The sequence below is a fragment of the Kosmotoga sp. DU53 genome, assembly GCF_001639905.1.
GTDB lineage: Bacteria > Thermotogota > Thermotogae > Petrotogales > Kosmotogaceae > Kosmotoga > Kosmotoga olearia.
In genome coordinates this window covers 1-91930 of record NZ_JGCK01000060.1, presented here as the reverse complement: position 1 = coordinate 91930, position 91930 = coordinate 1, and the positions used below count along the sequence as shown (strand labels likewise).

Below are 91930 nucleotides of genomic sequence, written 5' to 3'. Positions count from 1 at the left end.
TGACGGAGAAGTATAAAAACCGTTGGGAGATAGAGAGAACGATTAACATTCTACAAGAATATTTCAATCTGGAATACATTTGGTATGTGAGAAACAGGAATTATGATGCGGTATTGGGTTTGGCCATATTGGCATACAATCTTTGTGTTATGTTCAATATCTTGAACAGCCGTCCTCACAGAAAGGTGGCTGATATTATTGGCTGTTACTGATTTTTGAGACACCCTAATTCAAAAAGATATGATCCGGATCATAATAAAACAGTAAACAACTAGAAATTACTACAATAAAGAGGATGGTAATAAGGAAATCTCACTTTTTATCATCAGAAGAAAATGAAAGCAAAGAAAAAGGGACAAGGAACACCAGAACAACCAGGAGTAAAATGCTCAGAGGCGTAGCAAAAGGTAGATTAATGTCCAGAAGAGATTCAACTGGTCTGATCCACCAATTAAGGTTTACGGTAACTACACCGACCAAAAATAAAAACAGACTCGCAATAGAACTAAAAACGGTAAAAAGCTTCAAAATACTTTTTTCTGGATTGATAGAACCAATTTGAAAGATTATCCCCTGAGTCAAAAGAGTCACTATCATCAAAAAATGAATTCCAGTATTCAGCGACAACTCCCTGGCTTCGTTTGGAAAAATTATCTCGTACACAAGCGCCGTAAAAAGGATTCCCAGAAATACTAGCGCCAAAAGAAGCAATAAATCCCCGACGATCAAACTCAAAAGTCTCATGCTTTCACTCCCAAACAAACGAAAATGCTATTAATGAAACAACATAAATTCAATGGTGCTCAGTTTTCTCTTTAATTCTGTGAAAGACATTTGCCATCTCATCTTTCTATTTTGCCATCATCTATACCATACATAAATAAACCCCCGGCCGTACATTGGTCGGGGGTTTTTCACAGCGTATCTATAACCTAAATATCAGAACGCAGCGTAGTAACCTACATATGCGTACCAGCTTGTAAGATCAACAAAGTCCACTCCAGCCTTTACACTGAGAAGGTCGTAAAGCTTCGAGGAAATGCTCAATGGAACTGTCATGCTTCCATCAAGAACGTAATAATCAAAGGTAACAGCGAGTGTAGGATCGGCAAGGAATCCAAGGCCGAGAGGAAGAGACAGAGAAGCGGCAGCTTCAACACTTATGTCTTTGTAATCAGCAATAACATCTCCAACAAGTCCCATCCACCAGTCTCTGTATTTACCAGAAGCGATCTTGGTGTTGATGGTAACAGGTCCGGCTTTGATTTCCATAGGAACAACTGCAAATTTAGCGCTAAGAGTTGGTGTTGCGGCGAAGTCATAGTTAACGTTCGTGTCAATGCTCACGAGATCACTTGCAAACCCAATGTTGGCACCAACGTACTGACCATTGAAGTTGGAGTATCTCATGTAAGCATCAAGATTAACAGGACCGAGAGTGGTTTTGTACCAGGCGTTTACAGTGTAATCGCCACCTGTTTTGAAACCAACTCTAAAACCAAGACCAGCAAAGATGTCCTCGGAGCTGATTTCAGCAGCAGCACCGGCGAATCCACTTGCATCGAGGCTGATCTGAGCGGCAACGTTTACAGGATCAACAGCAAACTTCGCAAGAACCTTGTCGCCTTCCTGAGTAGCAACGGAAAGGCCAAGGTCTTTCAATTCAAAGATAGCTGTTGGTTCCCAAGCGCCATCATCGACTTCAACGAACCACCATTTGCTGTAGTCGCCCTGGAATGCCATTGAGGAATACCAATTCGCAGCGATACGATCGTTGGAAAGTGAAATACCATTTAATGTTAGAGAACCATCGAAGCCGAGGCTTACACTAACATTTCCAGCGTCAACACCAAAACCTGCCCATTGGTTCCACATGAACATATTTGTGTGTAAGCCGTCTTTGTCAAGCTTAACTTCAAACCATGTTTCGCCACCGAGATTGACAGACGCTGTTCCAGCAAAAGCTGTCATAGCGATAACCAGAGTTAGAATAACCAGAAGTTTCTTCATGCACACTTACCCCCTTTTAAGAATGATATGCGCACTCGTATTTTAACACAAACCACTAGGTTGAATCAAATCGTGGCCCGCTTCCTTTGCAGCAGGCCACAAATCAATCAATCGTTTACTTACCTAACATAAGCACCATAACCGCTACTGCAGTTGAAACAACTGAAAGGATCATCGAGAAGTTTGTGTTCTTAGCGTTTGCTTCAAGCTTGGCCTCAAGATCGGCAATGGTTGCTTTGAGACCCTCAACGTCATCTTTGGCATTGGCTTCAACGATATTTATCTTTTTGTAGAGGAAGTTGAGTTTCTCTGAGAGCTGATCAGGTGTCACAACTTCAGCCTTCAAAGCGGCAAGCTCTTCGTTTGTAGCATTCAGAGCAGCCTCAAGATCCCCTACCTTCTTCTCGAGAGCCATGATATCAAAGACATTGGAATCGATCTGATCAAAGATGACCTCGATATCTTCATTCACCGAGCTCTTCAAGGCATCAAGATCAGCTTTCAAAGCGTAATCGGAAGCAGCTTCTTCGAGCTTACCAATTCTCTTGCCATAGTTTCTTTGCATTGTAAACATATCCGCGCTGAGTTTGTTTGTAACGTTCACTACGTATTCGAAGTCGTCCTTGGTAACGTAATTGTCCAGAGAGGCTTTAACACCAGCGAGTTCTTTTTCAAGCCCCATTATGGAAAACACGTTGGAGTCAACCTGATCAAAGATAACCTCAACGTTCTCGTTGAGTTTACCTACCTCAGCCATTATCGCGGCGTTATTCTTGCTCTCTTCTTTCTGAAGCATTAGAACTTTCGTGTAAAGCATGGAGAGCTTTTCATCCAGTTGCTCGGATGTTACAAAATTCTGGGCCTTGATTTCTTCAATGGCCGCAGCTTCATCTTTAAGATCCTTCCTCAGCTTTGCGATAGCCTGACCGAGGAGCTTGACCGTTATTTCGGTATCGGTAAGCTTCTTCTTCAGAGCGGTTATATCTGCGTCATGTGCATTGAGCAATGCAACGGCATCAGAAAGGCTCTTTGAAGTTCCCTCAATTCCCTTTACAACCTCAGAAATATCAAGGGAAAGACCGGCTACCTTTTTCGTCAAAGCAAAAACGAGTTCCTGAAGCTTAGCGTCTCCTGCATCGGAGTACTCGAGGAGCTTTGCCATAGCTTCCGCTAACTGATACCTCGTTACACTATCCGTTCCTCTGAATGTACCATCCGGGAATCCCTGAAGTAATCCCGCAGCTGTTGCTTTCATTACCGCATTGTAAGCCCAGTGCCCCTCTGGAACGTCAGTATAGTCTACCGCAAAGGCGAACACCACGCCAACAAGGGCAAGGACCAATACCAAGGAAAGTTTTTTCATGGAACCTACCCCCTTTCGGAAAGTTGTAAATCTGCCTAAAGCACGAATTTATTATACAGTATGCAGGCCAACTTGTTCAAGTTTTGATTTCTATAAGTTTAGCACGAAATCTTGAAGAATCTACGTTTACCGATACGTAGTATGTCCCCATTGGATACTGCGACCTTAGCATGTATATCTTTTATCACCGTGTTGTTCAGCCGAACACCGCCTTGAGAAATCAACCGTCTGGCCTCGCTTTTTGATGAAATATTAGCATATTTAACCATCAGATCTACAAGAGATAGTTCGGATTCTTTTACTTTAATTTCAGGTATTTCGCTGGGAAGTTCCTTTTTTCTGAAAACTTTTATGAAATTCTCTCTTGCACGCACCGCAGCTTCTTCACCGTGGAAAAATCTTGTTATCTCAAAAGCCAGCAACATTTTTACATCCCGTGGATTGATTTTCCTTGATTTTATATCCCTTTCGTATTGGAGAATCCGCTCTTCAGGAATGTCTGTGAGCAACCTCATATATTTAATTATTAAGGTATCGGGAATCGACATGAGTTTTCCAAACATTTCCTCTGGAGGGTCTTCAAAGGCAACATAATTGCCATAGCTCTTGGACATTTTCAAATTGCCATCGGTTCCCTCTATGAGAGGCATGGTGAGAATGACCTGGGGTTGCAAACCATATTCTTCCTGAATCTTACGCGCAACAACAAAATTGAAGAACTGGTCGTCCCCGCCGATCTCCACATCCGCTTTGACCACCACCGAATCATAAGCCTGGGCTAGCGGGTAAAGAAACTCTGCTATGCTTATAGGTTCGTTATTCTTATACCGCTTCTCGAAATCATTCCTTTCAAGCATCCTCGCAACGGTATGCTTAGCCGAAAGCCGTATCACATCTTCAAAACTCATACCATCCAGCCATTCAGAATTAAACCTTATCTCTGTTTTATCTCGATCGAGGATTTTAAAGGCTTGCTGACTGTAGGTGATGGCATTCTGTTTTGCTTCTTCTTTTGAGAGCATCGGGCGGGTTTTCGAGCGACCGGAAGGGTCGCCAATTCGAGCCGTAAAATCACCTATTATCAAAATAACGTGATGGCCGAGGTCCTGAAATTCCCGGAGTTTCCTGAGAACAACTGCATGGCCAAGATGAAGATCCGGTCTTGAAGGATCAACTCCAAGCTTGACTCGAAGCGGCCTTCCGAGCTTCAATCTTTCAATTAATTCTTCCTCCGAAATCAAGGAAACGGAGTTCCTTTTAAGTATCTGCAATTGTTTTTCCGGCACTTCCAAGATTATCACCTTACGACGGGAATGCTCTTGAGATAACAAATGTCAAAATAACGCTGTTCACCATAAAAGCGATGGAAAGGCCGAGGGTGATCTTCCCGGCGGTGTCCAGACCCTTTTTCCTTCCAAACATCGTATGAGAAGCACCACTGCCAAAAGCCGCACCTAATTCAGAACTCTTCGACATTTGACTCAACACGAAAAAGGTTAGGAGTACACTCAACACTACGTGGACACCTATCAAAACATATGAGAGTGCTACCATCTCTATACCTCCTGTAATATTATGATGTTCAGTTAGTATTATACTATAAAGTGTGGAAAGCTGAAAAAAATAATACTCCCGGAGGTGCAGGGTGAACAAACCAAAAAAGGTTATTGTTTACATGCCTCTTAAACCAGATGCAGCAAAACGCCAGAACCTTCCAGTAAAACTTCCAGTACTTCTGGAAGATTTACCAAAAATCATAGATAAAGAGAAAATTGACCTGGACGTGATAATAAGAGGTTTAGATGCCCAATATTCCGTTTCAAAGGACGATTATTATGGGTCATATCTCGTTTATTTCTGCTATGAGAAATTCAAGAAAGCATTAAACACAAACAATCTTGAAGAAGCCGAAAAATGGCTGGAAAAAGCAAAAAAAATCAAAGAAGATTACAGATATCACTTTTACAAAGGGCTTTTACTGAGGAAAAAAGGCGAATTAGGTTTAGCGGAAATTGAGTTGAGAAAATCCGTTGAGCTTAAAGAAGATTTTTATCTGGGCTATTACGAGCTTGGGCGGCTTATGCAGAAAAAAGGCGAATATGACGATGCTGTTAAATTCTACATACTATCCCTGGAAAAGGCACAGGGGGAATTCTCTCCTCCCCTTCTTGGATTATAGACACCTATATTGTCTCCGGAATGCTAGATTCTGCCCTGAAGATAATCGAGAACACTTCAAAGAATTTCCCGCTTTCGGCGGATTTGTACCTGAGAAAAGGGGTTATATACAACGAAAAACAAAATTATGCACTTGCAGAGCAAGCGTTCAGCGAAGGGCTAAAAAAAGAAGGGCGGTGGGAATTCCACTATAACAGAGCTTTCTCCAAAACAAGATTGGGAGACTTTTTAGGCGCTTATAACGACTTAAAAAAGGCATACGAGATGACGCAAGCAGTTGAGATTTTGTACGAACTAGGATTACTGGAACGAAATATGGGACTGGTAGAAGACGCCGTAGAACATCTCGAAAAATACTATAATGAAACAAAAGATTACAAAGCCACCGTGGCCCTTTCAAGATCTTTTACACTTTTAGGTGATTTTAAACAAGCCCGGGAATTGATAGATGAACTTCCGGATGAGAGCATTTACGAACTAAAAAAAGAAATTGCATTGTATGAAGGAATGGTCCAAGGACTCTCACAGGTTAATACAGAATTTGAAAACCCTGTCATGAGGAGCCTGGCAAAAAAGTACAATTCCGGCGAGTTAGAACTTTTGTTTGATAAACTGATAGACGCTACAGATATGAAAAACCAGGAGTTTGTTAATTTCGGCAAAGTTGATTATAGACATCTGCTGAATTATTTATCCAAATCAAATAATCCTGAACTCTCTAATAGAGCAACAAGACTTCTTACCGGCGAAATCCCGGAATCAATAGAACCGGACCTCTCGATGGTTGAATTATTCTTTGGGCTGCTCGTATCACTAAGGGAAAATATTCCAGAAGCAATGCTCCTTTCTTATCGTTTTCCTTTCCTTGTTTCCGGAAACGGTTCGGCTACTGCCTTGTTTAGAATACTTTACCGGGTTTACCTATGGTATCTCGGCGGTTTGAATTTTAATAGCGAATGGTTCCTGGAAGAAGTTATTGATGAAATAAAAGAGTTCCACTTTGAAACCGCCCTTTTTCTTTCCAGAGCTCAGGACAATAGATTGCTTGACGTAGATTCCGCTTTAGAAATAATCCCTACAAATCCAAAAGAGTTTTTACTTAAGCTTTTTTCGTTACTGGAAAAAGGCGGACTTCCTGAAGCAGCAAAGATAGAGGATGGATACTATAAGATCCTGCACATACTGGAATTAGGATCCTGATATCCCCAATGCGTTCCGTTCATTTAATCTTTTGAAATGAATCAAAGTTATCATATAATGGAGAAAAGAAAGATAAGGGGGAAGGTTCAATGAGAAAATTATTTCTCACGTTGTTTGTATTATTTTCTGTCGTCTCTTTTTCTTACGGGCTTCTTCAGGTTGAAACCTATCCATCCGACGCGAAGGTTTATATTGATGGTACTCATCTTGGATACACACCCTTTGAATTCTGGGTTGTGCCCGGTTACCACCGTGTAGCTGTGCAACTTAAAGGATTTGAACCCTCAGAAAAATATGTTTATATAGGGGAAAATCAAAAAGTTCAGCTTTCATTCAATCTGAAGATAAGGCAGGATTTCACACTAAAGATTGGAAGGATACTTTTAAGTTATGATGTAATGAGATTCGAACCAAGGGAATGGCTTTACAGAGAACTCAAAAACAGCCTGGAGAATATTTTACAAAACTGTAACCTTTCCGTGGAATTATCAGAAGGTTCTCTTTCCCCTGAAAAAGCCTCCGAAATAGTCGGATACGATTGGTACATTAAACTGGAGGTTACCCGGATCTCTTCTGAAGATGAAGATACAGTGCATGTGTTTGAGATCTCCACAAAGCTTTACAGCTTCGTTGATCCAGATACCCCCATTTATTCAAGAAGCTCAAAGGTTTATGTGGAAGGGCTAAGAGAAAACTTTTCACAAAATTTCATGGTGACCTTTCTGTCTCACCTGGGCGAAATAAGATACCAATTGCTCAATCGGGTTTATAGTGAGAGAACAGGAAAAATAGAGTTTTTAAATAATCAACATAGAAGACTACCCGGAAATAAAGATATTATTCAGAGCTTACACAGATATAAATAAACCTATCAGCGAAGAAGTACTTCTACACAGCGACGCTTACATTCTTGAACCTTCAGGAAGGATAGATCTCCAGAGTCTGGAAGCGTTGAAAAAGGAACCTTCGTTGAACTTCGTCCTTGAAGTTGATAGAAGTGGAAGTATGAAACCCGTTATGGAAAAAGCCAAGGATGCTGCTTCATATTTCCTTGACCTGCTTCCCGAAAACAGTGAGCTTGCCTTGATCGCTTTCGATACTGAAATAGAGGTTTTAAAAAACTTCACCCGCGATAGAGAACAGCTGAAAAGAGCCCTTGCTATTATAAAAGCAAGAGGTGCAACACCTCTTTATGACACCGTTGCAAAAGGCATAGAACTACTCTCAGAACGTTCAGGTCCACGATTTTTGATACTCGTTACTGACGGAGTCGATGCCAACTATGGAGATACCGCCCCCGGAAGTGAAAAGACGTTATCTGAAGTAATCCGTCTGGCCAGAGAAAATAATGTTGTCATTTTTGCAATTGGTCTCGGAACCAGAATAGACGAGTTCAGCCTTGGTACGCTTGCAAGATCTACCGGTGGAATGTTCCTGAAATCTCCAACGATAGATAATCTAAAAACTGCTTTTAATAGTCTTCTCGAAACCTTTGAGAATATTTATTTACTAAAATACAAAACTCAGGGTGCGAGATTGGCCAAACTACGACTAGATACTCCTGATACTTCAATAGAAGGTGAGTTTGTTATTCCATTGCCTGAGATCTCCCTTTCAATGACGGTTCCTTCCACTGTTACCGCTGGTATTCCATTTGAAATCGGAATAACTTCACTGGCAACAATGACCGAACCCCTGAAAACAGACATTATATTGCTGGATGAAACAGAAAACATCATCGATAAAAAAACTGTTACCTTTGAAGGCACTGCTAACGTAGAGCTTCTCCCACCGGAAGCCGGAAACTACTTTGTTGAAATCCGGGCACTTGATTATTTCACCCGAAAAGCAGTGAAAGCTGTATCAATTATTGAAATCGTTGATGAATACCTGGCCAGAGGCTACTATACAGAAGCCAGTAAAGTATTGAAAGCGTTCTTGGATAAAGCAAAAATTGATGAAAACGAGAGACAAAAACTTTCAGAACTGTACGTCGAAATAACTCTTAAAGCCGCATATGTCAACAATTCTATAACTAAATTGATCGATCTTACACGATTTATAGAAACGATACCGGAAGAAAACCGCAGCGATGAAATCCTCATAGCCGAATCTCTCGCATATCTTTTTGCCGGAAAATACGATTTGAGTCAGCAGGCGCTCAAAGCTGTTTCCTCGCCGCACGCCTTCGAAGAAAAGGTTGCAGCGCTTAAAATATTCTATTCGCTTTTAAATGAACCAGCATTGACCCTTGCGATTGCAGATAAATTCCTGGAAAACGCCTATGACCCTTATCTAATAAGAGCGATCGCTGAAGCCTACCTGAGAAACTCCATGGATGACAAAGCCCTGAAACTCGCTGAAAGGATTGTAAACGAAAAGTCTGGTGATCCGATCACTCTTGGTGCACTGTTTGCGGTTGGATTCGCAACCTCCAATACAGAACTAATGAAAGAAGCGATCGCCACAGCAGAAAAATACCCCGGTTTAGATGAATTGCGGTATTCATGGAAAATAACCAAAGTGTGGAAGGAAGAAGGCATAAAAAACGCATTATCTTATTTGGCCAGAAAAACACTGAAACCCTCTAAAAACGAGGTCCTTCTGAAAACCATGATTTTACTGGAAGCTTCCCGTAAAAATCGTGATAAATTGCAAAAAAACCTGATAGCCTTAAAAAGCATCGATCCAGAAGACACCAGATTCCTTTATCCACTTACCGGTGCAAAGATAAACGGCTTATTGAACCTGGAAAAACCATTACAAAAGAATCTCACAGTGGGTGAAAACACTAAAACCCCAATCAGGGTTTCTACCTCTACACCTTACGGCGCTATCTTTAATGTAAACAATATTCCCTTCGCGCTTTACATTGATCTGATGAGCCCCTCAATCCGCGGAGTTACGGTCTATTCGTCTATCAAAGGGATGAACGAACTGGAAATCAAAATGCTCGATTTAGGAATGAACAAACTTGGTAGCGTAAAACTCAATCTAGTGTGTGATTTAGAACCACCAACCCTGATCATTGCAGACTATTTCTTCACTTCAAAGAATACCGTTATAATCTCCTTCAAAATGAAGGATGATACCAGGATAGAGAAAGTATTGCTTGACGGCAAAGAAGTTGCCTTTGACCCTGATAACGAGCTGCAGAGAGTTGAATACACCACTGACAGAAAAACAAAATCTGTCATAGCAACCGTCATTGACGTTTCGGGAAAGATCACTCAAAAGAAATTCTATGTTATTTATGACACCAAAGCGCCAGAAATTACAATTACCGGTCGAAGAACGTCCGGTTCAGATTTTGCGAAGTTAAATATCCATGTCACCGACAATACCCGGCTTTCAAAAGTGCTAATAGATGGAACCCCTGTTAACGTGGGCGCCTCGAAAATCTACGAAGCCATCCATGAAATATTCCTCGACGATAAACCCATGAAAACGATCGTAGTAGAGGCGATTGATGCGGCCGGAAATTCGTCATCGAAAAGTTTTACTGTTGAACGTGATAGTGACGGCCCCGAAGTATCCGTTAAACTCGAAAGCACTATCGTATCAGGCAAAGTAAAAATGACCGTTTCAGCCACTGATATAAGCGGTATCGCAACGATAACCGTTGAAGGGCTTTCAAAAAATTACGATCTCCCACAAACGGTTTCAGATAGATTTGAAGTCGAAATTGCAAAATCCAAAGAATTGAAAATAGAAGTAACGGATGGTTCTGGAAATACCACAATAACATACAGGTATGTGTACGTGGATAAAAGTGCCCCGGTTGTCGACTATGACCTTATATTAGGTGAAGAAACAAAAGTCAAGCTCATCTTCAGTGATGACTCCGGGATCAAATATCTCCAGATCGGAAAAAAGATATTCAAACTGAATGGCGAAAGAAACCGGGAGTTTTCGATACCGGTTGAAGAAGTCAAAAAGGGGTTGAATTACGCTGTCATAGATATGGCTGGCAAGAGAACCGCTGGTACTTTAAACTGGATAGAAATTATTTTCGACCAGGATTACGGTGGTGCCATAGCAACCTCAAGCCTTGAATTATCTGGAAAAGTCTCAAAACCCGAGAATGAAACCGGAAGTATCCGGGTAAGTGTTAACGGCAGCGAGAATCCTCCAAAAACCATTGAAGGTGGAACCTTTGCAATACCCATTACTCTACAACCTGGCAAAAACACCATCCATGTCATTGCAAAATCAAGAACCGGGATCGGTGGAAAAAGTCTTCATATGAATTATTTCCATGGTACTGAAGCACTTACCGTGGAACTAAGCTGGGATAATGAAGATGCCGATCTCGATCTGTACGTGTATGAACCCGGAGAGAATATTGTCTATTTCGCTAACAGAGGTTCCGAATGCGGAAATCTAACCATGGATGAGAGAGAGTACATTGGTGGTAAACAAAAGGTAGAACGTTATGTTCTTTCCTATGGCAAGAACAAGGTTCCAGCCGAAGGAACCTACAAAATCAGAGTACATTACTATCATTCAGAAAAAATACCTAATCCGGTAAAATTCAAGATAAAGGCAAACGGATTCGGCATACATTTTGAAAAAGAAGCGACATTGACTTACTTCGATCCAGATAATACTCGCCCTTCCGCAAATGGCAGCGATTGGTACGATGCTAGCACTGTTGAGCTCTTGCTCCCGGATAAAGAACGTCCTGTGGTTGAAACAAACATTCCTGAAATACTGGTTACACAGCGAAATCACGTTGAAATAACAATCACCGCGACAGACAACAAGGGACTTAACGTTGTGGTAACAAGTGCTGATTACTGGAATATCTCCAGCAAAGTCGTGCAGTGCTATGGAAGGAAGAACCTTTCCTTCAAAGAAACCCGTTACTTCCCTGATGGTCATTCGGTTTTCTTCGTTATGGTTGAAGACATCCACGGTCTTACAGACACAAAAACACATGAAATTTTTGTTGATTCAGCCCCTCCTCTCATTGAAACCACCATACTCTCCACACAAGGGAACGAAGTGATGGTAAAAATCACCGTATCTGACAACTTCGTTATCAAATCCGTTTCCATTGGTGATACCACATACAGTATAGGAGACATTCATAACAGGGAGAATCATTTTGAAATAATAAAGACCTTCTCCATGAACGATGTTTCAAAGCTTAAGGTAGTAGCCAGAGATCTTGCAGGAAACCTCTCACAAAAGACGATCGGATGGTGATAGACATGAAAATCGTTAACCTGTCAGCGTTAATTTTATTTCTGGCTCTATTCACCAGTTCGTTCTCTGGACAGATATCCGGGATTGACCTGAAACATTATCCTCTAGTTTCTTTTTACATCTCTTCCGACGCAACCATAGATTGTGTTAAAGAGGACGGAATAGAAGTTGACTTCTGGTTTAAAACACCGGACAAAGCTTTTATCTCCGATATGGATATTGTTATCGTTCTGGATTCTTCAGGAAGCATGAGAAATGTAATTGGAATTATGGATGATCTCATGGAAAAGGCCATCAAGAAATTAAAAGAAGAAGGGCTTCGACTACGCTATGCGTTAGTTACCTTCGGAGATGAGATAAGAGAGCTGAAAGGTTTTACTTCCCGCGACGATGTGTTTATTAGCTGGCTTAGAGATGTTGTGCCTTTTGGTGGCGGAGATGATCCCGAGATATCTCTGGATGCCCTTTCTATGGCCTCTAATCTTCCTTTCGATGTCAAAGCGAAAAAAGTAATTGTGCTGATCACCAACGCTCCTGCACACTTTGTTGAAGACGGAACTGCTTACTCGAATGTTTCGGTCAATGGGTTGATTGACGAACTGAACGGAAAAGGGGTGGAACTGTTATTACTCGTCCCACCAGAACCCGAATACGTGAAAATTTCTGAAAGTTTAGGTGGAAAGTTCTTCAACATTTTCAAGATAGCTGGTCCGAACAAAGCTTTCGAAGAGCTGGCAAACCTTAATTTCAGAACGAGACTCGTTGAATTCCGAACACCTAACTTCGATTTCGACAGAAAGCACTTTATAGAAGTCTCTGCAGGTGATAAGATACTTACAGCCAGTTATACTTCTCCGGAAAGACTTAACTCCCCGCCGGTCATAGATAGCTTTTCAGCGATTCCTCCCATCGTGTATCCAGGTGAAAACGTAAGATTATCCGTTGACGCCCACGATCCTGATGGTGACGCATTGAACTACAATTGGAAATTAAATGGTGAATTGCTCAATGCAACCTCCACCGAACTTTTAATAACACCGGAAGCCACCGGAGTGTATGTAATGGAGTGTCATGTCAGTGATGGAAGGCTTTCTAATGACTCAAAGGTGAGTTTCAGGGTCATAGATAAACCCAAATCGGTGATTATCGAAAAAACCGTTAAAAAGATCGTGCAGCCTCAGGTACAACAACAAGCAGCAATCGATATAACAGAACTTCAAGAAAGATTTGGAATCACCATAAAAACAAAACTCGTAGAAGATATCGATGGAGACGGGACAAGGGAAATAATTGCAGGAACCGGTGCTACAGATAAGGGAACCCTCTACCTATTCAATGAAAAAGGCGAACTATTGTGGAAGGTAAAATTAAGTGATGACTCCGTTTTCTGGCCTGACGATTCTTTTGAAATCACCAGAATTCGAATCGGCGATGTAAATGACGACGGCCGATCGGAGATTGTTGTCGTGTTGAACCATGTTCCGTGGTTCCCTTCCATATTAGCAGTGGTATCTCTCGAGGGCATTGTAGAAGGTAGATACTATCACCCTGGGCATCTAAAAGAGCTTTACGTTATCGATCTAAACGGCGACGGTATTAGCGAAATCGTCTTTGCCGGAGAGAACGCTGAGTTTGATTACCAGACAGTTGTTGGCATTTTAGATGGTCGGAAGGTTTCTGGCCAGGCAATACCATACTATGGGCTGGGCCAACGAAAAGCTGAAGAGATTTTTTACAAAGTATTTGAAAAAGCTAAGGGGTTCCAGAACCTTGAAATAAAGGAGAAAACAATTGTTTTCATCGATGAATCAGGTAAGAAATTTCCGATAGAAAACATTTGGTAGGGGGTATGAATCCTATGAACAAACGCTGGCCAATTCTTTTTTTCATTCTTCTGTTAGTTGGTATAGGATTGGGGCAAATCCTCGAAATAGACCTTTCTGGATTTCCTGTCATATGTCTAACGGTTACTTCGACAGAAATTTCTGAGGTCAAAGAAAATGGTAAGGATGTGGACATCCTTTATTCCCAACAGAACGGCTCTTTACAAAAAATTTGGTTCCTGAGTAATGTTACGTCGCATTTCAGAGATAGTGTTAAGATAAATGCAGCCGGAGATGATAAAACGTACGTACCCCCAACTTTTGCAGATAATTCTGTCCATGTTTACGTACCACCAATTTCAGACATTCCCGTAATAGATGGCAATATTACAGATTGGAATCGCATACCCGGAATACGTTTCCTCTACGACGACGGAAAGGTACATGGAAAAGCGGTTGCCGGCGATGTCGACCTAAGTGGTGCTTTTAAGCTAGCCTATCATGACGGGGTTTTATACGGCCTCCTATTGATTAGGGACGATGTACCTCTTCCAGCCTATGACATAAGCACTATCGATTATGGCGATGCCGTTGAAATCATAATAAACGACCAGAAGATCCGCATTCTCCCTGGAAACTTTATGAATGTTGATCCTCATATCATCCTGAATGGAAGCAGACAGGATTTCAAAATAGTTTCCAAACTCCAAAATGGTTACTACTTCTATGAATTCGCTCTCCCCTTTGGCAAATTACCGGATGTATTTGACTTTTCATTGAAAATAATAGATAACGACGCGCCAAAACAGATGGATAAAAGTATTTTTGAACTTCTCGATCTGAAGGTCGCAAAGTTAACCTATCAAAAACCACCGAAAATAACACTTTTAACTCCCGAACACAACACTGTGGTTTCAAAACCATATACTCTGGTGTCAGGAATCGTTGAAGGTGAAGATTTAGATGAAGTCTCCATTGTTCACGAAAGAATCGGCACCACCGGAGAAAAAATATTTGTGGAAAAACAACGTGGTAAATCTGACAGACGGAGAGTTTCATGAAAATCTGCTTCTCTTCCCGGGTGAGAATATTATCTCTGTGGTTGCAGAGAATGCCAGCGGAAAAACCGTGGTTGAAACGAGAGTAACGTATCCAGAAGGCAACTCCTTACTTTTCATTCTCCAATGGAATGATCCAGGAGCTGACCTGGATCTTTATGTCACTCTCCCGGATGGAAGAACCATATATTTTATGGACCCCGAATCTCCGGGAAAATTGTATGCCACAACAAAAGAAAGAATGGAGAGTTATGAACTTCCCTTCGAAGAAATGCTTCCGGGTTTGTATATCCCTCGAGTCCACTATTACGCAAACAACGGCGCTGAAGGAACAATCGAAGGTAAGATCATCGTTAAAATGAGCGGCAAACTTTCAAATAACGTTATCTACGAAAAGGATTTTTCCTTTGAAAAGAGCCAGGCTAACCCTGAAAACGCAGCACCGGATGCCACAGGCAATGATTGGAGAGACTTTGCCCCTGTTGAAATCAAACTTCCAGATGTTTCTCTGAAGCTAAAAACGAATTTACCAGATGAAATTGAGGACCTCGTCACGTTCAACGTAAGTGGGGTTGAAAGAAAAGCTGGATTTATTGGTGCTTTTGGGATCGGTTCAAAAGTAACAATCACTGTCAATCGGCTGATTTTTGAAACAGATGAAAGCGACCTGATAGAGGGATATGATACGAAGTATGAATTCTTCCAGTGGGACGACAACTGTCAGGATCCTACCATTACCGTTACCCTGAATGAACCCACAACCGTTTCAGCTCTTTTCAAAAAGTTTGTGAAAGTGGTTGTTAGAGATGTCGATGAAAATGGCAACTACATTGGAAAAGAAAAGATCTATTGGGTTGAGGCTGGCAGGCTTTTGACTCTCGATGCCCGGGAACCCGAACCCATGTTGTTTGATGGATGGATCGTTAATGGCGTTGATTTGCAGGATTTTGACACCACAAAGAAATTCAGAGTTTCCTCTCCGATATTCATCGTTCGTAGGTTCTCTGAAATCAAGGATGCCCTCATAGTCAATAATGTAAAAAGTTCCACCGATGAAGTCAGGCAATTTTTCAACTCCTTCGGAATTGAAAGCAAACCGGTCTCTCTGGAAAAACTGAAAAGAAATCCAGAAATAATCAAGAACTCCAGAATATTGTTCATTGGATTCTCGAATCTCAGCAGACTTGAGATTCAAAAACTGTTTAACGACTACCTCAAGAACGTCATAAATGTTGCTATAGACAATGGCGTGAAAATCTTGCTTTCCGGCGGGGCACTGTACGTACTGGAAGGTATCGGAATGATCACAACCTACGATGTAGCCATTCCTGCTAAAAGCTATGTTATCCCCACCAACATCTATTATGATCCCGACGCTCTTTTCGACAACGTAGCTCTTCCAACATTGGCTATGATTCACGATGCAGAGCTTTCTACTGAAAATTTGCTGGACCTTTCCCTGGTCAATTATCCTGATGGCGTCAGTACCCTCAGCGTCGCTGGATTTACTGAATACAACCTTCCTTTGATCCTTATGGATTCTGCCATCGTCTCAGAAAAAACCAGAAAAACTGAACTTATTCCTTATTATGTTCCATTGGTCTGGAATATAAAGAATTCAATAATTGCGTACATCGGCGATCTATTCACTTCTGATGTTTACATCGGAAATACCGGGAAAAAATTGTTTGGTAAATTCTTAAAAACATTGCTGGAACTTCAGGAAAGGATCGTTGATTCTCCTGCAATTGAATCCGCTTATTTAAAAGATGACTATATCATTCTGACCCTCTTCCCGCTGGAGAAAGCCTTCTACGAAGTATGGGGTAAAGATTCCTCGGGAAAGGTCGAGCATATAGCAACTGTTTATTCGACGGGAGTTATAAAAATACTACCAGACAAGAACTACGAGATGTTTGCCGTAAGACAATTGAAAGGGTTCAATTATTCCAGACTTTCTGAGTGGAAAAAACCAAAAGTTCCTGAGCAGGTTTATTTCAACGTATCAGGTAACATTGTCGAGGCTTTCTCAGACAACTTAAAACGCAACAAAGTATGGCTCCGGGAGTTTGAAAACACTGAGGAAATTAAATTTAAACGGGTAGATCTGAACAATGACAGCGTAGATGATGTACTCCTTTTTAGAAAACTAAAAGTGAGATCTGATCCTGCTAAAAGTAATATCGTCATCACAGCTCTCAGTTCTGATAATAGAATTCTATGGGAATACAACTTTGGAGAAAAAAATGTCTTTGGATTCCTGCCAAACTATGACTTTGAAAAAGATTCAAAAAACAAAACGAATGAATGTGGGAAGAATGTTTCAATCTTCACTGATTCAGAAGGGTTAACCATAGCAATTTTCTTTAATTCATTCGATGAAGATTCGGGAGAACCGACCTATTCAGTAGTAACCTGTTTAACAAGACGCGGGGAGCTCAAAGCTGAGCTCTGGCATCCAGGCTCCTTCAACAGTATGGAATTTTTTGATTACAATGCTGACGGAGATACTGAATTACTCCTCACCGGATACAACATCCCTCTAAATGCTGCAGATGTCATCATAATGCCAACCAAAAATTTCTACGCTCAAACCCCACCTGGCAGTGGAAGATATTTTGAGGAAAGAAAAGGTATTTACTACGACTACTTCCCCGGTGTAAAATCAATCATCGGAACAACACCGAAAGCCAACGGTCTGATTGAATTACGCTTTGAATCAGGAGAAAAAATAGAACTACAAATTGGTGAAGGAAAATGATCAAGAAGTTTCTTTTAATCTTTTTAATACTATCAGAAATCGTGTTGGGAGGCTGGCATCTTGAATCGGTCGATGCCAGTGCTTATCCTGCAATTAGCTTGTTTGTGCATTTCAAAGGCTTTCCAACGGGATCTTATCCTGTGATAGAAGATGACGGTGAAATAGTAGGTGCTAAATGGGAAATTGTCTCATCTTCGCCATTGGACCAACTGAATGTTTATTTCATTATCGACAATTCCGGTTCGATGAATCCTTATATTGAAGATGTCAAAAATTCGATAATAACCGTATCCAACGTGGTCTCTCAGCTTTTTAGCGGCGATCTTGTCTATCACATTGTCGGTTTTGCCGACAGCATGAATTACCTATCCGTTACACAAAACCACGAAGAGCTCCTCCCCCTCGTGAGAAAAACCTTCGAGAATGTTGGCGAAAGTTTCGAAAGACCGATTACGATTATCTTAAATATTCTCGAAATGGAAAATAACCCTTCCATCCTTTTTCTGATTACCGATGAAGAAATCCATATTGAAATTGATCTACTGGATTCATTGGAATCCGTTTTGCTCTCCAAAGGAATTCCACTATTTCTAATAACCAGCGGCGGTCTGTCTGAAAATATCGTTTCTCTGCTATCAATTGCCAGAGAAACTGGAGGCGGTTTGTTTGATTACGAAAATGCCGTATTCTTAGCAGACACACTCGAAGAGTTGCATGAGGTATATTACCAAGTAACCTTTAACTCACATGATCTTTTCACCGGATTTCATGAGGTGAAGATCGGAAAAACAAAAGCCGATTTTTTCGCTGCGTATAAAAACCCTCCGAAAATTCAGTTAGAAGTTCCTGATAACGAACTGGTGATTCCAGAAGGAGAAGAATTGGCAATTTCCGGAACAATTATCGGCCCCTTCGATAGACTTTCAGCGTACCTTGGTGCTGAACCCATAGAGATTACCGTTGATGGAAGTTCTTTTAGCCTCTCTCTCTTTCCGACCCCGGGAATCCACAACCTGAAAATAGCGGCCTCATCTATCTGGGGAGAAGATGAAAAAAACATACGCATAATCTGTGAAAGAAGCACAAAGATTTTTTTTAAAGTGTGCCTGGAATGGGAAAAACAGGATGCAGATCTGGATCTCTACGTCTTTGAACCCGATGAATACGTGTATTTTTTAAACCCAAAGAATCTTGGAACTTTGACCGAAGATTCCCAAAAAGGTCCGGGCAAAGAGATATACACCCTGGCTGCAGATGCGGTGGTTCCCGGAAATTATAAGATACGCGTTCATTATTGTAGAGGAGAACAACCTGTATCATTTCGTGTCACCATTTTTCTGGAAGAAAGGAAAATCCTGGAAAAGGAGTTCACACTTTCATTATCTAACGAAGAAAACAACGATCCCGAAGGTACTGGAAGTGACTGGATGGATGTGTACGAAATGTCGGTAAAATAATTAAATAATTAAATATTGAATGGAGGGAAAGTAATGAAAATCTCTTCTCGCGGTGTGAACATGCCAGCATCGCCCATAAGGAAGCTTGTGCCTTATGCCGAAATCGCAAAAAAGCGAGGAATAAAGGTTTACCATCTCAACATCGGGCAACCGGACATTCCAACCCCAGAAGTTTTCTTCAATGCTATTCGCAATCACTCTGAAGAGGTTGTCGCCTATTCACATTCAGCTGGCATCTACAACCTCAGAGAAGCTTTCTCAAAATACTACCGTTCCTGGGGAATCGACGTCAGCCCGGATGAGATTATAGTCACCAATGGCGGAAGCGAAGCAATTATATTTGCTATAGGAAGTATAGCTGATCCAGGTGATGAGCTGATTGTCATAGAGCCTTTCTACGCCAATTACAAAGGTTTTGCCAGTATGCTCAATGTAAAACTTGTTCCCGTAAGTGCCAACGTAACCGACGGTTACAGATTACCACCTATAGAGCTCTTCGAAAAAGCTCTGAGTAATAAAACCCGGGGAATAATATTTTCCAACCCTTCCAACCCCACAGGTGTGGTTTACACCAGAGAAGAGCTAGAAGCTCTGCTTGACTTTGCCAGAGCTCACGATCTTTTTGTTATAACAGATGAGGTGTACAGGGAATTCGTTTTTGATGGGAAAAACACCGTTCCTGTTTTGTCGCTGGATGAGAGCGAAAGAATCATCATTGTGGACAGCATTTCGAAAAGATACAGTGCCTGCGGTGCACGTGTAGGAACTTTTCTTACCAAAAACAAAGAACTGTACAATACCGTCATGAAATTCGCTCAGGCAAGGCTTTCACCCCCGACAATGGCACAGGTGGGGACAATAGGACTTCTCAACCTCGGTAAAGATTACACCGACAACATAAGGGAAGAATACCAGAAACGAAGGGATATTGTTTTTGAAGAACTCTCGAAGATAGATGGAGTGATAATGCAAAAACCAGAAGGAGCTTTTTATATCTCCGTAAAACTACCCGTGAAAAACTCGGAAGATTTCGTGCGCTGGATGTTAACCGATTTTGATGTTGGTGGAGAAACCACTATGGTCGCTCCTTTACAAGGCTTTTACGCGACTCCGGGAATGGGAGCATCTGAAATAAGAATCGCTTACGTCCTCTCCGCAGAAAACCTTCGAAAAGCCTGTGAGATAATCAGGTTAGGCCTTGAAAAATACCTGGGCAGTTTGTAAAGATTCACCAGATAAAAGAGAGACAAAAAAAAGAAAGGCGCCGAAACAGGCGCCTTATTTTATGATTTTTGTTTCATTCTATGACTCTAACCTTTGCGGCTTGTGGACGACCTTTCGGGCCTTCTTCAATCTCAAATTCAACTCTCTGACCTTCGTTAAGCGTCTTGTAACCATCCATTTCAATGGCACTGAAATGAACGAAAATATCCCCACCATCGTCCATAGTGATAAAGCCGTAGCCCTTCTTACCGCTGAACCACTTGACTGTACCTTTCATTTTACTCCTCCTCAGTTACACCCCTTTTGTGGGGCTTGCATTACGTCCTTACGGACTATTCAACTATACTAAAAATATTGTTTTAAGTCAAGGATTTCAGATGAAACACTTCATTCTACAGGGATCGAACTCCTTCATTATTCTACTAAATGTTGAAATTACCGGTAAAAAAAATGTATAATTACGGCAGGGGTTACTTCAGCAGGAAAAAAGGACATTAAGCCGGTGTTATTCACCGGCCTTTTTTTGTTCCCTTTCGTCAATTATTCTCTCTAATGTTCTCCAGGCAAGTGAAGCACATTTAACTCTCATTGGAAACCTCTTCACGTTGTCAAAGATAGCAGCATCTCCTAGAATATCTAAATTGTGATTCTCTCCCTTCAGCATTTTAAAAAATTCCTCCATGATCAGTCTGGCCTCTTCTACTGATTTTCCCGAAAGGTTTCTGCCATTATTGAAGCCGATGCCATACTTATGGCGCAACCATGCCCATCAAAGGATATTGTCTCAATTTTGTTGTCATTAAACTTCACATAAACATGTATCTGATCACCACAGGAAAGGTTCTTCCCTTCTTCATCATTGGTTGCGTCTTCCAGTACACCTTTGTAAGGTGAGTTCTTGTAATGATATAAAATAAATTCAGAATAAAGATCCTCTACACTCATGCAAACCACCTCAAAGCTTTCCTTATCCCTTCCGCAAGCCTATCAACATCTTCAAAAACATTGTAAATGTAGAAAGAAGCTCTACAAAGGGAGACAACCCCAAGTTCCTTTAATTGAAGTTGGGCACAATGATGCCCACTTCTTACGGCAACCCCGGAAAGTCTGCTCAAAAGTTCGGCGAGATCATGAGAATGGATATTATCATGAGCGAAACTAATGATCCCATGTGAATCAGAAGGACTGTAAATCCTGAGGCCGTCTATAGAGGAGATTTTTTCTCTGGCATAATCGGTAAGGTTCTGAATGTGGTTCTTTAATTCTTCTCTATCAAATTTTTCAAGATAGTCAATTGCTGTTGCTAAAACTATAGCGCCAGCAACGTTCTGCGTACCAGCCTCAAATTTGTACGGCAAAGGAGCGAAACTGGTATCTTCCATACCTACCCTATCGATCATTTCTCCACCATAAAGAAATGGAGGCAATCGCTTGAGTATCTCTTCTTTCCCCACAAGGACTCCAATCCCCATCGGCCCAAGCATCTTGTGCCCGGAGAAAGCCAAAAAGTCAACCCCGGTTCCGGCAAAATCAAAAGGCTCATGTGGAATCAACTGAGCACCATCAAGAATAAAATAACCGCCATGCTCATGTACGAGTTTTACGATTTCCTCGAAAGGGGTCCTTTTGCCCAATGCATTCGTTAACCCCGTCATAGAAAAGACAAAAGGGTCCTTCAACGTTTCTAGCGATTCTTTGATCTTTTCTAACGGAACTTCCAATCCATCCAATCTTAAGGGTAAAAACTTGATACCAAATATCTTGGAGATCTGCTGCCATGGAACATAATTACTGTGATGTTCAAATGTTGGAACCACAAAGCTCTTCACCATCCCGGATTTAGCAAAAGAATAAGCAAGAAGATTAATAGATTCCGTGGTTCCTCGAGTGAAGATAACCTCTTCGGACCTGGAATTTATGAAGCTGGCTATCCTTTGTCTGGCTTGCTCATACAGGTCTGTTGCCTCCTCGGCCAGGGAATGAACAGCTCTGTGCACGTTAGCGTTAGAATGATCATAAAACCTGCTTTGTCTTTCTATTACAGAGGCTGGTTTTTGAGTTGTCGCAGCGTTATCTAGATATACAAGCCCCGGATGGATTTCAAATATAGGAAAATCTCTTTTTATGCTTTTCGCAAGATCATTCAATTCGTTCCTGGATAACATCGTAAACCCTCCTTGCATAATCTTTACCAAATTCATCTGCTATCTTTTCTAAGACAGGATTAAAACTTCCCATAACTATGAGTTTAAGGGCCTCCTCTTCTGGTAATCCTCTCGACATCAAATAATACATCTTTTCTGCATCGATGGTTCCAACACTGGCTGCGTGCGATGCATTGACTTCATTTTCATCAACGAGCAAACTGGGAATCGCCTGAACTATCGCTTCTTTTGAAAGAATGATAACATCACTGTGCTCATCACCCGAAGAATTCTTCGCACCTTTTTTTATGTCAACCGTTCCCCTGAAAACGACCTTCGATCCACCGGCAACAGCACCTATACCCTTAATTTTAGCAGTGGATTCCGGGGCGACAAGCCTCGTCGTGTACAGCGCATCGATTACCATACCCCCGGAAGCAAAAAATGCTGACAGAATATTGACCTCTGTCCTTTTCCCGATGACCTTCACCAGATGATATGGTGCAGATACATTGCCATCAAGCAAAACATCGTAGATCCTGAGTTTTGCGTTTTCCCCCAAAATATAAAAATTATTACTGAAGTTGTATCCCCTTAAAGAATCATTCTGAAGGAAAAGTATGTTCAGGTTTGCGTTATCTTCGATATAAAATCTGCTGGCTTCAGATACGAATTCCGCTTCTTCAGAATTGTTTATTATGAGTGTCAGAAAAGAACCTCTCGAAACATAAAAAAGGCTGGAAGCTATCGAAGCTTTACCATAACGCTTTACCTCAAGCGGGGTCTCGTAGTATTTTCCGGGTTCTGTTCTGACTATGACACCTGACGAAGAAAAGGTATCTGAAAGGAGCACAAACTTCTCGTCTGAACCCTGGAATTCTAGCTTTTCCAGAAGTTCATAATCCTCAGCACCCATGAGGTTAAAAGGTTTCCAGATCTTCGGACCATTTATTTCAAGCTCGGTCATTTCAGGGTACTCCGGAAGCTTAAACCCATCTAACTTAGCACGCTTCCATACGGGAAATTTAAGTTTACGGTATTTATCAAAACTCTTACGTTTAAAAACCTCCGCATACTCCGACGTGTTTTTTATCGAAACCTCAAACACGCTCAAGTCATAATCTGGTAAGCTTTTCCTTTCTATTACAGGTTCGACCATTTTGAACTCATTATGGACGAGGTTCAATGTCTTTTCCACTGCACACCACTCCTAACCTATGCTGCTCTCAATTTCAAGATTTATGAGCCGATTCAATTCAACAGCGTATTCAATGGGCAGCTCTCTCGTAATCGGTTCCATAAACCCTCGAACGATCATGCTCTCGCTTCGGCCTCAGAAAGTCCCCTTGTCATCAGGTAATAAATCTGATCTTCACTGATTCTTCCAATCCGTGCCTCGTGACCGATATCGGCCTTATCCGTCCTTACATCTATTATAGGAACAGTATCTGATTTTGAATCATTGTCCATCATAAGAGCTGTACACTGTACGGAGGCTTTGGTACTTTCCGCATTCTCCGAAACATATAAGAGTCCTCGATAGAAAGCCCAGCCTCCTCCGATACTTATACTTCTCGCATCAACAGTTGAACTGGTATTGGGGGCAAGGTGAACAACCTTGGAGCCCGTATCCATATGTTGGCCGGGTCCGGCATATGTTATAGCAAGATGCTGGGCTCTGGCACCTTCACCATTAAGTATCGTCGTCGGATAAAGCATGGTCTTCATACTTCCCATAGAACCGGATACCCATTCCATCACGCCATCTTTTTCAACGAGAGCCCGCTTTGTATTGAGGTTGTAGGTGTTTTTCGACCAGTTCTGTATTGTTGAGTATCTGACCTTGGCACCCTCCATAACATATATCTCCACCATTCCTGCGTGAAGATTATGAACATTGTATCGCGGCGCTGAACATCCTTCAATGAAGTGTAACTCGCTTCCCCTGTCAGCGATTATGAGCGTGTGCTCAAACTGCCCGGTCCCCGCCATATTCATTCTGAAATACGCCTGTAGAGGGAGCGGAACTCTGACATTTTCCGGAACATAAACAAAAGAGCCACCGCTCCAGATAGCTCCGTGTAAAGCCGCATATTTATGGTCTGTCGCCGGGACCAGCCTCATGAAATACTTTTTCACCAGCTCAGGATATTTTTTTACCGCCGTTTCCATATCAAGAAAGATGACACCGATTTCCTCGAGTTCATTCTTTATATGCTGATACACGACCTCAGAATCATACTGGGCTCCAACTCCAGCAAGGGCTTTCCTTTCGGCCTGAGGAATACCAAGCTTTTCGAAGGTCTCTTTTATTTCATCAGGCACCTCTTCCCATGAGGTCTCTTTTCCAGCATCAGGTTTCAAATAGGGAATTATTTCCCCGATATCGAGAGAACTGGTATCGACACCGAAATTTGGATCGTGAAGTTCCTCGAATATTCTCAACGATTCGAGACGTTTCTCTAACATCCAGTGTGGCTCATCTTTATGTCGGGAAATATCACGAATAATTTCTTTGTTCAAACCCGGGGCGCTCTTATATTGATAACTCGTATCAGTTCGAAAATTAAATCGCGAATCATCTATATGAATTTTCTCGCTCATACTACCACCTCTAAACCCTTTCCGTTAGAAAACCATATCCCTTTTCTTCCACTTTTCTGGCAAGTTCCGCACCGTCACTAATAATAACCCGCCCATCCACATAAACGTGCACAACATCGGGCTTTATGTATTCAAGAAGCCTTTCATAATGGGTTATGAGAATAATTGCCATATCCTCTGTTTTAAACCTCATTATCGCTTCTGCCACTGTCTTTAAAGCATCAACATCAAGCCCTGAATCAATTTCATCCAGGATCGCCAGCTTAGGCTTTAGAAAAGCCATCTGAAGGATTTCGCTCTTCTTTTTCTCCCCGCCAGAAAACCCAACGTTCAGGTACCTGTCCAGAAAAGCTTTATCAAGAGCCACTTCTGCTGAGAAACGTTCAATCTCTCTACTTAACCTCAGCATCGGTTCTTTAGAACCCATGAACTGCTTAACAGAAATAAGAAAGTTTCTCGTTCTGATACCGGGAATCTCCTGTGGGTACTGGAAAGAAAGGAAAATACCTCTTCTAGCTCTTTCGTCTACGGGAAGATCCAGAATACTTTCTCCCTCGAAAAGAATCTCTCCATCTATAACCTTATACTTTGGATTTCCCATTATTACATTGGCAAGCGTGGATTTCCCGCTGCCGTTGGGTCCCATTATTGCGTGGATTTCTCCCTGTTTTACGCTCAAATTTACACCTTTCAAAATCTCCTTGTTTTCTTCAACAAGACCAGCACGAAGATTCCTTATCTCGAGTAAACTCATCATAATCCCTCCAATACTTTCGAGATCCAAGAATTCGAGAACCGAGATCCGGTATGCCCGCTAGCGCGTGAAAACGTTGTTGGTTATACGTTGTGCGCTGTACGTCTTTTTTTCTAAACCCTACACCCGATTTCTCAGTTGCCAGTTGTCAGTTGATAGTTGTTAGTTTTTGAACTTTCTATACTCTAGACCCTATACCCGCTCTTTATCTAATCTCCGATCTCCAACATCCAACTTCGTTCTTTTATTCTCTCTTTTCATCTCAGCGCTTATCAACTGCGAAGCAGTTCGGAACAACCACGTAGTGGTTCGAGTCAACTCCGCAGGAGTTCGTTACAACCGCTTGCGGTTCGTGTCGCTTCGCTAATTGACAACGTCGTGAGCCTCGGTCGCGCAGCGACTACCGATTCTCGCCCTCTCGGTCTCTCGGTTCTCGGATCTCGATATTTGCCTTACTAATTGTATCATAATACCGACTTTATTAGTAGGTTTTACAAAAACTGGTAGTTTTGTTAAAATATGCAAGAAGGAGGTGCCTTTTTGATTAACTCTTTGATAGGCTTATTGATGGGGATAGCAAACCTCATTCCAGGTGTCAGTGGTGGAACAATTGCACTCGTTAGTGGAATATACGGAAGGCTTATGAATTCAATTGCAACTCTGACTGAACTGAAATTTAAGAAGAAAGATCTTCTGTTTCTCTTTCAACTTGTTGCAGGAATAGCGGTCGGGATATTTGCATTTTCCCGCCTGGTTGAGTACTCCATTGACACTTTTCCATCATTAACATATGGTTTTTTCGCCGGGCTTGTTGCTGGAGGAATTCCAAGCGTATACATAAGAATCGGAAAGTTTACTCCAAAAAAGATTATTTCCCTTGTTGCTGGAGTACTTTTAGTGCTTTTGTTGTCGCTCTGGGGAAACGTTCCAAATGCGGGCTATCCTGCTCATTCAAACCATTCAATCTCTCTTTTACTTTACGATTGGCTGGCAGGGTTTGTGGGGGCCGCATCGATGATTTTACCAGGACTCAGTGGCTCTTTTGTGCTGCTGATAATGGGAGAATATGAAAGGATCATTTCCGCTATTAACGACCTTGACCTGTTGATCCTTCTCTTTGTAGCAGTTGGAATAGTCATAGGAACGATATTCATAACGAGAATCATAAGAATGCTACTTAAAAAGATGCCAGGAAAGACTTTCAGTTTTCTTATGGGACTAATGCTAGGTTCCTTCCCCGATCTCCTGTCGAGGCCGGGGAAAGAAACAAGATTCTTTGAGATATCTGTAGGTTTGGTTCTGGGAGCAATGCTTTCCATCGCTATTAGCAAATTGGAAGGCAAGAAGATAGAAAGCAACACCTGAATCTATCTGCCTGCTTTCACGGCAACACGTTCGAGATTTTTTTCTTCATCCAATAGTTTTCCAAGACCATAAGCAACACATGTTCGAGGATCAGGAGCTACTATGGTTGATATACCGGTTTCTTGAATAAAAAGCTCGGGCAGTCCCCGAATCATTGAACCACCACCAGCAAGAACAATTCCTCCATCAATGATATCCGAAGCTATCTCTGGGGGTGTCTCTTCAAGGGCCTGTCTTAGATTTACGATAAGCTCCTGAAGTATAGGTGTAATCGCTTCAAGAACATCTTCAGAAGTTAGCCTCAAATTCCCGGGCAAGCCGTTAACGGCATCTCTACCTTTCACTTCAAGCTCGTAATTTTCCAATGTTGGGAAAGCTTTACCTATCCTGATTTTTACCTCTTCAGCTGTGGTCTCACCGATGTGGAATTTGTATTTTCTTTTGACATATTTTATTATTGCTTCGTTCATAGCGTCACCAGCAACTCTTAAAGAACGAGATACAACTATCCCGCCCAGACTTATAACAGCAATGTCGCTGGTCCCACCACCGATGTCCACCACAAGATTTCCCGTGGAATCAAATATATCCAGCCCCGCACCGATGGCAGCCGCTACCGGTTCCAGAACCAGGTAAACACGTCCTGCTCCGGCGCTAGTCGCAGCTTCGATAACCGCCCGCCTTTCGACACTGGTTACCTTGGCTGGCACTCCAACAATTACAGAAGGGCGGTAAAAAGAAAAACGCGGTTTCGTTCTTCCTAAAAGTTCTTTCAAAGCCTGTTCGATTATGTGATAGTCGGCTATAACACCATCCCTGACAGGACGTACAGCCATGATATCTTTTGGGGTTTTACCGATCATTTCCTTAGCTTGCAATCCTATGGCTATGATTTTCTTTGTTTTTCTGTCAACAGCTATCACTGAAGGTTCATCTATAACTATCCCTTTGTCTTTCTGGTAAACCAGCAAACTTGATGTTCCAAGATCGATTCCAAGATCTCCCTTCCTCATCTGGCTACCTCCTATTCGATTTCAATTTCAATAATTGGCGTGCTCGGTGGGATTCGAACCCACAGCCTCTGGATCCGGAGTCCAGCGCTCTATCCATTGAGCTACGAGCACAAGAATTCCAGAATCTTTCCCCGGAAACCAGAAACAAGATCTCGCGAAGTTTCGAGAACAATTATATCGTAACTCATAAATTCAATATCATCCATTAAATTCTTTGGAAAAAAACCTTTACGCCGAAAGAACAAATACAGAGCTGGATCAGACGTATAAATATCCACAGACGCTACGGAAAATTCCTCCAGATTTTCGATATTAACGGTCGGTGGATCGAAAAGGAGCACTTTTTTCCCCTTTAAATCGATCCTTTCTTCCAAAACAATTCTGCACTCTGGAAAATTATCTCTTATCTCGTATGCCTGCATTGGATTTTCGAGATAACGGTTTAAAATCTCCAACGCACTGAGAGAATCTTTATATCGTCTGAATTCTTTACCATCGAGCTCGCTAACCTTCCTTGCAGACACCGTACTCAATCTCTCATCTACCATAAAAATCGGTAGCTTGAAGTGTTTCTTCAGTTTGACAGCAAAAGAAATAGCTTTCAAAGTACTCTCGCTAAATCTCCCGGACATAGAAAGAGGGAGCCCAATCACTATGGCTTCCACAGCTTTTTCCTGTACGATTTTCTTGAGAGATTTTTTATATCCCTCTTGTTTTATTGGTTCCATGGGAATCGCCACAAAGCTTACTGCGATGGCAAGTCCTATATTCTTCGTACCATAATCAATACCAAGAACTTTCGTAAAAGCTTTCAATTATATTCCCTTCCAGATATGAGTATTTGATGACCTTCATGTCTTCGTTTCTTAGGATTTGCATAGCTTTTTGCAACTTCAATGAACTCACAGCCAAAGCCAAAGAACAACCCGGAAATACTGATGGTGGAGTTGGGAACAACTTACAAAAGATATCATTGTTTCTCAAAAGTTTAGCACAGTTATATGCCTCAGATTGTGCAACAACGATAACAGCATCTAAATCGAGAACGTCATCCAATCTTTAACACCTCTCCTCCGTTCATAAGACTTCTTAAAAGAGCGCGAGTAGTGGTGGTAGATAATCTGGACGCAAACCATCTGGCCATACGTTTTTCTGCTATACCTTCCCTGTATCTCAGGGTTTTGACAACGGAGTCCCTTGATAGTTCTTTGTTTTTAACGATGTGCCAGATGTCGGCATCATAGGCAACGAGCCCCATATCCTCAAGCATCGAGAGATAAACCCTTGAGATTCCATCTTCGAATCCGAGAGCGCGCTTCACATCTTTTTCAGAAGCAGGAAGAACGTCCTTTAAATCCTGGTATATGGCCTGCAGTTCTTCAACAGTGGGAAACAATCGATCAATTTCATTGGTGTTTGACAACAGATCATTTTTATTGAAAGCGAGGTTTAAGAACAAATCAGACTCTTCACCAGGTTTCATAGTAACAGCATCAAGTATCTCGAGAAAACTCCTCGGTGCGTTGTAAAAAACGATGTTAGAATTACCAAGCATGACTCCTAACCCATCGTTAGATGGAGTGGATATCAAGACCTTTATCTTCTGACGTTCAACAAGAGAATATATGCTCGCCCTCTGAAAATCTTTCAAGAGGTAGTTGTAAAAAATCAACTCACCGTTTTGAAGGGTATGAGACAACCTTGAACCAAGGGTTTGCGCAAGAGTAACCGTTTTATGAGGCGTATCAACGACAACCGCCACATTCTCCCCATGCCTCACAAGTGACAAAACCTGTTCCACTTTCTTTCTAGTTCCGCGATTGTCTATTATTCCCACCCTTTTTATGACAGCAGGACGATACACGTAAGAAACCCTCAAAGAAGAGAGGAAACTCTTCAAATTATCTGTGAGAACACTTCCGGTAAATCCAGCTTTATCGAGAATCTTTGGAAGTACCTCCAGAAAAGCCTCTAAATCTGGATGCTCTTTGTATATACCGGATATGATGTAAGTTGGTTCATCAAAAATTATCTCATCGAAAGAGTCTTTGAACACATCAAAATGCTCCATCAGTAGTGGTAGGGTCACAAACATCACAGGTTCATCGATCTTTCCCCTGTATAGGGAATTGGCATAAACCGGGTTTATGGGATCAAGATAATGCTGGAGAGAGTAAAATGTATGTGCTAGTGTAGTGTTTACACTTGAAACAATTACTGTTTTGAGACCTTTCTGATAATTTTTTAAGATCCTCCAGGCAAGGAAAGGGTGCTTCAACCTTATACTTCCAAATATTCCCCATGGAAATCTGGTACTTACGTTCAGAAAATCAGGAGCCTTATGAGAAAGCTTTTTTTCCAGATCAGCTACAACAGATGACACATCTGTGCTCTGCGAAGAGTATGGTTTCTGATTCTTCCAATCCCTTATGAATTCAAAAACAAAATTCTTGTCTCTGACCTCTTCTTCAAACACAGGATCTATGTAAATCCTCGCATCTACAAGGGAAAGTTTCATACCCTGAATTCCATATCCATTGTCCTGCTTTATACTGGCAACCGCATCGAGCTTCAGTAAGTTGGGTTTGACATATTTGAATTCATCAAAAAGTCCGTTCATTCCGAATCCAACCGCAAGCGTCTTCCGTTCTCCAGAGCGAAGAATCATTTTTATATGCCCACCGCCAGAACCAAAACTTTTCGTTCTTTCGATATTCAATCCTTTGAAAAGAAACTTTGGTTCAGGATTGGAATGACCAAAAGGTCTGAGCATATCAATTTTTTTAAGAGTTTCCGGTGATATGGATTCCAGGGTTAGAACATCGTCAACCTCTATCTTATACGTTGGCAATTCTTCCCCGTAGATGTCCATGTAAGCTTCGTTAAGACGTTTTCTGAACTCCGGGATCTTTTCTTTTTTTATACTAAACCCAGCAGCCATTTCGTGGCCACCGTACTCGTCCAGAATATCCGCAGTTTTATTCAAAAGCGAGATTATACTTATTCCAGATGGACTTCGGGCAGAACCTTTCCCCTCACCATCGGAAGTAGAAATCAGAAAAACCGGCCGATTATATTGAGCGACAAGGCGAGATGCAACGATCCCTAAAACACCTAGATGCCAGTTTTCACCTGACAAGACAACCACGAAATTATCCTTCATCGAGACATTGGATTCAATTTCTTTTGTCGCTTGTTCAAAAATTTTGGCCTCGATCATCTGACGATTTTGATTGTGCTGAAGGAGTCTTGAAGCTGTACGCATTGCCTGAGCTTTGTCCTCGCTTATCAATAGTTCCAGTGCTACAACTGCAGAATCCATTCTTCCGGCAGCATTGAGTTTTGGCGCGATCTTGAATGCTATATCCTGAGCCGTTAGATTATCAGGATTTATCCTCAGATAACTCAATAAGATCTTCAATCCTAGCAATGGTTCCTTCTGGATTTTCTTGGTACCTTCCCGAACGATAAATCTGTTCTCGTCCCTCAACGGGACGATATCCGCTATTGTGCCCAGAGCAACTATATCCAGATAATCTTCAGGATTCAATGGCATTCTAAGGGTCTCATTCAAAGCACTGAGAAGTTTGAAGGCCACACCGACACCAGCCAGCCCTTTAAAAGGATAATTGTCATCAGGACGTTTGGGATTAACAATAGCTTCAGCCAGTGGAAGTTTATCCTTCACTTCGTGATGGTCTGTGACAACGACTTTAAGCCCCAGTTTTTTGGCGAATTCAATTTCATCGAAAGATGTGACACCACAGTCAACGGTTATCAACAAACGATGTCCCTGCGAATAGAGCTCCTCGATAGCTGCCCGGCTCAATCCATAACCTTCTTCAAGCCTTAAAGGGATATAATAGCTTACGTTGAATCCCATCTTTTTCATGGCTAGATACAGTAATGCGGTACTGGTGACACCATCAACATCATAGTCTCCAAACACGACGATGGAATCACCGCGTTCACCAGCTTCTATTATAGTTTTTACAGCTTTCTTCATGTCTTTCATAAGGAAAGGATCGTGAAGGAGTGTTCGATCGGGGTTTAAGTACTTCAACGCCTCAGTTACATCCGTTATTCCTCTGTTCACAAGAAGTTTTGCAAGAAAAGCCTCAATGCCTAGATACTCCACAAGGTGATTCACCTGGGTACCATCAGCGTTAAGGAGCACCCACTCCTTTCTCATTTTATTTCACCTTCTCCCTTTTTTCTTTTGTAACAATTATACCATCTCAACTCAGATATGGAAGTCAACACAAAATGTATGATGTACAATAATATAATCCAGGGAAAAGGTGGGGAAAATGAGGCTTGATACTTTTTTATCCAGATTCGGTGGAATTTCTCGAAGACAGAGCCGAAAATTAATAAAGACGGGAAGGGTAGAAGTTAATGGAGCTAAGATCAGGAACCCGGAGTTCAAAATCCCGGAAAATTCATCAATATTCCTTGATGGGAACCGGATAGTCCCTTATGGTAAACTCTACATTGCCATGAACAAACCTGTAGGGTATGTTTGCTCCAAAAGCAGGACGGAAGGATTAAGTGTTTACGATCTGATCAATGAGGTCTTCTCCTCCAAACTATCTATTGCAGGAAGATTGGACAAAAATTCAAGAGGGCTTTTGTTACTGAGCAACGATGGTAATTTCGTGCATGAGATTATTTCACCAAGGAAAAAGATAGAAAAGGAATACATTGTGAAAGTAGAGGAGAAAATTTTGCCTGAGCAGCTTCAGATTCTTCTCCAGCATGTTGACATCGGAAAGGGAGAGTACGCAAGAGCTGAATCAGTACAATTTATAGATATTGTAACATTTTCAATTGTCCTCACAGAAGGAAAATATCACGAGATACGCCGTATGGTGAAAAGCGCACTGAAAAATAATGTGGTCGATCTAAAAAGGATCCGAATAGGTGGCTATCATTTACCCGGGGACCTGCATGAAGGAGAATGGAGAATTCTAACTGAAGAAGAAATAAAAGCTGCCACCGGAAAGATTCTCCGGTGACAGCTTTATAGAATCTACCTAATCTATTCAATAGGGTACAAATCAAAACTCAGAGTATAAACCCTTCTTTCAAAATATTTTATCAGATATACGAAATGATATCCTTCTTTTACCAAAAGGATCTCGTGATAACCAGGTTCAAGTGTCAACCATTTGTTGGAATAGCCAAGGTCATAACCATCCACAAAGATCCTGGCCCCGGTCGGATTCGTTTCAACGTAGACCCTTGCACCTTCCGGTTGAAGGGTAACATTTAACACAGATTTTTCACCCGCTGACAGAACAATCTCCTTTTCAACGGTCAGATAACCTTCCCTAATTATCTTTACACTGTGCTTTCCGGAAAGAAGCGTAAGGCTTAACGGAGTTTGGCCAACATAAACACCGTCAATATAAACAGAGGCATCTCTAGGATCGCTTTTCACCGTCAGGTAAGCGTTCTTAGCCACAAGCGATACGTTAACTGTTTTGTTGGAATAAAGGTAAATCGTGTCTGTGTAATCCTCATAACCCTCTGCACGCAAAAGAATTTTGTGTCTCCCCGATTCCAGGTTCAATGTTATCGGTGTTTGGCCAACATAAGCACCGTCAATGTACAGAGAAGCCCCGGAAGGCGAACTCTTAATGGTGAGGCTATATTTCCGGGCGAGTTCATTGAGCACTATTCGTTTACTGGTGTTGCCGCTTATTTGAATCGTTTCTATATAGGTTTGATATCCTTCTTTTTCAATTTTCAGAGAATGTAACCCTTTACTCACAGAAAGTGTTATGGGGCTGTTACCCACGTAAGTTCCATCGAGGTATACCCGGGCATCCGCGGGAACAGTTGAAAGGGATAAAGAATAGGTTTTACGATCAGGTATGAGTTTCAAAGAAACATTCGTCGTTCTCCCGGAGTAAACGTTCACTTTCACGGTATTCATCTTATAACCTGGTTTATAAACACTAACAACATGAAGCCCTTCTTCAACCCGTATCTCAAGAGGTGTTTTCCCAAAATAGCTACCATCGATGTAAATAGAAGCATTCGAAGGATAGGTTGATACTTTAAGAGTACCTATATCCGGGCTTCGATCTACATAAAAGAACGTGCTGTTGACGGCGTATTCCGTCTCAGATATGAAAGGTCTCACAAGTTCTTCAACAAACTTTTCGGCTTTAAATCTAGACTTCGGAAAAATTTCCTTGCTGAATCGTTTTACCATATCTTCGATGAAAGTCAATGGTGAAGTAGAAGCAACAATCTGGAATATCTCTTTTCCAGGATCACCCGAAACTATCAAGCGATAAACCTTCGAAGCTTTTTCGGTTGGCAAGCTGTAAACTTTCCCGGCTTTAAGATAATTGCTGGCATCGTACCTGTTTGGGAATATTAGCTGGATGCTTCCATCTGGCATTATATCGTATATAGCTACATAGGCATCTTTATTGACTTTAAAGTACACCTTAACCTCTTCGCCCTTTTTGTAGACTGCTCCAGGATCTTTATCCAACCAGATAGAAACCTGCAGTTCGCTCTCCGGCACCGGAACGATGATAACCTTTTGAATATCGTAGTTGACAGCAAATCCTATGGCCGCAAATATAAAAACGAGAATACCAGCGATTAAAACCTTACGACTCATAAAACCCCTCCTTTCACGTTTTTTTAGACTTTTTTGAGGGGACTTCGTTCAATTCATCTTCGATTTCTTCGCTACTCTCAGAAAGTCTTTTCTTCGAAAACTTTGATATGAAAAGAAATACAAATCCTATAGCACTTCCAAAAATAAAGCCATAAACACTTCTAAGCAAAATGGTCCACAACGGTGCTGTAGCGTGACAAAATGTATTCACAACAGAAACAAAAGCCACACTTCCAAGGGTTGGCAGCACAGCCCCGAGTTTACCTGTATTGGTAAACCCTGTATTCGCCGCAAATATCAGGAAAGGATATCCAATCAGTTCTTTAAACCTTGGCCTTACCACGAGATATTTGTCCAGGATATCTCTCAGAGTTCTTTCAACTGAAAGGACAAAAGAATAATTTCCACTTCTCAAAAGATAATATATCCCTGCAAGAACAGCAAGCACAAGCAGCAGCATGTCTGTGATGTTGAGTTTTTTCTCTCTTCTTCTGAAAAAGCCAAGGAAAAATATTATAGCAGGTAACGCTATAAGTGATAATTTAACGCCTCTGAACAGTTCAATACCGTTCTGATAAGCAGGAGAAGTCATCTGGGCATTTATTGCCAGACCCAATCCCAACGAGGCCAGGAAAAACAAAAGAACAGTGATAAACACGCTGCGTATTCTACTCGAGAGCCGTATTATTACAACAAAAAGTGCGATTTCTCCTACAACAGCCAGATAGGTTAGAGATAATGTGGAAGATATCAAAAGAACTATCAGATAACCAATAGCAAGGAAGGGATTCCAGGATGCTATAGCGAAAAATCCCGTTGTCCTTGCCAGAATTTTTGAATTGGCAACATCGTAAAGAACAGGGACTATTTCTTCGCCAAGCAACTTCTCTTTTTCAAGTTCCGCTTTTACAGATTTCACAAGCTGACTGTAATCCAGTGTTTCTGACTTCCCTTCCATGAAAAGCAAAGCGTCTACTTTTCGTTCCCGCACAGCCCTGATGTATCTGATAACCGCTGAATCCAGATCATAATTGGGATATTCCTTTGGTTTCAACAGATGAACCCGAAACACCAGGGAAGGGTATTTACGGTGCTTCATCACTTCCTGAACAAAGGCGCCGCGTTCATCGAATTCAATATATCCAGACAGTACCTGATTCTCATCGAGTAACTGCGCCACTTCTTCAGGGGTTTTCGGAGGAATACCTGTAAGAATTACCACCTGGTTTTCCTTAACAAGTCGTTCCAGTTCTTTCCAGTCTTTCTTAAGATCTATAAGAAGTACTCTGCGTTCACTTTTCTGAAAATCAGCGTCTGCTAAATCTACAGAAGAAAACAGTGTATAACCCTCAACGCCATCAACAGGTTCTTCAAGAATCAAAGCTGCTTCCGCAGTTCTTCTGTCAGAATCTATTCTTTCAGGGACATAATCAACAAAAAGAAGAGCCGCGAATATCAAAAAAAGAAAGAAAATCAATCTTCTGGGTGATCGTAGTCCTGGAATTCTTTGTTTTCGATTACTTCTTTTTCTCCGGTTTCCCCTAACTCTGAACCCCGCCAACGGTCATCTCTCCTTCCCGACACGATGTAAACCAGTAAGATCACGAGCAATGTATACAACAAATATGGAAGTAACTTCCAAAAACGCCATTTTCTCAGAAGTATTTTCGGGTCTTCATTAAATAGTTTAACACCTGAGAAGCCTGTCCTTTTCGCCACGTTCAAGGTGTTTAGTACAAAATTCTTGAAATCGAAACGTTTATCAAGAAATAAGGCAAAACTTCTTATCGACAAATAAAAAGCTTTAGTATCCTCTAATGAAGGATATTCGTCGACACAAGCAAAAAAATCAAAAAAAATGCTTTTCAAAGGCAATAATTTGATGTCTCTACCACCAAGCACCTGGAACCAGCTTGCTACAAGTTCATGATACCATATCGGAAAGTCTTCTGGTGAAAGGCCGTTCAGTTTGCACAATTCGAAGAAGAAAACATGTGCCATCTCGTGCCTGGCCGTTTCCATAGAAATGCTTCCGGGAAGTATAATCATGTAAAACCTATCATTGTCAACGGTCATCGGTTGAGCCTGGTTTTCATCAATTCTAAGATAATACCGTGGTGCGATCTTGAAAAGTTCCTGCAATTCTCTATATGCATTCTGAAAGTTCTCGTCAATCCTCAACGCCGGGAATGAGATAATGGCAATACAAATAAAAATAAGGATCAAAAACCTTTTTTTCATGACAGTTTTTCAAGAACCTTTTTCAGGTCATCGGGAAGTTCAGAAAGAACCTCAACGTAATGCCCTGTTTTAGGGTGAATGAATCCCATTTTCATACAATGGAGAAAATAACGCTTCAGTTCATAGCGCTTCTTAAAATTTCTGTTGAACTCCCTATCGCCATAAACATCGTCTCCTACGACAGGGTGCCCAATTTTTGCCATTTGCCGCCTTATTTGATGCTTTTTCCCGGTAAATAACCTCACCTCAAGAAAAGAACATCCTGAATACGCTTTCTTAACAATATACTCTGACTCTTCTCTCAAACCATCAATTACATCTTTCAGATACGCCCGGGATTTTTCGGGAAGACCTTTGACAAGAGTAACGTATCTCTTATCAATTCTCTTCTCTCTAAACATAGCTGTTAATTCTCGTGCAGCCTGCGGCGACTTTGCAACCAGCAGCACCCCCGACGTATGTTTATCCAATCTATGTACCAAAAAAGGTTTGAACCCATTTCTTTTTCCATACGCAAGTAGTCCTTCAATAAGGGTAACTATCTGCACTCCTTTACCGGGGTGTACAGCAAGCCCTGCAGGTTTGTCCACTGCTAAAAAACTTTCATCTTCATACAATATTTTTATAGGCAAATTATGTGGAATGAGCTCACGAGATTCTTTCAAACGTTTCAAGTATTCAATGTTACCCCGATAATTCACGGCGACAACATCCCCCAACGAAAGTTCATAAGAAGGGGCCTTTATTCTTTTTCCATTTACCCTCACGTTTCCCTTTCTCAGAAGCTTATAAATGGATGACAATTTCAAATCCGGCAAGACATGCCTCAAAAATTTATCGAGTCTTCTGTAGAAAGTTTTTTCATCCACCTTGAACTGTTTTTCAAAGTACTTCATTTCTTTCGTTCCTTTCAAAAACGGGGAGTAAAACTCCCCGTTTTTTAATGCTACCTAACATCATTCCTCGTCTTCCGCTCCTAAAACCTTCGCGATGTAATTAACAATGTCTCCAACCACTGATATTCCTTCGATTTGCTCATCATCCACTTTAATGCCAAACTCGTCTTCAAAAGCCATAACAAGATCTACCAGATCCAGGGAGTCAGCTCCAAGATCCTCAGTAAGATCGGAACTGAGATCGATATCGTCAATTTCTACTCCCAGTTTGTCAGAAATGATTTCCCTCACTTTTTCAAATATTTCTTCAGAGCTCATTTTTACTCCTCCCTTCAATTCAACTTTTGATAAATCTTCGCCACAATTATAGGCATAGCTATCATTAAAGTCAACTGACTCTGAGTATTCTACCACGGCTTGTTATATAATCAATAATGCCTACCAAAAAACTTATGTTTGGGTATATACTTATGATTAAAGATTTTTTAATATGGAGGAATGAGTATGAAAGACTACAAAAAACTTGCAAAACACCTTCTTGAACGCACAAACGTAAAGCCTGAATTCGCTCTGATTCTTGGATCTGGATTGGGATATCTAACAAAATATTTTGAAGATTCCCATGCTATTTCATATTCCGAACTGGAAGGTTTTCCTCAAAGTACTGTTGAAGGACACGCAGGAAGATTCGTTCTCGGAAAATTCCATGGAAAAAACGTTATAGCCATGGACGGTCGTTTCCACTATTATGAAGGCCACGAAATAAAAGATGTTGTGACACCGATCTATGTTTTCAAAGAAATGGGAATTTCGCGTCTCATAATAACCAATGCCGCAGGTGGTATAAATCGTTCCTTCGAACCCGGAGATATAGTGGCAATAACAGATATTATAAATTTCGCTTTCAGAAATCCACTCATCGGCCCTAATGACGAAAGATACGGTGTCAGATTTCCTGATATGTCGAAAACAATCGACTTCGATTGGCTTGAAAAAGTCGAAAAAACTGCTGAATCCAGGGGAATAAAACTAAAACGCGGAACATATGTGTGGGTTACCGGTCCATCCTACGAAACACCAGCCGAGATAAAGGCTTACGAATTTTCGGGAGCTGACATGGTTGGAATGTCAACAGTTCCTGAGATAATTGCCGCGAGACATTGCGGTATAAATCTCATAGCTTTTTCTTGCATAACGAACATGGCTTCAGGTATATTAGACAAAAAACTCGTCCATGAAGAGGTTGTCCAGACAGCTCAAAGAGTCAAAAGCGCTTTCAGCAAAGTCGTAGGCATAGCTTTAGAAGTTTAAAGGAGGATGAATAATGCGAACAATGAATTCACTCATGTCTGAAATCGAACAAGCAAAAAAAATCGTTGTATGCGGTCATATCATGCCTGATGGTGATTGTATATCTTCGGTCATGTCGCTGAGCCTTGGATTAGAAAAACTGGGAAAAAAGGTTACACCTGCCATTGATTGGGAAATTCCATCTAAATTTTATGAATTTCCACACGTTGATAAGATAATCCCTTACTCCGAAGAACTTCAGCTTTCAGATCTTTTGATAGTGGTTGATGCTTCTTCTCCTGACAGAATAGGTGGGTTTCAATCCCTGATGAAGAGCGGTATAAGAACCATCGTTATCGACCATCACAAAACAAACACTTATTTTGGGAACGTATGTTGGGTCGATCCGAAATACTCCAGCACAGCCCAGATGGTCTATCACCTTTTGAAATTGCTGGACGTGAACTACGACGAAGAGCTTGCTCTCTTGAATTATCTCGGTATAGCCACAGACACAGGTTTTTTCAGATACTCCAGTGTTGATGCCTCTGTTTTCGAAGACGCTGCTGATCTGGTAAGGCAGGGCGCCAGGCCTGACGTAGTATCAAGAATAATCCTCGATAGCAGAAGAATCGAAGAGTTTTATCTGGAAAGAGAGGCATTGGCGAAACTTAAACTATGTTGCGATGGGAAATTTGCCTATTCATACTTAGAAAAAGAGAGCTTCGATAAATATGGAATGACCACCAACGATTTCATAGGGTTCGTTGGGGAATTGCGTTCCATAAATACGGTTGAGGTCGCTATGTTCGCCTCGGAAGCTTCCAAAGGGGAGGCTCATGTGAGCTTAAGATCAAAATGCTATTTTGATGTGAGTGAGGTGGCTCTTGCTTTTGGCGGTGGCGGGCATGAAAGAGCCGCAGGATTTACCTTAAAATACGAGGGAGAACTTTTAAAAGCTATCAAGGAGGTTATTGAATTCATTGAAGAAAGGTTGCGTGATAGTGAGAACTAAGCATTTTCTTTTTTTCCTTTTCTTTCTAACCTTCTTCTCCGTACTTTCTGGAGAAGAGGTTAGTTTGTTGGGATTGGATTTTACTGAATATCCGAGAGTCAGGGCTTTATTAACCCCCGTAGAAGGCGAGGTTAGTGAAGTCTATATCGACGGTATTAAAAGTAACATATTTACCGAAGAACTTCTAAGATCAAAAACCAGATTGGTCGTAGGAATCTTGATTCAGGAGGAAATTGAGGCAGATTTCCTTGAAAACATTCTAAAAGAATTTTCAAAGGATTTCCTCGTTCCTCCCGTTTTCACTTTATGGAGCTACGCTACTTCAATAGATTTCATAACCCCGCCCGTAGAATTTGAACTTGCCACCAGGAGCATTCCCCTCCTTACACACAGAACTTACAATAACGAAAGCACAAGGCTTACCGACGCGGTATGCACCGTATCTTCATACCTGAAATACCAGGAGGGGATCAAGATTCTCCTCATCATAGGCGATGGTTCCAATAGTGGGAGTTTTTTCAATGAAGATTATGCGATTTCTTTGATACATGAAAGTGGAACGATCCCTTTCTTTATCGGGAACTGGAAATCTACCCAAACGCCGAAAAAAATCTTACATTCTACGAATTATGGACTCCTTTTTTCCAGCCAGAAAAAAGACCTGCACAAAGTAACAGCTGAAATATTCCAGCTTATACGTCAGTCCAAGATTATAAACTTTCAGGGACTCGGGAATTTCAATGAAAATCTCATCGAGTTCAGGTACGAAAATGATCCCCCGGAGGTTTATGACTTTTTTGCTCCCAAAATGAACGTTCATTGGTACCTGCGGAAAAATCCCATTAGCGACGGCCAGCTCGAACTTGATTTCGACCTATCAGGCGAAGAAAGACTCAGAATCGGAACAAAGCTCAGGATAGAGCTGATATCATCCAATGGCTTCTACGATTCGTGGAGCGCAAAATACAGAGTGGGCCCTCTTCCAATACAACCCCGCATGCTGGAAAAGGGGGTATGGCTCTTTGTAGTCACTTCCCCGGAATTCTCCGAATTGATTTCCGGGTATGTGGTTTTTTCAAAGCTACCTGGACCTTTAATTGAAACAAAGCTTCCTTCGTTGACAAACAAAACGAACATCACTGTAAGTTTCGCCCACAAAGGAGGAGTCCCTCTCAGATATGTTAAAGTCAACGGAAATACCTTCAAAATGGCTGACCCTGACCTAACCGTGCCACTTACCTTGAAAGACGGTTATAACGAGCTTGTTCTTGAATATATAGATTATTTTGGAAGAATATTCGGGCCCATAACCAAAAGCATCTTTCTTGACAGCCTTCCACCAAGCCTGGAGCTTTCAGAGACACCAAAATACACCAACAAACGTAAAATTATCCTGAGTGGATACGCACAGGATAATTTGCAACTTTTGAGCGTACAGGTTGGAGACAAACTTTTCAGAATAGAAGACGACACTTATAACTTTGAAACTGAATTGGAAATCAAAAAGGGGAAAAATGTTTTCGTTGTAAGAACGGAGGACCTTGCCGGCAACACTACCGTTGAAACGATTGAGATCTATGGGGACTTTGATTCTCCTAACATCCAATCTCTTAATTATCCACACTTTACCAAAGAATCTGAAATAATACTTACTGTAAACGCAACCGATAATACCGGAATCAATGAAATAACTATTGATAATCAACCCTTCGATCCTTCAATGAAGTTCATACCCATCAAACTCTTGAAAAATGGGGAAAATATTGTAAATGTATCGATAGTTGATCTAGCTGGAAATATCGCTATGCAAAAGATTGTGATAGTGAAAGACAACGAACCACCTGTGATAAAAGCTCCAGAGAGATTTGTGTTTAACGATAGAACCGCAAAGGAAATCGAGTTCGATGTTTGGGATAACTTCGGTGTTGATTCCGTGATGGTTGACGACAAACGGATCTTTAAAAAAGGAGAACACTTCTTTGCCAAGATCCCTCAACTTGAACCAGGAGCAAGAAAGCTCCTTTCCATAAAAGCGATTGACCTTGCTGGCAATATGGCGCAAACCTTTATTGAAGTAGTGTACGATGTCGAACCTCCAACTATAAATGTGAACGATGGGTACTTCACTACACGTGAAATAGAGATTAAAGATGATTTCGGCTTGAAAAAAATCTCATACAACGGTGAAATAACTTCACTCGAAGGAACTATAACGAAAATACTGATTCCCTTTAAGGAAAAAAGAACCATGACAATTACCGTTGAAGATACTGGCGGAAACGTTTATTCCTTGAAAATCAAAGTCTATCCCTGGTATCTTTCACCTGCATTTCTAATTTTTATAGTTGCTTTCATTGCCTTCTGGATAGGTATCAGATTTGGAGTAGCTTACTCCAGAAGAAGGCATAAACACCATCGGGTAAAACTTCAATGATTCTCATTTCAAAACGCCGCCAGATGCGCTAAAAACTCAACAAACCGGGTTACCGGCCACATTATCATCTGAATGACTCCCAGAAGCGATAGTACTATCAAAGTCAAAACCCCATAAATCTCATATTTGGCCAGCCATATGAGGTATCTTTCTGGAAGCAATATGGTAAATACATTCGACCCATCAAGAGGTGGAAAAGGTAGCAGATTGAAGAGAGAGGTGTTCAGGTGCGTGATCATTGTCCAGTAAAGAACATCGGAAAAATAATTAAGAAGTGGTGACCCCGGGTTATACACCGGATCAGCAAAAAACGACGAGTAATTGTGAGCACCCGTTAGATAAAATACCAACCCTACCGTTAATCCAAATAAAAAATTTGCAATGGAACCTGATGTGGCTGTTAGTAAAGCCTTCCATGTGCCTCTTTTCTTGATTTTCCAGTAGTTCAACGGATAAGGCCTGGACCAACCAAAATGAAAGAAATACAGCATCAGCATACCCAATGGATCTATTCGTTTTACGAACCCAGGCTTTTCGAGCTTAGAATTCCCGCTGAAGGCCTTTCCCAAAAGATAGCGGGCATATTCACGAATAAAGATAACAGAAATAACCGCAGGGGTTAAAGAAATGAAATTACGTATCATATCAAAAACCACCACTTTCCCCTTTGCTGGAAATTACCACCGTGATCTCTCCGAGAACCTTCTCTTTGCTGAAATGCTCAAGAATCTCTGACAGGGTCCCATACACCAGTTCCTGATGTATCTTCGTCAATTCCCTTCCAACGAAGCCCCTTCTATCACCAACGATCTCTAACCAATCCTTAAGGCTTTCCAGAAGCCTATATGGAGATTCAAAAAACACAATTAAAGAATCCTCATAAAGCCCCTCGGCAATCTTTCGGAAGATTCTTCTACGCTTTTTCCCGCGAGGTAAGAATCCTAAAAAGGTAAATTTTGACCCAGGGAAACCACTCAAAGCAACGGCTGTTGTAACAGCGCTTGGACCGGGAGCTGAATCCACCTCAAATCCATGATCGATACATGCGTTTACCAGCTTGTATCCGGGGTCCGAAATTACAGGCATCCCTGCATCGCTGACTAATGCAACAGCCTCACCATTTTCCAACCCTTCAAGCACCCGAGCGATCCGTTTTTCCTGGTTGTGTTCATTGAGCGATATCAGTTTCTTTTCCGTTATGCCGAGATGGGTCAAAAGCCCTTTTGTCCTTCTTGTGTCTTCTGCGAGTATCAAATTCACTGATTGAAGGATTTTTACAGCCCTGAAGGTTATGTCCTCAAGATTGCCTATTGGTGTTGAAACGATCCATAGTTTACCCTTATTTTCCATTCCACTTTCCCCCAAGAGGCCTCTTTTTAGGGATTCCTGGTCTTCGCGGAATTCCCGCCGGAAGTTCTCCGGTTCTTTCGTAACCCACTAAAAATCTTTCTGCACCATCACTCAAATAGTAGGATTTTTCGAATTTCAACTGTAGGTTAAGAATTTTCGCGGCTCTTTCGGCATACTCCTTTTCTTCTCTCCACAACGGCCCTTTGAAAAGATATACTATCCCTGTTCTACAGACAAAAGGAGTACCATATTCCAAAGAAATATCGGCTCTTCCAACAGCCCTTAAAAAAGCTCCGTCAAAAAATTCCGCATAACCTTTCGCAACCTCTTCCGCTCTCCCGACTATGAAATGAACGTTACTCAATCCCAGGAGCAGTGATATTCTTTCGATTTCCTGTACTTTTTTCCCTACGGAATCGAGAAGGTACCATTCCGCTTCAGGGAAAAGTACAGCACAAACGATTCCGGGAACACCGCCACCTGTGCCTATATCTATATATCTCCCGCAAAGATTCAGCTTCCGTACCGCTAACAGTACATCTTCCACATGTTTAATGTAAGCCTGTTTAAAGTCTTTTATAGCTGTAAGATTGTGTTTTGAAGAAATAATCTCTTTTAAGAATCGTGTGAGAAGCTCTTCCTTTTTTTCGTCGAGTTCGATCATAACGATTTACCCTTTTCGATGCAGGCATACGCCTCATGATTATGAATCGATTCCTGACTTGAAACCTCCACTCTATACCAGCTTATTCTGGGATCATTCATGAACCTTAGAACAACCTCTCGAGAAACATCCTCAACAAATCTTGGATTATCGTAAGAAACTTCTGTAATGAATTTTTCATCTTCCCTTTTGAGAAGAGTAAAAATGGGAGCGCTGGCAGCATCTTCCACCATTTCTATTATTTCTTCTATCCACACGAGGGAATTCATTCTTACCTGCACATTCACCATAGCCCTTTGATTATGCGCTCCTCGATCGCTAATCTCTTTAGAACAGGGGCATACCGTGAGCACAGGAACCTCTACTTTCAGGATAAAATCGAATTCTTTGTTTTTCGTGGAAATAAAACCGCAATTATAACTGCTGTAGCTTCCTATTCCACTTATAGGTGCGTTCTTTCTTATGAAATACGGAAAATCTACAGTAACATGTGCAACCGTGGCCTTCAGAGCTTCTCGCATGTCATCAAGGATAGATTCCATGTTTTTTGGTGTCACTTTCATGTTATGCCTGTCCAGAACCTCAACGAACCTTGACATATGGGTACCGCGAAAATCCTTGGGCAGATCAACAAAAAGATTGAAAGTGCCTATGGTATGTTGCCTTTTATTGGTTCTATCCATAACAATGATGGGGTATTTCAATCCTTTTATCCCAACCATATTTATTGGAATATTTCTGTGATCCTTTTCGCTCTGTACATCTCTCATAATTATTACCCCTTGATACCGTTATCTTTTTGAGTTATAATGACACATGATGGCGTGGAGGCGTATCCTAATTGGCTAAGGAGCCGGTCTTGAAAACCGGTGGGGTGAACGCCCCGTGTGGGTTCGAGTCCCACCGCCTCCGCCAAAAAACCGGGGAAAATCCCCGGTTTTCTTCTTTATAACTACTCATTCAACGGTCCAAATCTCGACAATTTCCATATCCTCAACATAGGTTCTCCAACGATATTCTTGTAAGGAACAAAACCAAAATATCTGCTATCGAAACTGTTGAGCGTATTATCACCCATGAAGAAATAAAAACCATCGGGTATCTTTATCTTGATATTCTTCGTCACAGGATCGTAGATGATATAGTCTTGTAGAGGCAACCGTGCCAGAACATCATCGTAATAACCACGATAATCGATCACATTGCTGTAAGCCCTAAAGAAATCTTTATAGAAAGAGTATCCAACCCTTTCCGGATGAGCAAGGCCAAGATAAAAATCCTTGTCTGCAAATATACCTTCTTTTGAGTATCTTATATCTGCAACTTCCGGTAAAGGTTTGCCATTCACATAGAGCTGGTATCTCGGATTTCTATCCAGAGGATATTTTTGAAGTTCGTATTCGAGATGCTTGTATTCTGGTGCAACTCTAAGCTCCAAAACATCTCCGGGTTTTCCTACAAGTCTTTTAACATATTTCACATGTCCTTTGAATTCTTTCGGAGAAAACAGATCCATAAATTTATCAAAAGCCCTCAACATCTTGAGAGATTCCTTATCAACAAAGGGAACCCAGAAAACAACAATATCCCCATAATCAGGCTCTCTTAGTTGATAGGTTATTTTTTCAACAAAAAGACGGTCCCCCGGATCAATCGTGGGCACCATTGATTCGGTGGGGACCATCATTGTTTCAAACATAAAGAGCCTGATTATTGTTCCGAAAATGATAGCGTAAAGAAGGGCCTTTCCCCATTCTTTGATTTCACGAACGACTCTTGATTCATTAGTTGCCGGCGCAGTTTTAGCCACCGGACTCAATCCCTTCGCTCCTTGATTCTTATTTTTCCTCTAATGTTTCTCACGTAATAAAGCTTGGCCCTTCTAACTTTCCCTTTCCTCAAAACCTGAACTTTCTCAACAGCGGGGCTTGCAAATGGGAAGATTCTTTCTACTCCTATACCACCAGCACCAATTCTTCTAACAGTAAAAGTCTTGCCAACACCGCCGCCTCTGATCTTGATAACAATACCTTCAAAGGCCTGTGTCCTTTCCCTGTTGCCTTCTCTGACCTTAACGTAAACCCTGACAGTATCTCCCGGTCTAAATTCTGGAAAATCTTTTCTTATGTACTGACTCTCAATCGCTCTGATGTACTGATCCATCTCAATCCCTCCTAACTTATATATCTTCACCAATTATTCTATCTAGAATTATGGCCACAGCGGCCCTAACCGACAGATGATTAAAACTTGCATTTCCTCTAATGGGTTCTAAAGCATAATCACAAAGGTCCAATATTTCTTTTGGTAATCCCCAACTGGTACCAAAAAGAAATAGGAACGGCTCTTTTGAAGTCTTTACGATCTTCGACATAGCTTCATAGCTAATCCTGTCCGGACCCTTCCTGGCTGAAGTGAAAATTAGCTTAGGTTTCACACCTTCAATTTTCTCAATATCTTCAAGAGCATCTTCGAGATAGCTTGCCGTTCTGACAACCGTCAGCGCTTCGCTCCTGTTGGGATTATATTCCTTACCGAAATCCTTCAGCCAGTAATTGAGAACATTTTCAACTATTTCTCTTTGCGCTGGCAAGTTTGAGACAACATAATAACCTTTAATATGATATGTGCGACAGGTTCTGGCTATATCATGAACGTCCAGATTTGTCACTGCACTGGAAACTATCCTACCATTTCTTCCCAAAACGGGATAGTGTACGAGCGCAACGTATATGTTATTCAACACCAGACATCAACTCCTTAAACAACAATAGGAGTGCCTTTTTATCCATTTCGTCAAATTCATGCTTCAAAAACAGGTCCGGACGCCTTTCCATTGTTCTCCTGAGACTTTCTTTCTTTCTGTATAGTTCTATCCTCTCATGATCTCCACTAAGAAGAACCTCCGGTACATCCAATCCACGGATTGTTCTGGGGCGTGTGTAATGCGGATAATCCAGCAAATCGTTATAGAAGGAATCATTCACAACAGAATCTGTGTCTCCCACAACACCCGGAATAAATCGCGAAATTGCTTCTATCATTACCATTGCAGCCAATTCACCACCACTCAGGACAAAATCTCCAATGGATAGTTCATCATCCACAATGGTCGTGATTCTTTCATCAATACCTTCATATCTACCACACAAAAAAAGGATGTGATCATGGGTAGAAAGTTCTTTAGCAATGTTGTTGTTAAAGACCCTTCCCTGAGGAGAAGTTAAAACAACATAGGGTTTCGCCTCATTAACCTCCACAATGTGATCATAAGCTTTGAAAAAAGGATCGACCTTCATCACCAATCCACTACCACCACCGTAAGGATAATCATCGGTTGTACGGTGTTTATCAGTAGTGAAATCCCTGAGATCGATGGCTTCAAAAACTATTTTCCCTTCTTTTATTGCCCGGGATATAACGCCCCAATCCGTTATTACCGAAAACATTTTAGGAAATATCGTCAATACGCTGATTTTCATCGTCGTTATCCTCTTTACCTTCCAGAGTAAGGTATTCAAGGCGTTTCGCTACAATCTTCTTATCCTTAAAACGAAATTCTACTATGTAATCCTTGATCACAGGTATCAACTCTTCTTCGACAGTAAAATCCGGAAGTTCCTTCGTGACCACAATAACATCGTTGGCTCCGGTTTCGATTATATCCGTAACCTTTCCAATATATTCTCCCTCTGGATCATAGACCTCACAGTCTAGAAGCTGGTAAAAGTAATACTCCCCTTCTTTAAGCGGAGGTAAAACATTGAGCGGTGCGTAAACGTAAAAACCCCGAATACGTTCCGCAGCTTCCACGCTCTTAAAACCCTTAAAATGCACTATATACCCTTTACCAGCACGCCTGATAGTATCGATTTCAGCTCTCACAACTGTTCCCGCTTTTTCATCATACAACAAAACCTTCTTCAAAGTCTCAAAGACCTTGAGCTGATTGGTTAAAGATTTCATTTTCACTTCCCCGCGAAGTCCGTGGGGTTTAACAACCTTGCCCACCGGGATCATACTATCTATCAGATCCCGAAATTCTTTAATCATCTAATCACCTTTAACGTGAAGTTTTCCCTGGAAGCTCCCGCAAGGCATTCACCAGGATGTTTATCGACTTGATGGTTCTACCATCTTTTCCTATTATCTGCCCTATGTCCTCCTCCGAAGCATGGATTTCGTAAACCTTAGTACCATTCTCATCAACGGTCTCCACCACTTCCACGGAGGAAGGATCCTTCACGATACCCTTGAGGATATACTCAAGAACTTCCTTCATTACTCGTTCCCTTCTTCTTCAGTTTTTTTCCCGTACTTAATTTCGTGTACTTTCTTCATGACGCCAAATTTGGAAAGAATAGATCTAGCTGTGTCTGTTGGCTGAGCACCTTTAAGAATCCACTCAACCGCTTTTTCGACATCAACAGACATAACAGCAGGATCCTTAACAGGATCATAGAAACCCAGTGAATCAATGTAAGCACCGTCACGCCTTTTTCTGGAGTCCACAACAACGATTCGGTAGAAAGGCCTGTTTCTTCTTCCCATCCTTGTTAGACGAATTTTTACCATCTAGAACACACCTCCTGAACATATATATATTTAGAATGGAAATCCTTTGAATTTTTTCATAAACTTTGGTGCCTTATTCAGCTTCTTCATCATCTGCTTCATCTGATCGTAAGAACGAAGCACTTTATTTACCTCTGTTACAGATGTCCCGCTTCCACGCGCAATTCTCTGTTTACGACTGTAGTTAATGATTTTCGGATTTCGTCGTTCCTCTCGAGTCATGGACGATATGATCGCTTCTGTTTGCTTAAGACTTTTCTCACCCGCAGAAAAGTCAACATTCTTCGGGGCACCTGGAATCATTTCCAGGATCTCACCAATTGAACCAAGCTTTTTTATTTCTCTCAACTGTTCCAAAAAGTCTTCCAGATCAAATTTGTTCTTAGCGAACTTCTCCTCGAGTTTTTTTGCTTTTTCCTGATCCACCGATGCCTGCAATTTATCGATCAAACTCAAGACATCTCCCATCCCGAGTATCCTGCCAGCTATTCTATCGGGATAGAAGTATTCAAGCCCATCCATCTTTTCGGAAATACCAACAAATTTTACAGGTTTCCCGGTAACATGCCTTACAGAAAGTATCACTCCACCCCTGGCGTCACCGTCAATTTTCGTAACTACAAATCCTGTCAACTCAAGTTCATCATTGAACTTCTTAGCGGAATTGACCGCATCCTGACCAGTCATTGCATCGATAACCATCAAAATTTCGTCAGGCTTAACAATTTCAGCGATCCTCCTGACTTCTTCCATCATCTTTTCGTCAACATGCAATCGACCCGCCGTATCAAAAATAATCACATCATGAACATTTTTTACAGCCTCATCCAAAGCTTCCTGCACAATCTTCAACGGATCCTTTCTGTCTCCCGTATAAACGGGAACCTCTATCTGTTTTCCCAGCTGGATGAGCTGGTCAACAGCGGCCGGTCTGTAGACATCGGCAGCAACGAGCAACGGATGTTTTCCTTCTTTTTTCAGCATTAACGCAAGCTTTGCACTGGTAGTAGTCTTTCCGCTTCCCTGAAGACCCACCAGCATTATCTTCGCCGGGCTTCCGGATAAATTCAACCCGACTTTCTTTTCACCAAGAACCTTTATCAGTTCATCACGTACTATTTTTATAAACTGCTGATCAGGCGTAAAACTCTTCAGAACTTCTTCGCCCAGAGCTTTTTCCTGAACTGATTTGATAAATTCCTTGACAACTTTATAATTAACATCAGCTTCCAGCAAAGAAAGTTTTATCTGCTTAACAGCCTCTTTTATATTACTTTCTGTTATTCTCCCTTTACCGCTTAACGTCTTGAATGCTCTGCTTAGTTTCTCCTGTAGCGATTCAAACATCAAAACACCTCCGGCATGCCGGAATAGTATACACCAGACCAAAATACCTTTTGGTGAAGCTTTTTCTAACAACGCTTGAGATTATCTCTTACTTAGGTTAAGATTCTGTTGCGAAAACGCGGTTAATAAACTTAATTAACCGAAAAACTTCACGTATAACGTTTACACAACTGCTAAAACTCTTAAAGATATATGCTACTACAACGAACCATTAAGCTTAAGATAACATTCCCTGCATACAGCAATGTATTTTTCCATTCCGCCAACATCAATTTCGCTTCCAGAATTGTTGACCGTTTTATGAGAAACAACTGCTTTATACTCCCCACAGACATGGCAAACGGCCTTTTTCTTTATAACCTCATCTGCTATTGCCATAAGAGATGCAGTGGTCTGGAACGGTCTGTGCTTATAGCTCATGTCAAGTCCAACACAAAAGACATCGACACCTTTAAGGATAATTTTTTTGATGACATCAATAATGTCGATATCAAAGAAATGGACCTCATCAATGAAAATTGCGTCGAGTTTTTCATTTATGTCGTCGAATTTTTCTAACAATTTGCTGGCACTTGGAATAGTTATTGCTGGAACTTTTTGCCCGGTATGGCTTACAACATGATCGACAGAATATCTAGTATCGATTTCAGGCTTGAAAACCAGGTATTTCTTTTTTCCAAGAGAGTATATTTCAACTAGTGACAACAATTCAGAAGTTTTTCCGGAATACATCGGCCCTACGATCAAAGTGAGCTTCCCTATCATTTTGCACCTCCGATGCCACCAAATATCATAATTAACAATCAAGAAAACGCGGGGCGCAGATGCCCCGCGCTCCAAATTTTTGGAAACAAACTCAGAATTCTATGATAACCGGAACGAGCGTTGCATATTTCTGCTGCTCTTTGTCATAAGATGAAAGGATCTCCTCCTGAGAATAACCTTCTGGAACAACTATATCCAGAACAAACGGCGCAAACTCTCCAGCATCAAGCGGATAGCCTCCCAGTGTCCAATCAGAAGGTTCCGGAGTGACAGCCCTGAAGTGATCGGGCCCGTAACCATCCTGACTGCCAGAAAGGATATAAACCGCCATGGTCTCAGGATTCCCAAGAACATCCTTGCTGATTATGACGTTTATGAGTTTTTCACCTGGATCAGCTTCTACCTGAACAGCATCCGGTATCTCATCACCTTCAGCGGTAGCAAAAAGCTGACCGTAGGAAGGCCAACCGGCAACCTTGATGAAATAATCCCACGGATATTCAGGTGAAAATGCAACACGTGCACCAGCTTTGTAGGTATCCGTCCTTCCGCCTTCCACAGCATCGATGTAAATATTTATGAGCTGGTGCGAGAACCCTTTCGGAGCATTCCACGGATTTGTCATTTCTCCAAATTTGAACTGGAACACAACAGATTGATCGTTCTCAAGAACCTTCACACTTTCAATATCCCACAGTCCTTTGAAAGGATCAAAGGCCGCGTTTAAAGGATACACATAACTTCCAAATCCATAGTCATCTCCCTTAGGATCTTCAAAGAAAGCGACGACTCTTCCGGTAACAGCCTGAGGTATCTGTACATGCACGGGTCCCATCTTTGGACAGTAGTCAAGTAGATATTTTGCTTTAGAGTTGCTTATAGAAACTATGAAATTGAACTCTTCACCAGTTTTCACTCCAAGGGCGTCAAGCGGTATTTTTATCTCGACTACATCACCTATAGCAACCGCATTTTCAACATAAGGCTTATCAGGATCAACAGACCATTTTCCGTCTCCTGTAGCGTTGTAAACCGCTATCCTTCCAGGAAGTCTATTCCAACTCTTAAAGCTTACATACAATCTCTTAGCAAGTGCGAAGCCAAAAGAATCCTTGTCATCTTTGAAAGGATATTTCGGTTCAACATTTACAACACTGACATTGGGTCTATCGGTGTATATCTCCAGATAGAGTGGTTCGCCTATAAGGGACTTTGGATCACGCTTTAACTGCACTGCCAGATAAATGTTGGCAGCATCGCGACCAACGTAAAAGCCGGCTATCATATCGTCACCGGCAGCCATGGTAGAAAGCCCATTATCTTTGTAATAAGCGGCTTTCTCCCATTCACCTTCTTCTATATAACCATCGAGTGTTGGCTTAACAATCCCGATTGCTCCTGATGTTGAAACAGCCGGTTTTTTATTGACCACAAAGAGATAAGATGGTATATCTTCTTCCGGGATTCCTATGGTTTTATATAGCTGTATCAAACTCTTCTTGAAAGCCATATCGAAAAGGGATTCGTTATTCCCGGCATCCTGATCGAGTCCGTACCACCAGAACCAATCCGAACCTTCTGCTGTGTAAAGAGCATCGAGTGCTTTCTCAAATTGCTCAGGAGTAAGCTCGTCCTTCTTAGACATGAGAAGTTCTCTCGCTGCAGCAACTCTATCCCAGGCCTCATTTTCTTCTTTCTCGCCTATCCAGGTATCGAGGGAACCACCAACCCAGGATCCGGTAGGAAGGAAATTGAGAGTTTCTTCTACGCCATACTTTTCTATGTACTGACTCGGTGTCAGGAGTTCTATCGCATCATCTTTCGATAGGGTCATGTAGAAGAGTTTCCTGAAGTCGTTACCGTTGTTTGGATAGTGCTCCCAGGCGTTCTCACCATCCAGAGCGATCGTTATGACGGCTTTTCCATCTTTATTTAGTCTCTGAAGTTCATGGAGCCTGGATATGAAATCTTTTACAGCGTTTTCAGCATTCATCTGGGAGTATCTGAACCCTATCCTATCTGAAAGATCTGTATCTCTGAAGAAAACAATAATTTTACTGTCTCCATTGACAAACTTATAGGGTTTCATGAGATTGGCATAATTTCCTGTATCCACACCGGCCATCTGCAAAATTGCCTTGTCTGTAACGATCCAGTCTATACCAAGTTCATCAAGCATGGGGATCAAATCATTATGAACCGCCTGTTCAGACGGCCAGAGACCTTTCGGACGTTTTCCAAAGATTCCCTCAAAATAATCGAGCCCGCGTTTGATTTGATTGTAGGCATCTTCTTTCCAACCCTTATCGATAAGTATCGGAAGGATTGGATGATAGAAAGGAGATGTAATGATCTCGGCTTTCCCGGATTCCCAGAGTTTCTTGTGTTTCTCTATCACAGTACCCATTATTTCCATTTGTTTATTGATGACGTAGAGAAGATCGTCCATAGTGTAATTTCCATCTTTTTCAAGAAGAGCTTTTAACCCATCGTCAGCCTCAATATATTCTATATTTATCCAGTAAAGATTCCAGAGGACTTTAAGGTCCATAATGTCTTGATCCGTAAATTCTTCGCCTCTGTTTTTCTTTTTCATGAGCTCGGAGTAACGCTGGCTCTTGGAAACGAACCTCGGGTTTATATCGAAAAAGTGATCGATGATGAACTGTTTGTCCTCAGGTGAGAGCTCTTCACTCAGCGAGAGTCTCAGGTATTTATCCATGGCGCCGTCTTCGATGTATTCTTTTATCTGAAGAAGCAAACTTGGAACGAGATTTATCGTTACGCTACCTTTAGTCAGATACTGATCGATAAGATCCGCCATGTAAGGATAATCGTTAACAGCATGGGCTCTAACCCACGGCATTTCATAATCAAGGGTTCCTGGAATCTTGTAAAGAGGCTGGTGCTGATGCCATATCAAAACTACTTTCAAAGGCTCCTTACTCGGATCAGCCGGTGTTACTTCATCGAGGAGTTTTTCAGGATCAGCAAGTTTTGATGTCTTGACGGATTCACCGGTTTTTTCCTCGTAAGGGACGTCAATCCATGACTCAATGGTATCTTCGACAATTACTTCTGTTTTGTCAACGATAACTACTCTATTTGGAATCTCGTTTCCTTCTTTGTCCTTTTCAACGGTTTCCCAGCTACCACGATTGTATTTGTACTCTATTCTGTCTCCTACCTTAGCATCAAGAGTTATTGTTGCCGTTTCTCCCTTGCGTTCAAGTATGGTATCGGGATCACCCGTCTTCCATCCGTTGAAGGTTCCCGTTATGTATATATCATCGAACGGTGGAGTATTCCACGGAAGTTTAACCTTAAAAATCACCCTGGCTGGGGTACCAGTCGGGACCTCTGTTTTCACTTCTATCGCTACATCAGCCCAGGAAGCTACAACATCTTCTACTGTCAAACCAGGAGAAACCTTGACCGTTCTATTCGGTATCTCTTCTCCCTCGGGTCCCTTTTCAACGGTTCCCCAGTCACCTCTTACGTATTTGTATTCAATTGTGGAACCAGCTGGTAATTTCAATGTTATCTTCGCAACGTTTCCCGTGCGTTTCATTTCATATGCTGGATCACCCGGAACCCATTCATTGAAACTACCGACCATATAGATAGGTCCCTCGGGAGTGTTTTCAGGAACGGTAACCACAAAAGTGACGGGAACTTCCTCTCCAGGTTGAGCGGGTTCCACAGCTTGTTCTTCAGGTTGTTCCTCTGCTTTCTCTGCTGGTGGTATATCTGCCCAGGAAGCAACAACGTCATTCAATACAAGATTTTCGGTGACGGTGGCTTTTCTGTTAGATATCTCTTCACCTTCAGGACCTTTCTCAACCCGGTTCCATCCACCCCTGGTGTATTTGTACTCTATCTCCATACCAATCGGCATCTCAACTACCAAAACAGCTGTATTCCCCGTTCTTTCCATAATGAATTTCGGAGAAGAGGGATCCCAGCCATTGAAGTTACCTGCAAGATATATCCTGTCGCTGGCAGGTGTGTTATCCGGCAGGGTAACATTGAACGTTACGAGCGTCGTACCCTTAGGAGAAGGTCCAGGGACCTTTACAACTCCCTTCTCCTGTACGGAACATGCACTGAGTACAAGAATAAAAATCAACAAACCTACCCACAAAAATTTTTTCATACTTTCCCCTCCTTGTTAAAAACACACATATATATTTACTTTGTACGATAGAGTCGATCTCCAGCGTCTCCAAGTCCCGGAAGTATATAAGCGTGATCGTTCAATCGTTCATCAAGGGATGCTGTGAATATTCTAACATCGGGATGTGTATTGACAATCTCTTTAACCCCTTCAGGAGCTGCAATCAGACACATCAGGCTTATTCTTTTACCTCCAGCTTTTTTTACCATATCGATAGCCACCGCAGACGAAAAACCTGTTGCTAACATAGGATCCAAAACGAAAATCTCGTTGTCATTGAGTTTTGGAAGCTTGCAGTAATATTCCACCGGCCTGATGGTTTGAGGATCTCTATAAAGCCCTACGAACCCCACGGAAGCATTGGGCATCAACGAAAGCACTCCTTCAACCATTCCGAGACCTGCTCGTAGGATGGGAACAACTGTCACTTTCTTATCCTCTATCATTTTTCCTGTTGTTGCACAAAGGGGCGTTTCAATTTTGGTTTCGTAAGTTGGTAAATGTCTTGTAGCTTCGTAGGTAAGAAGTAAGGTTATCTCCCTGGTGAGTTCTCTAAACTCCTTCGGTCCTGTATCCTTGTTCCTTAGAATAGAAAGTTTATGCTGAATCAAAGGATGATTAACAACCATAAGGTTTCTCATACTCTCGCCTCAATTCACGTAAGATCTTTGTACAACGGGAACTTTTCAGTGAGTTCATGGACAGCTTTTTTTACCTCTTCTCTTATTTCTTCCGGTATTGTTCCCTTTTCATCCTGAATATTATCTATAACCTTCACTATGAGCTCCGCAATAACCTTCATCTCACTTTCACCCATGCCTCGGGTAGTAACAGCAGGCGTTCCAATTCTGATACCGCTCGTAACAAACGGGGAACGCGTTTCCTTCGGGATAGTATTCTTGTTGACAGTTATATCCGCACTTTCAAGAGCTTTTTCGGCTGCTTTACCGGTTACATTCTTCGGATTAAGATCAACAAGGAACAGATGGGTATCTGTTCCACCGGAAACGATTCTCAATCCAAGGTTTTCCAGCTCTTTTGCCAGGGCTTTGGCGTTTGTAATAATTCTCATTTGATACTCTTTGAATTCATCCTTTAAAGCTTCACCAAAAGCAACCGCTTTGGCCGCTATCACATGCATTAACGGTCCCCCTTGAATTCCCGGAAATACCGCTTTGTTTATCGCTTTATAAAGTTCCTCGTCATTGGTAAGTATCAAACCACCTCGAGGTCCCCTTAAGGTCTTATGCGTGGTAGAAGTAACTATATGAGCATGATCCACTGGATTGGGATAAAGACCGGCTGCAACCAACCCAGCAAAATGGGCCATATCAACGATAAGATAAGCTCCGACTTTATCAGCTATTTCCCTGAAGCGCTTAAAATCAATAATCCTTGAATAAGCACTTCCACCGGCAATAATGATCTTTGGTTTATGTTCAAGCGCCAGTCTCTCTATCTCATCATAATCGAGAACCTCTGTTTCGAGATCAACCCCATAGGATACTATATTGAAAAGCTTCCCTGAAAAATTTACCGGTGAACCGTGGGTTAGATGTCCGCCATGGCTCAACGACATTCCCATAATAGTATCACCGGGATTCGCCACAGCAAGATACGCTGCCATGTTTGCTTGAGAACCTGAGTGAGGCTGAACATTCGCGTATTTACAATTAAAAAGTTTCTTCACACGTTCTCTGGCAAGTTGTTCAGCTTCGTCAACAAACTTACAACCTCCATAATAACGCCTCCTTGGGTATCCCTCAGCGTATTTGTTCGTTAAAGTCGAACCCATTGCCTCCATAACTGCAGGAGAAACAAAATTCTCCGAAGCAATGAGCTCTAAACCCTCCTCCTGCCTGCCAAGCTCCTTCATAACGATCTCATAAACCTCGGGATCGCCCTTTGCAAGCAATTCCCACACGGGTATTACCTCCTTATTTAAAATTGGTTGTAGGTTGTGCGGAAAAACACCGAGAGTCCGAGATCCGAGAATCCGAGATCCGGTATGCACGCTAGCGCGTGAAAAACGTTGTTGGTTGTACGTTGTGAGAAAAAACGTCGAGAACCGGTGTTCGAGTGCCGCTTTACGGCAGATACGAATTCCTTCGGAATTGGAGCGAACTCATTCTGAGTTGTCACGAACTCCTTCGGAGTTGATTCGAACTGCTTCGCAGTTGATACGCACTTGCAAGCATACCGATTCTCGGATTCTCGGATCTCGCTCTCTCGCCTTCTCACCCTCTCGGTTCTCGGCCTCTCATCTCTCATCTTTCATCCTGATCGCCACTGTCGTAGACAATCTCTCCACCTTAATGGTATCCAGTACCTTTCTTTGTCCATCCAGATCAATTTTACAATCGTACACCAGCAACTTCCAAGTCCCGCTAATGTTTAAAGAAACCGCTTCATTTCTAGCGTTGTGCGCTACTAAAATCTCTTCTTGATCATCTTTCAATCTTACTGAAACAAAACCATCGGCAATGTGGAGTACTTCAACATGTCTTCTTACCTCATCTGCAGTACGAAGTCTGAAAAGAAGATGGTTCTTCCTGAGCAGAATCAACCCCCGTATATATTCGTGAAAATCCCTGTATATCCGTTTTTGAAGATAATTCAGTTCGTTGATCAAGCTACCAGAGCGATAACTGTTTTCTTCTAAAAACTTTGTTCTGAGCATCTCAGAACCTGCATGTATGAATGCTATTCCCTGAGAAGTGAGTATTATACTGAGGGCCAGAGCTGCCATTCTTTTTCTTTCTTCGAAAGATATTTTTGGAACGCTTTTGATAAGTTTATCGTAAAGGGTGAGGTTATCATGAGCAGAAGCATAATTAATGGTTTCTGTGGGGTGTGCAGTAAACCCCTTGAAAACATGCGAGTAATCGATCTCCCCCAGCATACCTATCACAATGCCCGTTTCCCAACCGCGTTCGCCGGAAACAAATCCTTTTGATTCATCATCAGGATAGCCTTTGAGAGCATTTCTTAGATCATCGTTGAAAACCGCAATGTTGATATTTCTTTGCTCACCCTTTGTGAGACACACATCTTTTATAGAACTCGAAGCAGCTGACCATGGTTCACCGTAAAGAAGAAGATCTTCTTTTACCTGTCTCAATTCTCGCTCAATTTCTAGTACAGTACTTTTTCCCAGAAGGGCCATTAGATCAAAACGAAAACCATCTACATGATAATTCCTTACCCAGTGCTTCAATGAATCGATTATGAATTTTCTGACCATAGTTCTTTCTGTCGCAAGTTCATTGCCACAACCAGAACCATTCGAAAACTCGCCATTTTCCTTGAGTCTGTAATAGTAATAGGGAACAAGTCTGTTGAAAGGAGTATCAATAACATAAGTGTGGTTGTAAACCACGTCGAGTATTACACCTAGACCGTTTTTGTGTACTGCACTTACCAGTTTTCTAAATTCCAGGATTCTTCTTTCAGGAGAGCATGGATCGGTTGAATACGAACCTTCTGGAACGTTATAAAGCATTGGGTCATAACCCCAGTTATAAGCGTTGTCATCAACCTCATCAACACTTCCAAAGTCCTGAAGAGGCAGAAACTGGATATGGGTCGCACCAAGTTCGCGAATGTGAGCTATACCTGCTTTATCACCCAAAACAGTGGAAGCGTCAGCTTCTAACAGAGACACAAATTTTCCACGGTCTTGAAAGTTAGCGGTCCAGGAAGTCGAAAGGTCTTTGACATGAGCTTCATAGATAATTGCATCGACAGGAGAATCCAATTTCGGACCTTCATCACTTTCCCAACCTTCCGGAACAAATTCATCAAATTTGAGGATATAGGAAAGTTTACCGTTAACCGTAGCAGCTGGGGCATATGGATCCGGAGAGTAAAGGATTTTTCCAAAACGCTCTATCCTATAACGATAAGCGGAATTAAGAAATTTTTTACTGATTTTCACAGACCAGACACCAGTTTCTTTATCGAGTTCCATAGGAACAACAACTGGCAAATCTGCGCTACTCTCAGATTCGAAAATTTCGATAAAAAGCCTCTGGGGTCCCGGTGCCCAGACCTTTAAAACAATGCTGTCATCCTCAATTTTATAACCGAGCCAATCATCATAAGTAATTTCGGATTCATCAATTAACCCAACAGGATAAGCTGGTACCGATAAACCATTGGACAGTTCGATGATAACTTCGTCATAAACGGAGAGATCAAAATCGACTTTTATCAATTTCACTCCATTAAACTCATCAATAATGAAAGAAGCTCTCCTGCCGTTTATCAGAAGAATAGAAGGTATCGAAGAAGAAAAAAGGCGTATTTCTCTACGTGAATTTATTACCGCAAAGTCCGCCACAGAATTCCTCCTAAAACTGACCCCCTTTACGGGGGTCAGATAACATTGAACATCAAATCCCAACACTCATTCAAAAAGTTTTTTTAATTCCACATCGTATGGAGGTCTAACGATCCCCTTCTCTGTTATTATACCTGTTATCAGGTGTGAGGGTGTAACATCGAAAGCAGGATTATAACATTTGATATTATCGGGAGCAATCTGGACTCCCTGAACGTGGGTGATCTCTCTATGACTTCGTTCCTCTATCGGTATTTCATCACCTGTTGGTGTGTTCAAATCAATCGTTGATAAAGGTGCCGCCACATAAAAAGGAATACCATGTTTCTGTGCGAGGATGGCAACGGAGTACGTCCCGATTTTATTTGCAACATCTCCATTGGCTGCAATCCTGTCAGCGCCGACAACAACAGCATTAATCCATCCTTTTTTCATTACCCAGCCAGCCATATTATCAGAAATCAAAGTAACATCTATGCCATCCTTCATTAGTTCCCATGCGGTTAGCCTGGCACCCTGAAGATAAGGTCTTGTCTCATCAGCGAACACCTTTATCTTCTTTCCTTGTTCTACCGCTGCTCTTATAACACCAAGGGCCGTTCCATAATCTACCGTTGCAAGAGCTCCAGCATTACAGTGGGTTAAAACAGTATCACCGTCTCTTAAGACCTCAGCACCATGCTTTCCGATGGCACGGTTAACCTCTATATCTTCATAGGCAATTTTCAAAGCTTCTTCTTCTAAAAGCTTCACTACATCAGGTTCATTTCTAAAACTTTCAAAGGTTCTATGCATTCTGTCTAAAGCCCAGAAAAGATTAACGGCCGTTGGGCGGCTCGATGCTAGTTTTTCTTTGACCTTTTCCATATAGGCTAACCCTTCAGCTGAATCGAAGGCCCCATTGAATTTTTGGGCTCCCAAAACATAACCGAAGGCAGCACTTGCACCGATAGCAGGAGCTCCGCGAACGATCATATCCTTTATAGCCACGTAAACATCTTCGTACGTTTCGCATTCAACGTAAATTTCCTGGGTTGGGAGTTTGCGCTGGTCGATAAAAATAACGGATTCACCTGTCCATTCCAACGTCATAGTTTTTAACTTCGACATTTTACCTCTCCACCTCTTCAACTATCTTTTTTACTAAATCCCTAAAAGATTTTTCCACTATTGAACCACGCATATGAGTGATTATTGTTTCCCCTCTATCAGAATTTGAAACAACTTTTGGATCGAAAGGAATCTGTCCAAGAAGCGTGGCAGAGAACTCTTTGGCCAGTTTTTCACCTCCACCCTTTCCGAAAAGTTCTATTTTTCCACCACAATGCGGACATACCATGTAAGACATATTTTCCACTATTCCTAACAGCTTTTTTTTCATTGACTCTACGAACTTTAATGCTCTTCCAACATCCAGAACGGAAACCTCTTGTGGGGTCGTGACCACAAGAGGTCGAATATCCGGAACAGTTTGAAGGATCGTTAACGGTTCATCACCTGTACCGGGAGGTGCATCAATAATCAGGAAATCAAGTTCACCCCAGGCTACGTCACCAAGAAACTGATATATCGCAGATGTTTTCATGGGACCTCGCCAGATGACAGGCGTATCTTCTTCAACAAAACTCGCCAACGATACAACCTTCAAATTCGGGAGCAGCTCTTGGGGAATTATCTGATCTTCCACAACAACCGGCTTTTTGTTTAAACCAACCATTTTTGCGACATTTGGACCATGAAGATCAATATCTATCAACCCTGTTTTAAATCCTTCATCTGCAAGAGCCACAGCCAGATTAACGGCTACAGTGGATTTTCCAACTCCGCCTTTTCCTGACATAACGAGTATCTTATGCTTTATATGTGACATGTTCTCGCGCACTTTCTTCATCGTCTCTGCCAAATTTCTCGCAGTTGCCATGTATTATTCCTCCTCGTATACGACTTCGTAAGTCAACTTAGCAACCTCGCCCCAGCATTGCTGAAACCGAACAATATCTCTCCTGTGAAAGCCTTACCGCTTTTTCTATCTTATCATGCGGAAGTTCCTTACCCTTGAATATATATTTAAGATTGATGGCTGTGAAAACCTTTGGATATTCTTCAGCCCTTTCTGCTGAAACGACAATCTCATAAGTATAATTTTCAACTTTCATTTTTCTCAATATGGAAACAACATCCATCGATGTACATCCGGCAAGACCAATCAATACCAGTTCCGTTGGCCTCGGAGCAGAATCCATTCCACCAACCTTAGGGCTCGCATCCACGTGGACATCATGTCCAGATGGTGTCTTAGTGTAAAAAGCCATACTTCCAACCTGTTTCATTGTGATTTCCATAAACATTCCTCCTTATTTTCGGCCTCTCTTTATCGAAATGCCTGACTAACTCCCAAAAAAAAGGGGCTTTCCAAGCCCCTGTTATTCATATCTTACTTCCCTAGCGCCTCTTTGGCCAAAGCCACGTACTCCTTAAAAGCCTCAAAATCATTAACCGCAAGATCAGCGAGCATCTTTCTGTTGATGTTCACACCTGAAAGCTTCAAACCGTGGATAAGTTCGCTATATTTTATGCCTTCCATTCTCGCAGCAGCGTTGATCCTTGTAATCCACAACTTGCGGAAATCTCTCTTCTTCTGTTTTCTGCCAACATAAGCGTAAACGCCCGAGCGGATGTAGTACTGCTTTGCAAGACGATACCTTCTGCTAAGAGCTCCTCTGTAACCCTTCGCAGCCTTCAAATATTTTCTTTTCTTTTTCTTGGAATTGACACCACCTTTGACGCGCATCCTGTATCACCTCTTCAAATCGTTTTTGATCTTATCTTGCTATGTTGTTTTTTATTCTCTTTGCTAACGGGCTGTTTTTCACCTGTTCCCACTTTTTAACTTCTCTTCTGTTGTTTTCTTTCTTTTTTCCAGTATTATGGTTTTTCCCGGAGTGCTGGCGCATTACCTTGCCGCTACCGGTTATCTTAAAACGTTTAGCAGTTGCCTTGTGTGTCTTCATTTTCGTCTTAGCCATCAGACTTACCTCCTTGAGGTGATTTTGGTCTTAAAATCATCCACATATCTCTTCCTTCAAGCTTCGCACTTTTATCGATCTCTGCTATCTCCTTGAGTTCTTCAGCTACTCTATCAAGAAGCTGTTTACCTTGATCTGTGAAAGCCATTTCTCTTCCCCTGAACATAATCACCACTCGCACTTTGTTACCCTTGGAGAGAAATTGCCTTATTCTGTTAACCTTTGTGTGAAAATCATGGTCTTCAATACGCAAACGGAATTTCATCTGCTTGAGCTGAACCTGCTTTGCTTTTTTCTTTGCTTCCTTGGCACGCTTTTCCTTTTCGTACTTGTACTTCCCATAATCCATTATTCTGGCTACAGGCGGATTCGCATTTGGCGATACCAGAACAAGATCCAAGCCTTTTTCTCTCGCAACGTCGAGTGCCTGTGGAGTTGGCATTATTCCTAGTTGTTGACCATTTTCATCGATTACCCTGACCTTTGCAACTCTTATCTCACTGTTTCTCGGGGCATATGAAGAACCCTTTTTGCTACCGATATCCATCACCTCTACAAAAAAAACAGGCGGCAAAACACCCGCCTGGTACTGAAACCGAGTATTGACCCCTTGGCTTTTCTGGCGGGGGTGGGAGCACAGCTCCTCTTACTTTTACTCTGGTGGGCCGTGCAGGAATCGAACCTGCAGCCTACTGATTAAGAATCAGCCGCTCTGCCTGTTGAGCTAACGGCCCTTCCGCAGTTTCCGAATGCTATTGTATCTCATAAATTCCTAACTGTCAATACCCAAATCACTTGTAGAGGTCATTTCTAAAGTTGGCATAATAAGCGTGGGAATCATCAACCTCCCTGTACCTATACTTTTCCACCAGTCCCAAATCAAGTTTTCCTAAGATGATGCCTTCAGCATTGCCGGCTTCTGTTATTATTTCGCCTGAAGGAGAAACAATACGGCTTTTTCCAATAAAATTCATTTTCCCTGAATTTCCGTTTTGGCTGGAAGTAACCAAAAATGCTCCGTTCTCCATCGCTCTTGATCTCGTCGCAACGTCGTATATTCTGTGCCTTTCCGCTCCAAAAGCAAAAGGAGCCAGCAAAACTTGTGCACCACTTTGTTTGCAGAGAATTCTTGAGATCTCGGGAAATCCAATTTCATAACACATGACTACTCCAAAAGTAACATCGAGATACACAAAAGTCACAAATTTTTCTCCCGGTGAAAATACCCCCTTTTCATCTCGGAAAAGGTGCGTTTTGTCGTAAAAAACCGGTTCACGATATGGAAGCACAATCACCGTTGAATTGAAATATCTATCGGTCTTTTTACGAATCATTCCTCCTATAATAGCGACATCATTGTAATCGGCAATAGCCGATAGAGTTTCCAGCGTTTCTTCGTACAGTTCGGTTGCAAGTTGCAGGGTCTCATCGTCTGTTCCATAACCCGTATTGAACATCTCCGGCAAGAGCACTAAATCTACTCCTTTTTCTACAAGAAGTTCTATATAGTTTACAGCTCTTTCCAGATTCTCGCCGCCGTTTTTTTGTAGAGGATTGAATTGAACACTTCCTATTGTTATCTTTGTCGTTTTTCCCATTGATCACTCACTCTCCTTTTGGTTCACTGTGCGAAATTTCCTGGGAAATCGTTATTTGATTCTGCCATTGTCCCTTCATTATACCTTTTGCGGAAAGTCTTCCAAGTTCCCTCAAAGTTTTGGAACTGAGTTTTGATTTTAAGTTCTCAAAGGGTGTACCTGGAAGCGGCATAAAAGTATGGCCGTGGATTACCGCACCGTATTTTTCGTAAAGGTAATACGCTACTTCAAAGGATTTTTCGATATCACTGTCCTCTTCAAAGGGAAATCCAAAGATCATGTCCACATAAGGTGTGAACCCGTATCTTGAAATTTTCCTGATAGTGTTAATAGCCGTTTGAACGTCATGACCGCGGTTCAGCTGTTTCAAGATCCGATCACTGCCGCTCTGCAAGCCGACAACAATAACCTTATTATCACAAAACTCCTGAACAATAGCAAGAACATCATCGCTTACGGATTCCGGCCTCACATCTGATGGAAAAGAACCAAAATAAACCTCGCGCATACCGATCTTTCTCATCCCGGATAGGAGTTCGTAAATAACTTTCGTATTGGGAGTAACCCCATTTTTAGAACCATATCCAAAAGCATTCGGAGTTATAAAACGTGCCACTTTTCTTCCACGCTCAACACTTTCTCTTGCAAAATGAAGGATATTTTCCACACTCCTGTGCCGAACACGTCTTCCGAAAATTCTAGGTGTCTGACAGTAGTTACAACCAAAAGGACAACCTCTGGAGATTTCCATTGGTGAAAAGAACTCATGTTTCAATGAAAACGGCGGAAATGTGTCGAGTTGCTGTAACTTTTCACCATACCAAATACCAGGAGTAGGATTCAAAAGGAACTTCCTTAAAGTCCTTTCTCCTTCACCGACAAAAACGGCATATGCTCCCATCCCCAGAATTTCCTCAGGTTTTGCTGAAGCATGCGGACCTCCAACGATCACCCTGTTTCCAGCGGAACTTAACTTTCGTATTAACTTCTCATTCTTTTTTGCCTCTGGAGACATAAAAGATAGAGCGATGATAGCATCATCGCTCCCAATGTAATTAGCATTTATAAACTCAGATTCACCGATTACTTCGACATCAACTTCAAGGTCTTCAATGGCTCCAAACAACGCAGCAATACTGTATCTGTTTGTTTTTGATAACACAAACACTAACTTCAAATTGGACTGTCTTCTCCTTTCTTGAGTATCTTTTTGATATCTTGCATAGCGATAAAAAAGAATAAAACTACCGACATTACGATTCCAGGGCTTCCAAGTTTCTTATAGGCTATAAACGAAAGCCCGATAGCAACAGCGCTCCAGAACAGAGCAGAAAATAATATCGCTGCCGTTTTTTTGCTCAATAGCAATCCTTCAAAACCTGAAAACAAATAACCAATGCTTATTAACGGCAACACCATATAATAATCTGAAGGCGAAGCACCTTTGGCATATCCCAACAAGAGTAAAGCATAAAGCAAAACCAGGGTAATCCCCTGAAGCTGAGGGATCCATTCAACATCCTTTGAAATAACTGTCCCAAAGAACAATAACCCCGCCAAAAAAACACTATAACCAAGAGAATAGCCTATTTTGGGCATAAACAGAATTGGAAGAATAGAAAAAACTATTCTGTAGACCATCTTACCACCCGTAACCGTGCTCCTCAAGCCATTCTTTTGCTTCCTCTTTAGATTTTTCTCCAGCCTTTATGAAATTCGGATGCAGGGGCATTGTTACTACTTTCCTGTAATATCTGGCTGCATTATCGTATTTCTTCCACTTATCATAAAGGATGGCAAGTTCAAGATATGCGTTCACATATTTCGGATCGAGTCTAATGGCTTTCATGAAAAGCTCTTCAGATTTCTCGAAATCTTTGAAAGGCCATGGTGTATCTCGATATCTCATTGCCATCGCTATAATCGGGAACGGGTTATCAGGCATTAATTCCATAGCCTTTTTAATGTATTTATCAAAATCACCGAGCATAAAAAGAGATTTAACTATGCCTTCATATTGAGCAAGTTGACCTATTGCGGCACCTGCAACATAATAAGAATATCCATAATTTGGATCCATTTCGATAGCTTCTTCTGCATACTTTCTGGCTTTTTCATAGTATTCTTTTTTCGCATCCCCTTCTATCCAGTTCGCATATTCTCTGAGACAATCAGCATACAGTGCAAGGATCCTGACATCTTCAAAAGTCTGTGGATCGTTTTCTAACTCTTCTATAAACGTTTTCATAGCTTCAGTATCCTGATACGATCTGATCTCGACAAACCTCTCCCACAATTCATCGAAACTTGCTGCTACTACCATCAATCCCATCAAAAGTATTCCCATTAAAAGAATCTTTTTCATTTTCATCCCCCCTACTTCGTAAGTTGAGTTAAAATAATTATATCATTGTACTATCCAGGAGGCCTAAGAAATGAAAAAAATCATCATCATACGATACGGTGAAATAGGATTAAAAGGCAAAAACAGAAGCTATTTCGAAAAAGCGCTCATCAGAAACTTAAAATCCCAGATTCCCGGTGCAAAAGTTTATAACAAGAAGAAAAGATTCCTGATCGATATTCCTGAGGAATTCATATCTGAAGCTATGGAAATTGTTTCCAGGACATTTGGTGTTCAAAATTACAGTCTTGGTGTTCAAACCAACTTTGAAATCTCTGAAATCGAAAAAGTTGCCAGAGAGCTTGTTTCCATGGAGGTAAACACTGGAAAAAGGACCTTCAAAGTAGAGACCCGCCGTGCCAATAAACGTTTCCCGATGACAAGCCAGGAGTTGAATGCGTATCTCGGTGAAAAGATACTGGATGCTTTTCCGGAATTGAAGGTAGATGTCCATACTCCGGATTTCAAAATAGGTGTTGAAGTTAGAAACGAAGGAGTTCTTGTTTTTGGGGACAAGATTCCTGGTCCCGGTGGTCTTCCTGTCGGAGTCAGCGGATCAGCATTACTGCTGCTTTCGGGAGGTATTGACAGTCCCGTTGCTGGATGGTATGCCCTAAAGAGAGGGATCACCCTTCACGCCATTCATTTCGCAAGTCCACCTTACACCGGTGAAAAAGCCTTTGAAAAAGTCCTTGATCTCGCAAAAGCGTTGACAAAATACAATGGCGGTAGGGACATGTTGCTGTACCGGGTCCATTTTACAAAATTACAGCTGGCTATTCACCGCAACGTCCGAGAAAGCCTTAGTCTCGTTATACAACGACGCGCTATGATGAGGATTGCCACAAAAATAGCAAAAGAACATGGTTACAAAGCGATAGTTACGGGTGAGAATCTTGGACAGGTAGCCAGCCAAACAATAGAAAATCTTCACACTATCGGAAGCGCAACTGATATACTTGTTTTAAGGCCTTTAACAGGATTCGATAAGATCGAAACAATACAGATTGCGAAAAAAATCGAGACTTTTGAAATCTCGATACAACCATACGAAGACTGCTGCACCGTTTTCGTTCCACAACAACCAGCCACAAAAGCAAGAATCGTTGACGTTGAAATCGAAGAGTCGAAACTCGATTTAGCTCCATTATTGGATGAAACAATGAAGATGGTAGAAATTTATAAACTAAGGCAAGGAAAGGTGATAGAAATTGAAAAGCCGGGAATGGATAAAACAAATTCGTGATTTTTTTCTGACAATCTGGGTAGCGATAGCCGTTACAGGTTATGTGTTGGTATATGGTGCTTTCGTTCTTCTCATCAGCTGGTTCATTGAAAAGTTTCGAGGCATTGAAGCAGCAAAAGACTATGTTGCGCAAGAGGTTGGAAGGTTTGGTAGGGTGGCGTTTTTCGTCATAGGTTCAAAAGTGAGCGTGGAAGGTGCCGAAAACATTCCTCCAAAAGGACCTCTGGTCATAGTATCAAACCATCAAAGCGCTTTCGATATTCCATTAATAGTTGGATATGTTAAAGGTAGAATATCGTTTATAGCAAAAATAGAAGTCTCAAAGATACCAGGCTTCTCGTGGTTTGTGAAGAGATTAGATGGTGTCTTCATTGATCGAGGAAATAAAATTCAAACAGCGGCAGCAATAAAGAGGATTTTCAATATACTGCGCAACGGTGGTACAATCATGTTGTTCCCGGAAGGCACCAGAAGTCTGGACGGTAGTATTAAGAAATTCAAGAAAGGGTCCCTTTCGATACCTCACAAACTTAACATTCCAATACTTCCCGTTGCTATTGATGGAACCAAAGACATAATGAAAAAAGGAGAACTTTTAATACATCCGGCTATCGTGAAAATTAGAATCCTGAAACCTGTATATCCGGGTAAATTCAATACAGAAGATGAATTGAGGGAAGAAATCAGGAAAATGATTTCAGAAGCAATCGTGCAAATGCGAAATCGGGGTGAAGAATATGCTTCAAATTAGAATTAGAGGTTTGGCTTTGGATCAATCAAGCTCTCCTGTTGTTATTTTAGAAGTAGATGAATCTAATATGGGATTTGCGATCTGGATTGGTCCCTTTGAAGCAGAGTCGCTGGCGCTTGCTGTAAGCGGTGAAAGCTTCCAAAGACCCTTGACCTACGATCTTTTCATCGAATCGATAAAATCTCTTGGCGGAAAGTTTGAGAAAGCAGTTATACATTCCGTTAGAGACAATGTTTACTATGCTTCGCTTTATGTAACCGATTCAACAGGAAACACGAAATCTCTAGATGCGAGACCCTCCGATTGTCTTGTTCTTGCTGCGAAGTGTGGGTTTCCGGTCTTTGTTGAAGAATCGGTATTCACCGAAAGTGCTATCGACCTCAGCAAACTTCAGGGTGCTTACGAAAGTGGAGAAGATGAAAAAACTGATAAAGACGAAGATCAGGAGTTTAAAGAATTCGTAAAACGGTTCGATATTGAAGATTTAAGAGAATATTTTGAAAGAAGGCAGCAGGAAAACGATGAAGACGAAGACGCTGAAGATAAATGATTTTAGAAAAGAATTCGATAAGTTTCTTCGAGATCATCTCGAAAGACTGATGGTATGTTCATCTTTTTCCAGTATAATCAACTACACCCCATTAACAGGGGGCAAAAGGTTAAGACCCTATTTAATAGCTCTCTTCTCGCAAGCTATCGGTTTGCCTTCAGAACTTTATATGAAGCTCGGAGTAGCTGTCGAACTCTTTCATAGTGGCAGTCTCATACACGATGACCTTCCAGCGATAGACAACGACGATTTCAGAAGGGGAAAGCCCTCACTTCATAAGGCTTTCGATGAAGCCAGTGCCATTCTTGCCGGGGACTTTCTAATGCTGTACCCTGTAAAAGTGCTTCAGGAACTGACAATAAACGAACACTTAAAATTCCTTCTGATAAATGAATGGATTCGTACAGCGTTATCAATTATTGAAGGTGAATATCTCGACGTAACGTACGAACCATCTTCAAACACGAAAGATGTTAACAGGATTCATAGATTGAAAACAGCCGAGCTTTTTGGCTTTTGTTTCTCATCACCATTCATCTGCGCCGACCGAATGGAAGAAGCAAAGAAGATGAAAGAAACAGGATTACGCTTCGGGCACATCTTTCAGGTCCTTGACGATATCAAAGACAAGCTTCAACCTATAGAAATTCTTGGAAAAACACCGGGCAAAGATGAAAAGCTTAATCGTCCGTCAATTCTGCGATTCATGTCTCCCGAAGAAGCTCTGAACACCTCTGAAAAAGACTTCAAAACACTTCTGGAAAATATAGAATATCCAGAGGTTTGCGAAGGTCTTAAAAAGCTGTGGAAACTCATCGTGAAGGCTTGATTCAAAAAAAGAAGGAGTCCAATGCTTTTAAGAAACTGTCCACGCTGTAAAATCTTTTTTCGGGGCTTAATGCCATCGCCTTAAGGATAAGCTTCTTTATTTTCCTTCCAACATCAGGAATCATTAGTTCTTTCCCTTTAGCTCTTTGGGTAGCGGGCACCGGACTTTCTCCGGTAACCAGGAAATAGAGGACACCGCCCAGGGAGTATATATCAGTCTGAACGTTTGGAACTGCCTGGCTGGTAAAAAGTTCAGGAGCAGAATAATTCAAGGAAACCACATTATGTTCTCCTAATCTGAAAAAGCTGTCTTTTATCCCGGAAGCTCCAAAATCTGCTATTCTGACAAACATTCCGCTTTTCAAAAGGATATTAGAGGGCTTCAAGTCACCATGTACAAACCCATACTCATGAATAGCTTTCAATCCCAATGCTATTTCTCTTATGAGGTCAAGAGCCTCTTTGGTCCCAAGAGGCCCCCGGTCTCTTATAAATTGTTGTAATGTTGGTCCTTCAACATACTCCATAACATAATACGCGGTGTTATTTTCTTCAAAAGAGTCAAGAAGTCTCACCACTCTGTGATCATTAACCTTCTCCAGTATTTCAGCTTCAACAAGAAAGCGCTTGACTTTTTCATAGTATTGCTCAGGTTCTATACCCTCCGGTGGCAAGACGTTTAGTCCTTCGCGCCTGGCACCCTTTGGAAAGAACTCCTTAACGGCTGTATTTTTGCTTTTAGCATTGTCAACACAAAGATACGTTATACCAAACCCACCGCGTCCGAGAAAAAAAACTATGCGGTATCTTTTTTTAAGAAGCGTTCCGTAAGGAAGATATTCTATTTTAGTCCCTCCTTTTTTGAGTCTTTAAATTTCAATTACTTTATCATTTTAGTATAGATTTTTAGTATAGATTACAGCAATATCAAATTGTCTACATCACACAACTCCGAGCGACTTACTAATTGGCAACTACTAGCATGCCAATATTATACACACAATAACGTACCAAAACTTAATATTTCCATCTATGATGGAGATATACTTTGGCATTGGTTCGTTAAGACTATTTTTAGCAGCTATTTGACGTGGTTTTACGATAACGTGATTAAGTATTAGCCTCCAGAAACAGCTCTAACGATCCTCACTTCGGAAGTTTCGCTGATTACGATATCTGGCGTTTTGATCTGGCCATCTACGATCACAATATGGGCTTCGGGATTCAGTCTAAGTTCCTCCAAAAGCCTCCTCACCGTCATGCGTTTATCGAACTGGTAAGTTTTATCGTCGAATTTTACAATCATTTCATATCACCTGCCACACTAAGAACAGCAAGCGCCAGAGATGCAAGTTTTGACTTCGCGTTGTCTGCCCTTGAGACAATCACAACAGGCGCAGTAGCACCAAGAACCAAACCGGCAATTGTTCCACCGGCGAGATACACCGCCGATTTTCCGAGAAAATTACCTGAGTGTATATCAGGTACTATCAACAGTTCAGCTAGTCCTGCAACATTTCCTTTAACTTTCTTTATCTTCGCTGCGGTCATGTTCAGGGCATTGTCCAGTCCTAGGGGCCCATCTACCTCACACGCAGGAAGCTGGCCGCGTTCAGCCATTTTAGCGATCACAGCAGCTTCAAGGGTTTCAGGCATGTCAGGATTAACCACTTCAACAGCTGCTAACAAAGCTACTCTGGGCCTTTCGTAACCCAAACTGTGAAGGAATTTGACAGCGTTTTCGATAATAGCCTTCTTTTGAGAAAGGTCCGGCCGAATTACCATACCCCCATCAGAAACGTAAACAAGCCTATCGAGCGCGGGAACATCAAGAACGGCGATATGACTCAATAAACTCCCACTTCTCAACCCCCACTCCTTGTTGAGAACTGCTTTGAGCAATATGGCTGTCTTTACAAGTCCCTTCATAAGGATATCAGCTTTACCATTGCGAACCAACTTTACCCCTTTTTCAGCAGCTTCATCCGGCGTTTTGGCATCAACAACTTCGCACTGAAGCCCGAATTCATCAAGAAGCACGTCAACTTTATTTTTATCCCCAACAAGAATTGGCTCTACAACACCCTCTCCAGCCGCGGTTTTAAGGGCAATCAACCCTTCTCTATCCTCAGCTCCAACAAGAACGGCTTTCTTGCCTTTAACACTTCTGGCTTTTTCAATCACTTCATCAAGGGTTCTGAACAAGCATGACACCTCCTGGGGTAACGGGCTTAAACATCTTAGTGATGTGAATACTTGAACATATTCCTGTTCTCTTCAAAATACTCGATCTTCAATCGGCAACTATCTTCAGCTTCACCCGACTCTGATGTAAGAATTATTTTGTACTTGTTTCCAGAAACATCTTCGCAGTGAATGATTCCAAGATCATCAGCATAAATCTTTGAAACGGATTCGCTTGAGATTTCTAACTCACCGATTGGTTCTTTATCTTTGAATACCATGATCTTTCCATCTACTGTTCCGGCTACCACAACTTCCTCGCCAAAGATACGATATATCATGAAAGCAGTAAATCGTATCCCGTCATCCAAACGTTCTCCAGGCCCTGTCATAAAGTACCAGTAATCGCTTTCGGTATTCCCTCCATGGAAATCCTCAGCAACAACTTTCCACCTATATATTGAATAAGGCATCAAGGGTTTCATCTCTACTTTATTAGAAATCAGCTTTTCCACCTTCAGGAACTGATCCACCAAGATATTTTCAATTACGAGGCTATACACCAATGAATCGCCATCCGGATCTTCCCCTTTCCAGCTGAACTCAAAAGAATCAGCGGGAACAATTTCACCATTCGCGGGTACCAATGCATTTGGCTTTAACGGAGGTCTATTTGCGGTTGTTATAACGACCTCATCAGTATCATAACCTTTTTTGAATGCCTCCATGACTTTCAAGATTATCCTGTACTTTCTATTGCCTTTAAGTCCTTCAACTCTCCATTTAGTATCCGTTGTTCTATAAACAGCTGTAAATGGTTTCTCCGTTGTGTTAATTTCTTTGATTTCTACTATACTCTTAAGAGAATCTCCATCCATATCAAAAGCCTTCCAATAAATAATCGCTTTTTCTGGATCCACAACGGCGTTCGGTTCGAGCAACAACTTCGCCACAGGATCATGATTTCTCGTGACAAATGACATTTGATCCATTTCGGTCAAACCACCATAAGGATCTTTCGCGATAACCTTCCAATTAATGGTACTATTACCTGGAAGTTCTGTTAGCAACAGATAATTGTTTGATGTTGTTGCAGAATATGTGGCCTTTCCAAAGTTAACCCTCACCTCATAAACCAGAGGATCTCCATCAACATCGCTGAATTCCCAGCTCAACATCACCGATAACGGAACGTTTTCTTGATTGTTTTTCGGGAAAATATTCTCTGTTCCCTCGAAAACCGGCGGATGGTTCGCTGTTGTAAATTCTGCTTCTACTACATCACTGTATACCCTTCCATCGAAAGCCACCAGTTTCCACTTATATTTGGTATGGCCAGCAAGGTTTTTTTCAAGCTCTATGCTGGTATTCTTTTTGACAATGATTGGCTCAGTCGGGTAATCTTCTCCTTTTTTCTTAAGATAAAGATAGTAAGTGAGAATGTCATCATCATCGTCATAGGCAAGCCAGGAAAAGACAACATTTTCTGCCTCGACTTCTTGATCATTTTTAGGTGACAATATTTTCACTATCTTTGGCGCTATATTCACAGTAACGAACCTCAAAGAATCAGATGTTCTGCCTCCATATTTGTCCGCAGCTTCGACAATCAAAACATAGGTGCTATGACCATTAAGCTTCACATCCTCTGGAAGTTGGTAATAATTCTTCATGTATGAACCTACTTCAAGTACCGTTGTGGTATCTGCACCTTTAATCTCCTTGAGAACAACATTATATACTAGAGGATCATCATCAGGATCAGTAGCTTCCCAGAAGAATCCGAGCCCGCTCTTGGGAACCCGGGTAAGATCTAACACACGGCTCCCATATTCATCCTGAATCTCCTTAATTGAAACCAAAGGCTTTCTATTCGGAGTAACAAAGGTTAAAACCTTCGTTATCGGTTCTGTCACGTGCGATGGCACCTCTTTTCCTTCTCTTGCTGTAATCTCAATTGTATATTCTCTGTTACCCATCATCTCAAACTTTGTGTTGTTTTTTGTTAACTGTACAAAAGTTGCATCGGTGGTAGCCTGGAAAATCAACATCCCTTCGCTATCGAACACCTTAACTTCAAAGGTAAGGGAGTCCCCATCCGGATCTATCGCTGTCCAGCTTATCTTCGGATAAATCTCGTCTACATAGTATGTCGGCTTTTCAATTTCAACAACAGGGGCGTAGTTTTTCGTCCAGAAAGTTCTCCGTTCCGTTCGTGAAGAACCCCGATGTCCATCCCATGCAACCACCTGCCATACATATTTCGCATGAGGTTTAAGAGAAGGTATTTCTACAAATCCTCTGTCAGTAGAAATAGTTTCGGTAGCTTCTTCACTAACCAATCTGTAATGAAGTTCATAAGTGAGAACATCCCCTTCAAAATCAGAACCAGTCCACTCAAACCTGACGTTTTTATAATCCACAATACGATCTTCAGGCCCTATTACCGTAAGATTCGGTGGAGTATTTGGAGTTTCAAAACGCTCAACGTAACTATCGCTTTTTGGCTTAAATGCTGCGTAAGGAACATCAACAATATCTATGGCCACTTCATATTTCGTGTGTCCCCTCAATCCATAGAATGTAGCAGTTGCAACTACTTCCTGCTCTACCTTACTTCTCTCAATGCTCGCTGGGTCAAGTACATTTCCAAAGGAATCTTTTAACTTAATGTTGAAGTTTATATCATCGCCATCAAGGTCGGATCCCTTAACAGTAACAACTGTCTCATAACCATTCGGGTTCACCTCTAGCAATGGTAACTGTGAAGTGACAATTTCTACCTCATCAATAGTAGGTGCTCTATTATCAAGGAACAAAGTCGCTACTTTCTTCGTTTCCGCTTTTTCGTCTTTCACAGAAAGTATCACATCGTACCATCCGCGAATGGGCAATAGAACTTTATACTGTTTTGAGGTTGTTGGAGCGACTTCCGGTTCAAGATCCTCAAACTTGCTAAACTCACCCTGCTTAAGTTTAAACATCAAAATAGTGGAAAGCGGTTCATGATCATAATCCATCGCTTTCCATGTTAGACTTGCCCCAAGGGTAGGATAGGGCAGAGGCTCTAGCTCAAACACCGGGATTTCTGGTTCATGATTGGGAGCGTAGAAAACTACTTCATCACTTTCAGCCTTACCACCATTAGCGTCTTCTGCAATGATCTTGAGCTGATAATTTTTGTTTCCAGGAAGCTCTTTCTTCAAAACGAGACGCGTCATCGTAGTATCAAAAGTCAAAGCCTTTTCAGTGATTGCATCCTTCACGATTACTTTGTAACTGAGAACATCACCATCTTCGTCCACACAGGACCATTTTATACCTTGGACATAGCTAAGAGAACCACCATTAACTGGATAAACAACCACAGGTTTTTCCGGATTTCTATTGCTCGTATAGAAGACCACACGCTTCTCGACCATACCACCATGATTATCCTGGGCCAGAACCTTCAATTCGTATTTACTGTGACCGATAAACTCATAAGCATCAGAAAGAACAAAAGAGGTAGCATTCACCGTCATAAGATACTTGCCATTAATATAGAGTTTCAAAGCAACCCTTCCATCGTCAACATCCTTTGTTTCACACGCAAAAGCGACCTCATCCGGGTTTACAACGGAATCTTTTTCAGGCAAAATGATTTCAAGATGAGGTGGTGTGTTCTTAACCACAAATTCCAACCAGTCAGAAATCCCTTTGCCACCAAATCCATCGGTAACACTGACACGCCAATAATAACGACAATTACCTTTCAACGGTATACCATCAAGAGATATATTGGTGGCGTCAGGGTCAAGAACCTTTTTATAGACAGGGTTGTAATCAGCATCTACAATCTCAACCACCGGAGTCACCGTATCTTCATCAAGATCCTTCACTTCCCAGGATAACTCGGTTTCTGCAGGAGAAATGATAGCTTTGTCCGCTGGTTTTAGATTATATACAGATGGGTTTCTATTCAACGTTACGAAGCGCCAGGAAGGGCTGGTACTTCCATCTGCCTTGTAAGTAACATGCCACGAGTATTCAGTATGGGGTTTGAGTGACGATAGAACATAGAAATTGTCCTCAACCTCGAATGGTTCACTTTCTGGTGCATTCGGGTCTGATATCCAGAGTATAAAACCCTTCGCATTGGGAACATCTTCAAGTTTCCATCTTAACATAGGATTCAATCCAACGTCTATTGCTTTGTGCGCAGGTTCTACAGCCACCCACGAATGTCGTTGCAGGAATAAGGTCGTCGAATACGTTCTCGGGCTTATTCCATCATCTGCATAAGCTCTCAGGTAGCGCTTTTCGCCGGGTTTTAGATGCAAATGACGTTCTAATCTACCAGAATAGGTACTTGTAGAAGAAGCAAGTTCTGTAATAACGGTGAATTCAGGATCTTCTGAGGATTCCAGTCCAAGAGTTATCTCATCATCATCGATATCAGTTGCCGTAAGAGTCAAAAGGAATATCGAATCACCACGTGTCTCGTCCCAGATTCTGCGGAATTTAAGATCAACCTCGGGTGTGGAATTCACGCGAGTATTAAGAGTCCAATAGATCTCCTGGCCATTTTTATCAAGACATTTCAATTCTTTTCCATCATCAAGTATCAACGAAACAGTCCATTTATACACAGTATCAGGCTCAAGAGAAATTTCAAAGAACTCTTTTGTTGTTAAATACGTTTCAAGTTCGCCATTGGCTTTTTTGATCTTCAACCTATACTTGGTGACATCTTTTCTAAAAGGCTTAGCCCACTCGAAACGGAACAAGTTGTGATCCAATTTGGATATTCTGGGAGAGATGCCAACCCATACACTTTTCTTTACCCAATCACCGGTAACCTCTTTCCCATCCACAGTAGAAATCTTTACACCTAATTCATATCGCTCATACTCATCTAAATAGATCATTATCTCGTTTTTAGCGCTTCGTTTTATATCAGAGGTGGTAAACGGGAGTCCCGCTTTTTTAACGTAGTAGTCGTAAGTGATGCGAGTACCTTCAATAAGTGGATCCGGGCTGATAAAAATCTTTACCGGATTTCTTTCGCTGTCTACCTCAACTGCAGGTGCGGTTACCTCCTTTGAAACCGTTGAGAAACGTTGTTTCTGGAATTCCTGGCCTGTAATTGCTATCATCCACACATAATTTTTGAATGGAACAACCGGTATGCTTATAGAATTGGAAGAAAATGTAAAAACCCTTTCAACAAACCTGGCATCTCCTTCTTCCCCATAACGAACTGTAAAAGTACCCTTTTCTCCATATGGATACAAATAAGCCCATCTTAATTTAACATAGGACATACCTGAACTAACGGGGACAACATTTCCATCGGCAGGATCTGTTACGAACTTTGGCAGAACACTGAATACGGTAGAACTACTTTCAGTTACGATTTTTTCGATATTTTTTAAGAACTCAAGCTCACGGAATCCTTTGAGCACTTCATCAGACCGGAGAGTGTCCAAAAAAGCTTCTTTGTCAATAACAAGTAATATTTCTAGAAGTTCGGCTTTGCCCACATTATCAAACTCTTCTAACCTTTTTTCCACTGATTCTCTGTGTTTTCTCGCCAGTGTTTCTTCTATGCTGGTTTTTGAAATCCCTTTAAAAGCATTATAATAACTATCGATTTCAGCGGCAGCCTTAATTATTTCCCGAACACTTTCAAAAGAACGCAGCGTCCCGCGCTCTTCACGATACAAACGATAGCGCTGTTCTATTGAATTCTTAAGTTCTGTAATTCTGTCAAGAAGTATAATAGCCGTTTCGTACCCGATAAATTCCCGGTAATCTCCTGTGAAGCTGTAAGCGTTGTCTAGGAAATCTTTAGTTCTATCAAAGGATATTTTTTCAACATATTCTTTTGCTTTATTATAAAGCCATTTTCTGTTTCTACCTGGTCTTCGAAATAAGCTTTCAAGATATTCAGCGTTTTTCTTAGCGAAGTTATAATACCTCTGAACTGTATCAGGAGAAATATCCCATTTTGATAAAGCTATATAAATCCGAAAAAGAGCTCCCTTATCCTTGATCACCATTCCAGAAGAGTCTATTATAACGGGAACAGCTCTACCATCTGTATACTTAATGAATATAAGCCGGTAGAACTCTGAATTCTCCTTTAAAGAAGGTAGTTCCTCTCGATCAACCTGAACCTCATAAAATGAAACTAAAGGGTTTGAACTAACTATAGTTTTGGCAACATCTTCATCTGCTAATTCAAATTTACCAAAGGAATCATTATAAACAATCACTATCGGTTCTACTTCGATAATATTAAAAGCAAAACCAATTAACGAAAAAAGTACAACCAAAAGAAACATGAACTTTTTTCTCATTGGTGTCCCCCCCTTAAGATACTATACAACTTTTCGACTTTAATTTTATCACAGTGCTTTTGTAAATTGAAAGAGCTATACTGTGACTGACATTTCACCAAATTCTTGAAGGAAGTGCTTTTTCGCATGAGGTTGAGGTTTTATAATAACATCGAAAATATCTCTGGGGGTGATTCAAACGGATCGTCTGGAATTAGCTCTTAAAATAATTGAAAAAGCCGGCATTGAACTAAACGAAAACTTCACAAAAGTTAGAAAGATTGCTCATAAAAGTGATCAATTCGATCTGGTAACTCAGTTTGACCTTAGCATTCAAAAAATGCTAACAAACGAGATCCAAAAACAATTTCCTGAAGATAAAATACTGGCAGAAGAAGGCGAAGCCTCGCAAAACACATTTCAGGAGAACCAGTGGATAATAGATCCAATAGATGGAACCGTCAATTTCATTCATCGATTCCCTATCTTTTGCATCTCTCTAGCCTTTTACGGAAAAGAAGAAAAGTTTGGCCTCATTTATGAACCCCGCAACAACACTCTTTTCCATGCACTTGAAGGCAAAGGAGCTTTTCTAAACGGGGAAAGAATACACGTATCGAACACCATGAACCTCAATGAATCTCTCGTTACGCTCGGCACTTCCGTACTTGGTGCCTCAGAACTTTTAAAGCACCTGCATCGAAAGGTCAGACGCGTCAGACTCCTTGGAAGCGCGGCCATTCAAGGAGCATACGTTGGTTGGGGAGTATCCGAAGCCTTTATAGGATACAAAATGAAAATCTGGGATATTGCGGCCGCTTACTTGATAGTAAAAGAGGCCGGTGGAAGGGTAACAAACTGGTATGGTGAAGACGTAGAAGTCCACCAGACAAATGAAATGCTCTTCACCAACGGTAAAATCCTTGAGCCACTGTCAAAAATACTTTCAAGTATCAAACTCGATTGAAGATTGCTACAACCTCAACGTGGTGAGTATCTGGAAACATATCGAACGCTCTCAGAGCCTTGAGAGAAAAGCCTTTGTTGCTCAAGTATCTGGAATCTCTGGCAAGAGTAGTTGGATTACAGGAGATGTAAACAATTCTCTTTGGTAAAGCTTTCCCAATCAGTTCGATATCTTTACCGATACCAGCTCTTGGAGGATCGAGGATCACTTTATCAAATTTTTCTTCATTCTTTTCAAGAAAATCTCTGGTATCCATGTTAACAGCCTCAAGATTACTTATCATATTTATCCTTGCATTTGAAAGCATGGCTCTGGAAGAGATTTTTATTCCCTCCACTGCTACGACTTTCTTAAACATCCTTGCAAAGTAAAATGCGAAAGTTCCTATTCCGCTATAAAGGTCCAGAAAGGTCTCCGATGGCGATGGATTTAATTCCTGTTGAACGTACTTCAAAAGTTCCTCCATAACAAAAACATTCGCTTGAAAAAAAGAAACCGGTGGAACCTGAAACACAGCATCCCCGAGGGTTTCCGTGATAATCCCTTCTCCATATATAACACGGTAGGGTCCACGAAGCACAACATCATCACGGGAATTAAATACATGTACCAGTGAAGTAACTTCAGGCAATTGCTCTTTGACTTCCCGACTTATTTTATCTATTTCGGGAAAAGATTCCCTTTTCGTTATTAGCAAAGCAACAATATCACCATTACGGTTACCCCTGAGAACCAGATGCTTCAAAAAACCTCTCTTTGATTCTCTATTGTAAGGCTTTACACCAAATCTGGAAAGGATTTCCTCAAACGTCCTTCTAACCTTCCCAAATCCCTCATAACCCAGATCGCAATCCTCTACATCCACAACTTCATTACTAAACCTTTTATACATCCCAAACCCGATCTTTTTACCTTTCTGGTAAGCCACATATTCCATCCTGTTCCTGTAATGGTTGGTTTTTTTAGATGGTATCATCTCAAAATCCGGTAGTTCATAGAATTTACCGACCCTTCGAAATTGTTCCTGAACTATTCTCTTTTTCCAGAGAAGCTGGTTACTATATTGAAGACCTCCCCAGTCGCAACCCCCACAGTCGGGAAAACCCTTGCATCCTTTAATTTTTCTATCCGGTGAGGACTGAACCACTCTGACTGTCTTCCAGAATTCTACACTTTCCTTTCCTTTCAGCTTAACAGCTTCAACGGTCTCTCCCGGAAGCCCCTCTGTTAACAGCACAACCTTTCCATTTTCATCTCTGGCAAAACTGTATCCGTCAGAAATCAGCTTCTCAACTGTAAATTGCTTCATACAAGCCACCTACATACTTTCAGGCGCCGAAACCCCGATAAGGCTCAGCCCATCACTAAGAACATTCTTAACAGCTTTACAAAGTGTAAGCCTGAACATACTTAGCTCCGGCGAATCCGCATCCACAACAACGTGTTTATTGTAAAAAGCATGAAAAGCTCCCGCAAGGCTTTCAAGGTAATTCGTGAGCCGGTTTGTTTTATAATCCTCAGTAATCTGATCCAGTATCTCAGGGAAGTTCCCGAGTTGCTTTATTAAACGCTTTTCTTCTTCATTCATAAGAACTTCAGGAATCCTGGTATCTAATTTCATCCCGCGTTGTGAAGCCGTTCGAAAGATACTTGCTATCCTGGCGTGGGCATATTGAACGTAAAATACAGGATTTTCGTTGTTTTTCTTCTTTGCAAGATCTATATCAAAAAGCATGTGGGTATCAGGGTCAAACATAGCGAAAAAGTATCTCGTGGCATCCTTACCAACGGACTCGACGAGCTCATCGAGAGTGGAGAATTGCCCTTTCCTTGTTGACATCTTAATCACTTCTCCGCCGCGTTTTATATTGACGTATTGGTGAATTATAAAATAAAGGAAATCATCGGCAATTCCCAACGCTTTCATAGCTGCTCTCATTCGTGGAATATGTCCCATGTGATCAGCGCCCCATATGTCGTAAGCCCTTCTATAACCTCTTTTGTACTTGTTGTAGTGATAGGCTATATCAGTCAGAAAATAGGTGTATGTTCCATCAGAACGTACAAGAACCTTATCGTCATCATCGACAAACTTTGAAACGGCGAACCAGAGAGCTCCATCCTTTCTATATGTCAAACCCATTTCATCGAACTTTCGGAGTATCTCTTCAACACTTCCATCATCTACGAGCGACTTCTCACTGAAATAATTATCAAAGGACATCCCAAGGCGTTCAAGGGATTCTTTCATTCCTTCCATTATCTTCCCAACAGCATAACTCTTAAAGAACTCCTCGATCTCAGAGTCCCAACGATCTACAAACCTATCACCATAACTGATTTTCAATTCTTCGGCAAGATCGATCAGGTATTCACCGCGATAACCATCCTCTGGAAGCTCGTATTCCTTCCCAAAAAGCTCGTTATATCTAACCCACAAAGATCTTCCCAGAAGCTTTATCTGCCGTCCAGCATCATTTATATACATCTCACGGTGTACGCGATAACCTCTCGCCTGAAAAACATTGCAAAGCACATCACCGAATATCAACTGCCTTCCGTGGCCAATGGTGTACGGACCCGTGGGATTAGCACTGCCAAATTCAAATTGAATAAGCGTATCTCCTTCTTTTTCCCAGAATCGAGGATTATCTACAATATGAAAAAGGCTCTTTCTGTATATCGAATCGTTCAAAACAAAGTTTATAAATCCCGGACCGGCAACAGTGACTTTCAAGACATACTCTAATTCTGAAAAACGTCCAGAAAGTTCCTCGGCGATCATCTTCGGGCTTTTCCTGAGTTTTTTTGTCAGAAGAAAAGCAACATTCGTAGAATAATCTCCAAATTCCTCCGGCGGTATTTCGACCTTGAAATCTGGTACTTCATCAATTCCAAGATCGGAGACAACTCGCTTTATATCGTTCTTAAGAAGTTCTTTTATCACGATCACACCTCCATATGAATATACTCGCATAACCTCGCATACTCTTGCATACTGAAGCATAACATTGTATTGCGACAATATAATTTAATCTAAGTTTACAGAAAGAGGTTAACATGATTGAAAGCATTTTTTTTAATGGGTATCATATAAGAAGAATACCACTTTACTAAAGGAGGGAGTTTGTGTGGGAGTAAATCTTAAAGGAAAAAGCTTTCTCACTCTCTTGGATTTTAAACCGGATGAAATACGCTATCTCCTCGATATAGCCAGAGAAGTAAAAGCAGAAAAAAGAAGCAGGTTTAACAACACAAAGATTTCTCGGGAAAACACTTGCCATAATCTTCGAGAAAAGATCAACAAGAACGCGAACTGCTTTCGAAACGGCTTTCGGTGAAGAAGGCGGGCACCCGGTGTTTCTATCAAAAGACGATATCCACCTCGGTGTCAAGGAAGATCTCGAAGACACCGCAAGGGTTCTCGGAAGAATGTTCGATGCAATAGCATTCAGAGGATTTAAACAGAAAACTGTTGAAGGCCTTGCAAAATGGTCTGGAATACCTGTTTACAACGGTCTCACAGATCTCTACCACCCCACCCAGATACTCGCCGACTTCATGACAATAGAGGAATATTTCGGAAGCCTCAGAGGAAGAAAACTTGTCTTTATGGGAGATGCCAGAAACAATGTGGCAAATTCCCTTATGATTGGTTCTGCTAAAATGGGACTGCATTTTGTTGCTTGTGGTCCAAAGGATCTCTGGCCTTCTGAGGAATTGGTAAAAAAATGCAGGGAGATTTCCGAAAGTACCAACGCTGTTATCGAAATAACCGACGATCCAGCTGAAGCGGTAAAGAACGCTGACGCTATCTATACAGATGTCTGGGCCTCAATGGGTGAAGAAGACAAACTTAAAGAAAGAATTGCTTTACTCAGACCTTATCAGGTAAACCAGGAATTGATGGAACTAACAGACAGAAAAGATACCATATTCCTCCATTGTTTGCCTGCTGTTAAAGGCAACGAGGTAACGAGAGATGTTATAGAAGGACCACAGTCAAGGGTATTCGAAGAAGCCGAAAACAGAAAGCATACTATTAAAGCTGTTATGATAGCAACTTTGTTGTAATGGGAGGTTTGGAGCATGAAAAAAGCAGTCGTAGCTATCGGCGGCAACGCACTGAACAAGCCCGGCGAAAAGCCAAGCGCAGAGGCAATGAAGAAAAATCTGCTTGGTACCGTCAAACATCTTGCAGATCTTATTGAAGACGGCTATGATCTGGTAATAACACACGGTAATGGCCCACAGGTTGGAAATCTCCTTGTCCAGCAGGAAATTGCCAAGGACACATTACCACCATTCCCGATCGACGTAAATGATGCTATGACTCAAGGATCAATAGGTTATCTGATAACCCAAACTCTCGGCAACGAACTGAAAAGCCGGGGAACAGAAAGACAAATAGCCTGTGTTCTAACCCAGATAATCGTTGATAGAAACGATCCGGGTTTTGAAAACCCCACAAAACCAGTAGGACCATTCTACGATGAAGAAACCGCGAAAAAACTTCAAGCAGAAAAAGGCTGGATAATGAAAGAGGATGCCGGACGTGGCTGGAGGAGAGTTGTCCCTTCCCCAAAACCTCTGGATGTAGTTGAGATTGAAGCAATCAAGGCTCTTACAGGAAATGATTTCATCCTCGTAGCCGGCGGTGGCGGTGGAATACCCGTTGTAAAGAAAGATGACGGAACACTTGAAGGTGTAGAAGCCGTCATCGATAAAGATCGCGCTTCCGCTTTACTGGCAAGACTCCTAGATGCTGATCTCTTCCTGATTCTCACAGCCGTAGACCACGCTTACATCAACTTCGGCAAACCTGATCAAAAAGCTCTCGAACGCATATCAGTCAACGAAGCCAAAAAATTGATGGATGAGGGTCACTTTGCAAAGGGCAGTATGTATCCAAAAATAGAATCCGCCATTGATTTCGTGGAATCCACCGGAAAAGAGGCGATCATCACCTCCCTGGAAAAAGTCAAAGAAGCAATTCAGGGAAAATCTGGAACACATATAACTAAGTAATTGTAATTCAAATAACGAAAAGGCCTTCCAGCTTTCTTTTTCTTATAGTAAAAGCTGGAAGGCCTTTTAATTGATGACAAGTCAGCCTTTGTAAGCCTTGCTCTATCAGCTGACAACCTTGCAAACATCTAATTTTTTCAACTGCGAAGCAGTTATCGAGTAGGAGGGGGGAGAACCCCCCGTCCTCTCACAGAACCGTGCATACGGGCCAACGTACACGGCTCATGGATTGAGTATCGGATTCTCCGACGGTGGTTGAGTACCATTATACGACCTCCGCATGGCCTTCAGAATAAGTCGCATATAACAGGATCGGTTTTCTACCCCTTTCGAGGAATATACCCAACCCTATAATGGATTACTTGCCTGCCCCAGCCATTTCAGACCACCGTCGGCATTTCAGCCTCCATTACGGGCTCCTGTTATACTCGCTTCCCTTTGTGCCATTTCCTCAACCCTTCACCCCTTCGCAAGTAACAGACCCTTTCGGTTCCTGTTACCCCCATCGCTCAAGGCGATAGTCCCTTCTCCTTTCAGAGAGGTTCAACACTACTACGGGTTCGTCTGCCATCCAAACCTGTAGAGTTGGAGCTCGGGCTTCCCCATACACGGCAAGGTTACCCACTCTACCGGCCAACACTGGTCACTTTCGTTCAGTTCCAGATTTTGCCTTAGGCTTCCTTCAGATTCACCGTTACCAGTGACACCCTTGCCCTCAGCTAATGCTTATCTCGCTCCCCGCATTCGGGACTTTCACCCTATAGTTGTATGTCATGCCGGGCACACCATAGCCCCGGCGAAGCCGGTCGCATCAATCCGGAAAGGATTCGTGCCCGCTGCGCAGCAGCTTTCTCGGATTCTCGGTTCTCGGATCTCGGTTCTATAAGTCTTTTAATTTCCTTTTAATCTCAAATGTGTATTCTAATAATGGATTCTAAATGTGTGTGTATCAACAAGAATGAAGGAGAAATTATTTTGGGGAGGTGAGTTTCATGAAAAAGATCACTGTATTACTGCTTGTTGCTATTACTACGTTGTTTGCAATCACAGGTTGTGTTAATTGGATCAATGATTTTGAAGACGAGGAAGAGGTTGGGACTTTGCAGGTCTTCCTGACTGATGCTGTCGTACCGATCAATGACATCGAGAGACTTGAAGTCCAGATAGACGAGATAGTCTTGATTGGTTCAGATGCAAGTCCTACAGAACTTGTAATAAGCGACGAATCCACCGTTGTTAATCTCCTTGATCTCGTCGGAGAAGACATTGATCTTGGAACCGTTGAAGGAACCGGCACCTATGACCAGCTACGTTTCTATGTAGGCGACGTTGCAACTATCACCGTTTTGGGCGTGGAATACCCAATAGAAGTCGTAGCAGGTAAGTTAATATGCCCATTAGAAGGACTTGATATCTCAGAAACCGACGTTCTTCTACTTGATTTCGATCTCTCCAGATCTCTGATAGTTCAGGGACGCTGGGATCCAGAAAATGTCGACAATGTTCATATGACACCTGTTATCCACTCAAGACACGGTGATGACCTCTACGATGTCACTGGTATAATCACTACCCCCTCTGCCACACCATTCCTCGTAACACTAAACCCTGTTGATGATACGGAAGAAGCAACTGCTTTGTTGTCGATGCCAGGTGAAGATGAAGATGAAAACGAAGTCCTCGCAACATTCACTCACAAAGAGTGCACTAAGTGGGAAGAAGGCGAATTCAAGTTCAAGAAAGTAGAAGACGGAAAATACATGCTCTACGTATACGATTACTCCGTGTACTCTCAGGAAGACTTTGATGTTGCTGCAAGCACAACTGAAGCCATCTTTGTGTATCCGGAGATTATCGAAGTTAATGGCGAAGATATCGATCTCGGAGAAATTAACGCGGAATAATAGATAAGAGTTTTACCGGGCCCACCTCCGTTCGGTGGGCCCTTTTTAGGTGTTATACTTTTTAGGAGGGAGTGATAGCTGTTCGCATTATATCTATAGCATTAACAATATTGGCAGTATTATCAGGATCCTTGCTGGCAGCTTCAGGGTTGTTCGACCCTGAGTTTGAGTTCGGCGTGCTGAACACTATCCTGTCTTCCGAGAATATTGGCAACATCTCTCTTGAACTAATCTTTAAAGTACAGGAACTAACAGGCGAGAATGTTCTCGCTATCTATCCGCTTTCTTCCGAGAATCAGTTATGGAGAGTCATAACTCCAACAGCCTCCATAACGATTTCCGGGGATTCTGGAAAAATTATTACAATAGAGGAGAAAAATTGTGACCTTGATCTTGGTGCGCCTGCTGTTTCCCTTGAAGATGCCTTTGCCCTGGCGTATTTACAGACAGGTGTAGAACCAATTGCCGGTTTGCTCGTAAAAAAAGGCAAAGAACTCCGATGGGAGATATTTACCCGTGATGCTGTAATAACAATAGATTCTGAAATCCCTATGGTGCTCGATGTCATCACACCAAACGAAAGAATCAAAGAACTCAAAGTAATGATTGAAAAAGAAAAGAAACCAGAACCACCAATTGTAGTACCAAAACCAGATCACCCAACCAAACCGTCAGATGACCACGAAAAACCAAAACCCAAACCGCCCGGCGGGAAAAAGGACGGTAGGTGAGACCCGGTGAAAATACTGGTTGTTGAGGACAACAAAAAACTTGCAGAAAATATAAAAAAATATCTTGAACTCGAAGGTTTCATCGTTGACCTGGCATATGACGGAAACGAAGGTCTGGATCTCGCGCTTTCCTATAACTACGACTGTATAATACTGGACATAATCTTGCCCGGTATGTCAGGCATTGAAATTTGTCGTTTTTTGAGAGATGAAGAAAAGAGCCAGGTACCGATACTGATGCTCACGGCACTGGGCAGTGTGGAAAATCGGGTGGAAGGACTTAATGTCGGTGCTGATGATTACATGCCAAAACCCTTTGACCTTAGAGAACTTGTGGCAAGAGTCCGTGCACTCATCAGGAGAAATCAGGTTGTTCGTCAGGAAACTCTCAAATACGGCGACCTTGTAATGAACCTGCAAACCAGGGAAGTCAGCTGTAAAGGGGAACCTCTGAATCTCAGCAGTAAAGAATTTTCACTCCTTGAGCTTTTCATGCGTAATCCTGGTGTCGTATTTAGCAGAGAACAAATTCTTGATAAGTTATGGGAAAGCGGGTTCGAACCGCGCAGTAATATCGTTGACGTTTATGTGCTCTACCTGAGAAAAAAGCTCAAACCTTTTGGTTACGACGAAAAAATAGAGACAGTTCATAACATCGGGTATAGACTCAAGAAAGAAGATGATAAAACGTGACTTTAAAAGCAAAGATCTCTCTGCTGTACCTTATTGCGTACGGTTCATCTTTGCTTTTTTTAGCCGCCTTTCTCTACGCTATCGTATACGATCTGAAATATCGAGAAGTCGACAATAGATTGCTGGCTTTTTATGGAAATATCGTTAGAGCATATACAATAGGAAATGCACCCCGTACAGGGCTGTTAAATCTACCGGGTAGTGAAGACCTGGGATTTGAAATCTACAAGAACGATAGGCTAATTGCTTCTTTTCGCATTAAAGGTGGTTTATTCAAAAACGTGGAAGCCCCAGGTACTGGATTCGGTAATTACGGAAATTATCGCTACTATATCTCAGAAGAATCGGTCAACGGTGCTCAATACAAGTTCGTGGTTGCTCACAACCTGGCACCCATTAGGAATTTCCTCAAGAATCTCCTGATTGCGTTGATTGCAGGTTCCCTTTTTGTCGTGATATTGATAACACTTATAGGAATATTCATAACCAGAAAGCTACTCAATCCGATTGGAGAAATCGGAAAACAGCTTGAAGAGATCAGCCACACAGAAATAGACGGGAGAAGGGTGAATGTAAAAATCACCGGTTCAGAAATTGCGAGGCTTCAAAGCGAGGTTAACAAATCACTTAAAAGGCTTGAACTACTCATCAAAGACGCCAAAGCTTTGTCCGCTAAAATCGCACACGAATTGAGAACCCCTCTTTCAGTTCTAAAATCAACTCTCCAATTAGCCTTAGCCCGCAATGATTCAGTTGACTCCATGAAACGCTCACTCAAAGAAAGCCTCCGCGAATTAGATAACCTTATTCAAACCTCAAACGATCTATTACTAATCTCCAACATCGAAAAAGGGATCGTAAATAGGTTTAAACCTTTCGACCTTTCGCAGACAGTTCTGGATGTGATAGAAAATCAAATGGTCCTTAATCCCGATAAACAATTCCACATAAACGTTCCACCAGCTGTAACGTTCAACGGGGTAGAAACTCTGCTCGCACGTGCCGTTGCCAATCTCATAGAAAATGCCGTCAAATACTCCAGGGAAGGCACAATTGAAATAAAACTCAAATGCGATGACAAATCTATCATTATTGAAATTATTAATCCCGGTGAAGAGATTCCTCCTCAAGAGCTTGAAAGAATCTTCGAGAACTTCTACAGGAGAAAGAACGTGGATAAAATAGAAGGTTACGGGCTTGGCCTGTCGGTTGCCCGGGCTGTTGCAAAATTACACGGTGGCGATGTAATTTACAACTACAAAAATGGTCTAAACTGTTTTGCGATCTACCTTCCGAGAATCAGTTAAAAGCCGGTAAGCCCGGCTTCGCCGGGGGTGAACCTCGAAAAACAGCAGGGTCAAGAGATGGCGCCTTAGGTTTAGGCAACACCTATCCGGTTTCTCCCCGTTTCCTTCGGGAGTGCCTCACTAGTATTGCCGTACCCAGGTTTCCATCTCCTGCCACATCAAACCGTACGTGCGGTTTTCCCGCATACGGCTTTCCTGTCTGCTTCGTGCCAAGGGTTATGTGACCTATCGGCCTGGAAGTGCTTTCGGGATGTAATATCGTATTTCGTAGTCGTTGTATATTCCGGTGATTTTCTGTATCTCTTCCCTACTCCACCTTTTCCAGCCGAATCCTTCCCTGCCTCGGGACCTCATCATATGCCTTCTGAGTTTCATTTCCACTCTCTGTCTTACATATCCGAAGCATTTGGAGGAATGACCTATCCGGAAGTAGTTCAACCATCCTCTGAGTATTGGATTTACTTTTTCAACCACCTTTTCGACAGATTGTGACCGATTCTTTCGGAATTCGTGCTTCAGTTTTGTCAGCAATCTCCTTCTTGCCTTTCGGTTCGGTTTGTAATCGGGTCTCCATTTTCCATTCTTGCTTTTGACCCGTCTGAACTCAAACCCGAGAAAGGTGAAGCTTCCGCCTCTTGCCAGGTCAACAATTTTGCTTTTCTCTTCATTTACTTTAGACCTGCAATTTGTCGAATTCTTCCAGCAGTCTTTTGTGAACCTTTTCTGTCAGACTATTGTTAGTTGGATTGACTAAGACAACCAGGTCATCTGCATATCTGGCGTATGCTATTTTGTCTCCTGTTACTGTTTTGGCTTTTTCCAGCATTTTATCCACATCGTTGAGGTATATGTTGGCCAGCAGTGGCGAGATTACCCCGCCTTGAGGGATTCCTTTCTTTCCCGCCGTTTTGCAGATGAGCTTCAATAAATGCATGACCTTTGGATCGTTGACCCTCTTCGCTACTTTTTCGAAAAGTATATGGTGTCTCACGTTGTCGAAGAACTCACTGAGGTCTAAATCTATTACCGTTGTTTTGTTTTCAGTTATCGCCCTTGCCACCGCGTGTATGGCATCATGTGCTTTTCTTTTCGGTCTGAATCCAAAGGAACCTTCCTGGAAGTCTGCTTCGAAGATTGGTTCGAGGATGAGTTTTAATGCTCCCTGTACTATCCGGTCTCTAATCGCAGGTATCCTCAATATCCTTTCTTTTCCGTTGCCTTTTGGAATTCTAACTTCTCGGTATTTCAACGGAAAATAATTTCCATTGAGGAGTTCCCCTCTTAACCCTTGAAGATATTCTTCTACTCCAAGTTCTTCTATCTCTTCAAAGGTCATTCCATCCACGCCTGGCGCTCCGTTGTTTCTTTTAGCCATTTTGTACGCCTGTTTGAGGGTTTCCATTTTGCATACATGAACGTACAAACCCCAGAAACGCCAGTCCGGTTCAGCCTTCGCCTTGGCATATATCCTCTGCCTCAATTCCTGCAGGGTGATAGGCGTTTTCCTCATTTTCGCCTCTGCCTCCTTTTTGTTAGAGAAACTACAAACAGCAGGGTTCCTTCGCTCTAGAGGCATTACCCTCCTTCATCGCTACTACGAACCCATCCGCCACCCTCTCATCTTTCAGCCAATTTCCCATTCTGGTTATATGGCCTACCTTTCTCAAGGGATTTCTCCCAGGGATGAGGAGGGCTTCTCCAGTTGCATTGTGCACCCTTGTATTCGTGCCGTCGCTATCACCCCGCCAGAATGAATCCACGTTTCATCCAGTTTTCGTGAATTCATGTTGCCTTCATCCCTGTACCATGGATTCGGCTTCCGGGAATAAGGGTTTCGAGGCTACCTGTGCGTTCACTTTCGTTACGGCCCGGATACTCCCTCACCATCCTTCCGATGGCTTTGTCGTCAGGCTTCAAGAGTTCAGTTTCCTTCCCCCTTGCTGACCAAGCTACAAGGTTCTGGCTTTTGCCTTGGTGGGTTTATCTCCCACTGAATGCACTTGCCTTTTCTGGACACACGGTACTGCCCTTTTTTTGAGGGATAAGCCTGACCCCATAAGGAGCGCTGATTCCTTCGGGTAGAAAAAAGCTTTGGTTGCTGGTTGCCAGTTGATAGTTGTTAGTCTGTAATTCTTGGATTTTCTACCCCCAAACCCACTCTTCAATATCCTGCTTCGCTCTTTGCTCTTACTACCTCGGGAAGGGCTTGGTTTTTTCCTAGATCGCGGTCTTCGAATATCCTACTGCTAAGATTTTTTCGGGTAACTCGAAATCCGTAATGCCTCAAAAATAAATCTACTTGAAATAGGATGGATGCCTCAAAATAGAATCTACTTGAAATTGAGAGGGACATAGTTGAGGATCCCTCCTTTCGATTTATCAATCTGGATGTTCACTAATTGTTCTTGGAAATGAGTTATTATACTCTTGAGTTTGTAAATGTCTAGGGCTTCGTGTTGTTTGCGAAGCCTGTCTTTTGTATTTTG

Annotated in this window: 77 protein-coding genes, 3 tRNA genes and 6 pseudogenes; 27 read left to right on the top strand and 59 right to left on the bottom strand. The window is 41.8% G+C overall.

The window, feature by feature from the left end; genetic code table 11:
- Positions 1–212, top strand: a pseudogene (locus DU53_RS12895) (IS4/IS5 family transposase); the annotation flags it as partial.
- A 100-nt stretch (positions 213–312) separates the two neighbouring features.
- Here DU53_RS12895 and DU53_RS07895 read toward each other — a convergent pair.
- The 5 genes from DU53_RS07895 to secG form a co-directional block, all read right to left on the bottom strand.
- On the bottom strand, positions 313–744 hold the full coding sequence (locus tag DU53_RS07895) for a hypothetical protein (protein ID WP_063728325.1): 432 nt from the start codon (positions 742–744) through the stop codon (positions 313–315).
- Between the two features lie 195 nt (positions 745–939).
- Complete coding sequence (locus DU53_RS07890; protein ID WP_063728323.1) at positions 940–2010, bottom strand: hypothetical protein; 1071 nt, start codon at positions 2008–2010, stop codon at positions 940–942.
- 115 nt (positions 2011–2125) lie between these two features.
- On the bottom strand, positions 2126–3373 hold the full coding sequence (locus DU53_RS07885; protein WP_063728322.1) for an S-layer homology domain-containing protein: 1248 nt from the start codon (positions 3371–3373) through the stop codon (positions 2126–2128).
- A gap of 98 nt (positions 3374–3471) precedes the next feature.
- Complete coding sequence (tyrS, locus tag DU53_RS07880; RefSeq protein WP_063728320.1) at positions 3472–4665, bottom strand: tyrosine--tRNA ligase; 1194 nt, start codon at positions 4663–4665, stop codon at positions 3472–3474.
- Between the two features lie 10 nt (positions 4666–4675).
- Entirely contained in the window at positions 4676–4927 is a 252-nt protein-coding gene (secG, locus tag DU53_RS07875) for a preprotein translocase subunit SecG (protein ID WP_063728318.1), read from the bottom strand.
- Between the two features lie 91 nt (positions 4928–5018).
- Between secG and DU53_RS07870 the strand changes: the two genes are divergently transcribed.
- The 9 genes from DU53_RS07870 to DU53_RS07830 all read left to right on the top strand — a co-directional run bounded on the left by DU53_RS07870 (position 5019) and on the right by DU53_RS07830 (position 20285).
- Positions 5019–5552, top strand: a complete 534-nt coding sequence (locus DU53_RS07870; protein WP_063728317.1) for a hypothetical protein — start codon at positions 5019–5021, stop codon at positions 5550–5552.
- A 20-nt stretch (positions 5553–5572) separates the two neighbouring features.
- Positions 5573–6751, top strand: coding sequence for a tetratricopeptide repeat protein (locus DU53_RS07865; protein WP_063728315.1), 1179 nt, complete (start codon positions 5573–5575; stop codon positions 6749–6751).
- Positions 6752–6840: 89 nt separating this feature from the next.
- Positions 6841–7617, top strand: a complete 777-nt coding sequence (locus DU53_RS07860) for a PEGA domain-containing protein (RefSeq protein ID WP_063728313.1) — start codon at positions 6841–6843, stop codon at positions 7615–7617.
- Between the two features lie 85 nt (positions 7618–7702).
- Entirely contained in the window at positions 7703–11962 is a 4260-nt protein-coding gene (locus DU53_RS07855) for a VWA domain-containing protein (RefSeq protein WP_063728311.1), read from the top strand.
- A 5-nt stretch (positions 11963–11967) separates the two neighbouring features.
- Complete coding sequence (locus DU53_RS07850; protein ID WP_015868833.1) at positions 11968–13806, top strand: VWA domain-containing protein; 1839 nt, start codon at positions 11968–11970, stop codon at positions 13804–13806.
- 14 nt (positions 13807–13820) lie between these two features.
- The gene (locus DU53_RS07845) at positions 13821–14846 is read left to right on the top strand and encodes a hypothetical protein (protein WP_063728309.1); all 1026 of its coding nucleotides are present in this window, start codon (positions 13821–13823) and stop codon (positions 14844–14846) included.
- Positions 14749–17604 (top strand): hypothetical protein, encoded by a 2856-nt coding sequence (locus DU53_RS07840; RefSeq protein WP_161484778.1) that lies wholly within the window; start codon positions 14749–14751, stop codon positions 17602–17604. Before DU53_RS07845 ends, DU53_RS07840 begins: the two co-directional genes overlap by 98 nt.
- Positions 17601–19061, top strand: a complete 1461-nt coding sequence (locus tag DU53_RS07835) for a vWA domain-containing protein (RefSeq protein WP_015868831.1) — start codon at positions 17601–17603, stop codon at positions 19059–19061. Before DU53_RS07840 ends, DU53_RS07835 begins: the two co-directional genes overlap by 4 nt.
- 33 nt (positions 19062–19094) lie before the next feature.
- Positions 19095–20285: a pyridoxal phosphate-dependent aminotransferase gene (locus DU53_RS07830; protein ID WP_015868830.1), complete on the top strand. Its 1191-nt coding sequence runs from the start codon at positions 19095–19097 to the stop codon at positions 20283–20285.
- Positions 20286–20358: 73 nt separating this feature from the next.
- Here DU53_RS07830 and DU53_RS07825 read toward each other — a convergent pair whose 3' ends face one another.
- From DU53_RS07825 to sufC, 7 genes and pseudogenes are all read right to left on the bottom strand, one after another.
- Positions 20359–20562 carry a cold-shock protein gene (locus DU53_RS07825; RefSeq protein WP_015868829.1) on the bottom strand — a complete coding sequence of 68 codons (204 nt, stop codon included), beginning with the start codon at positions 20560–20562 and terminating at the stop codon, positions 20359–20361.
- 228 nt (positions 20563–20790) lie between these two features.
- Positions 20791–20949, bottom strand: coding sequence for a hypothetical protein (locus DU53_RS12530; RefSeq protein ID WP_201030033.1), 159 nt, complete (start codon positions 20947–20949; stop codon positions 20791–20793).
- Positions 20950–20984: 35 nt separating this feature from the next.
- Positions 20985–21230: an iron-sulfur cluster assembly scaffold protein gene (locus tag DU53_RS12525; RefSeq protein ID WP_201030031.1), complete on the bottom strand. Its 246-nt coding sequence runs from the start codon at positions 21228–21230 to the stop codon at positions 20985–20987.
- The gene (locus DU53_RS07815) at positions 21227–22450 is read right to left on the bottom strand and encodes an aminotransferase class V-fold PLP-dependent enzyme (RefSeq protein WP_015868827.1); all 1224 of its coding nucleotides are present in this window, start codon (positions 22448–22450) and stop codon (positions 21227–21229) included. The genes DU53_RS12525 and DU53_RS07815 overlap by 4 nt, the downstream gene beginning before the upstream one ends.
- Positions 22425–23627 carry a SufD family Fe-S cluster assembly protein gene (locus tag DU53_RS07810; RefSeq protein ID WP_015868826.1) on the bottom strand — a complete coding sequence of 401 codons (1203 nt, stop codon included), beginning with the start codon at positions 23625–23627 and terminating at the stop codon, positions 22425–22427. Before DU53_RS07810 ends, DU53_RS07815 begins: the two co-directional genes overlap by 26 nt.
- A gap of 12 nt (positions 23628–23639) precedes the next feature.
- Positions 23640–25033: pseudogene (gene sufB, locus DU53_RS07805) on the bottom strand (Fe-S cluster assembly protein SufB).
- Positions 25034–25043: 10 nt separating this feature from the next.
- Positions 25044–25787: a Fe-S cluster assembly ATPase SufC gene (gene sufC, locus DU53_RS07800; RefSeq protein ID WP_015868824.1), complete on the bottom strand. Its 744-nt coding sequence runs from the start codon at positions 25785–25787 to the stop codon at positions 25044–25046.
- Positions 25788–26327: 540 nt separating this feature from the next.
- Here sufC and DU53_RS07795 point away from each other — a divergent pair.
- The gene (locus DU53_RS07795; RefSeq protein ID WP_015868823.1) at positions 26328–27152 is read left to right on the top strand and encodes a DUF368 domain-containing protein; all 825 of its coding nucleotides are present in this window, start codon (positions 26328–26330) and stop codon (positions 27150–27152) included.
- A gap of 2 nt (positions 27153–27154) precedes the next feature.
- On the opposite strand, the gene DU53_RS07790 is transcribed toward DU53_RS07795, so the two are convergent.
- From DU53_RS07790 to recJ, 5 genes are all read right to left on the bottom strand, one after another.
- Entirely contained in the window at positions 27155–28165 is a 1011-nt protein-coding gene (locus DU53_RS07790; protein ID WP_015868822.1) for a rod shape-determining protein, read from the bottom strand.
- Positions 28166–28200: 35 nt separating this feature from the next.
- A tRNA-Arg gene (locus DU53_RS07785) sits at positions 28201–28276 on the bottom strand.
- Positions 28267–28980: a Holliday junction resolvase RuvX gene (gene ruvX, locus DU53_RS07780; protein ID WP_063728304.1), complete on the bottom strand. Its 714-nt coding sequence runs from the start codon at positions 28978–28980 to the stop codon at positions 28267–28269. The genes DU53_RS07785 and ruvX overlap by 10 nt, the downstream gene beginning before the upstream one ends.
- Positions 28949–29221 carry a putative Se/S carrier-like protein gene (locus DU53_RS07775; protein WP_015868821.1) on the bottom strand — a complete coding sequence of 91 codons (273 nt, stop codon included), beginning with the start codon at positions 29219–29221 and terminating at the stop codon, positions 28949–28951. Before DU53_RS07775 ends, ruvX begins: the two co-directional genes overlap by 32 nt.
- Positions 29214–32357: a single-stranded-DNA-specific exonuclease RecJ gene (recJ, locus tag DU53_RS07770; protein WP_063728302.1), complete on the bottom strand. Its 3144-nt coding sequence runs from the start codon at positions 32355–32357 to the stop codon at positions 29214–29216. Before recJ ends, DU53_RS07775 begins: the two co-directional genes overlap by 8 nt.
- 118 nt (positions 32358–32475) lie before the next feature.
- On the opposite strand from recJ, the gene DU53_RS07765 reads away from it, so the two are divergent.
- Complete coding sequence (locus DU53_RS07765; protein ID WP_015868819.1) at positions 32476–33183, top strand: pseudouridine synthase; 708 nt, start codon at positions 32476–32478, stop codon at positions 33181–33183.
- Positions 33184–33206: 23 nt separating this feature from the next.
- Here DU53_RS07765 and DU53_RS07760 read toward each other — a convergent pair whose 3' ends face one another.
- The 5 genes from DU53_RS07760 to acpP are packed head-to-tail and all read right to left on the bottom strand — an operon-like array spanning position 33207 to position 38263.
- Complete coding sequence (locus DU53_RS07760) at positions 33207–34808, bottom strand: PEGA domain-containing protein (RefSeq protein WP_015868818.1); 1602 nt, start codon at positions 34806–34808, stop codon at positions 33207–33209.
- 13 nt (positions 34809–34821) lie between these two features.
- The gene (locus DU53_RS07755) at positions 34822–36267 is read right to left on the bottom strand and encodes a DUF5693 family protein (RefSeq protein ID WP_148208017.1); all 1446 of its coding nucleotides are present in this window, start codon (positions 36265–36267) and stop codon (positions 34822–34824) included.
- Positions 36268–36281: 14 nt separating this feature from the next.
- On the bottom strand, positions 36282–37049 hold the full coding sequence (locus DU53_RS07750) for a hypothetical protein (RefSeq protein ID WP_015868816.1): 768 nt from the start codon (positions 37047–37049) through the stop codon (positions 36282–36284).
- Positions 37046–37963 carry an RluA family pseudouridine synthase gene (locus tag DU53_RS07745; protein ID WP_235599756.1) on the bottom strand — a complete coding sequence of 306 codons (918 nt, stop codon included), beginning with the start codon at positions 37961–37963 and terminating at the stop codon, positions 37046–37048. Before DU53_RS07745 ends, DU53_RS07750 begins: the two co-directional genes overlap by 4 nt.
- Positions 37964–38005: 42 nt before the next feature.
- Positions 38006–38263, bottom strand: coding sequence for an acyl carrier protein (gene acpP / locus DU53_RS07740; RefSeq protein ID WP_015868814.1), 258 nt, complete (start codon positions 38261–38263; stop codon positions 38006–38008).
- A 180-nt stretch (positions 38264–38443) separates the two neighbouring features.
- Between acpP and DU53_RS07735 the strand changes: the two genes are divergently transcribed.
- From DU53_RS07735 to DU53_RS07725, 3 genes are read left to right on the top strand one after another with little or no spacing between them, the layout of a single operon-like run.
- On the top strand, positions 38444–39256 hold the full coding sequence (locus tag DU53_RS07735; RefSeq protein ID WP_041288709.1) for a purine-nucleoside phosphorylase: 813 nt from the start codon (positions 38444–38446) through the stop codon (positions 39254–39256).
- A gap of 22 nt (positions 39257–39278) precedes the next feature.
- A complete protein-coding gene (locus DU53_RS07730; RefSeq protein WP_041288978.1) occupies positions 39279–40250 on the top strand; it encodes a bifunctional oligoribonuclease/PAP phosphatase NrnA in 972 nt (323 codons plus the stop codon).
- Complete coding sequence (locus tag DU53_RS07725; RefSeq protein WP_015868811.1) at positions 40219–42684, top strand: hypothetical protein; 2466 nt, start codon at positions 40219–40221, stop codon at positions 42682–42684. Before DU53_RS07730 ends, DU53_RS07725 begins: the two co-directional genes overlap by 32 nt.
- A gap of 8 nt (positions 42685–42692) precedes the next feature.
- On the opposite strand, the gene DU53_RS07720 is transcribed toward DU53_RS07725, so the two are convergent.
- Genes DU53_RS07720 through folE2 form a run of 4 tightly spaced genes read right to left on the bottom strand, consistent with a single transcriptional unit; the run spans position 42693 to position 45468 of the window.
- Positions 42693–43328 (bottom strand): site-2 protease family protein, encoded by a 636-nt coding sequence (locus DU53_RS07720; RefSeq protein WP_015868810.1) that lies wholly within the window; start codon positions 43326–43328, stop codon positions 42693–42695.
- A 1-nt stretch (position 43329) separates the two neighbouring features.
- Positions 43330–44034 (bottom strand): 16S rRNA (cytidine(1402)-2'-O)-methyltransferase, encoded by a 705-nt coding sequence (rsmI, locus tag DU53_RS07715; protein ID WP_015868809.1) that lies wholly within the window; start codon positions 44032–44034, stop codon positions 43330–43332.
- Complete coding sequence (locus tag DU53_RS07710; RefSeq protein ID WP_015868808.1) at positions 44024–44698, bottom strand: 16S rRNA (guanine(527)-N(7))-methyltransferase RsmG; 675 nt, start codon at positions 44696–44698, stop codon at positions 44024–44026. The genes rsmI and DU53_RS07710 overlap by 11 nt, the downstream gene beginning before the upstream one ends.
- Positions 44695–45468, bottom strand: coding sequence for a GTP cyclohydrolase FolE2 (folE2, locus tag DU53_RS07705; protein ID WP_015868807.1), 774 nt, complete (start codon positions 45466–45468; stop codon positions 44695–44697). The genes DU53_RS07710 and folE2 overlap by 4 nt, the downstream gene beginning before the upstream one ends.
- A 56-nt stretch (positions 45469–45524) precedes the next feature.
- Between folE2 and DU53_RS07700 the strand changes: the two genes are divergently transcribed.
- Positions 45525–45613, top strand: a tRNA-Ser gene (locus DU53_RS07700).
- Positions 45614–45650: 37 nt separating this feature from the next.
- Here the strand turns inward: DU53_RS07700 and lepB are convergent.
- The 24 genes and pseudogenes from lepB to DU53_RS07580 all read right to left on the bottom strand — a co-directional run bounded on the left by lepB (position 45651) and on the right by DU53_RS07580 (position 66893).
- On the bottom strand, positions 45651–46517 hold the full coding sequence (gene lepB, locus DU53_RS07695) for a signal peptidase I (protein ID WP_015868806.1): 867 nt from the start codon (positions 46515–46517) through the stop codon (positions 45651–45653).
- Positions 46514–46861, bottom strand: coding sequence for a 50S ribosomal protein L19 (gene rplS / locus DU53_RS07690; protein ID WP_015868805.1), 348 nt, complete (start codon positions 46859–46861; stop codon positions 46514–46516). The genes lepB and rplS overlap by 4 nt, the downstream gene beginning before the upstream one ends.
- Before the next feature lie 16 nt (positions 46862–46877).
- The gene (locus DU53_RS07685) at positions 46878–47444 is read right to left on the bottom strand and encodes an RNA methyltransferase (RefSeq protein ID WP_015868804.1); all 567 of its coding nucleotides are present in this window, start codon (positions 47442–47444) and stop codon (positions 46878–46880) included.
- Positions 47434–48180 (bottom strand): tRNA (guanosine(37)-N1)-methyltransferase TrmD, encoded by a 747-nt coding sequence (trmD, locus tag DU53_RS07680; protein WP_015868803.1) that lies wholly within the window; start codon positions 48178–48180, stop codon positions 47434–47436. Before trmD ends, DU53_RS07685 begins: the two co-directional genes overlap by 11 nt.
- Positions 48149–48751 carry a ribosome maturation factor RimM gene (rimM, locus tag DU53_RS07675; protein WP_015868802.1) on the bottom strand — a complete coding sequence of 201 codons (603 nt, stop codon included), beginning with the start codon at positions 48749–48751 and terminating at the stop codon, positions 48149–48151. The genes trmD and rimM overlap by 32 nt, the downstream gene beginning before the upstream one ends.
- Positions 48748–48980: pseudogene (locus tag DU53_RS07670) on the bottom strand (KH domain-containing protein). The gene rimM and the pseudogene DU53_RS07670 overlap by 4 nt, the downstream one beginning before the upstream one ends.
- Positions 48980–49273, bottom strand: a complete 294-nt coding sequence (gene rpsP / locus DU53_RS07665; RefSeq protein ID WP_015868800.1) for a 30S ribosomal protein S16 — start codon at positions 49271–49273, stop codon at positions 48980–48982. The pseudogene DU53_RS07670 and the gene rpsP overlap by 1 nt, the downstream one beginning before the upstream one ends.
- A 30-nt stretch (positions 49274–49303) precedes the next feature.
- Positions 49304–50620 (bottom strand): signal recognition particle protein, encoded by a 1317-nt coding sequence (ffh, locus tag DU53_RS07660; protein WP_015868799.1) that lies wholly within the window; start codon positions 50618–50620, stop codon positions 49304–49306.
- Positions 50621–50818: 198 nt separating this feature from the next.
- On the bottom strand, positions 50819–51385 hold the full coding sequence (locus DU53_RS07655; protein WP_015868798.1) for a thymidine kinase: 567 nt from the start codon (positions 51383–51385) through the stop codon (positions 50819–50821).
- 91 nt (positions 51386–51476) lie between these two features.
- Positions 51477–55541 (bottom strand): glucodextranase DOMON-like domain-containing protein, encoded by a 4065-nt coding sequence (locus tag DU53_RS07650; RefSeq protein ID WP_015868797.1) that lies wholly within the window; start codon positions 55539–55541, stop codon positions 51477–51479.
- 35 nt (positions 55542–55576) lie between these two features.
- Positions 55577–56203 (bottom strand): uracil phosphoribosyltransferase, encoded by a 627-nt coding sequence (upp, locus tag DU53_RS07645; protein WP_015868796.1) that lies wholly within the window; start codon positions 56201–56203, stop codon positions 55577–55579.
- A gap of 14 nt (positions 56204–56217) precedes the next feature.
- Positions 56218–57486: a serine hydroxymethyltransferase gene (gene glyA, locus DU53_RS07640; protein WP_015868795.1), complete on the bottom strand. Its 1269-nt coding sequence runs from the start codon at positions 57484–57486 to the stop codon at positions 56218–56220.
- Positions 57487–57822: 336 nt separating this feature from the next.
- Positions 57823–59904: a type I pullulanase gene (pulA, locus tag DU53_RS07635; protein WP_015868794.1), complete on the bottom strand. Its 2082-nt coding sequence runs from the start codon at positions 59902–59904 to the stop codon at positions 57823–57825.
- Between the two features lie 66 nt (positions 59905–59970).
- Positions 59971–61014: an S-methyl-5-thioribose-1-phosphate isomerase gene (gene mtnA / locus DU53_RS07630; RefSeq protein ID WP_015868793.1), complete on the bottom strand. Its 1044-nt coding sequence runs from the start codon at positions 61012–61014 to the stop codon at positions 59971–59973.
- A 1-nt stretch (position 61015) separates the two neighbouring features.
- Positions 61016–61825 carry an Mrp/NBP35 family ATP-binding protein gene (locus tag DU53_RS07625; RefSeq protein WP_015868792.1) on the bottom strand — a complete coding sequence of 270 codons (810 nt, stop codon included), beginning with the start codon at positions 61823–61825 and terminating at the stop codon, positions 61016–61018.
- A 3-nt stretch (positions 61826–61828) separates the two neighbouring features.
- Positions 61829–62246 (bottom strand): annotated as a pseudogene (locus DU53_RS07620) (OsmC family protein).
- A gap of 92 nt (positions 62247–62338) precedes the next feature.
- Positions 62339–62695, bottom strand: a complete 357-nt coding sequence (gene rplT, locus DU53_RS07615; RefSeq protein WP_015868790.1) for a 50S ribosomal protein L20 — start codon at positions 62693–62695, stop codon at positions 62339–62341.
- A gap of 31 nt (positions 62696–62726) precedes the next feature.
- Complete coding sequence (rpmI, locus tag DU53_RS07610) at positions 62727–62930, bottom strand: 50S ribosomal protein L35 (protein ID WP_015868789.1); 204 nt, start codon at positions 62928–62930, stop codon at positions 62727–62729.
- Positions 62923–63477: a translation initiation factor IF-3 gene (infC, locus tag DU53_RS07605; RefSeq protein ID WP_015868788.1), complete on the bottom strand. Its 555-nt coding sequence runs from the start codon at positions 63475–63477 to the stop codon at positions 62923–62925. The genes rpmI and infC overlap by 8 nt, the downstream gene beginning before the upstream one ends.
- A gap of 111 nt (positions 63478–63588) precedes the next feature.
- Positions 63589–63664 (bottom strand) — tRNA-Lys (locus DU53_RS07600).
- Positions 63665–63721: 57 nt separating this feature from the next.
- Positions 63722–64528, bottom strand: coding sequence for a carbon-nitrogen hydrolase family protein (locus DU53_RS07595; RefSeq protein ID WP_015868787.1), 807 nt, complete (start codon positions 64526–64528; stop codon positions 63722–63724).
- A 7-nt stretch (positions 64529–64535) separates the two neighbouring features.
- Positions 64536–65696, bottom strand: a complete 1161-nt coding sequence (locus tag DU53_RS07590) for a TIGR04013 family B12-binding domain/radical SAM domain-containing protein (protein WP_235599759.1) — start codon at positions 65694–65696, stop codon at positions 64536–64538.
- 5 nt (positions 65697–65701) lie between these two features.
- Positions 65702–66169 carry a hypothetical protein gene (locus DU53_RS07585; protein WP_063728294.1) on the bottom strand — a complete coding sequence of 156 codons (468 nt, stop codon included), beginning with the start codon at positions 66167–66169 and terminating at the stop codon, positions 65702–65704.
- 1 nt (position 66170) lies between these two features.
- Entirely contained in the window at positions 66171–66893 is a 723-nt protein-coding gene (locus tag DU53_RS07580) for a tetratricopeptide repeat protein (protein ID WP_015868784.1), read from the bottom strand.
- A gap of 70 nt (positions 66894–66963) precedes the next feature.
- Between DU53_RS07580 and thiI the strand changes: the two genes are divergently transcribed.
- Genes thiI through DU53_RS07560 form a run of 4 tightly spaced genes read left to right on the top strand, consistent with a single transcriptional unit; the run spans position 66964 to position 70308 of the window.
- Positions 66964–68178, top strand: a complete 1215-nt coding sequence (gene thiI / locus DU53_RS07575; RefSeq protein WP_015868783.1) for a tRNA uracil 4-sulfurtransferase ThiI — start codon at positions 66964–66966, stop codon at positions 68176–68178.
- Positions 68144–68929 (top strand): 1-acyl-sn-glycerol-3-phosphate acyltransferase, encoded by a 786-nt coding sequence (locus DU53_RS07570; RefSeq protein WP_015868782.1) that lies wholly within the window; start codon positions 68144–68146, stop codon positions 68927–68929. The genes thiI and DU53_RS07570 overlap by 35 nt, the downstream gene beginning before the upstream one ends.
- A gap of 16 nt (positions 68930–68945) precedes the next feature.
- Positions 68946–69479 (top strand): bifunctional nuclease family protein, encoded by a 534-nt coding sequence (locus DU53_RS07565; RefSeq protein ID WP_015868781.1) that lies wholly within the window; start codon positions 68946–68948, stop codon positions 69477–69479.
- The gene (locus DU53_RS07560; protein WP_015868780.1) at positions 69451–70308 is read left to right on the top strand and encodes a polyprenyl synthetase family protein; all 858 of its coding nucleotides are present in this window, start codon (positions 69451–69453) and stop codon (positions 70306–70308) included. The genes DU53_RS07565 and DU53_RS07560 overlap by 29 nt, the downstream gene beginning before the upstream one ends.
- Position 70309: 1 nt before the next feature.
- Here DU53_RS07560 and DU53_RS07555 read toward each other — a convergent pair whose 3' ends face one another.
- The 4 genes from DU53_RS07555 to DU53_RS07540 form a co-directional block, all read right to left on the bottom strand.
- A complete protein-coding gene (locus DU53_RS07555) occupies positions 70310–71107 on the bottom strand; it encodes a serine/threonine-protein kinase (RefSeq protein WP_255358898.1) in 798 nt (265 codons plus the stop codon).
- Positions 71108–71424: 317 nt separating this feature from the next.
- Positions 71425–71613: a MoaD/ThiS family protein gene (locus DU53_RS07550; RefSeq protein ID WP_015868778.1), complete on the bottom strand. Its 189-nt coding sequence runs from the start codon at positions 71611–71613 to the stop codon at positions 71425–71427.
- Positions 71610–72512 carry a bifunctional enoyl-CoA hydratase/phosphate acetyltransferase gene (locus DU53_RS07545; protein WP_015868777.1) on the bottom strand — a complete coding sequence of 301 codons (903 nt, stop codon included), beginning with the start codon at positions 72510–72512 and terminating at the stop codon, positions 71610–71612. The genes DU53_RS07550 and DU53_RS07545 overlap by 4 nt, the downstream gene beginning before the upstream one ends.
- A 35-nt stretch (positions 72513–72547) precedes the next feature.
- Positions 72548–78835: a fibronectin type III domain-containing protein gene (locus DU53_RS07540; RefSeq protein ID WP_015868776.1), complete on the bottom strand. Its 6288-nt coding sequence runs from the start codon at positions 78833–78835 to the stop codon at positions 72548–72550.
- Between the two features lie 169 nt (positions 78836–79004).
- On the opposite strand from DU53_RS07540, the gene DU53_RS07535 reads away from it, so the two are divergent.
- Positions 79005–79781 (top strand): inositol monophosphatase family protein, encoded by a 777-nt coding sequence (locus DU53_RS07535; RefSeq protein WP_015868775.1) that lies wholly within the window; start codon positions 79005–79007, stop codon positions 79779–79781.
- Here DU53_RS07535 and rlmD read toward each other — a convergent pair.
- Positions 79768–81090, bottom strand: a complete 1323-nt coding sequence (gene rlmD / locus DU53_RS07530; protein ID WP_015868774.1) for a 23S rRNA (uracil(1939)-C(5))-methyltransferase RlmD — start codon at positions 81088–81090, stop codon at positions 79768–79770. The two genes, DU53_RS07535 and rlmD, sit on opposite strands and share 14 nt — an antisense overlap.
- Before the next feature lie 9 nt (positions 81091–81099).
- Complete coding sequence (gene argS, locus DU53_RS07525; RefSeq protein WP_015868773.1) at positions 81100–82728, bottom strand: arginine--tRNA ligase; 1629 nt, start codon at positions 82726–82728, stop codon at positions 81100–81102.
- Between the two features lie 184 nt (positions 82729–82912).
- Between argS and argF the strand changes: the two are divergent.
- The 6 genes and pseudogenes from argF (at position 82913) to DU53_RS07495 (ending at position 89444) form a co-directional block, all read left to right on the top strand.
- Positions 82913–83855: pseudogene (gene argF / locus DU53_RS07520) on the top strand (ornithine carbamoyltransferase).
- Positions 83856–83870: 15 nt separating this feature from the next.
- On the top strand, positions 83871–84809 hold the full coding sequence (gene arcC / locus DU53_RS07515) for a carbamate kinase (RefSeq protein WP_015868771.1): 939 nt from the start codon (positions 83871–83873) through the stop codon (positions 84807–84809).
- Between the two features lie 992 nt (positions 84810–85801).
- Positions 85802–86713, top strand: a complete 912-nt coding sequence (locus DU53_RS07510) for a DUF4382 domain-containing protein (RefSeq protein WP_015868770.1) — start codon at positions 85802–85804, stop codon at positions 86711–86713.
- Between the two features lie 71 nt (positions 86714–86784).
- Positions 86785–87444, top strand: coding sequence for a hypothetical protein (locus DU53_RS07505; protein WP_015868769.1), 660 nt, complete (start codon positions 86785–86787; stop codon positions 87442–87444).
- Between the two features lie 6 nt (positions 87445–87450).
- Positions 87451–88137 carry a response regulator transcription factor gene (locus DU53_RS07500; protein ID WP_015868768.1) on the top strand — a complete coding sequence of 229 codons (687 nt, stop codon included), beginning with the start codon at positions 87451–87453 and terminating at the stop codon, positions 88135–88137.
- On the top strand, positions 88134–89444 hold the full coding sequence (locus tag DU53_RS07495; protein ID WP_015868767.1) for a HAMP domain-containing sensor histidine kinase: 1311 nt from the start codon (positions 88134–88136) through the stop codon (positions 89442–89444). The genes DU53_RS07500 and DU53_RS07495 overlap by 4 nt, the downstream gene beginning before the upstream one ends.
- Positions 89445–89669: 225 nt before the next feature.
- On the opposite strand, the gene DU53_RS12890 is transcribed toward DU53_RS07495, so the two are convergent.
- From DU53_RS12890 to DU53_RS12170, 3 genes and pseudogenes are all read right to left on the bottom strand, one after another.
- Entirely contained in the window at positions 89670–89975 is a 306-nt protein-coding gene (locus tag DU53_RS12890) for a group II intron maturase-specific domain-containing protein (RefSeq protein ID WP_235599755.1), read from the bottom strand.
- 142 nt (positions 89976–90117) lie between these two features.
- Complete coding sequence (locus DU53_RS07490) at positions 90118–90954, bottom strand: reverse transcriptase domain-containing protein (protein ID WP_235599754.1); 837 nt, start codon at positions 90952–90954, stop codon at positions 90118–90120.
- Positions 90955–91774: 820 nt separating this feature from the next.
- A pseudogene (locus DU53_RS12170) lies at positions 91775–91930 on the bottom strand (ISNCY family transposase); the annotation flags it as partial.

Coding starts and splice junctions, on each gene's coding strand:
- DU53_RS07895 (WP_063728325.1), bottom strand. CDS start 744: ATGAGACTTTTGAGTTTGATCGTCGGGGATTTATTGCTTCTTTTGGCG.
- DU53_RS07890 (WP_063728323.1), bottom strand. CDS start 2,010: ATGAAGAAACTTCTGGTTATTCTAACTCTGGTTATCGCTATGACAGCT.
- DU53_RS07885 (WP_063728322.1), bottom strand. CDS start 3,373: ATGAAAAAACTTTCCTTGGTATTGGTCCTTGCCCTTGTTGGCGTGGTG.
- secG (WP_063728318.1), bottom strand. CDS start 4,927: ATGGTAGCACTCTCATATGTTTTGATAGGTGTCCACGTAGTGTTGAGT.
- DU53_RS07865 (WP_063728315.1), top strand. CDS start 5,573: ATGCTAGATTCTGCCCTGAAGATAATCGAGAACACTTCAAAGAATTTC.
- DU53_RS07860 (WP_063728313.1), top strand. CDS start 6,841: ATGAGAAAATTATTTCTCACGTTGTTTGTATTATTTTCTGTCGTCTCT.
- DU53_RS07850 (WP_015868833.1), top strand. CDS start 11,968: ATGAAAATCGTTAACCTGTCAGCGTTAATTTTATTTCTGGCTCTATTC.
- DU53_RS07845 (WP_063728309.1), top strand. CDS start 13,821: ATGAACAAACGCTGGCCAATTCTTTTTTTCATTCTTCTGTTAGTTGGT.
- DU53_RS07840 (WP_161484778.1), top strand. CDS start 14,749: ATGAAGTCTCCATTGTTCACGAAAGAATCGGCACCACCGGAGAAAAAA.
- DU53_RS07835 (WP_015868831.1), top strand. CDS start 17,601: ATGATCAAGAAGTTTCTTTTAATCTTTTTAATACTATCAGAAATCGTG.
- DU53_RS07830 (WP_015868830.1), top strand. CDS start 19,095: ATGAAAATCTCTTCTCGCGGTGTGAACATGCCAGCATCGCCCATAAGG.
- DU53_RS07825 (WP_015868829.1), bottom strand. CDS start 20,562: ATGAAAGGTACAGTCAAGTGGTTCAGCGGTAAGAAGGGCTACGGCTTT.
- DU53_RS12530 (WP_201030033.1), bottom strand. CDS start 20,949: ATGCTGAAGGGAGAGAATCACAATTTAGATATTCTAGGAGATGCTGCT.
- DU53_RS12525 (WP_201030031.1), bottom strand. CDS start 21,230: ATGAGTGTAGAGGATCTTTATTCTGAATTTATTTTATATCATTACAAG.
- DU53_RS07815 (WP_015868827.1), bottom strand. CDS start 22,450: ATGTTATCCAGGAACGAATTGAATGATCTTGCGAAAAGCATAAAAAGA.
- sufC (WP_015868824.1), bottom strand. CDS start 25,787: ATGAGTTTACTCGAGATAAGGAATCTTCGTGCTGGTCTTGTTGAAGAA.
- DU53_RS07790 (WP_015868822.1), bottom strand. CDS start 28,165: ATGAGGAAGGGAGATCTTGGAATCGATCTTGGAACATCAAGTTTGCTG.
- recJ (WP_063728302.1), bottom strand. CDS start 32,357: ATGAGAAAGGAGTGGGTGCTCCTTAACGCTGATGGTACCCAGGTGAAT.
- DU53_RS07765 (WP_015868819.1), top strand. CDS start 32,476: ATGAGGCTTGATACTTTTTTATCCAGATTCGGTGGAATTTCTCGAAGA.
- DU53_RS07760 (WP_015868818.1), bottom strand. CDS start 34,808: ATGAGTCGTAAGGTTTTAATCGCTGGTATTCTCGTTTTTATATTTGCG.
- DU53_RS07750 (WP_015868816.1), bottom strand. CDS start 37,049: ATGAAAAAAAGGTTTTTGATCCTTATTTTTATTTGTATTGCCATTATC.
- acpP (WP_015868814.1), bottom strand. CDS start 38,263: ATGAGCTCTGAAGAAATATTTGAAAAAGTGAGGGAAATCATTTCTGAC.
- DU53_RS07735 (WP_041288709.1), top strand. CDS start 38,444: ATGAGTATGAAAGACTACAAAAAACTTGCAAAACACCTTCTTGAACGC.
- DU53_RS07730 (WP_041288978.1), top strand. CDS start 39,279: ATGAATTCACTCATGTCTGAAATCGAACAAGCAAAAAAAATCGTTGTA.
- DU53_RS07720 (WP_015868810.1), bottom strand. CDS start 43,328: ATGATACGTAATTTCATTTCTTTAACCCCTGCGGTTATTTCTGTTATC.
- rsmI (WP_015868809.1), bottom strand. CDS start 44,034: ATGGAAAATAAGGGTAAACTATGGATCGTTTCAACACCAATAGGCAAT.
- DU53_RS07710 (WP_015868808.1), bottom strand. CDS start 44,698: ATGATCGAACTCGACGAAAAAAAGGAAGAGCTTCTCACACGATTCTTA.
- folE2 (WP_015868807.1), bottom strand. CDS start 45,468: ATGAGAGATGTACAGAGCGAAAAGGATCACAGAAATATTCCAATAAAT.
- rplS (WP_015868805.1), bottom strand. CDS start 46,861: ATGGATCAGTACATCAGAGCGATTGAGAGTCAGTACATAAGAAAAGAT.
- trmD (WP_015868803.1), bottom strand. CDS start 48,180: ATGAAAATCAGCGTATTGACGATATTTCCTAAAATGTTTTCGGTAATA.
- rimM (WP_015868802.1), bottom strand. CDS start 48,751: ATGATTAAAGAATTTCGGGATCTGATAGATAGTATGATCCCGGTGGGC.
- rpsP (WP_015868800.1), bottom strand. CDS start 49,273: ATGGTAAAAATTCGTCTAACAAGGATGGGAAGAAGAAACAGGCCTTTC.
- ffh (WP_015868799.1), bottom strand. CDS start 50,620: ATGTTTGAATCGCTACAGGAGAAACTAAGCAGAGCATTCAAGACGTTA.
- DU53_RS07655 (WP_015868798.1), bottom strand. CDS start 51,385: ATGATAGGGAAGCTCACTTTGATCGTAGGGCCGATGTATTCCGGAAAA.
- DU53_RS07650 (WP_015868797.1), bottom strand. CDS start 55,541: ATGAAAAAATTTTTGTGGGTAGGTTTGTTGATTTTTATTCTTGTACTC.
- upp (WP_015868796.1), bottom strand. CDS start 56,203: ATGAGAAACCTTATGGTTGTTAATCATCCTTTGATTCAGCATAAACTT.
- mtnA (WP_015868793.1), bottom strand. CDS start 61,014: ATGTCGAAGTTAAAAACTATGACGTTGGAATGGACAGGTGAATCCGTT.
- DU53_RS07625 (WP_015868792.1), bottom strand. CDS start 61,825: ATGGCAACTGCGAGAAATTTGGCAGAGACGATGAAGAAAGTGCGCGAG.
- rplT (WP_015868790.1), bottom strand. CDS start 62,695: ATGCGCGTCAAAGGTGGTGTCAATTCCAAGAAAAAGAAAAGAAAATAT.
- rpmI (WP_015868789.1), bottom strand. CDS start 62,930: ATGGCTAAGACGAAAATGAAGACACACAAGGCAACTGCTAAACGTTTT.
- infC (WP_015868788.1), bottom strand. CDS start 63,477: ATGGATATCGGTAGCAAAAAGGGTTCTTCATATGCCCCGAGAAACAGT.
- DU53_RS07595 (WP_015868787.1), bottom strand. CDS start 64,528: ATGGGAAAAACGACAAAGATAACAATAGGAAGTGTTCAATTCAATCCT.
- DU53_RS07585 (WP_063728294.1), bottom strand. CDS start 66,169: ATGGTCTACAGAATAGTTTTTTCTATTCTTCCAATTCTGTTTATGCCC.
- DU53_RS07580 (WP_015868784.1), bottom strand. CDS start 66,893: ATGAAAAAGATTCTTTTAATGGGAATACTTTTGATGGGATTGATGGTA.
- thiI (WP_015868783.1), top strand. CDS start 66,964: ATGAAAAAAATCATCATCATACGATACGGTGAAATAGGATTAAAAGGC.
- DU53_RS07560 (WP_015868780.1), top strand. CDS start 69,451: ATGAAGACGAAGACGCTGAAGATAAATGATTTTAGAAAAGAATTCGAT.
- DU53_RS07550 (WP_015868778.1), bottom strand. CDS start 71,613: ATGATTGTAAAATTCGACGATAAAACTTACCAGTTCGATAAACGCATG.
- DU53_RS07540 (WP_015868776.1), bottom strand. CDS start 78,835: ATGAGAAAAAAGTTCATGTTTCTTTTGGTTGTACTTTTTTCGTTAATT.
- rlmD (WP_015868774.1), bottom strand. CDS start 81,090: ATGAAGCAATTTACAGTTGAGAAGCTGATTTCTGACGGATACAGTTTT.
- arcC (WP_015868771.1), top strand. CDS start 83,871: ATGAAAAAAGCAGTCGTAGCTATCGGCGGCAACGCACTGAACAAGCCC.
- DU53_RS07510 (WP_015868770.1), top strand. CDS start 85,802: ATGAAAAAGATCACTGTATTACTGCTTGTTGCTATTACTACGTTGTTT.
- DU53_RS07490 (WP_235599754.1), bottom strand. CDS start 90,954: ATGAGGAAAACGCCTATCACCCTGCAGGAATTGAGGCAGAGGATATAT.